This is a genomic window from Gordonia heveisoli (genome assembly GCF_030315745.1).
Classification (GTDB): domain Bacteria; phylum Actinomycetota; class Actinomycetes; order Mycobacteriales; family Mycobacteriaceae; genus Gordonia.
The window spans coordinates 1-115343 of sequence record NZ_JASXSH010000008.1 but is presented as its reverse complement, the minus strand read 5'-3'; the positions used below and the strand labels follow the sequence as shown (position 1 = coordinate 115343).

Below are 115343 nucleotides of genomic sequence, written 5' to 3'. Positions count from 1 at the left end.
GGCGTTGGGAAAAACTGGCCCGATTTTGCACTTTGCATTCGTTGGACCTGCGGGTTTGTCCTGTGGCACTCTTGCTTCAGGCACCACCGAGGAAACTTGAAGAGTTCGCAAGATCGCCCTCGAGAAACTCCTTGGCTGTCTGTCACAGCACCGAAGCCCGGCGGCGCGCCGGGTTACGTCCCGACTGAATCCGTCGGGGAGCAGGACAACGAAAGCGAATTAGGCATGAGCAACGTCGGAAAGCCCCGTACCGCCGAAGAGATCCAGAAGGATTGGGACACCAACCCCCGCTGGAACGGTGTTACCCGTAACTACAGCGCTGAGCAGGTCGTCAAGCTGCAGGGCAGCGTTGTCGAAGAGGCCACACTCGCTCGCCGCGGTTCGGAGATCCTGTGGGATCTGGTGAACAACGAGGATTACATCAACTCCCTCGGTGCCCTCACCGGTAACCAGGCTGTGCAGCAGGTGCGCGCCGGCCTCAAGGCCATCTACCTCTCCGGCTGGCAGGTCGCCGGTGACGCGAACCTCTCGGGCCACACCTACCCGGACCAGAGCCTCTACCCGGCCAACTCGGTTCCGCAGGTCGTGCGTCGCATCAACAACGCGCTGCTGCGCGCCGACGAGATCGCCAAGGTCGAGGGTGACACCTCGGTCGACAACTGGCTCGCCCCGATCGTCGCCGACGGTGAGGCCGGCTTCGGTGGCGCGCTGAACGTCTACGAGCTGCAGAAGGCCATGATCGCCGCCGGTGTCGCCGGTTCGCACTGGGAAGACCAGCTCGCTTCGGAGAAGAAGTGCGGCCACCTCGGTGGCAAGGTGCTGATCCCGACCCAGCAGCACATCCGCACCCTGACCTCGGCTCGCCTGGCTGCCGACGTCGCCGACGTGCCCACCGTCGTCATCGCCCGTACCGACGCCGAGGCCGCCACCCTGCTGACCTCCGACGTCGACGAGCGTGACCGCGAGTTCCTCGACGGCACCCGCACCGCCGAAGGCTTCTACGGCGTGAAGAACGGCATCGAGCCCTGCATCGCCCGCGCGAAGGCTTACGCTCCCTACGCCGACCTCATCTGGATGGAGACCGGCGTTCCGGATCTCGCCGTCGCTCGCAAGTTCGCCGAGTCGGTCCGCGCCGAGTTCCCGGACCAGCTGCTGGCCTACAACTGCTCGCCGTCCTTCAACTGGAAGGCTCACCTGGACGACGCGACCATCGCGAAGTTCCAGAAGGAGCTCGGCGCGATGGGCTTCAAGTTCCAGTTCATCACCCTGGCCGGCTTCCACTCGCTCAACTACGGCATGTTCGACCTGGCCCACGGCTATGCCCGCAACGGCATGACCGCCTTCGTCGACCTGCAGGAGCGCGAGTTCAAGGCTGCCGAGGAGCGTGGCTTCACCGCCATCAAGCACCAGCGTGAGGTTGGCGCAGGCTACTTCGACAGCATCGCCACCACCGTTGACCCCAACACCTCGACCGCAGCTCTGAAGGGCTCGACCGAGGAGGGCCAGTTCCACTAGGAACTGCCCGGTCATCGCGACCATGTGTCGCACCATGACTCATGCCTGAGTGAATACCGGGGTGAGCAGGTACGCCTGCTCACCCCGGATTCATTTCTGCACCTGAACTGGGTCGCCGTGTGGCGATGGGTGCGAATTCTCTTCCAGTGCAACACAATCTCGAACCGAAGGGCGGCGTCATGGCAGCCGAGAAGCCCACCCGTGTCGGCGTCGTCGGCGCCGGTCAGATGGGTGCGGGAATAGTCGAGGTCTGTGCCCGTGCCAATGTCGACGTCCTGGTCTACGAGCCGACGCGTGAACTCGCCGCCGCGGGCCGGAGTCGGGTCCTCGCCTCGCTCGATCGAGGTGTGTCCAGCGGCAAACTCACCGAACGTGAACGCGAACAGGCCTGTTGGCGGTTGACCTTCACCTCCGATCTGGCGGATTTCGCCGATCGTCAGCTGGTCGTCGAAGCGGTCGTCGAGGATGAGGCTGTCAAGGTCGAGATCTTCGGTCGGCTAGACGCGATCGTCGCCGATCCGGATGCCGTGCTGGCCTCGAGTACGTCGTCCATCCCGATCGCCAAACTCGCTGCGGCTACTACCGATCCGGGCCGCGTGATCGGCATGCACTTCTTCCATCCGGTTCCGGTCCTGCCGTTGATGGAGCTCGTCACCACCGTCCAGACCGCTCCGGCCGCCTCCGCCCGGGCGCAAACCTTCGCCAACGACGTCCTCGGCAAGCAGGTGATCCGGTCCGCCGATCGGTCCGGCTTCGTCGTCAACGCGCTGCTCGTCCCCTACCTGCTGTCCGCGATTCGCATGGTGGAGAGCGGCTTTGCCTCGGTGGAGGATATCGACAAAGGAATGGTTCTCGGCTGTGCGCACCCGTTGGGTCCGCTCAAGCTCAGTGATCTCGTCGGGCTCGACACCGTGAAGGTGATCGCGGAGAAGATGTACGAGGAATTCGACGAGCCGCTCTACGCGCCGCCGGCACTGCTGGTGCGGATGGTCACCGACGGCCGCGTCGGCAAGAAGGCCGGCCACGGTTTCTACGAGTATGAGGCCAAATAGGCCAGGTAGCGGGCTGTCCGGCGCAGGTCCAGTGGTGACGCCGACCACATGTGCTAGCTGCATGCTTGCATTTGCTAGCACTCGCGTGGATACTTGTCGGTGGAAACACCAAGACCGATGGCGCCGCGATCGAAGTTCGGATCGGCAATGACGCGCGACCCGAGTCCGCAAGTGCTGCAGCGCGATTGGTGACCACAATCAAAGGAGTCCGCTGTGACCACAGCAGAACGCACCCTGAATCTGACCGGCCCCTTCTACGCCGCCGTGGGCGCCGGTGACCTTGCCGTCAAGCAGGTGACCGAGAAGTTCACCGAACTGCGCGAGCGCACCGAGACCGCCGCCGAGAGCGCCCAGGCCGCACTCGAGGCCCGCTACGCCGAGACCAAGTCCCAGATCGTGGCCCTGCCGGAGACCGCGCAGGCCCGCTTCACCGAGACGCGCACCCGTGTCGAGTCGCTGCCCGGCGAGGTGCCCACCGTCGACGAACTGCGTGCCAAGCTCAGCTCCGAGGAACTGCGCAAGGTCGTCGACCCGTACGTGGAGAAGGCAACCGAGTTCTACAACTCGCTGACCGAGCGCGGCGAGGCAGCCGTCGAACGCCTGCGGACCCGCCCGGTCGTCGCCGAGAACCTGACCCGCGCGGAGAAGGTCTACAACGACGCCGTCGACCTCACCGAAGATGCGCTGGGCGTGGTTTCCAGCCAGACCCGCCTGGTGGGTGACCGCGCGGTGAAGCTCGCCGGCCGGGTGAGCGGTAAGGCCGAAGAGGTTGCCGAGGCTGTCGAGGATCTCGCGGTCGACGCGGGTATCGCGGTCGAGGAGCTCGGCGAGAACATCAAGGCCGAGGCCGACGAGGCCGCCGCCGCGATCGATGACGCCAAGCCGGTCGCCAAGAAGGCGCCCGCCAAGAAGGCGCCCGCGAAGAAGGCCGCCCCGGCAAAGAAGGCCGCACCGGCCAAAGAGATCTGATCTCGCTGCTGCACAACAGAATTGACGAACGGCCCCACCTCGCGGTGGGGCTGTTCGCGTTTCGATGGTCAGTCCAGCGCTGCGACCCGCCTGCGTTCGGTCTCGACGTCGAAATCGGCGGGCGGCCAGTCGAGGTCGAGCGTCTCCAGCGCGCCGATGAGTAGCTCGCAGACCGCGAGCCGGGCGAACCACTTACGGTTGGCCGGGATGAGATGCCATGGCGCATGGTCGTTGTCGGTGAGATCGAAGATCGCCTGATACGCGGTCAGGTAGTCATCCCAGTAGCCGCGTTCGTCGATGTCCCCCGGGTTGTACTTCCAGTACTTGTCGGGACGTTCCAGCCGTTGCGCCAACCGCGCCTTCTGTTCGTCCTTGGACACCACCAGCGCGCATTTGATGATCGTGGTGCCCTGCTCGACGATCTCGCTCTCGAACTGATTGATCAGGTCGTAGCGCTTCTCCCACTCCGATTGCGGCACCAGGTTGTGCACCCGGACGGGGAGAACATCCTCGTAGTGTGAACGGTCGAAGATCCCGATGTGACCCGCGGGCGGCAGTGCCTTGTGGATGCGCCACAGGAAATCGTGGGACAGCTCCTCGGGGGTGGGCTTACCGAATCCCTTGATGGTGAGCCCCTGCGGGTCGCACAGTCCGCCGACGTGTCGCACGATGCCGCCCTTACCCGCGGTGTCCATACCCTGCAGGACGAGGAGAACCGAACGGTTGTCACCGGCACGACCGTTGGCGTGCAACAACTCCTGGAGGGCGGCCAGTCGCTGACCGCGTTCGGCGAGCAGATTTTCGCCCAGTGTCTTGTCGCCGTCGAACCCGGGTGTCGACTCGGGGTCGAAGCCGGCGATCGGGCCGAGGGTGCCCACCCGCAGCGCGTTCCAGGCGGGCTGCTGCCAGCCGCCACTGTCATTCTTGGCCATCGTCGAGCCCTTCTGTCGTCTCTGCGGGATTGCGCGTCAGGAGTGGTCCCCGGCCGGCGGGAACAATGCTCCGCCGCCGAAGGCGGAACGATGTGAATCCGGCTGGGTGCCATCGTTGTTGACGATTCCATACCCGGCGCCGAGTTCGGCGGTGATCAAGGTGTGTCCATTCTTCTCCGGCAACGTCGGATCGGCGGCCAGCGCGGCGACGACCCGGCCGACGAATTCGGGATCCTCGGCCCGCCGCAGATCGAAACCGGCGAACTCGTCGACTCCCAGCGACAACAGCAACTCCGTGCGAATCAGGCCCAGCCACAACGACACTGCGTACACGCCGGTGCCGACGAGTTCGGTGCCCATGTCGAAGGCCATCTTGTCCAGCGCCGACTTACTCATCCCGTACAGCACCGAATGCAGGTGTCCGCGGGAGCCGAAGGAGGAGATGTTCGCGATCAGCCCGCTGCCTGCGTCGGTCATCAGCCGCGCGGCATGAACCGAGGCCACGTAATGGGCGCGCACCCCGATGCCGATCAGGGTGTCCCAGTCGTCCACGGGTCGCTGCCAGAACGGTTCGGCGAAACCTCCGAATCCGCGGGGTGCGGCCCAGGCGTTGTTGACCAGCAGATCGAGGTACCCGTGGTCGGCGCCGATCCGGTCGAAGACGGCCGCGACGGCGACGTCGTCGGCGTGATCGCAGGTGAGGGCGATGCTCCCGTCGGGGCCGGTACCGTGCCGGGAGGTCACATAGGTGACCCATCCGTCGTCGAGCAGGGCGCGGGCGATCCCCTGTCCGACGCCACGGCTACCGCCGGTGACCAGCGCGACCCGCGTCACCGCGACTCCTCCGAGGCGTGCGGGTTGGGGAGCGGAGGTGGGTCGGCCATGAACTTCGCCCGCGAACCGCCGACCGCCGCGATACCCACGATCGAACTCCACGCCATCATCGTCAGATAGTCGATGAGTTCCTCCGCGGAGATGGTCCGCTCGGCCATCCACCAGTCGACCACCCGCTGGATTCCGCCGACGAGGACGTTCGACCAGACTTCGGCACCGGCGGTCTCGGCGTCGCGATCGGTCAGCCGCAGCACGATCACCGAGGTGAGCAGGGTGGCGACCAGCTTCTGCGAATCCGCGGGAGCGGGCGACGAGGTGGGGGAGGAGGCCAGCGCGAACTTGTACAGATTCGGCTCGTCGGCCACCGCGTGCACATACACGCCGATCACCGTGCGGGTCAGGGTGTACTCGTCGACGTCGTCGGAGATGGCCTCCACCAGACGCGGCAGCAGCGTGGTGTCGAAGAATCGCACCGTGGTGGCGATCCCGAGATCGTTCTTGTCCACGAAGTAGCGGTAGAGGACCGTCTTCGAGACGCCGATGTGGGCGGCGATCTCGTCCATGCCGACGTCGGCGCCCAATGCGCGGATCGCCTCGATGACCCCGTCGGTCAGTTCCGTGCGCCGGGCCTGCTTGTGCTTCTCCCAGCGCTGCCGCCGACCATCGGGTTTGGCTTCGGGTTCGGACGGTGAGCGCAGCAGCGCCTGTTCCAGCCCACGGGTCACCGTGGCCGCGGCGGACAGCGCGGTGCGCGCCGCGGCGGCCGGGTTGGTGCGGTTGGACTTCACTGGGCCAGTGTCCCGTGTCGGGGGTCGCTTGGCGCGGCTTCGGTCGGAGCGGGCCACAACGGGCTGGCGGAAGGGACTTCGGGCACGGCACCCAAGACTAGTGTCCGGGGAGGGTAAGACTGGACCCATGTCGTCATCAGTCATTCCGGACACCGGAGAGCTCGCCGGTCCGCACGCTCCCCGCGCGCCCGGCTTCGGTGCCAGCGCGGGCGATGAGCAGCGTCGGCGTGATCTGCGCAAGATGAAGATCGTCGCCACCGGCTTCCTCGTCTTCGCCGCGATCGTCTATCTGTTCACCCGCTACCTCGAGCATCGCGATGGTGTGGACGTCGCCGCGTGGGTCGGCTATGTCCGGGCGGCGTCGGAGGCCGGGATGGTCGGTGCGCTCGCCGACTGGTTCGCGGTGACCGCCCTGTTCCGGCATCCGCTGGGACTGCCGATCCCGCACACCGCGCTGATCCGCAAGAAGAAGGACGACATCGGGGACCAGCTCGGGGAGTTCATCGAGGCCAACTTCATGACCACCGAAGTCGTCGTCTACCGGGCGCAGCAGCTCGACGCGCCGCGTCGGCTGGCGACCTGGGTGGCCGACCCGCGCAATGCGTCGCGGGTCGCCGACGAGGCCGCGCGGGTCATTAAACTGACCTCGGAGATGCTCCGGGACGAGGATGTGGAACAGCTCATCCAGGCCGCGCTGAAATGGGCCGCCGAACCCCAGTGGGCGCCGCCGGTCGGGCGGATCCTGGAACAGCTCATCGACGAGGACCGCCTCGAACCGGTGTTCCAGCTGCTCTGCGACCGGGCGCATGAATGGGCGCTGGACAGCCAGGACCTCATCGATCGGGTCGTCGACCGGGACGGACCGTCGTGGACCCCGCGGTTCGTCAACCATCTCGTCGGCGACAAGATCTATCGCGAACTGGTCGACTTCACCTACAAAGTCAAGCTCGACCCCGACCACGAGCTGCGGCGCGCCATGCACGAATTCGTCCAACGGTTCTCCGCCGACCTGCAGCACGATCCGGCGATGATCGCGAAGTTCGAGGGCATCAAGAACGAACTCGTCGGACGCGACGAGATCACCGGCGCCGCCTCCACCGCGTGGAAGACCGGAAAGGCCGTCGTCGAGCAGATGCTCGACGACCCCAACAGCACCCTGCGCAACACCCTGGCCGACGCCGTGATCAGCCTCGCGGCCCGCATCCGCGACGACCGGCCGCTGCAGGAGAAGATGAATCGCTGGGTCGCGCGAGGTGCTCATCACGTCGCCGCGAACTACTCACAGGAGATCATCTCGGTCATCACCGAGACCGTGCGCGGCTGGGATGCCGAGGACACCAGTCGCAAGATCGAACTCCAAGTGGGTCGTGACCTGCAGTTCATTCGGATCAACGGTACCGTCGTCGGCGCCCTGGCCGGGTTGGCGATCTACACCGTGTCGGTTCTGATCTTCAGTTGAGCCGTGCCGATCGAGGCGGGCCGTCGTCGGCGAACGTGATCACCGCCTCGATACCGTGTGCTTGCACCAGCTAGCACTCACGTCGATACTGAGGAACCACAACAATCGGCGATAGGAGCACGATGCAGTCGGATGAGAGCGCCGAATCCGTCGAGGCGGTGGATGGTGCGGCCGACTCTGCATCCGGCGGGTCCGACGAGGAGGGCGGTTCGGCGGTCACCGACGTGGTGGCCAACGCGGCCCAAGATATCGGCGCGTTCATCCGCTCCCAGCGCGTGGCGGCAGAGGTGTCGCTGCGTCAACTCGCCGAACGTGCGGGCGTGTCGAACCCGTACCTGAGTCAGATCGAACGCGGGCTGCGCAAACCGTCGGCCGATGTTCTCGCACAGATCGCCAAGGGTTTGCGCGTGTCGGCCGAGGTCCTCTACGTCCGGGCAGGGATCCTGGAGGAGCGCCCGGCCAGCCCGGTCCGGGACGCACTCATCGCGGACAAATCGATCAACGAGCGGCAGAAGCAGATGCTGCTGGAGATCTACGAGTCCTTCCGTCGCGAGAATGCGGACAGTCAGACCCCCGATACCGACTTGACCGGCAAGGAGTGAAGAACATGACCGAAAACCCGTTGGCGACGGCTGTCGCGCAGGTGTCAGCACTGCTCACCGAGGTTCGCGAACGCGGGGAGGCCGCCGGCGACCAGGCTCAGGCACACATCGTCAGTACCGTCGAGACCGCCCAGGCGCGGATCGCCGCCCGCGTCGATCAGACCCAGGCCCGGCTCGCCGATTCCCGCGAGGACGCGCAGGCGAAGATCGACGAGGCGCTGGCCACCGCCCTTGCCCTGTTCGAAGAGGCGAAGAACAAGCTGTCGGCGTTGCCGATCGAGGTGCCCGCCGAACTCGAAGAACTGCGGGCGAAATTCACCCCCGACGAGTTGCGCAAGGTGGCCGAGGCCTATCTCGCCGTCGCCGCAGGTTTGCTGGCCGGGCTGTCCGAGCGCGGCGAGGAGGTCGTCGAGAGAATCAAGTCGCAGCCTCTCGTCGGGGCGAACCTGCCCAAGCTGGAGAAGGTGTACGCCGATGCCGTCGGCATCACCGAGGACGCGCTCGGTGTGGTGTCGTCGCAGACCCGGCTCGTCGGGGAGCGGGCCGCGAAACTTGCCGGCGGGTCGTCCGCACCCGCGGTGAAGTCGGCGCCGGTGAAGTCGGCTGCCGTGACGGAAACCCCGGCGAAGAAGGCCCCGGCGAAACAAGCCCCGGCGAAGAAGACGGCTCCGGCGTCGAAGGCTCCGGCGAAGAAGACGGCTCCGGCGAAGACGGCTCCGGCGAAGAAGACGGCGCCGGCCAAGACCGCGGCGGCGAAGAAGGCTGCTCCCGCGAAGAAAACCACTCCCGCGAAGAAGACCGCAGCCTCCGCCATGACTGCGACGCCGGCCAAGACCACCGCCGCGAAGAAGGCTGTACCTGCGAAGACCGCGGCTGCGAAGAAGGCCGCGCCGGCCAAGAAGGCCCCCGCGAAGAAGGCGGCGGCGAAGAAGGCCGCCCCCAAGAACTAGAGTGTTGGCGTGGAATTCTTCTCGATCATGGCGGCCGGTCAGAACCTGATCCTGTGGGCTCTGACGGTGATCGCCGGGGTGGCCGCGGTGGTGGCTCTCGTTCATGCCGCGATCCAGCGGCCCGATGCTTTCCCGGCAATCGACCGCCAGTCCAAGGTGATCTGGGTTGCGCTGCTGACCGGCGCGGCCCTGTTCATCTGGTTCTTCCAGGCACCATCGCTGCTCTACATCATCGGCGTGGTGGCGATGCTGGTGTACCTGGTCGACGTCCGGCCCCGGATCGACGACATCCAGGGCAAGTCGTGGTTCAGTAAGAAGCGCTGATGAACGGTATCGGGCAACCGTTCACCTTCGCCACCGAGAGGCACTGACGTCGTGGAGTATCGGATCAACGACCTGGCCGACGCGTCGGGGGTTAGCGTGCGCAACATCCGGGTCTACCAGGACCGCGGACTGCTGCCCGCGCCGATCATCCGCGGCCGGGTGGGCTGGTACTCCGAGGAACATCTCGTCCGGCTGAACCTGATCTCGCGGATGCTCGAACGCGGCTACACCTTCGCCACCATCAGTGAACTGCTGCATGCCGCCCACTACGGCATGCGCGTCGACCAGGTGCTGCGCGGCTCGCCGAAGCCGGGCCGGTTCCGCAATTTCAAACGCGCAGCCACCATCACCATCACCGAGTTGCGTAAGACTCTCAACGCCACCGATCGGTCGATCGCGCTGAGTCAGAAACTGGGACTGCTGGCCAAGGACGGCGCCCATTATGCGATCCGGAACCCCGAGGTCCTCGAAGGCGCCGAGCTGTTGGTGCGCAACGGAGTCGACATCGACGTCCTGCTCGACCGGTGGGTGCGGGTCCAGGACGACCTCGAAGACGTCGCCAAGAGTTTCGTCTCGATCATCACCGACAAATACTTCGACGAGAATCTGCCCCACCTCGGTGAAGAGGCGGTCAGCAAGATGGCCGATCTCATCCAGACGGTGCGGCCGATGGCGCACGACATCGTCGAGACGACCTTCCGCAAGGCGCTCGACGAACAGATCTCCAAGGCGATCGGCGAGGCGGCGACCTATTTCGACGCCGCACAGCCGTCCGACGACGTTCCCGCCGAAACGTCGACAACGAATGTTGGTACATTGGATGATGTGGCGGACTCCGACCGGGGTCCCGCCTGAGATGTAGGCGTTCGACACGAGGCGGTAGCAGGGGTGGACAAGAATTCGCTGGTCAAGGCCGGTGGGGTAGCTGCCGGTGTCGGTGCGACCGCGGTCGGCGTGGGTATCGGCACCATCTTCGCCGGCATCCTGCGCGACGCCTACCGGGCGGAACGTGCCACCGACGACGGCCCCGACGATCTGCTCGCGCGGCCGACGGTCACGCCGACCCGACATACCGTCGTCGGCGACGGCGGTGCCCGACTGAACGTCGAGGTCTACCGGCCGCAGGCGGAGGCCTTCCGCGGTGACGAGGACGTCGTCGTCATGGTGCACGGCTGGACCTGCAACACCTCCTACTGGTATCCGCAGATCAACCATCTCGTCGGGGATCGCGAAGTCATCGCCTACGATCAGCGCGGCCACGGACGAAGCGAGCGCGGCCGAACCCGACCGAGTGTCGCGTTGCTCGGCCGCGACCTCGAGGCCGTACTCACCGCGGTGGTCCCCAAGGGCCGTCGCGCGGTCCTCGTCGGCCACAGCATGGGCGGGATGACGATCATGTCGTGGGCGGCGCAATTCCCCGAGAAGATCGCCGAGCGGGTGTCGAATGTCGTACTGACCTCGACCGCCGCCAAGGCGGTCGTGCAGAACCACATGCTGGTTCCGGTCGATCTGCCGCGCTACACCCGGCCGTTCGCCCCGGTGGTCAGCCGCCTGGTGACCTCGGCGCCGGTGCCGGTGCCGCACACCAGGTACGGCGCGCCGCTGTCGCATTACATCGCGCTCGGGCCGAACGCCCGTAAAGCGCATCTGGACTTCGTCGACGAGATGATCACCGCCTGCCCGCCACGTGCGCGCGCGGGCTGGGGATCGGCGATGGGCAAACTCGACGTCACCACGGGCCTCGAAGCGCTGTCCGTGCCGACGACCGTCGTGGTCGGGACCGCCGACCGGCTGACCCCGCGGACGCATGCCGAGCAGATGGCGGAGGTGTTGCGCCGCAACGGAAGCCTGCGCGAGTTCGTCATCTACGACGGAGTTGGGCACATGTCGAGCATCGAGGCCGACGAGCGGTTCAACGACCTGCTCGACGCGATCCTCGACGAGCCGGATGCCGCCCGCGCCGCGCTGGAGACCTCTGCTCCCTGACGTGCGGCGGTCAGAGCGTGCAGTTCACCAGGACCGGCTCGGGATGCAGAACCACACCGAAGGCCGACCGCACACCGTCGCGGACGTCGCGGGCCAGATCGAGTAGTTCGTCGGTGCTGGCGTCGCCCCGATTGGTCAGTGCGAGAGTGTGTTTCGTCGACAGTCGGACCGGTGATCCGGGTCCGGGGTAGCCGCGGGCGAATCCGGCGCGTTCGATGAGCCAGCCGGCCGACAGTTTGATCCCGGCCGTCGGATCGTGCCGATCGGCCGGATAGGTCGGTACGGTGATATCCGCGCCGACCTGGGCCGTGATGTGGTGCAGCACCCCGGGCGCATCCTCGGCGTCGATGATCGGGTTGGTGAAAAACGAACCAGCACTCCAGGTGTCGTGATCCTCGGCGTCGAGCACCATACCTTTGCCGCGTCGCAACGCGAGGACCTGTTCGCGTACGAGTGCGGCGTCGGTGCGCTCGCCGGGTTCGACATCCAGGGCATTCGCCAGCTCGCGATAGCGCAGCGGCTGACTCTGGAGATCGGGGTTGAGCCAGAACGACACCGCGACGACGATGAAGTCATGACGGTTCTTCAGCGAACTGGTGCGATACCCAAGATCGAGTTCCGGCGGTGTGACCCAACGCAATCCGCGCGAACGGCGGTCGAACAGCTGGACTTCGCGCAGCACGTCGGCGACTTCGACGCCGTAGGCGCCGACATTCTGCACCGGCGTCGCGCCGGCGGCGCCGGGTATCCCGGACAGGCATTCCAGACCGCCGTGACCGGCGTCGAGGGTGGCGGCCACCAGATCGTCCCAGACCACCCCGGCATCCGCGGTGACATACGGGCGCCCGGAGGCGCGGCCCACGCCGAACTCGATCCCACCACTCGCGATCACCACGGCGGTGCCGTCGTAACCCTCGTCGGCGATGATCAGGTTGGAACCACCCCCGATGAGGAGTACCGGCTCCGCGGCACGGTCGAGATCGGTGACCGTATCCACCAGCGACCGGGTGTCAGGGCAGCGGACGATGGCGCGCGCAGGCCCGCCGAGACGCAGGGTGGTCAGCTCGGCCAGCGGGGCGCTCGGGCGTGTGTCGGTCACGAGGTAACGGTAGTCGGCGGCCCGTCGGGAGGAGCGGGTAGCGTGCTGCCCATGGCGAGCAAGCTCCGGCATTCGGTGTCCTATCCCTTCTCCACGCAGCGGCTGTGGGAGATCGTGTCGACCGAGCAGTACTGGCGCGACCTGCTGGAGGGCATCAACTCCAGCCACGGCCGCGTCGACAAGTTCACCGTCGCCGGTGACACGGTGACCGTCGAACTACATCAGGGTGTGCCCGCCGACCGGCTGCCCTCGCAGGTGACCGCGATCAAACCCGGCGACCTGCAGATTCCCCGCACCAACGTGTTCCGGCTCGTCGACGGGCGCATCGACGGCGAGATCCACGCGACCGTCGAAGGCGCACCGGTCAAGATCAACGGGACCGTCGTGACCAGCGGAGATCCCGCCGTCACCGAGTACTCGGCCGAGGTCGCGGTATCCATCCCGCTATTCGGCGGCAAGATCGAGAAAGCGGTGATCAGCCAGCTCATCGAGCTGCTCGACACCGAGCGTGAACACACCGTCGATTGGGAAGCCGCCAATCGACTGACGTAGCCTGATCGTCATGGCACGACGGCTCAGCTATTCTGCGCGCTATTCGCATCCGGTGGAAAAGCTCTATCAAGCGCAGAACACCCGCCAGTACTGGGACGACATGATGGCGGGATTCCAGATGATCTCGCCACACTGCGAGGTCGAATCCTTCACCTCCGACGAGACCGGCATGAAGGTCGTCCTGAAGCAGACCATCGGTCGCGATCAGCTGCCCGCCCTCGCACAGACGGTGCTGATGAAGGACATGGTCATCACCCGCGAGGAGAGCTTCGGCGTCTTCGACCCGGACAACACCAAGGGCACCTACACCGCATCGATCCCGGCCGGGCCCGGCAGCCTCAACGGCTGGCAGGAACTGTTCCCGACCGAGACCGGCTGTACCGTCCGCAAGACCAGCGAGGTGAAGGTCTTCATCCCGTTCGTCAACGGCAAACTCGAGCAGTTGATGCTGGTCAACCTGGTCGACCTGTTCCGGGCCGAGGCGGAGTACGCCAAGGACTGGATCGACAAGAATCTCTAGATCCACTCCCTCCGGTCGCATCACCCGCGGCACCACCAACATCAACCGGCTGCGTCGGGTTGATCGCTGGATGGTCGCGCAGCCGCGGGTGCGGGCGGCGTTGCACACCGACCGTCCGCTCGTCGTCGACCTCGGGTACGGCGCGCGCCCGGACACCACCATCGAGATGGCCGGAAGGCTGCGTCAGGTGGCGCCCGGACTGCAGATGGTCGGGCTGGAGATCGATCCCGAACGGGTCGTCGAACCTCGCGACGGGGTGCGATTCGCGGTCGGCGGATTCGAACTCGCCGGCCTGCGCCCGCGACTCATCCGGGCCTTCAACGTGCTGCGCCAGTACGACGAGGCCGAGGTCGCCAACGCGTGGGGACAGCTGATCGCCGGGCTGGCCGACCCGGCGGGACCCGACGACCCGGGCGGGGTGATCGTCGAGGGCACCTGCGACGAGATCGGCCGCCGCTGTACGTGGATACTTCTCGACTCCCACGGCCCGGTCAGCCTGACGCTCAGCTGGGCCCCCGAACACACCTCGCGTCCGTCCGAATTGGCCGAGCGGCTCCCGAAGGCGCTCATCCATCGCAACGTGCCCGGTGAGCCGATCCACGAGCTGCTGGCGACCGCCGACCGATGCTGGGATATGGCCGCCGGACACGCCTCCTTCGGGCCGCGGGCGCGCTGGCGGGAGACCCTGCGGCTGTTGCGCGCAGCCGGTGTGGACTGCGACGTACCGCGAAAGCAAGGCCCGGACAACGTCTTGTCGGTTCCCTGGACGCTGGTGGCTCCCGCACCGTGACATTGGTGGCGCCCGCGCCGTGATACTGGTGGCGCCCGCGCGGTGACACTGGTGGCGCCCGCGCGGTGACACTGGTGGCGCCCGCGCCGTGACACTGGTGGCGCCCGCGCCGTGACCACTAGGGTGGCACCCATGTCCGAAACCTCCGCCCCGGCGGGCGACCGCCGGCAGCTGCGGGTGGCGATGGCGCAGATCTCCTCCGGAGCCGATCCGGCACGCAACCTCGAGACCGTACGGTCGACCATCGGCGAGGCGGCCGCGGCCGGCGCCGAACTGGTGGTCTTCCCCGAGGCGACGATGTGCCGTTTCGGCGTCCCGCTGGGGCCGGTCGCCGAAGAACTCGACGGGCCGTGGGCACAGGCTGTGTCCGCGGCGGCGGTGGCTGCCGGAGTGACCGTCATCGCCGGGATGTTCACCCCCGCCGCCGACGAGCGGGTGCGTAACACCCTGCTGATCGCGACGGCAGACGGCGCGCGTCTGCGCTACGACAAGATCCACCTCTACGACGCTTTCGGGTTCACCGAGTCGCGGACCGTCGCGCCCGGATCCGAGCCGGTCGTCGTCGACGTCGGCGGCATCGGGATCGGGGTGGCGACCTGTTACGACGTCCGATTCCCACAGCTGTTCACGACGCTCGCCCGACGCGGCGCGCAGGTCGTGGTGGTGCCCGCATCCTGGGGTGCGGGACCGGGTAAACAGCATCAGTGGCAGACGCTGGTCACGGCCCGCGCACTCGATTCGACGACCTTCACCGTCGCGGTCGGGCAGGCCGCGCCCACCGATCCCGACATCGCCGCGGCCAAGGCGCCCACCGGAATCGGACACAGCCAAATCACAGACCCGTTCGGTACGGTGGTCGCCGCATACGACGAGGCCACCCGGGTCGGCGTACACGAAATCGACCTGGCCCTGGTGACGCGGGCGCGCGAGCAGTTGGCCGTCCTCGACAACGAGATTCCCTTTCCGCAGACATGTGCCGACGAATCAGCGTCGGCCCCGACGACCGTCGGCACCCCCGCCGATACGCGAGGACGGAAGCCATGACCGACGAGCATCGCAGCGATCCGGGGCCCGACCCCGAAGCCGCCAATCCGGACGGCCCCTCGGACGCCCCGACGACACCTGCCGGACCGGCTTCGCAAGCCTCCGCACCGGAGCCGCCGCGTCCCGCATCGCCGGGAGCCGGGTCGCCGACCACCGACGTCACGCAGGCACATTCCCGACCGGTCGATTCGCCGGCCACCGAACGTTTCCAGAACCCGGCGGGCCCGCCTCCGCCGCAGGCCTATTCGCAGGTTCCGCCGGAAGCCGGTCAGACCGAGGCGTTCACCCGCCGCATCCCGCCGTCGACCAGCCGCCTGCCCGCCGACGACGCGGACACCGACGGTTTCGCGCCGCTGCCGCCCGCAAGCGGCCCGCACCGGTCTCAGCCGATCCGCTCGGCGCCGGCCAAACGCAGCAAGGCGAAGATCATCATCGCCGCGATCGTGGCGGCGGTGCTGGTGCTGGTGATCGCCGTCGTCGGCGGCGACCTGTATCTGCGTCACCGCGTCACCAGCTGTGTCTCCGACGGTGTCTCCGAAGCCGTCGGCTTTCCGGTGGACGTCGACGTCAGTGGCAAGCCGGTGCTGTTGCAGTGGATCGGCGGATCGACGCCCTGGGTCACCATCCGCGGCCATGACAGTGACACCGGCCAGGAGGTCAACGTCGACGCCAACGACATCGAGCATTCCGACGGCACCATCGGCAGCCTCAAGGGGAAGGTGAACGTCGACGGCGTCACCCTCGACGGGCACGCCGAGAAGGTGCACGGCGATGGCACGACGACCACCTTCGGTTCCCTCGACGCCACCGGCAATGTGGTCTTCGACAAGGCCATCGCCGCGATGAACGAACAGAACGGACAGGATCCCAACGGGCAGGAACCCGGCGGGCAGATGCCGAAGATCGAGAAGGTCACCGGTCATCCCGAAGACGGCACCATCCAGGTGGACACCTCGGTGCAGCTCATCCTGCCGATCCCGGTGCAGGTCTACATCAAGCCGGTTCTCGACAACGGCAAGGTCAGCTTCCAGGCCGTTCGGCTGCAGGCCAGCGTGCCGCTGATCGGCGGCGCCATCGAGCTGCCGCCGGACTTTGCCCAGCAGGTCATCGATCAGGTGGCCCCGCAACTGTTCGGTTCCTTCTTCGACTCGGTGACCGTCACCAAACTCGATGTCACGACCTCCGGGGTGGACTTCGCCCTCACCGGCCGCGACGTACGCCTCGACAGCGCCCAGATGAAGGGTGGCGGCGGTTCCTTCAACTGCTCATTGGTCTGAGTGGAGTGCTGCGGTCCGTGACCGCGGGGTGCCTGCGCGGCGCGTCGGTACGCTGGAGGTGTCCGAATTGCCGCACCCGGTCAGCCGGGTGCGGTCCGGTTCCGTCGCGGAGCCGCGCACAGTTGGGAGGACCGCAATGATGGCCCCGATGTTCATGCTCGTTCTCGTCGTGGTGGTGGTCATCGGCATCGTGCTGCTCTCCCAGCGCCGGACATCCACACGCGCGGGCGAGTCCCTCGACGACGCCAAGGCCGACGCCCGCCAGGCGATCGAGCGTCTGGGCGGGCAGGTGTATCTGCTGGTCGGTGATTCCCCGGCCGCGCGCCAGGCGCTGGCCGACGCATCCGAGCGACATACCGCCGCCGGTTCCCAGATCGATCAGGCCGCCTCACCCGCGCAGGCCCGGCTGGCCAAGCAGACCGCCATCGAGGGTCTGTACTACATCCGTGCCGCACGTACCGCGATGAACATGGATCCGGGCCCGCCCATCCCCGAACTTGACGGTCAGCGCAGCGCGGGTGCGGTCACCGAAGCACGCACCGTGGACTTCGAGGGCCGACAGGTCGAGGCATCGCCGAAGCCGACCGAGGCAACCCCCAACTACTACCCGGGCGGGCGCGTCGCCGGCCGTCCGGTCCCGGCCGGCTGGTACTCCGAGCCCTGGTGGAAGCCCGCCCTCGTGGCCGGCGCGTGGGGTATCGGTTCGATGTTCCTGTTCTCTGCGTTGTTCTCCGGGATGTCGGGCGTCAACTACGACGCGCAGTCCTTCGCGAGCGGTGCCGGTGACGGCTCCGACGCCGCGGCCCTCGACGCGGGCGGCGATGGAGGCGGCGGTGACTACGGCGACGGTGACTACGGCGACGGTGGCGGTGGCGATTTCGGCGGTGGTGATTTCGGTGGTGGCGACTTCGGGGGTTTCGACTTCTGACCTGACCGTCGAGTCCCGACCACCCGCCCTCAGCTGAAGATGACGGTCTTTCGGCCGTGCACCAGCACCCGGTCCTCGAGGTGCCAGCGCAACCCGCGGGACAGCACAAGCGTCTCGATGTCGCGACCCTGACGCACCATATCGGCGACAGCGTCGCCGTGATCGACGCGGATCACGTCCTGCTCGATGATCGGGCCGGCGTCGAGGTCCGCGGTCACATAGTGGCAGGTCGCGCCGATCAGCTTCACCCCGCGGGCGAAGGCCTGATGGTAGGGCCGTGCGCCGACGAAGCTCGGCAGGAAGCTGTGGTGGATGTTGATTGCCCGGCCCGCCCACGCGTCGCACAGCTGGGGCGGCAGGATCTGCATGAACCGGGCCAGCACGATCGCGTCCGGACGGTAGCCGTCGACGATGCGGCCCACCTCGGCGAAGGCATCGGCCTTGCGGTCGGAGGGGAACGGGACATGGTGGAACGGAATCCCGTACCGCTCGGTGAGATCGGCGAGGTCGGGATGGTTGCCGACGACGGCCTTAATGGTCGCGGGCAGTTCATGCCGATAGGCGCGGCCCAGCAGATCGATCAGGCAGTGGCTGTCCTTGCTGACCAGCAGCACCGCGGACTTCTCGGCTCGGGTATCGGTGAGGCGCCAGTCGGTTTCCGGACCAAGCTCGGCGGCGACCTCGGCGGCGAACCGGTCGCGCAGTTCGTCGGCGCCGACGTCGATCGAATCCGCGCGGACGGCCTGCCGGGTGAAGAACCAGCCGGTCTCGTCGTCGGAGTGGTAGGCCGCCTCGGTGATCCAGCCGCCTGCGTCGGCCAGGAACCGGGAGATACGGGACACGATGCCCGTCTGGTCGGGGCAGCCGAGCGTCAGCACATAGCGATGGTCGGTGCCGGACGGCTGCGTCGGGCTTGTCTGCGTGGGGGCCACACCTCCCAGTGTGCCAAGCTCGACTCTGTGCCGAACACCGACCCGACCAACACCAACACCGACCTGACTGCGACCGCACTGCGACGGGCCGACGTCGCCGCCATCGTCGACCACACGCTGCTCAAACCCGAGGCGACGCGCGCCGACGCCGAGGCCACCGTCGCCGAGGCGGCGGCGCTCGGGGTCTTCGCGGTCTGTCTGTCGCCGTCGATGCTGCCGATCGACACCGGCGCGCAGCGCACCTGCGCCGTCGCCGGTTTCCCGTCGGGCAAACATCATTCGCTGGTCAAGGCGGCCGAGGCGCGGCTGGCGGTGGACAGCGGAGCCCACGAGGTCGACATGGTCATCGACGTCGGCGCCGCCGTGGCGGGCAACTATGACGAGGTGTTCGCCGATGTCCTGACGGTGCGGCAGGCGATCGGCGACGAACCGCTGTTGAAGGTCATCATCGAATCGGCGGCGCTACTCGACTTCGCCGGACCGGACGCGGTGACCGAGGTGTGTCGCCGCTCGGTCGCGGCGGGTGCGAATTTCGTGAAGACGTCCACCGGCTTCCATCCCTCAGGCGGGGCGAGTGTCGAGGCCGTGGCGTTGATGCGTGCGGCGGTCGGCGAACGGGTCGGGGTGAAGGCGAGTGGCGGTATCCGCACCGCCGAGTTCGCGGCAGAACTCATCGCCGCCGGCGCCACCCGGCTCGGTCTGTCGTCGAGCCGGGCGGTGCTGGCCGGGTTCGCCGAGTAGCGCGGCCGTCGGTCAGGACAGGGCGGCCGTGGCCGCCAGCGCCCGTTGCGTGTCCTCGGTGATGAGGTCGAGATTGACTGCCGCACCGGTCATCACACCGGCGCCCATGGACACCGCGACGATCGCGGACAGATCCGCCGAATTGCCGGCCGCCCAGACGCCGGGCACCGCGGTCGCGCCCATCTGGTCGGTCTCGATGAACACGCCCATCGGATGCGGGGTGGGTACACCGCCCAGCTGTTCATAGAGGTCGGTGCGGGCGATGAAGCGTGGCCCGACGACGACCGCATCGGCGTCGAGGACCCGACCGTCGTCGAGAGCGATGCCGGCCAGGCGTGCGCGGCCATCGGGATCGGTGCGGACCCGCACCTCCCGGGCGGCAGGGCCGATCACCTCGATACCGAGGGCGGCCAATTCGGCCGCCTCGGTCTCGTCCAGGGACTGGTGGTCGCCGCCGACGACCATGACCGTATCCGACAGCTGCCGAAACAGTTTCGCCTGATGGCCCGCCATCGGTCCGGTCGCCAGCACCGCGATGCGTTGCCCGCGCACCTCCCATCCGTGGCAGTACGGGCAGTGCAAGACATCGGTTCCCCACAGGTCGGCTACCCCTGGGATGTCGGGCAGCTCGTCGATCAGCCCGGTGGCCAATATCAACCGCCGCGCGTGAAGTTCGCCGCCCGAGGCCAGGCCGAGGCGGAATCCGTCGTCGGCGCTGGTGACGGTGTGCGCGGTGTCGGCGCGCACGACTCCGCCGTAACCGGTGAACTCGGCGCGGCCGGCGGCCAACAGGTCGCGCGGTGCGATGCCCTCGTGGCCGAGTACGTTGTGCGCGCCGGTCGCCGGACCGTTGCGCGGCCGGTCGTCGTCGAGAACGGCGACCGAACGCAACGATCGGGCGAGGGCGGTGCCGGCGCTGAGGCCGGCTGGACCACCACCAACCACGACGACGTCGAAACTCTCGACCGCTTCGGTGTTCTCGTTGCTGTTCGGGTCAGACATGATGTGCTCCTTCGGCGTTGGGCTGCGCAAGCCAGAGGAGTCGACCGGCGCGCAGGCGCAGATCGGGGCGGGCGTGCAGCGATTGAGGGTGATCGTGGGACAGCAGTTGGTCGAGAATGGCGCGGTCGGTGCCGGGGAGTTCGCGGCCGATCCCGTCGCGCAGATGCGCGTACCACTCGACCGCGTATTCGGCGGTGCCCGGCGGGGCGGTGGCTGGTTCGACGCGAATCGATGTTCTTGTCACCCTGCCGAATCCGGCCTCGGTGAGGGGAACGGTCCAGTCCGGATGGGTGTTCCATCCGGATCGGGTGAGTAGGTCGACGATCCGGTCCTCGAAGCCGGGTGTACCGATGCCCTGGTCGGCCGGCAGGAACCGCGGCGGTCCCTCGATCTCGAGGACCGCGAGGGTTCCGTCGTCGGCCAGGCGTGCGTACATCTCCCGCAGCAGCCGGGCCGGATCGGCGGCATGGTGCATCGAGGACGATGCCCACACCACATCAGGGGTGCCGACCGCGACGGGCCAGCCGTCGTCGAGATCGGCGGCCACCGTCGTCAGTCGCGAGGACCACCCGTCGGTCGCGGCCCGCCGCACGACCTGATCGGCGAATGTCGGCGAGTTGTCGACCGCGACGATCGTCGCCGACGGGAAGCGGGCTGCCAGGCGGGTCGTCGCCGACCCGGTGCCCGCGCCGAGATCCACGACCACGGCTGGTTCGTGGCTGCGTGCGGCTCGGATGAGGTCGATCGCGTCGTCGAGGTATGCGCCGGTCACCGCGGCGTCGAGATCGAAGATCCGCGCCAGTGCGGTCATCGGCGTGGATTCCCCGGACACGTGCTGGGAATGGTGGTTGTGGTGCCCTTCGTTCATGCGTTCAGCCTAGCCACGTAATGCCTTAACGGCATACACTCTTGCCTATGACGCAAGAACTCGACGCGGTGGTACGCCAGCGCATCCGCGGACTGCGGCTTTCGAAGGGCTGGACGCTCGATGCGCTGGCGGCGCGCTGCTACCTCAGCCCCTCGACCCTGAGTCGAATCGAGACCGGCCACCGACGGGTGGCGCTCGACCAACTGGTGCCGATCGCGCGCGCACTGGGCACCACGCTGGATCAGCTGGTCGAGCCGGTGGCCGACGAAGATGTGGTGATCCGCCCACAGCCGCATACCGCCGATGGGCTGACGATCTGGCTACTTTCCCGGGAAAGTGCACCTCAGGGCGTCAGCGTGGCGAAGATGCGCTTCGACCCCAGCCATCCGAGCGGCCCCGACCGGTTGCGGGTGCACCCCGGCCGCGAATGGTTCACGGTGCTCTCCGGCACGGTGCGACTGCACCTCGGGGATCGCACCATTCTGGTGCCGTCCGGCGCCGCCGCCGAGTTCTCGACGATGGTGCCGCACTCCGTCGGTGCGGCGGACGGGCCCGCGGAGGTGCTGTCGATCTTCGACCACGACGGTGAGCGGGCACACCTGCCCGGAGCCGCCGAACCCCGCTGACCGGCCGTTGCGTCGGTAGAGTTGTCGATGATGAACAGCCAGTTGCAGCCCAATCGCCGAACCGTACTCGCCGCCGCGGGTGTCGGGATCGTCGGAGTCGCGGTGGCAGCCTGCGGCTCGTCGTCCACCGACTCGGGCAGTGGCGACGCGCCCGCGGCGCCGACCGTCGAACTGACCTATACGCCGGCCCTGGACGGCCCGGCGCCCAATCCGACTGCCGAGTACTCGGTGCGCGCGGCGAACGGTGTGCTCGATCCCAACGTCAAACTGGTCAATCCGCGCGGAAAGACGGTGGCAGGCAAACTCTCCGACGATCGGACCACCTTCACCGTCAGCGAGCCGCTGGGCTACGACACCGAGTACACCTGGGCGGGCAGCGCGACCGGTTTCGACCGCAAGACGGTTCAGCTCGACGGGTCGTTCACAACCCTGGCCCCGGCCAATCAGCTCAACGTGGTGGTCAACATCGGCGACGGTCAGGAAGTCGGGATCGCCGCGCCACTCATCCTGAAATTCAGCGGGACCGTCGAGGACAAGGCGGCGGTGGAAAAGGCGCTGACGGTCACCACCACGCCGCACACCGAAGGTGGCTGGGCCTGGCTCGGTGAGGACAACGGGTCCCGGGTGCACTGGCGTCCGAAGGAGTATTTCGAGCCGGGCACCAAGGTCTCCATGAAAGCCAAGTTCTACGGCCTCGACCACGGCGGCGGTGCCTACGGGGCCGCCGACGTCACCAGCGACTACACCATCGGCCGCGCGCAGGTCGTCAAGGCGGAGGCGTCGTCGCATCAGATCGTCGTGATACGCGACGGAGCGACGCTGATGACCCTGCCGTGCAGCTACGGCGGCGGCGACCTCGATCGCAATGTCACTCGCTCGGGTATCCACGTCGTCACCGAAAAGTACGAAGACTTCTATATGACCAACCCGGCTGCGGGCTACTTCAACATCCGGGAACGGTTCGCGGTGCGGATCTCCAACAACGGCGAGTTCATCCACGCCAATCCGGAGACCATCGGCGTCCAGGGGTCGGCGAACGTCACCAACGGCTGTATCAATCTGTCGCTGGAGAACGCCCAGCGCTACTTCCAGACCGCGATCTACGGTGATCCGGTCGAGGTGACGGGAACGCGAATCGCGTTGTCGGAGGCCGACGGTGATCTCTACGACTGGATCTTCGACTGGTCGGCGTGGCAGGGGATGTCGGCCATCAAGGGGCAGGCACCCGACACCTCGGTGCCCGCCACGCCGAAGACCGCGCCCCGCCCACGATGACCCCGACCGCGATGACCCCGACCGCGATGACCCCGACCGCGATGACCCCGACCGCGATGACCCCGACCGCGATGACCCCGGCGTCTACCCGGTCTTGATGTTGCGGCGGGCCGACGCCTGGTCGCGCGGCTTGAGGACGATCTGATCGAGGTTCACATGTGGTGGCCGGGAGGCGACGAATCCGATCACCTCGGCGACGTCCTCGGCGCTCAGCGGTGTCAGCCCCTGGTAGACGGCATCGGCGCGCTCCTGATCGCCGTCGAAGCGGACCAGCGAGAAGTCCGTCTCGACCATGCCCGGGGCGATCTCGGTGAGCCGGATCGGCTTGCCGAGTAGTTCGTATCGCAGGGTCCGGTGCGTGATCGCCTGGGCATGTTTGGCCGAGGTGTATCCGGCCCCGTTGTCGTAGGCCTCCAGAGCTGCAATCGACGTGATCGAAATGATCAGACCGTCGCCGGATGCCTCCAGTGCGGGCAGCAGCGCTTTGGTCACGCGCAGGCTGCCGAGCACGTTCGTCTCCCACATCCAGCGCCAGTCGTCGAAGTTCGCGGTGGTGACCGGATCGAGACCCTTGGCGCCGCCTGCGTTGTTCACCAGCACGTGCACCCGGTCGAGGCCGGCGACGAAATCGGTCACCGACTGCTCATCGGTGACGTCGAGTTGCCTACCGGTACCGCCGATTTCGTCGGCCAGGGCGGTGATCCGGTCTACTCGCCGGGCTCCGACGACGACGTGATAGCCCTGCGCGGCGAGCGCCCGTGCCGCGGCCTCGCCGATACCCGAACTGGCTCCGGTCACGACGGCGATGCGGGAGTCGGGATCGGTGAGGGCGGGGTTGGCGGCGGGTTCGGTGTCGGTGCTCATCCACCCAGCCTAACGACGTCCTGGGTGCGGATGTCCGGGTGCCGGTGATGGCTGCTGAGTTCCGGAATCGCGCCGCATCGGGTGCTAGCTTCGACCTCATGTCTGACACCGCAGAGCGCGTCGGCGGCGGAGCCCGGGTGGTACCCGCGACACTTCAGGTGACCTCGACACCGGCCGCGGCGGTGCTGCAGGCCATCCGGGTGGGTGGTCCGGTGACCCGCGACCACCTGGTCGCCTCGACGCAATTGTCGGCGGCGACGGTCAACCGGCAGGTCCATGCCCTCGCCGCCCATGGCCTGGTCGTCGAACGACCCGACCTGGTCGACCCGGGCGCCATCGGGCGCCCGAAGAATCCGCTGACCATCGATCGGGATTCGTTGTGCGTGGCCGGTATGCACATCGGTGCGCGCCGCACCGTGCTCGCCATCGCCGACCTGGGCGGCCGGACGTTGCACAGTCATGCGGTCCTGACGCCCTCGGGTCCGGCCTCGGCGGCGACCGACCAGTTGTGTGCGCTCCTCGCCGAACTCGTCAATCGATTCGCCGGTCGGCGGCTGCTGTGGGCCGGTGTCGCACTCGGTGGCGCCGTCGACATCGACACCGGCATCGTGACCCACCCGGTGCTGGGCTGGCGGCAGGTGCCGATCGGGGACAAGCTGGCGGCGGCCCTCGGGGTGCCGGTGTCGGTGTGCGAACACGTGGAGGCGATGGCCGCCGCCGAACTCCTACTCACCTCGCCGCGGGCCGACCTGGGTTCTGGCCTCTTCTTCTACGCCCGGGAAACCGCGGGTATGGCAATGACTCTCGACGGCCGGGTGCATGTACCGCAGCGTGGTGCCGGCACCATCGCACATCTGCCGGTGCGCGCTCCGGTGCTCGCGCACGGGATCGATCAGCCGCGGCTGCAGGACATCATCGGCGACGCCCCGGCCCACCGGGCCGCACAGCGGCTGGGCGAACGGATCGAATGTTCGGCGATCGCCGACGAGCGGGCCGCGACGCTCGGTCGATGCGTCGCGATGATCCGTGATGTGATCAACCCCGACTCGATCGTCGTCGCCGGTGATGCTTTCGCCGCCCATCCGGACGGACTCGCGCCGGTGCAGGCAGCCTTCGACGAGGCCAGCACCCTCGGCTGGCCGCTGGAGATATCGCCGTCGAGATTCGGTGTGCGAGTACAGGAAAGCGCTGCCGTGGTGGTCGCGCTGAGTGTGCTCTACGCCGATCCGATCGCGGTGGTCGCGACCATCTGAGGCTGCCGGGCGTCGTCGGCGCACGGCGATTGTGCCAGCGGCCGGTTCATCCCCTACAGTCTGCGTCATGTCCCTGCCATACGACGTCGGACCTCGCGATGTCTCCGCGAAGCTCGAGGTCTTCATCGGTGCGCCGACCGAACTGGAGATCCAGGTCGCGGTCGCGGTGCTGCCCGGAATCGAGATCGACGAACATCTGTCGATCACCCTCGACGGCACTGAGCTGACCCCCGAGGAGATCATCGACGAACACGGTGCCCGCATCCATCGGCTACAGCTGACCGGGGGTGTGCTGGACATCGACTATGCGGCCGCGGTCACCGCCCCCGCACACCCGCTTCCGGTGGAGGACACCGACCGCTCGGTTTACCTGCGTCCCAGTCGATATGCCGAGTCCGACAAGTTCTTCGGCTTTGTCAACGGCCAGTTCGACCAGTCCTCGCCCGACGAGAAGCTGCTGGCCGAGGTGGTCGACTTCGTGGAACGCAGGCTGCGCTACCTCCCCGGTTCGAGTGATCCGATCGACGGGGCCGCGGACACGCTGCTCGCCGGGGCCGGGGTCTGCCGTGACTATGCGCATCTCGTGGTTGCGTTGTTGCGCGCCTTGAACATTCCGGCCCGGGTGGTCGCGGTGTACGCACCCGGATGTGAGCCGATGGACTTCCATGCGGTGGCCGAGGCGATCATCGATGGCGAGTGGGTCGTCGTCGATGCGACCCGGCTCGCACCACGGCAGGCTTTCGTGCGGATCGCCACCGGACGCGACGCCGCCGACATCGCCTTCCTGGACAACCATCGCGGGTCGATCAACCTGAACTCCTATCGGGTCGGGGCGCAGGTGCGTGGGGGACTGCCGATCGACGACGGTCGGCAACTGGTCCGCATCGGCTGACGCGCCGAACCGTCGCGAACCGGATCACTCGCCTAGGCTGGGCGCGTGCACGCACTGACCTGCCCGATCTGCAACGGCCTGTCCGGATACGCCAATCGGGAGTGTCCGTTCTGCGGCACCCCGGTGGGGGTGCATCTACCGAGCCGTTCGCTGGTGGTGGCCTCCGAGGACGGCATCGAGATCGAGGGTCGCCGCTGGGTGCGGTGTTCGAATCGACACTCGACCGGCTGCAACTGGATGACACCGGCCGAACTCGACGACGACATCCTCGGGTTGGGCAGTCGCTGTTTCGCCGGATCACTGGTGCGCGGGCGACCCGACGCCGACGACACCATCGCACTGGAGAAACTGCGCCCGGCGTCGTTGGACCTCCGACTGCTCGTCTATCAGCTCGTCGACCTCGGGCTGCCCGTCGAACCGTACTGGCGTACCGATGGCGGCCTGGCCTTCGACCTGCTGTCGAGTCAGACGCTCGGGCATCCGGTGACGATCGGGCATGCCAACGGGGTCATCACCATCGACCTGGCCGAGACTCAGGACGCCTATCGGGAACGGTTGCGCGTCAACCTCGGTGAGCCGTACCGGACGATGCTCGGGCATTTCCGTCATGAGGTGGGGCACTACTACCAGCACATCCTGGTCGAGACCGGCGACGGCGCCGACCGCTATCTCGACACCTGCCGGGAACTGTTCGGTGACGAGCGGGCCGGCTATGCCGATGCGATCGAGCGGCACTACAAGTTCGGGGCGCAGGCGGACTGGCGGAAGTCGTATATCTCCGAATACGCGACGATGCATCCGTGGGAGGATTTCGCGGAGTGTTTTGCGCACTATCTGCACATCACCGGAACCATCGACACCGCACGGGAATCGGGACTCATGCTGCGCGCGGATCAGGTGCGGTTCAGCATGGACCGCGATCTGGTGCCGTTGGAGTCCTACGCCGATCAGCCGATCGAGCGGCTGCTCTATGACTGGAAGTGGCTGTCCACCATGTTCAATCGCGTCAACGCGGCGATGGGACGCCGACCGCTCTATCCCTTCGACATCCCGCGGCCGGTGGTGCGCAAACTGGGATTTGTGCACAAGGTGATCCGGGAGAGCGCCTCCCGCAACACCACCGGCGGGTTGCTGATCGGCCCGGCGCCGGGCCGCTGAGGTCCGCCGATGTTGCGTCTCAGCCGGCGGAGTCGCGTCGGCGGGTGGTGAACTCGCGGCGCTGGTCGACGAGGAAGCCGAGGACGTCGGCGACCGCGTCCGGGTCGGTGATGCGGAACCGTGCGCCCGTATCCCCGTCGCCGACCTTGATGCCGAGGTCACCGCGGTCGGGATCGAGGTGCGCGAAGGCCTTCTCGTCGGTGACGTCGTCCCCGATGTAGACGACGGCGTCGGCATGTGTGCGAGCGCGGAGGACGTCGAGTGCGTGCCCCTTGCTCGTCTCGATGACCGCGAGTTCGATGACGGCCTTACCCTCGGTGACGTGGACGCCATCACGGGCGGCCGGTCCGGTCCGGGCACGGTCGAGAGCGGCCGCCGCGTCCGCGGGAGCCGTGTTGCGGACGTGCAGCGCCGTGCTCGCCGGTTTGGTCTCCACCGTGGAACCGGGGAAATCTGCTGCGATCGACCGTAATTCGTCGATGATCTCGGCGAGTAGTGCGCGTTCGGCGGCGCCGACGGCGGTTGCGAATCCGGTGTCGAACTCGCTGCCGTGGCTGCCGACGAGGGTGACCGGTGCGCGTAGTCCGGACAGGGCGGCCAGCACCGCCAGCTCGCGACCGGAGACGACTGCCGCCATGGTGTCCGGCAGCGCCGCCGCGGATTCGATCGCGACGATCGAGTCCGGGTTCGGCACCGCATCTTCGGGCCGCGAAACGATCGGTGCCAGGCAGCCGTCGTAGTCGGAGGCGACGAGCAGCCTGCCGGCCCTGGCGACCGTATTCAGGGCGGCGCGCAGCGACTCGGGAATCCCGTTGCCGCTCATTCGGTCTGACCTGCTCATTCGTCCTGGTCGAGCTCGGGGACCAGGCGGACGCCGCGGTCGGCGGACGCGGTCGTCGTCGGGGTGGCCGACAATGCGCCGAGGAAGGATTCGGCCCACTTCGCCACGTCGTGGGTGAGCACCTGCCTACGCAGCGCCCGCATCCGTCGGCGTCCCTCCGTGGGGGCCTGGTTGACGGCCGCCTCGATGGCGTCCTTCACCCCGTCCAGATCGTACGGGTTGGCCTGGTAGGAGGACTTCAATTCGGCTGCGGCGCCTGTGAATTCGGACAGCACCAGTGCGCCGCCCAAGTCGCTGCGGCAAGCCACATACTCCTTGGCCACCAGATTCATGCCGTCCCGGAGCGGCGTGACGAGCATGACGTCGGCGGCCGCGAAGAAGGCGATCAGTTCGTCGCGTGGCACGGGCCGGTGCAGGTACTGCACCACCGGCTGGCCCACCGTGGAGAACATGCCGTTGATATTGCCGACCAGTTGCTCGATGCCCGCCCGCATCTGGACGTAGCTGTCCACACGCTCGCGGCTCGGCGTGGCCAACTGCACCATCACGGTGTCGTGCGGGTCGACGCGTCCCTCGGCCAGCAGCTCCGAAAGCGCACGCAGCCGGACGTCGATGCCCTTGGTGTAGTCGAGGCGGTCGACGCCGAGCAGGATCGTCTTCGGGTTGCCGAGTTCGGCACGGATCTCGGCGGCGCGTTTACGGATCTCCTTGGAACGGGCCTTGGTGTCCAGCTCGCCGGAATCGATCGAGATGGGGAATGCGCCCACCCGTACGGTGCGGAATCCGACCTGCACCACGCCGAACCGGGACCGGACGCCGACGGTGCCCTTACTGGTGGCCTGCCCGGCCAGTCGTCGGGCGAGGTAGAGAAAGTTCTGTGCACCGCCGGCCAGGTGGAACCCGATCAGATCCGCGCCGAGGAGCCCCTCGATGATCTCCGTGCGCCACGGGTTCTGCATGAACAGTTCGACCGGCGGGAACGGGATGTGCAGGAAGAAGCCGATGCGCAGGTCGGGCCGCAGCATGCGCAGCATCTTCGGGACCAGTTGCAGCTGATAATCCTGGACCCAGACGATCGCACCCTCACCGGCCGCGGCGGAGGTGGCCTCGGCGAAGCGGCGGTTGACCTCGACGTAGGTGTTCCACCACTCGCGGTGATATTCGGGTTTGACGATGACGTCGTGGTAGAGCGGCCACAGGGTGGCGTTGGAGAAACCCTCGTAGTATTCGGCGATCTCCTGCGACGACAGCGGCACGGCATGGATGTCGATGCCGTCGATATCGGGATTGTCGTCGGAGTCGGGGACCCCGGACCAGCCGACCCAGGCACCGGTCTTCTGCCGGAGAATCGGTTCCAGCGCGGTCACGAGACCGCCGGGGCTCCGCTTCCAGTGGACAGTCCCGTCGGGCAGGACCTCTTTGTCCACCGGGAGGCGGTTGGCCACGACCACGAATTCGGCGCCCGCATGGGGCGCGTGGCCCGGCCGATCGGAAGTGCTGTGTGCGTCGGGACTACCCGCGCCTGAACTGTCCGGGATCGGCGTCACCGGGTCAGGCGTTCTCGCCCGGTGCGATACCCAACATGGCCAGCAGCATCCGGCACTCGTCGGCGTCGGTTGCGTAGGCGGCGACGACGCGACGGGCCGAGGTGGCGGTCTCGTCGGCTACCGGCTCGTCGAGTTCGTCGTCGGTCGCGATGTCGGTGGTCTTCGCGGGCATGTACTCCCCTAAGTCTCAAACGCGTGTGCGAGGTCGGATCACCAGTCTAGCGGCCGAGCGGCGCGCCGACGAAGTCCGGCCGGGTCGGTGCTGCGGTTTCCGGGCAGGTCATCGTGGCCGTCGACGATGTTCGCGGGTGGCCGACAGCCGTCGGCGGGCCAGCCAGTCCGGCGTCGGGGGCAGGGTAGGTCGGCGCAACAGCCGGGCGACGAATTCGCCGAGGGTGACCCCGGCGGCCAGCGCGCATCCGATACCCAGGGCCGCGGTCATCCATGTGATGCCCTGCAACGTCTGTTCGTTGAGGAGGCCGTAGAGGCCGCGATAGACCGCCAGTCCGGGTAACAGTGGGGTGATGCCCGCCACCGCAACCACCAGCGGAGGCGTCAGCGCCCGGCGGGCCAGCAGACCACCGATCAGTCCGACGAGTGCGGCGGCGGTGCCGTTGGCGATGATGTCGCCGACCGAGAAGTAGTAGGTCACCACCGCCACCACACCCGCGCCGATGAGCCCGCCGAGGAAGGCCACCGGCAGCGCGCGGCGTTCGGCATAGCTGGCCAGCGCATAGGCGCAGGCCGCGACCGCGCCTGCGATCACACGCACCGGGATCTCGACGGCGTCGAAGCTGGTCGCGGTGGTGATCTCGGGAAGGTAGATGCCGCCGATCTCGACGATCCGGATCGCGATGCCGACGCCGGCGATGATGCCGCCGGTGAGCAGCAGCAGTTCGAAGAAGCGTGCCACCCCGGTGATCGGTGCGCCGGTGATCGCGTCCTGCACCGACCCGACCAGGGACAGCCCGGACAGCAGAACGACGATGTCGGCGGCGATCACCAGCGATGGCGTGAGGGTGAAGTCGAACCGGTCGGCGGCGCCGTAGACGAGCGCGGCCGGCACCACTGCGATGAATCCGCCGAGTATCTGCTGGAAGAACGGGGGCATGCCGATCCGATTGAGACGGCGGTTGACAGCCACGATCGCGACCGTGGTCGCGAAGGCCAGCAGGGCCACGATCACCCGGCCGCCGAGCAGTACCGAGATCCCCGACGCCATCACTCCCCACGCCGAGGTCGCCACCCAGTGCGGATAGGGGTGCGGGTTGGCGATGATCTTGTCGACCATGCGATGTGCGGTGTCGGCGGTGATGGCCGAGTCACGGATGCGGCGGACGAGGCGGTCCACCTGGGCGAGCCGGGTGAAGTCCATCGAGCGGTAGTAGACCTGCTCCATCGTGGTGATCGGCGGCAACGTCGGTCCGCGCCGGGCGCTCACCACGATGGTGTTGTAGGTCACGTCGACGTCGACGTCGGCGAGACCGTACACCCCGGCGACGAATTTGATCTGGGTCTGCGTGTCGATCGCGGCGGTACCCGAATCCAGCAGCACCGCACCGATCTTGGTGGCCAGATCGAGTACCTCGGTGATCGCCGCGACGTCGAACCGGTCGATCGGCTTCCGCGGCGAGACCATGATCGAGCCGGGCTCGATGGTGTCGATCGTCGCGGGTTGGGCGTCGGTGAGGCGGACAGGGTTCAAGAACCTCAGGGCGCGGCCGATATACTCACGCACACACGCCTCCTTAGCTCAGTGGTAGAGCACTCGCCTTGTAAGCGAAAGGTCGTCAGTTCAATCCTGACAGGGGGCTCCACCGAGCCCCGGTGCCGGTTGGCCGACCGCCGATCGTGCCGGGGTTTCCTCTTTTGGGTATCACATCGACGGCCCAGACTGCTCCCTGAGGCGCCGACGCCATGCCGGAGGTCTCGACGAGTTCGGGCCTAGCGCCCCTGCCGCGGCAGCCAGGCGGGCCACCAGTGTTGGCGCCGCATGTCCCGGCAGCTCATACGCGGCCCACAGCCGCCCGACAGTGAAACCGCCATCACACCTGCGCCACGCACCGGAAGCCGAGATGACTGGTCGCGGTGTCGTCGGACTGGGCCGATCGGGCCGCGGGCCGGTACCGCCGACAGTATTCGGGTGCGCACAGATGGGAGCCGCCCTTCGTCACCCGCATCACCGTCGGCGAGGTGGTCGGCGCCAGCAGGTCGGGCCGACCGTCGGCGCTGACGTGGATGTCGTCGGGTCGGACGTGGCGCGGGGTGAAGACGTCGGAGGTGCGTTCCCACACATTGCCGATCATGTCGACGAGGCCGAAACCGTTCGCCGGATAGCTGCCCACCGGACTTGTGCCACCCCAGCCCTGATTGTCGTAGGGGAAGTGACCCTGCCACGTATTCGCGCGGGGCCGACCGTCCGGAGCGAAGTCGTCCCCCCAGGCGAACTCGTGGTCGCCGGACTGCCCGCCGCGTGCCGCGTACTCCCACTCGGTCTCGGTCGGGAGCCGACGGCCCGCCCACTGCGCGTAAGCGGCCGCATCGCGGTAGGCGACATGCACGACCGGATGGTCGAGCCGATCGTCGATGCCCGAGCCTGGCCCCTGCGGCTGCCGCCACGACGCGTCGGGCTGCCATCGCCACCATTGCTGCCAGTTGCCGAGGAAGACCGGGCCGGAGGTCGGGGTGAAGACAAGTGCGCCGGGCACCAGCGTCGCCGGATCGGCGCCGGGAAAATCGGTGGGGTCGATCGGCTCCTGCGCCACCGTCACGTAGCCGGTCTCGGTCACGAACTCGGCGAACTGGGCGTTGGTGACCGGATGGGCCTCGATCGCGAAGGCGCCGACCGCACGCTCATGGGCCGGACGTTCTTCGGGGTAATGCCGGTCCGACCCCATGCGGAAGGTGCCCGCGGGCAGCTGGACGAGTTCTGTGAGAGCCACGTCGTCGAGGCTAACCGGCCCGCCGCGCGTCCGGTGTCGGCGATTGCGCCCCGATCGGTGATGGGCGGGCCACAATCGGGGGATGCCGGTTCCCAGCGATCCCGTCGCCAGCCACCCCGACGACCCCGGTCACCTGCTCCCGACGACCGTCGACGGACGTCCGGTGGCCGACACCGCCCTCGGGCCGATCGTCGGAAACCTGGTGCGCGGGGCCGCCGGAGTGGTCTCGGTGTTCGCCGGCATCCGCTACGCACAGGCGCCCGTCGGCGATCTCCGGTGGCGTCGAGCACAACCGGCCGGCGCCCACGACGGCGACCTCGACGCGTCGTCGCCGGGCGGGGTGTGTCCGCAGGAACCCAACCCGGCCATCCGGCTCGGTCCCGACCCCACGATGTCCGAGGACTGCCTGTGGCTCAACGTCTGGACACCGGCCGGTGCCACCCCGACGCACCGCGCACCGGTGATGGTCTGGATTCACGGTGGCGCCTACATTTTCGGCTCGGTAGCACAACCGCTGTACGACGCCACCACTTTGGCGGCCACCGGAGACGTCGTGGTGGTCACCGTCAACTACCGGCTCGGCATCTTCGGTTTCGCCGATCTGTCCAGTGTCGGAGCGGGATTCGAGACCAACGTCGCGCTCAGCGACGTCCTGGTCGCGTTGCGCTGGGTGCGGGAGAACATCGCAGCCTTCGGCGGTAACCCCGACGCGGTGACCATCTTCGGGGAATCGGCAGGCGGCGGCATCGTGACGACGCTGCTGACGATGCCCGCGGCGGCCGGACTCTTCCATCGCGCGATCGCGCAGAGTTCGCCGGCGACCTCGATGTATGACCAGGAGCGTGCCGAACGGGTGACCGCGTCGATGCTGGACGGTCTGGAGTCCAGGACAGCCGACGGTGTGCGCCGCGCCGAGAGTGCGGCATTGGTCGCCGCGTCGATGCGTGCGTTCGCGCAGGTGCCCGACACCGCACCGGGCACCATCGCCTTCGCGCCGGTGATCGACGGTGACCTGGTGCCCCGCCATCCGCTGGACGTGTACCGGGCGGGGCAGTCGCTGCCGGTGCCGCTGCTGATCGGGACCAACCGGGACGAGGCGACGGCCTTCAAATTCATGAAATCGCCGCTGATGCCGATCACCCCCGACGACATCAGACGCATGTTCGCCGACATGTCCGAGCAATACCCCGACGTCGTGCTGCCGGAACGGGCCGAGATCGCGGCGGCGTATTCGGGGTTGCGGCCCAAGGTCGCCGGACTCGGAGTGGCCCGCGACGTCGCCTTCCGGATGCCGACGCTGTGGCTGGCTGAAGCGCACACCACCCGTGCTCCGGTCTTCGTCTACCGCTTCGACTTCGCCACGCGGATGCTGAGAATGCTGCGGGTCGGAGCGGCACACGCGACCGAATTGCCGTACATGTGGGGCAATCTCGTGAACGGCTCCAAGGACATCACCTTCCTGCTCGGCGGTCGGGGACAGGGGGAGGCGGTCTCGCGGCGGATGCTGGCGCGATGGGCGGCGTTCGCGCACGGTGGCGCCCCCGACGCGCGTGGGATCGAGGACGCACCGGATTGGCCTGCCTACGATCCGAGGACGCGTCCGGTGCTGGTGATCGACGAACGGGATCGGGTCGCCGAGAACCTCGATGCCGACCTCTGGCGGGCCTGGGGTGAGGATGTGCTGTCCTTCCGGTGAGATCTCCGCACCCCGTCGTTGGTGCACTATTCACAATTTCGTTACTTGACGGAAAATGTTGTGGCGCAACGCCATTCCTCCCATGTCTGCGATGTGTGTCACAACGCGGGCGGCCATCTCGCCATCTGCGGCGCGCGATCGTAAATTGACCGTTGTCATCTCGTAATCCGTCGGGGGACATTCGAGGCTTTGTCTAGGAAAGGCAGTCCAATGGGTCGGGGAATCAGTGGTTGGAGTGTGCCCGCAGCGCGGTCTACGCGTTCGGGTGGTCGTTGGAAGAGTCGCACCGCGGGAGCCGGTCTGGCCGGTGTGGCGATGGTCGGCGTGCTGGGTGCGGTAGCCCCGGCCGCCAGTGCCGGCGCGCAGGCGGCGGCCCCGGCCGCGCACCACGTCGTCGCGCAGGCCGTGCCACAGGTCGCCGCACCGATCGCGGGCGTCTCCCTGGTGCCGCGTGAATCGGTGGCATCGGTGCGCAATCTGCCGGGCCGTCACGAGGTCGCGTCGCCGGAGGCGATCGGCACCTCGACCGCGGTCGGGGCCGGGATCGGCGCGGTCGTCGGATTCGGGGTGGGCTACCTCGCCGCGCCGCTGGTCGGCACCATCGGTTCGGCCGTTGCCGGTGCGGCCAGTGTGGCGCTGTGCACCGGGGCCACCGCGGTTCTGCCGCCGGCCGGTGTCGCATGCACCGTCGTCGTCCCGCTCGCGGTCGCCATCGCCTGGCCGGTGTCGGCCATCGCCTCGCCGCTGATCGGCGCCGGTATCGGTGCTGCCATCGGTGCCGGTGTCGGTGCGGCCGTCGGCAGCACCTACGCCGCCGACGCGGTGCCCGCGCCGAAGGCGGCCGCCGCCGACATCGCCGCGCCGAAGCCGGCGGGTGATCTGGCTGAGGACATCGTCGAGGATCCGACCGTGGGCAACATCATCACGGCCGCCGATCGTGCGCTCGCGCTGCACCCCGAACTCGGCCCGGCCGGCGACATCGCCCGGCAGTTCCTGCCCAAGAAGTAGTCGCATTCACAGTGAGCCCCACCGGGATTCCGGTGGGGCTCACTGCGTTGTGTCCTCGAGTGTCTCGGAGCGGACGAGGCGTCGGGTAACCGCTCTCAGTCGCAGACGTCGCCGATCTCACTGTGCGGCACGAACATGTCGCGCTGCGCCGTGCTCAACGACGGTGTCGCCGAACAGATCCACACCCTGGCCGCGTCGACGCTCAGGGTCTGCGAATAGAGGGCACCGGTGGTGTCGCCGCCGGTGAGGACCGTGGCATCCGACGACATCCGTAGCGGGAACTGCCATGTCGTGGTGGTATCGGTGGTCGGCAGCAGCGGGCGGACGCGCTGGAGATCGGTCAGGTCGCCGTCGTCGCCGATCGCGAAGCTCATCAATTCGTGGGTGCTGGTCCCGACGATCACCCGGGCCGGTGCCAGCGACAACGTCGACGCATGCAGGTCGGGTTTGCGGTCGACGAGTTGCGGTGCGTTGCCGCGTAAGTCGACCGGCACCGTCCATGTGGTCAGGTCGCGGGACGCCACCACCAGCACCCGGCCGCCGTCGGCGAAGACGGTCTGGGTGACCGGCGCGTCCGAGGGGACGGTGGCGATGGGTTCGGCGATGCCGAGCCGGAGGTCGTAGAGATAGACCCGCTTGTCGTCGGAGCTGACCGCGAGACGGTTGCCGTCCGGGCTGAAGGACACGCTGCGGATCAGGTCCGTCGGTCCGGTCAAGACCGGGATCGCGGTGCTCGGACGCGCCGGATCGTCGGTATTCCAGATCTGGACGGTGAAGTCGGATCTGCCGGTGGCCAGGCGATCGGCGGTCGGGGAGAACGCCACCGGGGACGTATAGCGGGTCCCGACCCGCAGCTTGGCGGCGGCTCGCGGCCGGTCCGGATCGGCGACATCCCACACCTCGACGAGCCCGCCGTTGTTGTTCGCCGTCGCCACCTGGGTGCCGGTCGCGTTCACCGCCACCCGCGGATGGTCGTTGACCCGACGATCGATCGGCGTGCGTGACCGCAGCGTCATCGTCCCGGGCCGCGGCGTCCACAGGTTCAGCGTGGTGTCGGTGCCGACGGTCGCGAGGACCCGATGATCGGCGCTCGTGCCGATCCCGGTGATGATGCCGCCACGATCCGGGACGGTCGTCGGCGGCAGACTCCAGACGTCGAGCGTGCCGTCCGACCGCCCCGACACCAGTTCGGTGCCGTCCGGGCTGAAGGCCGCGGAGAAGGTGCGCACCGAACCCTGTTCGGAGGCGGTCTGCAGCGCCCACTCGGTGATCGGGGACGTGATGTTCGCGGTGTTCCACACCAGGACGGTGCCGTCGGCCCGCGCCGACGCCAGCCGTGTACCGGCCGAGTTGAAGGCGACCGACCAGGAGCCTGCGGTGGTGTTGGGCAGCGCGGTGGTGATCGGGCGGGGTTGTGCCGGATCTGCGACATTCCACAGCTGCGCGTTGGCGCTGTCACCGGTGACGGCGAGGGCGCGACTGTCGGGACTGAACGTCACCGCATGCGCGATGCTCGGGAAACCGCCGATGCGGGCCACCGGCTGAGGGGTGCGTCCGGTCGTCCACAGCCGGACGGTCTGGTCGTCGCCGCCACTGGCCAACGTCCGGCCGTCCGGGCTGAAGGCCAGTGTGCGCGCGGCAGATGCGCCGTGCGCGTCGAGGACGGCGGTCTGGGTGAGGGCTCCGTCCGGGGAGACGGCGAAGATGGTGACCGTCCCGTCGTCGGCCGATGCGGCCAGCGTCGACCCGTCGACCGAGAAGCGGACCATGTACACGGTGCCGTGGCCGGGTTCGGTGGTGGCGGCCAACACCGGATGGCCAGGGTTGCGCAGATCCCAGACCCGGACGGTTCCGTCGCCGCTGCCGGTGGCGAGTAGCGGGAGCGTCGGGTGGAAGTCGACCGACGTCACATACTGGCCGTAGCCGGTGAGTGTGGCGACCTCCCGGTAGTCGGTGCCGTCGTCGGTGCGTTCCCAGACGCGGACCGCTCGGTCCCCGGTCGCCGACGCCAGGTACCGGCCGTCGGTGTCGAACGCGAGGTCATAGACCGGACCCGTGTTGCCGGGGATGGCCCGCGCCAGCGGGCTGGTCGCAGCCCCGAGCATCCGGCTGGTCACCGTCTCGTCGTCGGGATACAGCTCGTGGGCGACCAGTAGCAGGTGCGCGGCCAGCGACGGATTCGACTGTTGCAGGCTGTCGATATGCGACAGCAATGCCGCCCGTTCGGCACTGTTGCGCTGCAACGTCAGATCGTGTGCCTGACGTAGGGCGATCGCGGCGGTGATGGTCGATGCGATCGCCAGTCCGGCGACGATCACGGCCGCGATGATGACCAACATTCGTCGGCGGCGTTGCTGCGCGGACGCGGCGTCGAGGAACTCGTCGTTCTCCTTGGTCAGCAGGTGCTGGTAGTTCGTGGCCAGGGCCGATCGGTGCGTGCGCGCGTTCTCCAGCCGCGACCCGGTGTAGAGGAATGAGCGGCTGCGGTTGTTCGACACCCACGACTCGGTGTCGGCGTCGAGTTGCTGACGCCACAGGTGGGTGCCGGAGTCGGCGGCGATCCATTCCGCCAGTCGCGGCCACGCCGTGAGCACGACGTCGTGGACGAGCATCACCGAATCGGTGGACGCGGTCAGCAGCCGGGCCTGCGCGAAGATGTCGATGACCGCGGACACCTTCGGGGGGAAGCGGCCGGCGATGGTCGACGGTGCGAGCGGGACACGCAGGGCGAGTCCGGCCGGGCCGACATGCACCAGCGCCAGCAGCAACGCGCGGGCCAGGTCCTGATCTTCGGGATCGAGCGCGGCCCACGCGGCCTCGGCGGTGTCGGCAACGGCGCGCGCGATTCCGCCGGTGGCCCGATACCCCGACAGCGTCATCCGGTTGCCGGTGCGCCGTGCCCAGGTCGCATGCAGAACGTGGGCGAGCAGCGGTAGGCGTCCGGCCCGATCGCCGACGGTCGAGGCCTCGTAGAGGTCGGTGATCATCACGTCGGCGAGTCCGGATTCGATGCGGCCGCCGGCCAGCCGGACCGGTCCGGTGATGACGTCGCGCAGTTGGGTGCGGGTCATCTCGGAGACGATCACGCACCGCGACTGCCAGGCCGCGGCGAGGAACGGGAACTCGACGCATCGACCGAAGAAGTCCGCACGCAGACCGAGGATCACCACACTCTTGCGGGACAGGTCGTCCACTTCGCGCATGACGGCGACCATGGCCTCGGGTTCGAGAGCGAAGGCGTCCTCGAACTGGTCGATGATCACCGTCGGGGCGTCGGCGTCGGCGGTGGTGCGGAGGCCGGCGATCGCCTCGGCCTGGGCGGTGTCTTCCGGATTGGCCGGGACTTCTGGATCACCGGGGCATGGTTCGAGCTCGACCCCGGTGGCGGTCACCGAGCCGTACCGCAGCGCGGGTGCCCGCGAGTCACGCGCGAGTCCGGCGCGCAGCAGCGAGGACTTCCCGGACCCGGACACCCCGGTGACGATGATCAACTTCGATCGCGGTCCCGCCGATGGCTCGTCGCCGGCGTGACCGGCGCGGGTTTCCAGGATGGTGTCGACGAGGGTGCAGATCAGGTCGTCGCGGCCGAAGAACAGGGCACTGTCGGCGGCGGTGAGCGTGGCCAGTCCGGCGTAGGGCCGGGTCGTCGGTGTTGGGGGGGCCGGCGCGCGGGCGGGGGGTTCCTCGCTGAGGTGCCGGTCCCACAGTTCACGCCACTGCGGGAGGCTGAGCACATCGGGTTGCCCGGTCGCCACCGCCTTGGTGGTCAACCAGAGCAGGAGGGGTTCGACGGTGGCGAAGTCGCGGGGCAGGTGCCTGCCGTTGCGCCAATCGCTGATGCGTTGGGCCGAGACCGACGCCCGTGCCGATGCCGCGCGCAGGGTGGGACGTCCGGCCTGGACGAACAGCCGCCCGAGCGCCTCACCGAAATCCAACTCACCATCACCCTGGGACTCAACCGACCATTACCGGGAACATTGTCCGTCACGAATGGACATTGCGCCATCGGGGGGCTGCCGGGGTGCTGCGGGTCGCGTGCGCTCGTACCCGCGAACCAGGTCATTTGACCGATATTTGTCCGGATCCGGATTTGGACGTGTCCGGACCGGAATGTCTATTTTGGCCCTGACCTGTGGTTATGGGGGGTCCTGATGGGGATCGCTGGAGTTGGCGCGGGAATTGGGTTGAAGTAGTGGAGCGCGTTCGGGGGAACGTGACGGAAACGGAAGTCGCACGACACACGGAGGTGCTCAGCACCGCCTGTCGGGGGTTGTGTGTCGCGAGGCGACCGGGTCCACGGGGGTAGCCGGGGCCGGAACCGATGGGGGTCGGTCCGGCCCCGGATAACCCCTCACCAGATTCCTCGCCCCGCTCGATCACCATCTCAGATCTCGGCGGGCGGTGCCGGAGCCGTCATTAGAATCGCGGCTATGGCCGATCAGAGTTCTGGCCGGGTACGCCGACACGGTTCGTCCGCAATGCCCGACGCCGGTTTTCCCTACAGTGCAACTGTCAATGCGGGACCGATCCTGTTCACCGCGGGCATCTCACCGCTCGACGCCGACGGTGAGGTCACCGAACCCGGCGACGTCGTCGCCCAGACCCGTCAGTGTCTGCACAATCTCCGCGCCGTGCTCGCCGAGCGCGGCGCGTCCTCCGCCGATATCGCCAAGCTGACCGTGTACGTCGCCGAACATCTCCAGGTCGATCTCGAGGTCGCCTGGGATGCCGTCGTCGACGAATTCGACGGACAGGTACCTCCCGCGATGATGATCGGCGTCACCGTACTGCCCTACGACGGACAGCTCGTCGAGGTCGACGCCGTGGCCGCGGTTCCGGCGTGAGCCGAGCCCGGCCGCACATCTCCGACGATCAGCGCCGGGCGCGTCTGCTGCGGCGGCACTGTCTCACCGACGCCACGCGCGCGTCCACCGTCGAACAGGCCGCCGACGCGATGGTCGGCCTGCACGCGACGACGCCGTCGACGGTGTACCTATCCGCGCGGGCCCGGGTCACCGGATTCACCGCCGACGACATGGACGCCGCGCTCTATCGGGACCGCTCACTCGTCAAACACCTCGCGATGCGACGCACTCTGTTCGTGCTGACCCGGTCCGCCCTGGCGGACGCCGTCGCCGCCGTCGGACCGAGGGTCGCCGCCGCCGAGCGCACCAACATGTTGCGCGACCTGCGGCGGAGTGACGACTTCGACGATCCGGAGGGCTGGATCGACACCGCGCGCGTGGCGGTGCTCGCCGAACTCGCGGGCGGGGAGTGTCTGACGTCGACCCAGCTGCGGGAACGTCTGCCCACACTCGACGGCTACGTGACGGTGGGTGCGGGCCGGTCGTGGGGCACGCGGACACCGATGGGACCACGGGTCCTCAACATGCTGAGTGCCGCCGGTGAGATCGTGCGCGGACCCAACGGCGCCGGGTGGCATCTGTCCAGACCGTCCTGGGCGGCGATGTCGGACTGGCTGGGTGAACCGCTGCCGGTGCGCGGTGTCGCCGACGGTCATCGGGCGATGATCGATCGGTGGTTGCGCTCCTACGGGCCGGGTACCGAAACGGACCTGGTGTGGTGGCTGGGCTCGACGAAGACGGCGGTGCGGGCCGCGCTGGCCGAGTTGAACCTGGTCAGCGTCGACCTCGACGGTGACCGTGTCGGCTACCTGCATGCCGACGACCTCGACGGAGCCGACGACGAACCGGTCGAACCACGTGCGTTTCTGCTGCCCGAACTGGATCCGACGACCATGGGGTACAAGGAACGCGACTTCTACCTCGGTGAGCACGCGCCGCACGTCTTCGATACCAACGGCAACGGCGGACAGACCGCGTGGTGGGACGGACGTATCGTCGGTGGGTGGCGTCAGCGCCCGGACGGAGCGATCGAGGTGCATCTGCTGGAGTCGCTGCCGAGATCGGCGCGCCGGGAATTCGACGATCGGGCGGAGGAACTGGCCGCCTGGATCGGCGATGTCCGGCCGAAGCCCGGTTACCCGGCGCCCTTCATGCGGTGAGGTGAAACTGCAGGTCAGGCCACACAGGAAGTTGGCAGACATATTCCAGATCCGCCCCAGAGTGGTGTGGCAGGGTGTTATCCGTGAGTCAAGCAGGTCAGCCCGGACAGGGTGCGAAGGTTCTCGTCGTCGACGACGAGGAGAACATCCGGCAACTGTTGTCCGTGTCGCTGAAGTTCCAGGGTTATGAGGTGGAGACCGCCGACAACGGTCCGGCGGCCATCGATGGCTGCCGCACCTACAAACCCGACCTGCTGGTCCTGGACGTGATGATGCCCGGGATGGACGGGTTCGGTCTGCTCCGCCGCCTGCGCGCCGACGGTATCGAAGCGCCCGCGCTGTTCCTGTCGGCCCGGGACTCGGTCGAGGACAAGATCAACGGCCTCACCATCGGCGGCGACGACTACGTCACGAAACCGTTCAGCCTCGAAGAGGTGGTGGCCCGTCTGCAGGTGCTGCTGCGCCGCGCCGGGTTCGACGGTGACGAGAAGTCGGCGTCGCGGATCACCTTCGCCGACATCGAACTCGACGACGAGACGCATGAGGTCACCAAGGCGGGCAAGCCGGTCGCACTGTCGCCCACCGAATTCACGCTGCTGCGGTATTTCATGGTCAATGCGGGCACCGTGCTGTCCAAGCCGCGAATCCTCGACCATGTCTGGAACTACGACTTCGGCGGCGAGGTCAACGTCGTCGAATCCTATGTGTCCTACCTGCGTCGCAAACTCGACGACGGCGTCAATCCGCTGATCCACACGCTGCGTGGGGTGGGTTATGTGATGCGGGAACCGCGGGCCTGATGGCCTCGCCCACCACGCCGGTGCGTACGGAATCCGCGGTCCCGGTGAGCAACGATCGGCCGGTGGGCCGGTCCCGGCGGGGGATCCCGCTTCGGGTGTCGCTCGTCGGACTGATGCTGGTGCTGGTGGTCGTCGGTCTGTTGGTTTCCGGCATCGCCGTGACGTCGGCGATGAAACAGGACCTGATCAGCCGCACGGATGACGGACTGCAGTCGGCGGTGCGTACCTGGGCGGCTCCGCGTGATCGGGTCGGCGACCCTCGGCTCGGTGGGCCACCGCCGGGGCCGCGTCGGCCACCGTCGTCCTATTTCGTCGCGATCACCTTCCCCGACGGCGCCCGGCAGTCGAGCAACGACTTCGATGACGATCCCGACATCGCGGCCCTGCCGGACGGCAATGCGGGACCGACGACGGTCGGTTCGGTCGACGGCGATGGCCCGAAATGGCGGATCATCAAGGTGCAGAATCAGTGGGGTGAGTCGATTGTGGCGATCCCTCTCACCGACGTGAACGCCACCATCTCCCGGCTGGTCGGGTTGCAGTTGGCGATCGGCGCCGGGGTCGTCCTGGTCGTCGGGGTGCTGAGCTATCTGCTCGTCCGGTCGAGTCTGCGGCCGTTGCGCCGTGTCGAGGAGACCGCGCATGCGATCGCGGCCGGTAACCTCAACATGCGCGTGCCCGGTGCCGCACCCAACACCGAGGTGGGGAGTTTGTCGGCGTCGCTGAACACGATGCTCGGACAGATCCAGCATGCGTTCGCCGCCACCGCGGCCTCCGAACAGCAGGCTCGGGCCTCCGAGGAGAAGATGCGCAGGTTCATCGCCGACGCCAGTCACGAGTTGCGGACACCGCTCACCTCGATCAAGGGGTTCGCCGAGCTGTATCGCCAGGGTGCGGTACCCGACACCGCGGACGCGATGCGCCGTATCGATGACGAGGCCGGCCGGATGACGCTGCTCGTCGAGGATCTGCTGGTGCTCGCACGGCTGGATGCGCAGCGTCCGATGAGCTTCGAGCCGGTGGATTGTCTGGCCCTGGCCGCCGATGTGGTGCAGGCCGCGCATGTGAGTGCCCCCGGCCGTGACCTGCGGCTGGTGGTCGGCGACAGCGACGTCCCGCCGATGGTTCGGGGGGATTCGGCCCGCCTGGTACAGGTGTTGCGCAACCTCGTCGGCAACGCGATCGCCTACACCCCCGACGACGCGTCGATCACCGTCGGCGTCTCGGTGGACGACGACGAGGTGGTCCTCGGGGTCACCGACACCGGCCCCGGGCTGACCGCCGAGGATCGGGCGCACGTCTTCGAGCGCTTCTATCGCGGTGACACTTCGCGCTCGCGCGTGGACGGCGGTGGCAGCGGTCTCGGTCTGTCCATCGTTGCGGCGATCGTCGCCGCACACGGCGGCCAGGTCGGGGTGGACTCCGAACTTGGCGGCGGGGCGAATTTCTGGGTACGTCTGCCCCGGCTGGCGGAATGAGCGGCGGCGACGCCACTAGACTCGGCCACATGGCATCTGTCTTCAGCATGATCATCAACGGTGAACTGCCCGGGCGTTTTGTGTGGAAGGACGGACAGGCGGTCGCCTTCCTGACCATCGAGCCGGTGACCCCGGGGCACGTGCTGGTGGTGCCCCGCAAGGAGATCGATCACTGGGAGCAGATCGACACCGCCTCGTTCACTCATCTGTCGGATGTGGCGCAGAAGGTCGGGCGTGCGGTGAAGGATGCCTTCGACGCGCCACGGATGGGGCTGCTGATCGCGGGACTCGAAGTGCCGCATGTGCATTTGCACGTGTTCCCGGCGCTGACCATGCAGACCTTTGACCTGGCGAATGCGAACAAGAACGTCAGTCCGGAGGAACTCGACGCCGCCGCGGCGAAGATCCGGTCCAGCCTGCGCGGGCTCGGCTACGGCGAATACGTCGCAGACTGAGTTCCAGAACCGATCAGACCGTCCGGTGGATCAGTAGCGGGGAGACCGACGCGGCACCCGCGCTACGCAGGGCGGCCGCCGCGATGGTGACCGGCCAGCCGGATGTCGTGGCGTCGACCACGAGTAGAACATGTTGTCCGGCAACATCTTCGGTGGGTGTGCCGATCCGGTGATACCAGTGCGCGGCCTCGACGCCGCCGGGTGCATCGGAGGGTGCGTCCCCCGGCGCGACGGGCATCGCCGCCCCGGGGCGCCGACCCACCGCGCGCAGATGTGCGGCAAGGGTCTCGGCCAGCGTGGTTCCGGTCAGTCGCAAGGACACGATCTGGTCGGGTCGGACGCCGTCGGCGCGCACCCATGCCGCGAGGGTGGCGACCGCGACGTCCCCCAACTCGGCGAGTGCCGCGTCGTCCCCGCTGCGGGCGGAGCCGAGTAGGTCGGCCCACTCGGGTGCGTCCGCGTGGGCGAGCACTCGGCCACCCCGGGCGGCGAGGTCTGGTGAGATCCGGCCCCGCATCGGGAATCCCGGGCCGTCGCCGCCGGATTTGGTGGCAGGCGGCCACATCTTGCGAGGCTCGAGAACGGTCGCCGACGACCGCAACGATGCGGTGATGGTGCGGACGATCTCGGTGTCGACCTCAGCCGTCAGCGGCGGGGTCAGCTCGCCGCGGCACACCGAACATCGACCGCAGTCGGCGGCGGCCGGGTCGTCGAGAGATTCGGTGAGAAGACGCATGAGGCAGCGCTGACCGGTGATGTAGGAGCGCATGATGTCGGCTTCGCGTTGGCGTACCCGCACGATCCCGGCATAGTGTTCGGCCGCGAATTCCCACGCCCGTCCGGTCGACCGCCAGCCGTCGGAGCCGCGGTCGGTGGCGCCGTCGACGGCGAGTTGCTTGAGCATCAGCTCGACCCGCGTGCGCCGGTAACCGGTCATCGATTCCAGGGTGGGTACCGACAACGGCTCCTCCGAGGTGTCGAGCACCTCCAGCAGGCGGTGCATCTTCACCGGGTCGGGGATGGTCGCGGTGGCGAAGTAGTCCCAGATGCGGTCGTCGGTCCGTGACGACAACAGCATCACCACGGCGTCGTCGAGCGCGCGTCCGGCACGTCCGACCTGCTGATAGTAGGAGACCGGCGACGGTGGTGACCCGACGTGGACGACGAAGCCGAGATCGGGTTTGTCGTAGCCCATGCCGAGTGCCGAGGTCGCCACCAGGGCCTTGACCTCGTTGCGCAGCAGGGCATCTTCGAGTTCGTGCCGGGCCTGCGCGTCGAGCTGTCCGCTGTAGGCGGCCACCGGATAATCGGATCCCTGCACGGCCTTGATGGCGCCGACCAGTCGGTCCGCATCGGCGACGGTCAGCACATAGACGATCCCCGAGCCGGGCAGCGCGGGCAGGTGCTGGGCCACCCAGCCGTAGCGATGGGTAGGCGAAAGATTGTCGATAACGTTGAGATGCAACGACTTCCGGGCGAGTGGCCCGCGGAGCACCAGGGTGTCGTCGCCGAGTTGGGCGGCCACGTCCGAAGTGACCCGGGCATTGGCGGTGGCGGTGGTGGCCAACACCGGTGTCGCCGGATTGAGTTCGCGCAACACGTCGGACACGCGGCGATAGTCCGGCCGGAAGTCATGCCCCCAGTCGGAGACCGCATGTGCCTCGTCGATCACCAGGAGGCCGATGTGGCCCGCCAAGGCGTCGAGGACACGGCGGCCGAAACCGGGATTCGACAACCGCTCGGGTGACACCAGCAAGACGTCGATCTCGCCGCCGGCGAGTTGATCCTCGATGGTCGACCATTCGTCGAAATTCGACGAGTTCAGCGTCGCGGCGCGCAAGCCGCCCCGTTCGGCCGCGGCGACCTGATCGCGCATCAGCGACAACAGCGGCGAGACGATCAGGGTTGGGCCGCCGCCGTCACCTCTGATCACCGCGGTGGCCGCCCAATACACCGCCGACTTGCCCCAGCCGGTCGCCTGCACGACCAGCACGCGCGCACCCGTGCCGGTGCGGCCACCGCCGGCGAGGGTGCTGACCGCGGTCATCTGGTCGTCGCGAAGCCGGGCGTCGGGGCCGGCCAGACTGGTGATCACCGCGTCCGCGGCCCGCTGCTGATCGGGGGACAGGGTCGGGGTCGTCATGGTCCCCAACGTAGCCGGGAAGACCGACATCGGGCCGAACCGGTCCACACCCCCCGGCGTCCGGCCCGGTCGCTCACAGGAAGCTGGCAGGTCGGGTCCAGATTCGTCCGAGCCTGGTCGCCGAATGTGTATCTCATGACCACTGACGTGTCGCAGACGCTTGCCACCACACCCACCACCCTGGCCGACAGTTCGGTGCCGCGACCGGTCCTCGACATCGTGGTTCCCGTCTACAACGAGCAGGCCGACATCGCCGACTCGGTGCGTCGCCTGCACGCCCACCTGCGTACGCATGTGCCCTATGCGGCACGGATCACCGTCGCCGACAACGCCAGCACCGACGACACGCTGGCGATCGCCACGGAACTCGCCACCGAGATCGACGGCCTGCGCGTGATGCACCTCGATGAGAAGGGACGCGGCCGGGCACTCAACGCGGTGTGGCGCCGCAGCGACGCCGAGATCGTCGCCTACTGCGACGTCGACCTGTCCACCGACCTCAACGCGCTGATGCCGCTGATCGCACCGCTCATCTCGCGGCACTCCGACATCGCGATCGGCACCCGGCTGTCGCGCTCCTCGCGCGTCGTCCGCGGCGCCAAACGAGAGTTCATCTCACGTTCCTACAACCTCATCCTGCGCACCACGATGGGGGCCAAGTTCTCCGACGCACAGTGCGGCTTCAAGGCGATGCGTACCGACATCGCGCGGGAGTTGCTGCCCTATGTCGAGGACACCGGCTGGTTCTTCGACACCGAGTTGCTGGTCCTCGCCGAACGGATCGGCCTGCGGATCGCCGAGATCCCGGTCGACTGGGTCGATGATCCCGATAGCACGGTCGACATCGTCGCCACCGCCGTCGCCGACCTCAAGGGATGTGCGCGGGTGGGTTTCGCGCTGGCCACCGGCCGGCTGCCGATCGTCGAGCTGCGGGCGGCCATCGGGCGTGATCGCGCACCCGGACCGGCCATCGAAGGAGTCCCGCCGGGTCTGGTCGGTCAGCTCGCCCGCTTCTGCGTGGTCGGGGTCGCCTCGACGCTCGCCTACGCCGTGCTCTACCTGATGCTGCATTCGGTACTCGGCGCTCAGGTGTCGAACTTTGTCGCGCTGGCCATCACCGCGGTCCTCAACACCGCCGCCAATCGACGGTTCAGCTTCGGCGTGCGTGGCCGTGCGGATGCGGTCCGCCACCACCTGTTCGGTCTCGGCGTGTTCGTCTTCGGCTGGCTGGTCACCGCCGGATCGCTGGCGATGCTCCATATTCTGGTCGCCGATACCAGCAAGCAACTCGAACTCCTGGTGCTGATCGTCGCCAATCTCGTCGCCACGATCACCCGATTCGTGGGTCTGCGGTGGATCTTCCGCCCGCAGCTCGACGCCGCGGACGCCGCCGCATGACCGCCGTCGTCAACCCCGGATCGTCCGACACCGTCGACCCGGGGCCGCAGGACGCCGCCCCGGACCGCCCGGTGCCGACGACCACGGCCCCCGAGTCGGCGCGCACCGCCCGGCGCACGGTCGTCGAACGCGGATCCTTCGGTCTGCTGCTGATCGGTACCGCCGTCCTCTATCTGTGGAATCTGTCGGTCAACGGGTGGGGAAACTCCTTCTACTCGGCGGCGATCCAGGCCGGCTCGCAGAGCTGGAAGGCCTGGTTCTTCGGGTCCTCAGATATGGCGAACTCGATCACGGTCGACAAACCTCCTGCCTCGCTGTGGATTCCGGGTCTGTCGGTGCGGATCTTCGGGCTCAACTCCTGGTCGATCCTGGTACCTGAGGCGTTGATGGGTGTCGCCTCGGTCGCCCTGCTGTATCTGATCACCCGGAGGTACTTCGGTCATTGGCCGGCGATGCTGGGCGCCGCGACGCTCGCGCTGACGCCGGTGGCGGCGTTGATGTTCCGCTTCAACAATCCGGAGGCCTTGCTCATCCTGCTGATGATCGGTGCGGTCGGGGCCTGTCTGCGGGCCATCGAGACCGAGCGCATGCGGTGGCTGCTGCTTACCGGCGTACTCGTCGGATTCGGCTTTCTGACAAAGCAACTGCAGGTCATGCTGATCGTCCCGGCGTTGGCGTTCACCTACCTGGCCTGCGGTCCTCGGACCTGGCCGCGTCGGCTCGCGGAACTGTTCGGCGCACTCGGCGCGATGATCGTCAGTGCGGGCTGGTGGCTGCTGATCGTCGAGCTGTGGCCGGCGTCGTCGCGTCCGTGGATCGGTGGTTCGCAGAACAACTCGATCCTCGAACTCACGCTGGGCTACAACGGGTTCGGTCGCCTCAACGGCAACGAGACCGGCAGTGTCACCCCCGGTCGCGGCATGGAGATGCCCGGCGGTCCGGGTGGGGCCGGTCCAGGTGGCGGTATGTGGGGGGAAACCGGCTGGGCGCGGATGTTCGACTCCGCCCAGGGCGGTCAGATCTCCTGGCTGATCCCCACCGCGCTCATCCTGGGTGTCGCGGCACTCGTCCTGCTGGGACGTACGCGCCGTGGGGATCTGCGTCGCGCCTACCTGTCGGTGTGGGGACTGTGGCTGCTGGTCACCATGGTTGTCTTCAGCTACATGGCAGGCATCTTCCACAGCTACTACACCGCGGCACTGGCCCCGGCGGTGGCGGCGGTGGTGGCCGGCGGTGCGGCGGTCTGCTGGACCCGCCGTGAGCAGATCTGGGTCCGCCTCGCACTCGCGGCCGCCGTCTGGGCTGCGGCGATATGGGGATTCGTGCTGCTCGACCGGTCCCCGGACTTTCATCCGTGGCTGCGGTACGTCGTGCTCGTCGCCGGCTTGATGGCCGGGGCGCTGATGATCGGCGTCGCCCGACGGGGATTGGCGGTGGCGGCTGTCGCCGGTGCGATCGTGGCGGGACTGCTCGGACCGCTGGCCTATTCGGTGGACACCGTCCAGACCGCGAAACATGGTGCGATCATCTCTGCGGGCCCGCATGTCGAGGGCGAGTTCGGTCCCGGTAAGGGCGGTCCGCGCGGCGGTCCTGGACACCGTGGCCCCGGCGGTATGCCGGGTATGCCTCCCGGTGCGCCCGGGTCGATGCCTGGTGGACCTGGCGGAATGCCGGGTGGCCCGGGTGGCCCACGAGGAGGCGATATGGGCGGTGGGGGTCTGTTGTTCGGCTCCACGCCGAGTGCCGAGGCCGTCGACTACCTGAGCCGCGATGCGGGCTCGTTCACCTGGATGGCAGCGACGGTGGGGTCCAACTCTGCGTCGGGCTATCAGCTGGCGACCGGGCACTCGGTGATGCCGATCGGTGGGTTCAACGGCACCGATCCGTATCCGACCCTCGACGGTTTCCAGAAGCTGGTCGCGGAGAAGAAGATCCACTTCTTCATCGCCGGTGGTGGTTTCGGTTCGCGTGGTTCGTCGTCGGATGAGCCTGCGCAGCAGATCACCTCGTGGGTGGAGGGCAACTTCGACTACCGCACCGTCGACAACATCAAGATCTACGACCTCACCGCACCCAAGCGATAGTGCTCATCGTCGGGTGCCGGGCACCCGACGATGGTGTCTTCTCAGCCGGGGAGTTCGACGGCCCGTTGCGCGAAGTCGATCAGGAAGGCGCGCATCTCGTCCATCGGGGCGTCGGTGAGCGCGTCGGGACCGGTGAGCAGGCTGGTGAGTTGGGGCATGGCCAACGGCCATGCGCCGATCCCGATCAGGGTGAGCAGGGTTCGGCCCGCCTCCCGCTCGCTCATCCCGGTCCGGCGGGTGAAGTCCACGATGACGTTCCGGTACCAGTCACGGCGGTCCTCGTTCGTCTCGATCAGCCCGTCGCCGTAATACAGGGCCTCGAACATGAGTAGCCGGAGAACCGACGGGTCGGCGCGGTGGTAGTCGAACAGCCGGCCGATGTACTCGGCCGTGGTGCCCTCGCCGGGCCTGACCTGGTCGGCGAGCGCGAGGATCGCCTCGGCGAGTACCGCGGCGAACAGTGCTTCCTTGTTGCCGAAATGCCCGTAGATCCGCTCCTTGTTGCATCCTGCGCTGCTCGCGATCCGGTCCATGCGCGCGCCCGCGATGCCGTGTGCGGCGAATTCGGCATGTGCGGCCGCCAGGATCGATTGTTTGGTTCTTGCGGAATCACGTGCCATAGGGGTTCGCGCGGGTGCGATCGGCGCAGCCGCACCTGTCCTTTCGGTATGGGTTGTCGGGCCGTGCCAAGCCTAACAATCATCCCAACTGGTTGGTTGGACAGCGCGCCCCGGCTGTGCGACCATCGACAATGAACCAACCATCTGGTTGGTTGGTTACGGCGGGGTGTCGCGACTGGAGGCAGGGGGATCGATGTCCGAGTCTGGGATGGCTGCGCCGCAGGTATCGAAACATGTACGTGCGCTGATCATCTGGATCGCGGTCTACCCGACGATCACCGTGCTGATGCTGGCGCTGCGGCCGTGGGTCTCGGACTTGCCTCTGCCGCTGGCCACTCTCGTCCTCACCGGTGTCGTGGTGCCGGTCGCGGCGTACGGGATCATCCCGGTTCTGCTCCGGGTCGCCGCGTCGATCCTGGGGCGTAGCCAATGACCGAAGCAACTGCCAAACAGTCGAAATATCTTGAAGGGGAACGATATACGATGACCTGTCAACCGAAGATCGTCATTGGATTCACCTCGGGGGCGGGGCATACCGAGGTGCTCGCGCGGGCGGTCGCCGACGGTGCGATCGAGCGGGGAGCCCGGGTCGCCCTGGTGCGGGTCGACGAACTCGCCGACTCCGACTGGGCGACACTCGACGACGCGGACGCCATCATCTTCGGTTCGCCGACCTATATGGGCACCGCGTCGGCAGCCTTCCACGCATTCGCGGAGTCGACGAGTCGCCGGTGGCTGGAACAACGCTGGCGCGACAAGCTCGCGGCCGGATTCACCAACTCGGCATGTAAGGCCGGGGACAAACACTCGACCCTCGCGTACTTCGCGACGCTCGCCGCGCAGCATCAGATGAACTGGATCAACCTCGGGCTACACCCGGGGTGGCACACCACCGCTGAATCCGAGGACGACCTCAATCGCCTCGGCTACTTCACCGGGGCGACCGCCGCGACCTGCGCGGACTTGCCCGTGGACGCCGTTCACCACGCCGACATCGCCACCGCCGCCTTCCTCGGCGGCCGGGTCGCCGAGCAGGCGGCGATTTTCCTGACCGGGCGTGCGGCTCTCGCCGACACCCACCCAGAAGTGACCCAAGAATGGAAGGAACCAGAACATGTCTGAGCACACCACCCCGGCCACTGAGGTCGTGGATTCGTTCTTTGCCAACTTCGGTGCCGGGGACACCGACGCGCTACTCGATCTGTTCGCCGACGATGCCGATTTCCGGGTGAACGGCGCCGACACCGTGCCCTGGTCCGGGACTCGTTCCGGCCGTGCCGAGATCGGTGAGTTCTTCGACGTTTTGGGGAAGGTGCTGACGCCGCCCGAGTTGTTCGAGGTGACCGGGCGGGTGGCGGACGCGGGCGACGTGGTCGTCTTCGCTCGGGCGGTCTTCGGGGTGCGGGCCACCGGAAAGACCTTCGACAACGCCTACGCCCTCCACTTCGGCGTCGATGACGGGCGGATCGTCCGCTACCACATGTACGAGGACAGCCACGCGATCGCGGAGGCGTTCGTCGCCGACTGAGTGCCAGGTGTCGCCGATGGTCGGCGGTGATGTGTGCGCCGGAGCGGTTCTGGGTACGCCCCCAGGGACCTGACCGATCCACGCGGGCCCACCTGGGCTGGGAGGCGAGCATGACCGACGAGAATCTGTACACGACACGAGACTCGGGAGCGCCGGCGGGCAGCGACGAACACTCGCTGACCGTCGGCGCGGGCGGGCCGATCGTGCTGCACGACCACTATCTGATCGAGCAGATGGCCCAGTTCAACCGTGAACGTATCCCCGAACGCCAGCCGCACGCGAAAGGCAGCGGGGCTTTCGGAACCTTCGAGACCACCGAGGACGTCAGCGCATACACCTGCGCCCAGCTCTTCCAGCCGGGGGTGAAAACCGATATGGCGGCGCGCTTCTCGACGGTGGCCGGTGAGCGCGGCAGTCCCGACACCTGGCGCGATCCGCGGGGCTTCGCGCTGAAGTTCTATACCGACGAGGGTATCTACGACATGGTCGGCAACAACACGCCGGTCTTCTTCATCAAGGATCCGTTGAAGTTTCAGCACTTCATCCGGTCCCAGAAGAGGCGCGCCGACAACAATCTCCGCGACCACGACATGCAGTGGGACTTCTGGACGCTGTCACCCGAATCCGCCCATCAGGTCACCTGGCTGATGGGTGATCGGGGCATCCCGAAGACGTGGCGTCACATGAACGGGTACAGCTCGCACACCTATCTCTGGGTCAACGCTCAGGGGGTGAAGCATTGGGTCAAATACCACTTCATCTCCGACCAGGGTGTCGAATGCTTCACTCAACACGAAGCCGATCAGATGGCGTCGGTGGATACCGATTTCCACACCCGGGATCTGTTCGAGAACATCGCCGCCGGTGGCCGGCCGAGCTGGACCCTCAAGGTGCAGCTGATGCCCTTCGACGATGCGACCTCCTACCGATTCAATCCGTTCGATCTGACCAAGGTGTGGCCGCATGGTGACTATCCATTGCGCGAGGTCGGACGAATGACGTTGCACACCAACCCGACCGACAATCACGCACAGATCGAGCAACTTGCCTTCGAACCCAACAACGTGGTGCCAGGCATCGGATTCAGCCCGGATCGGATGCTGCTGGGCCGCGTATTCGCCTATGCCGACGCGCATCGTGCGCGACTCGGCGCGAACTACAAACAGATCCCGGTGAACACGCCGCGCAACGAGGTGCGCAGTTACTCTAAGGACGGGGCGATGCGTATCAAGCCGGTACGCGACCCGGTGTACGCGCCGAATTCGAAGGGCGGTCCGTCGGCGACCTTCGCAGGTCAGGCCGAGCCTCAGTGGGCCGCGGACGGGGACATCGTGCGCAGCGCCTACGTCGACCATCCTGCGGACGACGACTGGACACAGCCGGGCACGCTGGTCCGTGAGGTCTTCGACGAGGCGGCCCGGGAACGTTTCGTCGACAATGTGGTCGGCCATCTGCTCGACGGGGTGTCGGCGCCGGTGCTGGAACGGGCCTTCGAGTACTGGCACCGGGTGGACCCCGACATCGGGTCGCGCATCAAGATCGGCGTCGAGAAGGCCGCCGACAGCTGAGTGTGGCGCCGGGGGGCGACCGGCTCGGCGGCGGTGACAATCCGCGCGATTGCGACGTCACCGGGTTACCGTGACGCCCATGACGCATTCACTTGGGCATCGGCTCACGCCGATGACCGGTCGCGACCCGCACGAGTCGGGGCGGGTCGCGACCAATATGGAACTGTTCTACGACCTCGTCTTCGTCGTCGCATTCTCCATCGCGGGCACCCAGCTCACCAAGTATCTGGCCGACGGGCATTACTTCACCGCCATCGTCGGGTTCCTGGTGTGCACCTTCTCGGCGATCTGGGCGTGGATCAACTTCGCGTGGTTCGCGTCGGCCTTCGACACCGATGACTGGTTCTTCCGGATCGTCACCCTCGTGCAGATGATCGGTGTCGCGATCATCGCGGTCGGCATCCCGGATGTGTTCACCTCACTCGACGCCCACGAACACGTCGACAACCGGATCATGGTGATCGGTTACGTCGTGATGCGCGTGGGCATGGTGGCCCAGTGGTTGCGGGCCGCCCGGCAAAGCGAACGACATCGGCAGGCCTGCCTGATCTACGCCGGGATGACCTTGCTCGCCCAGGTGGTCTGGATCACGATCGTGGTCCTGGACATGTCGATCGCGCCGACCCTGATCGCAATGGCGGTCGGTGCCGGTATCGAGTTGCTCGGTCCGTTGCTGGGGGAGACCCGGTCGGGCGGACCCACCCCGTGGCATCCCCACCACATCGCCGAACGCTATGCGCTGCTGACCATCATCACCCTCGGTGAAGGGATCGTGGGCACGGTTACCGTGCTCGGCGTGCTCATCTCCGAACACGGCTGGTCCAGCGACACCATCGTGCTTGGCTTCTCCGCGATGGGGGTGACCTATGCGATGTGGTGGGCGTACTTCGTCGTACCGGTCGGCGACGCGCTGCACCACCACCGGGAGAAATGCTTCCCGTGGGGCTACGGGCACATCGTGATCTTCATGGCCGCCGCTTCGGTGGGGGCGGGGCTGCATGTGGCTGCCGTCTACCTCGAACACCATGCCCATATCGGGGAGGCCACCGTCGTCGCGACGGTCGCGATCCCGCTGGGCATCTACTGTCTGAGTCTCTTGGCGATGTACGACTATCTGCTGCCCTTCGACCCGCTGAGTGTGCTGCTCGGCGGCACCGTGGTGGCCATCCTCGGCCTCGCGGTATGGCTCACCGCGGCCGGTATCTCGGTGATGGTCGGGGTGGCGATCGCGGCGCTGGCGCCGGTGGCGATGGTGGTGATCGACGAAATATTCGGGGTGCAGCGCCGGGCGCAGGCCCTCGCGTCAGCGATGTAGGGCCATACGGGGTCGCCGCCCGCGTCGTACCGAAGTTCATCACGATAGAGTCGTGCTCGTGCGCGTACTCGTGATCGGCTCGGGCGGCCGCGAACATGCCCTGCTCATCGGACTTGCCAAGGACCCCTCGGTCACCGATCTGCACGTCGCCCCTGGCAACGCCGGTACGGCGTCGCTGGCCACCAACCATGCGGTCGACGTCGCCTCGGCCCCGGCAGTGGTCGCGCTGGCGCAGCAGGTCGCCGCCGACCTCGTCGTCATCGGCCCCGAGGTGCCGCTGGTCCTCGGCGTCGCGGACGCACTGCGCGAGGCCGGCATCGCGACCTTCGGTCCGGGTGCGCAGGCGGCGCAGATCGAGGGTTCCAAAGCATTCGCCAAGGACGTGATGGCGGCGGCAGGGGTGCGGACCGCGCACAGCGAGATCGTCGACAACCCGGCACAACTCGATGCCGCGCTGGATCGGTTCGGGCCGACCTGGGTGGTCAAGGACGACGGTCTGGCCGCCGGTAAGGGCGTGGTGGTGACAGCCGATCGGGCCGCCGCCCGCGACCATGCCGCCGAACTGCTGGAGACCGGACATCCAGTGCTGCTGGAGAGCTTCCTCGACGGCCCCGAGGTGTCCCTGTTCTCCTTCGTCGACGGCGAGACCGTGGTTCCGCTGATCCCGGCCCAGGACCATAAGCGTGTCGGCGACAATGACACCGGACCCAACACCGGTGGCATGGGTGCCTACACCCCGCTGCCGTGGCTACCCGACACCGTCACCGCGCAGATCATCGACGACGTCGTCAAGCCGGTGGCCGCCGAACTCGCGAAGCGGGGGACCCCGTTCTCCGGTCTGCTCTACGCCGGACTGGCGATCGGCAAGGACGGTCCGGCCGTCGTCGAGTTCAACTGCCGCTTCGGGGACCCGGAGACGCAGGCGGTGCTTGCATTGCTGAAATCGCCTCTGGGGCAGGCACTCAACGCCACTGCGACCGGCACTCTCGACCAGCTGCCACCGCTGGAATGGGCGGACGGCGCGGCGGTCACCGTCGTGGTCGCGGCGGAGAACTACCCGGGTACCCCGCGCACCGGGGATGCGATCGTCGGCGCCGACGCCGACGGCGTGCTACACGCGGGCACCAAACTCGACGCCGACGGAACGGTGCTGTCCTCGGGTGGCCGGGTGCTGGCCGTGGTCGGCACCGGTGTGGATCTGGCGGCCGCGCGTGCGCAGGCCTACGACCGCATCGCGGGCATCAAGCTGCCGGGATCGCATTTCCGTACCGACATCGGTAAGGCCGCCCTCGAAGGGCGCATCAGTCTCTGAGCCCGCGGCGTCACGAATCCTCGGCGCGGGTCACGCCAGGTTGCGGCCGAGGAATTCGATCTGCTCGGGCAGCACACTGCGCCAGTAGCGGTTGGTGTGTCCGCCGGGCGCGGTGCCGAAGGCCGCGGGCGGATGAAGTCCGGCCGCCCACTGCCGGGTGTAGGTGTAGAACTGATCGCTGGATCCGATGTTGATCAGCAGCGGGATGGGCCCGAAATCGCCCTGGGTACCGAACAGCGAATTGGCCTGGTAATCGCCGAGGCCGTCGAAGGCGCGGGGCGGGAAGTTGCGCGGATCCGCCCACAGCGCAGGCGAACTGACCGCGACGGCGGCCACGCGCGGCGCACCGAGCATGGTGGCCAGCCGGAGCGCGCCGTAGCCGCCCATCGACCAGCCGAACAGTCCGATCCGATCGGTGGACAGGTCCAGCTCGGGGTTGGAGGCGAGCATCGGCAGAAATTCGTCGAGCACCATCGCACCGGCGTCGGTGCCGTCGGTGCGACGGTGATAGTAGTTGCGGGCACCGTCGGCGCAGGCGATGGCGAAGGGTGCGTTTCCGGCGTCGACGTAGTCCTGGAGCACGGCCTGGATATCGAGCTTCGAGGTGAAGATCGACTTCTCGTTGGTGTTGAGGGCGTGGAGGACGACGACCACGGGCAGGCGGCCGGTGACCCCATTGGGGCGCACCACGGCCCACCGCGTCGGCCGGCCCATCATGCGCTGGCTGACGAAGCTGCCGGTGACCAGCGGCGGGCCCGCGCTGATCTGCGGCGGCGTGGTTTCCGGCGGGAGTTCGTCGTCGGCGGAGTTCTCCAGCTTGCGCGGCTCGACCTCGGTGGCCGACGAGGACTCGGCGCAGGCCGCGAGTCCGAGCATCGCGGCCGCCGCGCCGCCGGCCAGCACGGCACGCCGCGAGACCCGGGCAGGGGTGTGCTCGGGATCGGGTTCATTGCCGGTGGGTGCGGCGCTCGTCGGCTCAACGCTCATCGAGTCAATAGGGTACTGCGCGGCACGCGGTCGAAGCGAAACGAACCCCTCGGCCCTGCCCGGACGGCCGACACCGGCGCGGGCTGACGGTCTCAGGCGCCCAATGCGGCGATCGCGGCACGCAGTTTGGTCGCCGCGTCGGCGGCGACATCGCGCAGACCGGGCGCGTCGGTGACGGCGACCATGATGTCGGGATTCATCGCCTCGACGACGACGCTGCCCGATGTCGCGGTGTCGTCACGGACGATGACGTTGCACGGCAGCAACAGGCCGATCTGGCGGTCGACGCCGAGGGCTCGGTAGGCCAGCGCCGGATTGCAGGCGCCGAGGATGAGGTAGTTCTCGATATCGGCGTCGAGTTTGTTCTTCAGGGTGGTCGTCACGTCGATCTCGGTGAGAACCCCGAAACCCTGCTCGCCGAGGGCTGCTCGGGTGCGGGCGACCGCATCGTCGAAGGTGGTCTGCAGGCGGGTGGTGTAGCCGAGTTCCATGTCTTTACTCCTGGTCGGGTCGGATGTGTGTGCCCGGTGGTGCGGTCAGGCTAGTGCGAGGAACAACTTCTCCAGTTCGTCCTCGGTCATCGGTTCGCCGGTCGAGGCCTCGCCGCCGGGGCCGTCGGTCAGGCACTGGCGCAGACCGGTGGCGACGATCTTGAAACCGGCCCGGTCGAGTGCGCGGGACACCGCCGCCAACTGGGTGACCACGTCCTTGCAGTCGCGGCCCTGCTCGATCATCGAGATGACGCCGGCAAGCTGACCGTGGGCGCGCCGTAGCCGGTTGAGTACGACGGTGATCGCTTCTTCGTCGCCGACCATGGGTTGTCCTTCCTGCGGGCGCCACTACCTCCGCCAGTATACCCCAGGGGGTATCTGGTCGGCCTGGATGTGTCAAGCATCGGGGAAACAAGATCCGTCGCCTGCTCTCGACCGGCGGGACCGGGTCTCAGGAGGCGATGAGTTCGCAGCGATAGCCGCGCGGGCGACCCTTGCGGTCGAAGTCGATGTGGGCGCGTGAGGTGCCGTCGGTCAGCTCGCAGGTCGGGGACCGGCCGATGTCGTCGGCCGACCGCCAGGAGATGTGCCAGCCCAGCCGGGCGGCCATCCCATGCACCGCGACCCGGTGGTCGTTGACGGCGATGGCGTTCATGACGCCGGGCATCTTGGTGGCGAAGTCGGCGAAGGACGGTTCGGGCAGGCTGAAGTCGGTCAGCAGGTAGACCTGGCGGGTGCCGTCATCGAGCCGGACGGTGTAGTACGGGCTGACGCCGGTGCTCTGTACCGCGGCCGACCCGACGATATCGGCGGTCTCATCGAGATACTGGTCGACCTCGCCGGCGGAGAGGCGGACAGGCAGACTGACCGTCGGGTCGGTGAGCTCGTCGATACCGAGGTCCGAGCCGGTCTTGCGCAGCGCCGACGCGATACCGTCTCGCTGCCCGGCCGGATGCGCCCACCCCCAGGTGATCGCGTGGTCGTCGAGTATGGCGATCAGATCCGCGGCGGTGGTGATGCTTTGACCGCCTTCGGCGGAGAACGTCATCGTGGCGTGATCGGCGTCGGCTTCGACGCAATAGTCGCCCAGCTCATCGTCGAGGACGGTGGCCAGCGAATCCTGGCGGAGGAGGGCGTACAGCGCCGCGTAGTCGGCGACAGCATGCAACCCGTCGAACTTCATGTCGTCACGGTAGCGGCCCGACACAGCGATATCGCATAGTCGTCCAACGTCCGACTGACGCTGTGGCCAGTCGGCCATAACCGCTGGTCGATCCGGTCCTGCGGGGGTTATACGGCACGGCAATCGAGCATGCCGCGGCTTTCGTCAAAGCAACCCGGCACCTTGAGATGCTTTGGCAGCATGAACTGCATGACATCGGCGGCGACTCCGAAGGGAGCGCGTCGGCGGTCCCGTCTGATCGAGGCCGCCGGCGACTTGCTGCTCGAAGGCGGGTTCGATGCGGTCCGCCACCGTGCCGTCGCCGAACGCGCCGGACTGCCGCTCGCCTCGACCACCTACTACTTCGCCTCCCTCGACGATCTGATGGCCGAGGCTGCCGCCTACGTCTGCCGATTCGACGACGATGTGATCGCCGCGCGGACCGACGCCCTGCCGCGGCGTCGGCGCGGGAACTCCGCGACGGCGGGGGCGCTCGCAGAGGTGTTCGTCGGCGAGGACGTCTCGATACAGCAACTCGCCGCCCGGTACGAGACCATCGCGTTGGCGGCGCGCTACCCGCGGCTGCGCGTCGTGGTCGACAACCGATGGCAACTGTTGGCCAGGTGGCATTCCGATGTGCTGGACAAATCCGGGCGCCTGTCGGATCCGGCGCACGTGGGCCAGCTGATCGCGGTCGAGGATGGGGCTATCGTGCGGGCGCTCGGCCAGCCGTCGGTCAGTCCCTTCGCAGCGGTTCGCGACGCACTCAACGCGGTGGTCGGGGTCCTGGCGCCCAGTCACTGACCGGCCGGGTGCGGTGCCGAGGACGACGCCGCCCGGTGGAGTCCGCCCGAACCGCCGGTCCGGGCGGCGCGCAGATGACACGATGGGGTCCGGGTCACAGACGTCGAACGGTGGGGTGGGTGATGGTGGCGAACAAGCTGAACGCGAGGGGCCGGATCGGGGTGGTCGCGGCTGCCGCGTCGATCATGGTCGGGATCACGGCGATGGTGGGCGCCGGCGATGCGCAGGCCGCGCCCGCGGGTAAACCCAACGCCGGGGTGCCGCTGTCGTCGGTGGTGTACGGCACCGGCTGCACCTACCCGGTCACCATGGCGGTCAATTCCTCGGGGTGGGTCGCCTTCTATGAATACAAGCCCGGACTGCCACCGCGCTTCGTCGGCCGCGACCTGCCCGACGGTGCGCTGGCCACCATCACCTGGGTTCCCCGCTACATCGGTGAGAAGTATCTGTACGGGATGCAGAACGGTGTGAAGTCGCCGATGACGAAGGTCAGTGTGCGGCAGGGATACGGGTCGAACGGGTTGTGCTTCGGCATCTGAACCGGCCGCGGAGGCGCTCCGGATCACCGTGAATTCAACTCTGGGCGAAGGCTGTTCGGCACCCTAGTCTACGAGGCGTTCGGAGAATTCCCCCTCAGCGCTTCGGAGCAGATCCCGATGGTTTTGCAATTAGGGGCCGACGGCTCGTCCGCACCGGTAAAGCCTGCGCCCGCCACCTTGTCGGCACCGAAAGCAACGGTGCCCGTTGATCATTCGTCGACGGATGGACATGCTGTCGGTCGACGGCGGCCGGACTCCTCGGCTGTCGTCGCGACCTCGCTGCGATTGCTTCGCCGGTCACTCGGGCTGATCCTGGTGGTCGTCATCTGGCAGCTCGGTGCTCGTTCCTGGCTCGGCCCGACGACACCGGCACCGACGGAGGTCCTCGATGCCGGGTGGGAGCTGATCCGCACCGGGGAACTCGCCGAGCATCTGGCCGCTTCCACGCGGCGGGTCGGGATCGGGCTGGCCATCGGTCTCACCACCGGCCTTCTCCTCGGTCTGGCGGCCGGATTGATCAGGGTGGCAGAAGATCTGATCAACGCTCCGGTCCAGGTGCTGCGCATGATGCCCGCGGTCGCGCTGGTCCCGGTGTTCATCATCTGGTTCGGCATCGACGACACCTTCAAGATCGCGCTCATCGCGATCGCCCCGATCTTCCCGATGTACATCAACGTCTTCGCCGGCATCCGCAACGTCGACAAGAAGCTGATCGAGGCGGCCGAATCGCTGGATCTCACACGTTGGGAGATGCTGCGGTACATCCTGCTGCCCGGTGCGCTCCCGCAAACCTTCGTCGGGCTGCGGCAGGCGCTGGGAATCGGATGGCTGGTGCTCGTGGTGGCCGAGATGCAGACCACCACGGTGGGGCTCGGTTTCCTGATGAACGATGCCAAGGAGTACCTCCGTACCGACCAGATCTTCCTGGTCCTGGTGGTCTACGCGATCCTCGGGCTGGTGACCGATCTGGCGGTCCGGCTGCTGGAGAAGCGATTCCTCGGTTGGCGCAACGGATTCGAGGGCCGGTGACGATGACCGCATCACCCACGGTGACCACCCCGGCGTCGGGGACCGTCGCCGACAGCCGCGAGGTCCGCGTCCGTGGCGTCGGACGGCGCTTCGCCGGCCGCGACGTCCTGCGCGCGGTCGACCTCACCATCGAACCCGGTGGCTTCGTCGCACTGCTCGGTGCCAGCGGATCGGGTAAGAGCACCCTGCTGCGCGCCATCGGCGGCCTGGACGACGGCTACACCGGAACCATCGACGCGCCGCGACCACTGGCGGTGGCCTTTCAGGAACATCGGCTGGTGCCTTGGCTTCCGGTGTGGCGCAACGTCGCACTCGGTCTCCGGGGTCCGTCACCGCGAGCCCGCGCCATCGCGGCGCTCGCCGAAGTCGGGTTGAGCGACAAGGAAGATGTCTGGCCGTCGACGCTCTCCGGTGGCGAATCGCAGCGCGTGGCCCTGGCCAGGGCGCTGGTCCGCGAGCCCGAACTGCTACTGCTCGACGAACCGTTCGGGGCACTCGACGCCCTGACCCGGCTCAACGCGCAGGCACTCGTGGAGGAACTCTGGCGCCGGCACCGTCCGTCGACGTTGCTGGTCACCCATGACGTGGAAGAGGCTCTGCTGCTGGCCGATCGGGCGCTGGTGCTGCGCGACGGCCGGATCGCGGTGGAGATCTCGATCGACCTGCCCCGGCCGCGGCAGGTCACCGATCCCGAGTTCGTCGCACTGCGCGGACAACTCCTCGGTGCGCTCGGCGTCGGGCCGGGTGGCGCAGGCGCGACGACCGACCACCCGACCCCCGACGCTCCGACGACCCCAACACTTCCGGGAGGTGCGGCATGACCGACACTCTGACCCTGACCACCGACGTACTGATCATCGGCGGCGGACCCGCGGCGACCTGGGCGGCCATCGCCGCCCGCGATCGGGGCGCCGAGGTCGTCATGGTGGACAAGGGGTACTGCGGGACATCGGGGACGACCGCTCCGGCCGGTACCGGAGTCTGGTACGTGGCTCCCGATCCCGCCGCCCGGGCCGAGGCCAAGGCCGACCGGGAGAAGCTCGGTGGCCATCTCGCCGACCACGACTGGATGGATCGGGTCCTCGACCAGACCTACGTGAATATGAATCGGCTCGGTGACGAGGGACGGTATCCGTTCCCGCGCGACGACGCCGGTGCGCAGATCCGGACCGGTGTACAGGGGCCGGAGTACATGCGCCGGATGCGGGCGTGGGTGCAGCGGCGCGGGGTGGTCATCCTGGATCACTCCCCGGCGCTGGAGCTACTCGTCGACGCCGGCGGTCGGGTCGCCGGTGCGGCCGGTCACCGGCGGCAGACGGGTCAGGACTATCGGATCACCGCCGGTGCGACGGTCGTGGCAACCGGGGGCTGTGCGTTCCTGTCGCGTGCGCTGGGTACCAACGTCGACACCGGCGACGGTGCACTGATGGCCGCCGAGGTCGGCGCCCACTTCTCCGGGATGGAATTCGCCAACGCCTATGCGATCGTGCCCAAGGGGTCCACGGTCACCAAGACCGCCTATTACGGCTATGCCACCTTCTTCCACGCCGACGGTCGGGTTGTCCAGGGCGCCGGCTCGATGAAGGGGCGATCGGTGATCGCGCGAACCTTGTTGTCGGAAAAGGTGTATGCGCAGCTAGACCGAGCCGACGAGCAGACCGCCGCCCAGATGCGTCTCGGACAGCCGAACTTCTTCCTGCAGTTCGACCGGCGTGGAATCGACCCGTTCACCCAGCGTTTCGAGGTGGACCTACTGGCCGAGGGCACGGTGCGTGGCACCGGCGGGATCAACGTCGTCGACGACGATTGCTGGACCGGCGTACCCGGACTGTACGCGGCAGGCGACGCGGCCACCCGCGAGCGGATCTGTGGCGGGTTCACCGGTGGTGGCAGCCACAATTCGGCGTGGGCGATGTCCTCGGGTAGCTTCGCCGGTATCGGTGCGGCGGCGGATGCGCGGGCAGCCGGGCGGCCCGGCCACCCCGAGGTGCACGGCGCCGGACGCGTCGGGTTGGGCTCAGGTCTCCGTGCCGCACCGCCCGACGAGGTGGTGCGTGCTGCCCAGGACGAACTCCTGCCCTTCGACAAGAACTATCTTCGCCACGGCACGCGGCTGCGTGCGGCTCGCGAGAGTCTCGACACCCTGTGGGCCGATCTGTCGGCGTCGGACTTCGGTGCGGCCGATCCGCTCGGCCGGATCCGTGCCCGGCAGGCGGCGGCGATCACCGCCGTCGGACGATGGATCTATCATTCGTCGCTGGCGCGCACGGAATCCCGTGGGATGAGTAAGCGGGAGGACTACCCGGACCTCGATCCCGCGCAGCATGGACATCTGCTTGCCGCCGGCCTCGACGAGGTCACCGTGCGTACCGGAGATCTGCTGCCGCGCAGCGGTGCCGACGCGCGAGCGACGGCGGGCGAGCTGATCGGGGGTCGGGTCGCATGATCGAGCTGGTCATCGCCGACGCCTGCATCGGCTGCGACAAATGTGTGGCGGCCTGCCCGACCAACGTCTTCGACTCCACCGAGAGCGGGATCCCGCTGATCGCACGGCAATCGGACTGCCAGACATGTTTCATGTGCGAGGCCTACTGTCCGGTCGATGCCCTGTACGTCAGCCCGCAGTCGACCCCGGTATCCGACGCCGACTACCGGCCACCCGCCGAACTGGTCGGCAGCTATCGGGAGCGACTGGGCTGGGGTAAGGGTCGCGTGCCCGGCACGCTGACCGCGATCGGCCCGATGATCCCGCACGGCACCCCGCCACCCCGGCTGGTCGGCCGCATCCCGGCCGGCGAGTCGCTGCCCGCCGACTGAACTCCCTGTCCGCCCGGTCTTTTCACCCGTCACGAAAGTTCGTCATGCCCAACACCCGTCGCGGCTTCGCCGTGCCCACCTCCCGTTCCCGTCCGATCGTCGCCGTGGCGACCTTCCTCGCTGCCGCGCTGGCGTTGTTCCTTGCCGGCTGCTCCAGCTCAGACGACTCCGCCGACCGCGAGGTGATCGACAAGCTCCGCATCGGTGTCATCGGGCCCAGTGCGGTGCTGAGCGGGCCGGTCGGCTTCGCGCACAGCCGCGGCGAGCTGCTGGCATCGCTGAAGCCATTGGGTGTCAACGCGGTCGAGATCGTCAACTTTCCCAACGGGCCCGACCTGAACCAGGCGCTGGTCGGGGGCAGGCTCGATGTGGCCACCTACGGTGACACCCCGGCGCTGGTCGCGAAGGGGAGCGGCCTGGCCACGCGGCCCATCGCGTTCGCCCAGTTCAACCTCAATGCCGGTGTGGTGGTCAGGGACTCGTCACCGGTGAAGTCGCTGCGCGACCTCGCCGGAAAGAAGATCGGCGTCCCCAAGGGGTCCTACATCGATCGTTATCTGCGCGGGGCGCTCGCCGCGGAAGGTCTTTCGGCGACCTTCGTCCACCTGTATCCGGCCGACCAGGAGGCTCCGTTGAGTTCCGGGGAGATCGACGCGGCCGCCCTGCCCAACGTGGTTCCGTCGGTGAACCTCGGCACGTTCCTGGCCAAGGGATTCCGCCTGGTCGACTCGGTGTACGGGAACCACCCGAATCTGGCAGGCACGTCGGTCACCGTGTCCAGCGACACCTTCCTGGCCAAGCATCCCGATTTCGCGGCGACCTGGCAGCGACTGCAGGCCGACGCCGTCCGCTATGCGAAGGCGCATTGGAATGAGTTCGTGGCCTTCGAAATCGCCCATTCGAAGGCAAAGCCGGAGATCGTCCGAGCCGCGGCCAACCCGGCGTCCTACTCCGAGGAGGCCTTCCCGGCAGCCGCGGTCACCCTGCTCACCGGCACCAAGAAGTTCCTCGTCGAACAGGGCTCGATCAAGACCGACTTCGATGTCGACGGCTGGTTCTACCGCACCGCACCCGCAGCCGACGGTGCCCAGGCCGAAGGGACGGCACCCCGATGACCGCCGAGACCGGACGAAACACGAGCGGCCCGCGATTCGGTGTCTGGGCCAACGTCTACGGCACCTGGGCCTCCGCCCATCATCCCGAAGACCCGGTCGACGCGTCCTGGGAACGCAATAGGGAGCAGATCCTGCTCGCCGAACGCCTCGGCTACGACTCCACCCTGATCGCCCAGCATCTGGTCAATCCGCACTCCGCCGACTGGGATCAGCTCGAGACCTGGACGGCGACAGCGGCTCTGGCCGCCACGACGACGAGCATCGAGTTGATCGCCGCGATCAAACCGCTGCTGTTCCATCCGGTGGTGCTGGCCAAGCAGGCGGCCACCATCGAGGAGATCTCTCGCGGGCGATTGTCGCTCAACGTCGTCAACGCCTGGTTCCGGCCCGAGATCGAGCAAGCGGGAATCGTCTTCCCCGAACATGATTCGCGCTACGCATACGGAGCCGAATGGCTGCAGGTGGTGCGGCGTCTGCTCAGCGGTGAGGTCGTCGACCACCACGGCCGGTACTTCGACGTCGACGGCTATCAGTTGCATCCCACCGGAAGGTTCCGCACCCGTCCACAGTTGTATGTCGGTGGCGAATCCGATCCGGCCAAGGACCTGGTCGCCGACCAGGGCGACGTCTGGTTCATCAACGGGCAGCCGCTGGACAATGTGCGTCGCCTGATCGCCGACGTCGCCCGCCGTCCCCGGGTCGGGGCGCCGGTGCGCTACGGGCTGGCCGCCTTCGTCATCGCCCGCCCCGACGAGGCGGCGGCCGAGGCCGAACTGCGCAGGCACTGGGCGCTCAAAGAGCTCGACGAGCCCTACGCCGAACGCGTCATCGCCGGCGCCGACCAGCAGGCGGTCATGTTCGCCACCTTCGCCAAGTACCCGGCGATCGGAACCAACGGCGGAACCGCCGCTGGACTCGTCGGCAGCTATGACCAGGTAGCGGAGCGGATCGTCGAGTTCCATCGGGCAGGCATCGAGACATTCATGCTCCAATTCCAGCCGTTCGAGGCGGAGATGGAACGGTTCGCCGCCGAGGTGATCCCCCGGGTGCGGAGCCTGCTGACGACCGACGGCGCCGAGGCCGTCGGAGTGGCAGGTGCGCTCGGCGCATGAGCCGGTGTCGGGGAACCACGCGGCGCCTCTAGACTGGTGACGTGCCGTCGCAACCCATCGCCAATGTCCTGGCCACCCGTTATGCCTCTGCCGACCTCACCGCCATCTGGTCGGCGCCTGCCAAGATCGAGTTGGAGCGTCAACTGTGGATCGCGGTGCTCAAGGCACAGCGTGACCTGGGCATCGACGTCCCCGATGGTGCGATCGAGGACTATGAACGGGTTGTCGGCCAGATCGACCTGGATTCCATCGCTGCGCGTGAGCGGGTCACCCGCCATGACGTGAAGGCCCGCATCGAGGAGTTCAACGCGCTCGCCGGTCACGAGCAGATCCACAAGGGGATGACCAGTCGCGACCTGACCGAGAACGTCGAGCAGTTGCAGATCCTGCGCTCGTTGCAGCATGTGCACGCCCATGGCGTCGCGGTGTTGGCGCGCATCACCGAGCGCGCCGCGCAGTACGCGTCGGTGGTGATGGCCGGACGTAGCCACAACGTGGCCGCGCAGGCCACCACCCTGGGCAAGCGGTTCGCCTCGGCCGCCGACGAACTGATGATCGCGCTCACCCGCGTACAAGAGCTCATCGACCGGTACCCGTTGCGCGGGATCAAGGGGCCGATGGGCACCAGCCAGGACATGCTCGACCTCCTCGGTGGCGATGCCGCAAAGCTCGCCGACCTGGAGCACCGGGTCGCCGCTCACCTGGGCTTCTCCCGCTCACTGACGTCGGTGGGCCAGATCTATCCGCGTTCCCTCGACCACGATGTGGTGTCGGCGCTGGTACAGGTCGCGGCCGGACCGTCGTCGCTGGCGCACACCATCCGGCTGATGGCAGGCCACGAACTTGTCACCGAGGGCTTCCAGCCCGGCCAGGTGGGCAGTTCGGCGATGCCGCACAAGATGAACACCCGTTCCTGTGAACGCGTCAACGGCCTGCAGGTGATCCTGCGCGGCTACGGCTCGATGGCTGCCGAACTCGCCGGCGCGCAGTGGAACGAGGGCGACGTCTTCTGCTCGGTGGTGCGCCGCGTCGCGCTGCCCGACTCCTTCTTCGCCATCGACGGTCTGATGGAGACCTTCCTGACCGTCCTCGCCGAATTCGGCGCGTATCCGGCGGTGATCGCGAACGAACTCGACCGCTACCTGCCGTTCCTGGCCACCACGAAGGTGCTGATGGCCGCGGTCCGCGCCGGTGTCGGCCGGGAGACCGCCCATGAGGCCATCAAGGAGAACGCGGTGGCCGTCGCGCTCGCGATGCGCGAGGAGGGCCGCGAACCCGATCTGCTCGACCGTCTCGCCGCCGACGACCGCCTCCCCCTCGACCGCGCGCAACTCGATGAACTCCTCGCCGACAAGTCGGTCTTCGTGGGCGCGGCCGAACAACAGGTCGCCGACGTCATCGTGGCCGCCGAGAAGGTCATCGCCCGCAACCCCGACGCCGCGCGCTACGCACCCGCCCCGATTCTCTGACGGCGTCCCGGCTCCCGGAGGGGTCGGCAGACCGGGCTTCGTGACGCGTCGGGGGTCGTACGCTCGCGCGTCGCTACTCGGCAGGCTGGGCGTGGGTGCGGTCGGCGTGTCCGAGATTCCAGTCCGGCAGGGCCTCGTCGCGGACCAGCCGTTTGAGTGTGACGACATCGGGGAAACCGCCGTCGCGTTTGCGCTCCCACACCTGAGTCCCATCGATGTCGATGTGAAAGATCCCACCTGTACCCGGGACCAGTGTCACCGCACCGAGGTCGCTGCCGAAGGTGTTGAGCAGTTCACTCGCCATCCACGACGCGCGCAGCAGCCAGTTGCACTGGGTGCAGTAGGTGATGGTGATGTGGGGTCCGGTCATGCACGTCAGCCTGGCATACCTCTAGGGTCGAAGCATGTCATCGTCTGACCGGCAACCGGGCACTCCCCGACCTGAACTGCAGTCGTACCGGCACCTCGCCTCGGGCAAGGTGCGTGAGATCTACGAAATCGATGCCGACACATTGCTGCTGGTGGCGACCGATCGGATCTCGGCCTACGACCACATCCTGAGCCCGGCGATCCCGGACAAGGGCCGCATCCTCACCGCGATGAGCTTCTTCTGGTTCGATGCGCTCGGCGTGCCCAATCATCTGGCGGGCGGGCCGACCGACGAGCGGATCCCTGCCGAGGTGGTCGGCCGGTCGATGGTGGTACGCAGGCTGCCGATGGTCGCCGTGGAGTGTGTCGCCCGCGGCTACCTCACCGGTTCCGGCCTGGGTGACTACCAGGCGACCGGGACGGTGTGTGGTGTCGAACTGCCTGCCGGACTGGGGGAGGCGAGCCGACTGCCCGAGCCGATCTTCACCCCGGCGACCAAGGCCGAGCAGGGTGAGCACGACGAGAACATCAGCTATGAGCGGGTCGTCGAACTCGAAGGCGAGCAGCGGGCGGCACAACTGCGCACCGCGACCCTCGACATCTACGGTCGGGGTGCGGCGTTGGCCGCTGAGCGAGGGATCATCCTGGCCGACACGAAGTTCGAGTTCGGACTCGGTGTCGACGGTGAGTTGGTACTCGCCGACGAGGTGCTGACCCCCGACTCGTCGCGCTACTGGGAGGCCGCCACCTACGCCCCCGGTCGGGTACAGCCGAGTTTCGACAAGCAGATCGTGCGGAACTGGCTCACCGGCCCGGATTCTGGATGGGACAAGGCATCCGACACCACACCGCCGGTGCTGCCCGCCGACGTGGTCGATCGCACCCGCGCCCGCTATATCGAGGCCTATGAGTGGATCACCCAGCTGTCGTTCGACGAGTGGCCGGATGCGCAGGTGGTCCGATGACGTCGGCGCCCGTCGCGAAGAAGGTCCCCACCGAGCGGACCGTACACGGCCATACCGTCGTCGACGAGTACGAATGGCTGCGAGACAAGGACAATCCGGAGGTCATCGCCTACCTGGAGGCGCAGAACGCCTTCACCGAGGCGCAGACCGGACAACTCGCCGGCCTGCGCGAGAAGATTTTCGGTGAGATCAAGAGCCGCACCAAGGAGACCGACATGTCGGTCCCGTCCCGGCGCGGCCGCTTCTGGTACTACGCCCGCACCCAGGAGGGCAAGCAGTACGCCACCCACTGTCGGTGCCCGATCGCCGACGCCGACGACTGGACACCTCCGGACATCGCCGAGGATTCGGCACTGCCCGGCGAAGAGGTGCTGCTGGACTCCAACGCGCAGGCCGAGGGGCACGACTTCTACAGCCTGGGTGCACTCAGCGTCAGCGACGACGGCAACTGGCTCGCCTACAGCATCGATGTCGTCGGTGACGAGCGATACACGTTGCGGTTCAAGGATCTTCGAACCGGCGATCTCCTCGATGAGATGATCGAGGACACCGCTGGTGGTGCGGTGTGGTCCAACGATGCCCGGCACGTCTTCTATCAGACGGTCGACGCGGCGTGGCGCCCCGACACGGTGTGGCGCCACGACATGGGGGCCGGGACCCCCGATGTCAAGGTCTTCCACGAGCCCGACGAACGGTTCTGGGTCGGTATGGGCGCCACGCGTAGCGATCGCTACCTGGTGATCGGCGTGGGATCGAAGATCACCTCGGAGAACTACGTCCTCGACGCGGATGATCCCACCGGCGAATTCCGTAGTGTCGCACCGCGGGTCGACGGTGTCGAGTACAGCGTCGAACACGCGGTGATCGGTGGTGAGGACTACTTCGTCATCGTCCACAACGAGGTTCGCGACGGGGTGAAGGCGGAGAACTCCGCCGTCGACATCGCGCCGGTGTCCGATCCGGGTGCGCGACGCGAGCTCATCGCGCACGACCCTGCCGTGCGGATTGAGGATCTCGACGCCTTCGCCGACTATCTGGTCCTGTCGTACCGGCGGGAAGCATTGCCGCGCTTCGCGATCGCCGATCTGCGAACGATCGACGGTATCCCTGGTCGGGATGATTTCCGTGAGGTGGGCTTCGACGAGGAACTGTGCTCGGCGGGTCTGGCGGGAAACCGGGAATGGACCACCCCGCGACTGCGGATCGGTTACGGCAGCTTCATCGAACCCAGTGAACTCCTCGAACTCGACGTCACCACCGGTGAACGCACCCTGCTCAAACGGCAGCCGGTGCTTGGTGGCTATGACCCGGCGGACTATGTCCAATCCCGTGACTGGGCCGTCGCCGAGGACGGGACCCGAATCCCGTTGTCGGTGGTGCGCCACAAGGACACCGACGTGAAGCGTCCGGCACCGCTGCTGCTGTACGGCTACGGCTCCTACGAGACCAGTATCGATCCGTCGTTCTCGGTGTCGCGGTTGTCGATGCTCGACCGTGGCGTCGTCTTCGTGCTGGCCCATGTGCGTGGTGGAGGCGAGATGGGTCGCTACTGGTACGAGGACGGCAAGGAACTCAAGAAGAAGAACACCTTCACCGACTTCGTGGCCGCCGCGCGCCATCTCGTCGATTCCGGTGTAACCACCCCGAAACAGCTTGTCGCCGAAGGCGGTTCGGCCGGTGGTCTGTTGATGGGGGCGGTGGCCAACCTGGCGCCGGAACTGTTCAACGGTGTCCTGGCCGCGGTGCCCTTCGTCGACGCTCTCAACTCCATTCTCGACCCGTCGCTGCCGCTGACGGTGATCGAGTGGGACGAGTGGGGGGATCCGCTGCACGACGAGAAGGTCTACGAGTACATGCGGACCTACACGCCGTATGAGAACGTCGAGGCACTGCCCTATCCGCCGATCCTCGCGCTCACCTCACTCAACGACACCAGGGTGTTGTTCACCGAGGCTGCGAAATGGGTTGCCCGCCTGCAGGAGATGTCCACCTCGGACAATCCGATCCTGCTCAAGACCGAGATGTCGGCCGGTCACGGTGGCGTCAGTGGGCGCTACAAGCAGTGGGAAGAGGTTTCCTTCGAACTCGCCTGGATCCTGCAACAGACGGGCGCTCTCGCCACCGGAAACTGAGCGCCGGATACGACAAAGCCCCCGCCGTGGCGGGTTCACATATCGTCGCAACCTTCCGAAGCGAAGGTTGCGACGATATGTCGTTTCCGAGGAACTCGGGCTGAGGTGATCGGTGGGTGGCACGCAACAGACCGCGCCGGGGACAACGATCAATGCATGATCGTCGGCACCCGGTCCATGTCTTCTTCGACCAGCGGGGAGACGATCTTCTTGCGGGGCAGGAAGAAGGCCGGGATGACTGTGATAGCGATCAGCACCACCGACACGATGAACGTGGTCGAGAATGCCTCGGCGGCAGCGTCGAAGGCGCTCGACGGAACTTGCGCCGGTGCGGCGCCGGCCTCGACGGCCTTCGCGTAACCCTCCGGGTCGGCGTTGGACGCAATGGCCAGTCCGCCGTCGGGTCGATTGGTCAGCAGCGTCGCCAGGATGACCGAGATGATCGCGGTGCCGACGGACGAGGCCGACTGCTGCACCACGTTCAGCAGGGTCGAGCCGTCGGGAACCTTGTTGTTGCGCAAGGTGGCCAGTGCCGAGGACATAATCGGCATCATGGTCATACCCATGCCCAGGCCCTGGATGAACAGTGCGATGCAGATCAGCCAGTACGAGGTGTCGGCCCCGAGGAACATGAAGGCGCCGAGTCCGACGAAGATCAGCACGATGCCGCTGAGTACGAACTTGCCCGGACCCATCTTGTCGGTGAGCTGACCGGCGATCGGCATGGTCAGCATCGCGCCGAGGCCCTGCGGGGCCAGCAGCAGACCGGCCATCAGAGTGGATTCGCCGCGCACGCCGATGAAGTACTGCGGGTAGAGCAGCGATGCGCCGAAGAAGGCGATCATGAAGAACGTCATGGTGATCACGGCGATCGTCAGGGTCTTGTTCTGGAACAGGCGCAGGTCCAGCAGCGGCCGCTCGGCACGCAGCGCATGCCAGATGAAGGCTGCGATGAGAACCAGACCGATGGCGACGGGAATCAACACGCCGGCATGGACGAAGGTTCGGTGTTCGGCGCTGGAGGAGATGCCGTACAGGAACAGTGCCAGACCCGGCGACAGCAGCAGCAGTCCCACCACGTCGATCTTCGCCGGGGAGGTCTCGGCGTCGTCGCGCAGCACGAACCACGCGTAGATGAAGGCGACCACACCGATGGGCACGTTGATCAGGAACACCCAGTGCCACGAGGCGATCTCGATCAGCCAGCCACCGAGGATCGGGCCACCGATCGGGCCGAGCAGCATCGGGATACCGAGGATGGCCATCACCGAACCGACGCGTTCCGGGCCGGCCGCCTTGGTCAGGATCATCATGCCGATGGGCATGAGCAGACCGCCGCCGAGGCCCTGGACCACGCGGAAGGCCACCAGCATGCCGATACTCGTCGCCATCGCGCACAGGGCGGAGCCGGCGACGAACAGCACCAGCGATGTCAGATAGACCTTCTTGGTCCCGAATTTGGCTGCGGCCCAACTGGAGATCGGGATCACCGCGGCGAGCGCCAGCGTGTAGCCGGTGGCCGTCCAGGCCGCGCCGGCCGCGTCGGTACCGAAGGTGGTCATGAAGGTGTTCTGCGCCACCGCGACAACGGTCACGTCGAGGATCGACATGATCGCGCCGAGCACGACGACACCCGCGACCATGATCACGTGGCGGTCGAGTTTAGTGTCCGGTGGTCCCTCGTGGAGGTGTCCGCCGGTCGAGGATGAAGACATGAAGAACTTTCCTGTCGATCGGATGAAGCCCGCGGGCTTCGGTAGTTGCTACCTGTGCTGGTCAGAGATGCTGGGCTGGTCAGAGATGCTGTGCGGGTGGGGAAACGACCGTCGGACCCGTCAGGGTGCGGGCGGACCGAGGTCGAAGTAGTCGACGGCGCTGTCGACTATCGGCCGTAGCGCGTTGAGTAGGTCGGTGCACACCGGCGCGGGTAGGCCGGCGACGAATCCGCGGACGAGTTCCTCTTTGACCGAGAGCTGTGAGTCCACGAACGCGCGACCCTCATCGGTGAGGGACACCCGCTTGACCCGTCGGTCGGCGCTGTCCTCACGGCGGTCGACCAGGTTGCTGACGACGAGTTTGTCGACGGTGCGTCCGGCCGCAGCCAGCGACAGGTGTACGTGCTCGGCCACCTCGTTGACCGACATCGGTTCGTCATGAGCGCCGAGCGCGAAGACGACCTTCAACTGCGAGAGCGTCAGATCGGAGGCGGCCAGCGAATCCATGGCCTGGCTTTTGCCCAGGCAGGCGAGGCGGTCGAGGAAGTCGATCAGCACCGCGGATGCGTCATCCACCGAAGGCGTGGCGGCGGGTGCTGAGGATTCGTTCACCGGAAAATAGTAACTCGAATGCAACTATTGATGGAAACGCAATTATTGGTGAGCTTGCACATATCCCATCGCGGCCTGTGACCGCCCCCACCGAGGCGGGGCCACAGGCGGGCCAAAGAACAAGCATAGGCTAGCCTAACAATCCATGTCCGAAGTTCTGGCCGCCCGCAGGCGGTGGAGGGTCGCCGCGCTCGTCGTGGCGGTGTCGTCGTTGATTGCGCCCGGGGTGATCGCGGTGAGCCCGTCGGCGGCCGATGTCCCGACGGTCCGTCCCCTGGGCGGCAACGTCTGGGAGATGGTTGTGCACTCGGCCGCGATGTCCCGCGATATCCCGCTGCACGTCATCCGGCCGCGGCACGACCCGGCCGGCGCCCCGACGCTGTATCTCCTCAACGGCGCAGGCGGTGGTGAGGACGGTGCGAACTGGCTCGACCAGACGGACCTGGCGGAGTTCTTCGCGGACAAGCACGTCAACGTCGTCATACCCAAACGCGGCATCGGCAGCTACTACACCGACTGGATCGGTCGTGACCCGAAGATCGGCAGGCCGAGATGGCAGACCTTTCTCACCCAGGAGTTGCCCGCAGTTGTCGATACCGCGCTGAACACCAACGGTCGCAATGCGATTGCCGGCTTGTCCATGTCGGCGACGTCGGTCTTCAATCTCGCCATCGCCGCGCCAGGTCTGTATCGCGCCGTCGCCTCCTACAGTGGATGCGCCCGCACGAGCACGCCAGAGGGGCAGGCCGCGGTGCGTGCAATCGTCCACACCGCCGCGGGGGCGAATGCCGATCACATGTGGGGACCGCCCGGGGCAGTGGCCTGGACGGCCAACGACCCCTACCTCAACGCGGCTCGGCTACGCGGCGTCGCGCTCTACATCTCCAGTGGCAGTGGCCGTGCCGGTGTCTACGACACACCGCGACATCAGGCGCCGGGTGCGCCGTCGGTGGAGAACCAGATCGTGGTCGGCGGGGCACTCGAAGCGGCCGCGCGCCACTGCACCGAGGACATGGCCCGCCGTCTGTCGGGGCTGGGAATCCCGGCGGTGGTCCATCTGCCCGCCACCGGCACGCACTCGTGGCGGTACTGGGAGGACGAACTGCATCGCTCATGGTCGGTGCTGAGCACGGGGCTGAGTCGATGACATCGGCCGCACCCATCCCAAATGCCGATTGCGCCGGTCCTGACCGATTCGCACGTGACCTGCCGTGCACGGCGGCCGCGCATTGGCGAGCGGCTGCCGTGGCGCGGGCCGACGAGGTCGCGGTGCGGACCCCCGATGAGTCGATCACCTTCGCGCAGTTGCTGGCCCGTGCCGACGAGCGCGCTGCCGCGGTCGCCGCCGCCGTCGGCGACCTCGGGTTGCCGGTGGCCGTCGACGTGGAATCGAACGTCGACTCGGTGGTCGCGATCCTCGCCGTGCTGTGTTCGGGACGGCCGGTGATCTTTCTCGATCCCTTTCTGCCTGCCGACCGGCGCGCACACATCCTGGAGCGGTCCGGGGCGCGACACCTGGCGTCGGCGGATCTCGCCGGATTGCCGGCCGCCGGGCGGCCGGCACCGGATCCGCTGCCCGGGGACCCATCGGTGATCATCTTCACCTCTGGGTCGACCGGTCGCCCGAAAGGCGTGGTGCACGCGCAGCGAAACTGGGTCAACCAGGCCGCCGACGGCCGGGCATTCCTTGGGTTCGGTGCGGGCGACCGGGCGGCGGTGCTCCTGCCGCTGAGCTTCGGCGCGGGCTTCGATGCACTGATCATGGGGCTGCTCAACGGGGTCACCCTGTTGCTGTGGGATGTGCGACGACGTACCACCGCCGGCTTGCGAGACTGGCTCGATCGCGAGGGCGCGACCACCGTGCACGCCACCCCATCGCTGTTCCGGTCGTGGCTGCCCGAACTCGGGACGGGCGGTGCGGTCGACTCCGTGCGGCTGCTGACCACCTGTGGAGAACCGGTACACCACGACGACGTCGCACTGATCCGGGCCACCTTGTCCCCGCGGGGTGTCTTCTGCAGTTGGTCGGGGTCGTCGGAGCTGGGAAACCTGGCCTTCAATCGATTCGACGCCGACCGGGCCCTACCCGTGGGTGCGGTGCCGGTCGGTACGCCGGCGACGGACAAGCGGGTGCGCATCATCGACGACACCGGTAACGAGTTGTCCACGGGGTTCACCGGCGAGATCGTGGTCGATTCGGCGCATCTGGCGTCGGGATATCACCGCGACCCGGAGCTGACCGCCAGCCGCTTCGAGTCGATCGCCGACGGACGGCGCCGATTGCGCACCGGCGACCTCGGGCGGTTCGACGACAGCGGGCAGCTTCACCTGATCGGTCGCCGTGACGATGCGGTCAAGATCCGTGGCTACCTGGTGGAGCCGGTCGAGGTCGAGGCGGCGATCCGAGCGCTGCCCTGGACCCGCGATGTCGTCGTCACCGCGGACCGCACTGCCGGCCGCCTCGCGGCATATGTGGCGGTGGATCCGCGGCGATGGGCGCCATCGCCGGCGCAAGTCCGTACCGCGCTGGCGAAAACCCTTGCCCCATGGATGATCCCGCGTGATGTGGTGATCCTCGACGAGTTGCCCCGCAATGAACGCGGCAAGGTGGATCGAGTCGCGTTGCCCCCACCCCCGGCACGTGATCTGGAGCCGGTGCGCGGGCCGACCGAGGCGACCCTGCTGCACATCTGGACCGACGTGCTCGGTCTGGACTCGATCGGACGCGACGAGGATTTCGTTGCGTTGGGCGGAGACTCGTTGGCCGCCGCACGGATGCTGACCGAGATCCGCGACCGCTGGCTGGTCGATATCCCGAGCGCAGATTTTGCCCAGGCGCCGACGATCGCGGCCACCGCCGAACTTCTCGACCAAGGGCACCGCGAACGCGCCGCGACGACCGCGGGGGCCACCCTGAGCAGGCTTCGCGACGGGGAAGGCACCCCGCTGTTCGTGGCGGCCGGTGCCGGATCGCCGGCGGCGAGCCTACTGCCGTTGGTGCATGAACTACGTTGCGGTGGAGCCGTATACGGGCTGCAGCCGCATGGCCTGGAGAATCGGGGACGTGCCGATCGCACCATCGCGGCGGCGGCCCGGCGGGCGGTGCGCGATGTCCTCACCGTCGCGCCGCAGGGGCCCTACCGGCTGGCGGGCTACTCCTACGGAGGGTTCGTGGCGCTGGAGGCGGCCTCGATCCTCGCATCGCGTGGTGCCGACGTCGAGGTGGTGCTGATCGACGCGCTCTTCGAACCAGAGCTTCGGGCCCGGGTTCGCGGTGAACGAGTCGTCGCGCGGACCGCCGACACCGACCGGCCCGCGCTGCCGGATCGGGGTGACGGTGCGACGGGCGGACCAGCGGGTACCGCTCCCGCGGTGGCATCGGGAGGCCAAAGATTGCCGGAACTCTGGACTCGGGCGGTGATGAAGACCCTGGTGGCGACCGCCGGCCTGTGGCGGCTGCCGACCACCCTGGCCTGGACCGTCTTCTGGGACCTGGGCCGGCAGATGATCCGGCGCCACCGGCCCACCGCACACGACGGGCCGGTCACGCTGATCATGGCCGAGACGAACCCCGACGACGAGACCACCTGGTCGAAGCTGGCCACCGGGAAGCTGACGCTCGTCCGGGTGGGCGGAGATCATCACTCGATGATGCGGGTGCCGCAGGTGTCGGCGACCGCGGCCGCGGTCGATGCCGCGCTGGGCGTCCGCCTCGGCGACCGATCGGAGCAGCGGTGAACAATCTTTCGGTGGTCGCGGTGATCGCGTCCTTCGAGCCCGCAGGCGATCTCCTCGAGGTGCTCGACCACGTATCGGCGCAGGTTGATTCGGTCGTCATCGTCGATGACGGATCGCCGTCGCTGGCGACCGACCCGACCGGAGCGGTCGCCGGGGTGCTCGACCGCTGCGCGGCCGCGGGCGCCACGGTGTTGCACACCTCGGAGAACCGCGGCATCGCCCACGCGCTCAATCAGGGCGTCCGGGTGGCGTTGGAGCGGGGTGCGGCTGCGGTGCTGACCCTCGACCAGGACACTCACCTCGAACCGGACTACATCGAACGGGTGGGCGACCACCTGGACCTGGCGTCCTCGGTCGGCATCCGCCGCGTACTCGCTTCACCCAGCCGGATCAACGAGGATGTGGCGCCGTTCTGGTTCGCCGAACGCGGACTCACGCTCGCGTTCGAACCCATCCAGTCCGGACTGGTGATCACCCGCGAGGTCTTCGACGAGGTCGGCCTGTTCGACGAAGGTTTGTTCATCGATTGCGTCGAAACCGAGTTCTACCTGCGTGCCCGTGCTCGTGGTGCACACGCGCTCGTCGTGCCCGGCACCGGGATTCGCCATCGTCTCGGACGGCGGGCCCGCTGGGTTCCACCCCGTCCACTGCGATGGCTGATCCGTGGCGGGGGTGCGGGCATCGAATTCTCCGAGGACGCACCGTTCCGGCATTACTACATCGCCCGCAACCGGATCGTCCTCTACCGGAAGTACTTCCGCACCGAACCGTTGTGGTGCGCGGTGTCGATCGCCAAGGACACGATCAGCCGCGGGCGCGCCATCCTCATCGGCACCCAGCGCCGATCGCGTATCTATCTCACCACCGCGGGATTGGCTGCCGGCCTTCGCGGCGACGTGGGTCGCATACCTGAACGAACGCGCCGTCGCGCGGAAGGGATCTCCAGTGTTCAATCGTAAGAAGGCGACTCCGCCGAGTGTGCGCAGGACGCCCGAACGGGAACTGCCACAGCTGGTCTCGGTGGTCATGCCGGTGCGCAATGTCGTCGACACGATCGGCGACCAGCTCGACGCTCTCAGCAAGCTGACCTACGAGCATCCCTTCGAGGTGATCATCGCCGACAACGGTTCCACCGACGGGTTGCGCGACTATCTCGAGAGCTATCCGCATCGGGAGCGGCTGCGTCTGCGCTGGGTGGATGCCTCGGCGACGAAGGGTGGGTCGTTCGCGCGCAATGTCGGGGTGGCCGCGGCCGATGGCGAGTTCATCGCGTTCTGCGATGGCGACGACTGCGTCTACCCGGACTGGCTGAGTGCGATGGTGGCGGTCGGTCGCTACAGTTCGCTGGTCAGCGGCGCGGTGGAGACCCACTCACTGAACTCGGCGCTGGTGCAGAGCTGGCGGCAGATGCTCGCACCGGAGATCCCGTATCACTTCCCGGGGTTCATGACGGTGGCCACCGGATGCAGCATCGGTGTCTGGAAGGACATGTTCGACGAGGTCGACGGATTCGACGTCTCCTACGACCGGGGCGCCGAGGACGCCGACTTCTCGTTCCGCGTGCAGTTGGCCGGGGGAGTGCACAACCATGCCGCTGGCGCCCTGACCGCCTACCGGCTGCGCGACACCCGGCGTGGCATCTGGGACCAATCGGTGATGTGCGGTGAAGGCGATGCGCGCCTGTACTCCGACTACCGCCGGTACGGCATGCCGCGCCGACCCTGGTACGCGACGGTCGATCTGATCCTGTACCTGGCCATCCGGAATCCGTTGCTGCCAACGTGGTTGACCCGGGTGCCCACCGGACGGTGGCTGTTCCAGGCGGGCAACTTCGTTGGCCGGATCCGGGGCAGCGTGCTACACAGCTGCTTCTACATCTGAGCGCTCAGCCGCGGGTCGCGGCGCGGCGGTACCCGCGCAGCGTGGGCAGGAAGAATGCGATCAGCAGCGCGGCCGACCATCCGGCGGTCCACTGTATCGGTCCGGCGACCGCGCCGCCGGTGGCCAGACCGGCGATCGCGTCGACCGCGCAGCTGAGCGGCTGATACTCGACGATCGGGCGCAGCCACGACGGATATGCCTGCGCCGGTACGAATCCGGTGTTGAAGAACATCGCGAGGTTGGTGGCTACCGCGGTCCATTCCACGATGTGGGAGTCGCGGGAGAGCAACGCCATCGCGGTCACCATCACCGAGAACGAGAGACCGAACATCAGGGTGACGCCGATGATCGCGAGGGCGCCGGGTATGCCTGTCTCGATGCGAAACCCGATGATCGTCCCGACGCCGAGTACCGCGGCGACCGTGACGACGATCCGAATCGCTTCGGCCGCAAGTCGGCCGACCATCGCCGACGCCCGATGGACGGGGAGCACCCACATTCGGGTGAGGAGTCCGGAGGTACGTTCGCGTCGCAACCCGAGGCCGCTGATGGACGCCCCGGACATCGCGCCGACCAGTGCCACCATCGGCACCATGCCGAAAACGCTGGAAGTACCGGTGTGTTCGCTCACCGAGCGATCGAGCACCAGCCAGAACAGCAGCACCATGAGCGACGGGAACAGCAGCGATTGAAGGAGCGTCGCCGGGTCTTTGGACCATTTGACGACGATGCGCTGGGCCTGCAACGCGGACCCGCGCAGGAGCGCCCGCGTCGTGCTCTCCGGCGTCCAGGCCGGCCGGGACGCAAAGGTGAGCGCGGTGTCGACGCCGGGGTGTGGTTGCGATCGGGTCATGGGTAGAGCCGCCGATGGATTTGGGTGTGGTGAGCCAGTGCGAGGAAGGCGACCGCGAGGGCGCCCAGCCAGATCAGTGCGGGTGTCGCGGTGGCCAGGGTCGGCTCACCGGCGGCCAATTCCCGCATGGTGGAGGCGAAATGCGAGATCGGTTGGTTGCGGGCGAAGGGCTGTGCCCACTCGGGGAAGCCCGACTCGGGGACGAAACCCGTCGAGAGGAGCCCCAGCACCAGCTGAGGTAGGGCGAGCAGTTGGGAGGTCGCCTCGGGTCCGCGGGTGAGGAGGCCTAGGGAGTCGGCGCCGATCGCGAGGACCAAGCCGACGCCGAGGGCGAAGCTCAGGAAGCCGAGGGTGTCGAGGAAGCCCCCGTCGAAGGAAAAGCCGAGTAGCGCACCGAAGATCAGTGCTGCGGTGACCGAGATGAACGAACGGATGGCCGAGGTGCTCATGCGGGCGGTGAGCGGGACGAGCGGCCGGACCGGCATCGATGCCAACCGTCGGTTCATCCCGCGCAGCTTGTCGAGGGTGGCGCGCTGTGCGGCCGCGACCGCGGTGAAGGCCACCGACTGCAGCACGATGATCGGCATCAGGAACTGGGCGTAGTCGATACCGCGGTCGGCCATGATGAGCCGCAGCGGGAGGTAGAAGCCCAGGGCGAAGACGATGGGCATGATCACCGCGATCATGAATTCACCCTCGTGGTGCGCGGATCGGACGGCGCGACCGGTCATCGTCACCCATTGGCGAACGAACGGCGCGCCGGTGGCGCCGACCATCGGGTCACGCAGGTCCGGCCAGGCCAGCCGGCGTGTGGTTCCGGTCGTCGTCATCGGTCGGAGTCCGCGGCGGGGATGTCCCCGGTGAGGGTCAGGAACACGTCGTCGAGCGAGGGATTGCGCAGACCCAGGTCGGCCAGGCCGATGCCGGCCGCCCGGGCGATGCCGATGACCTCGGCCATGGTGTCCACCCCGTCCGGTGCGGTCATCGTCACCGTCGTCGGGCCTGCGACGCCGACCCGGTGCTCGGGTCCGAGTTCGCGAGCGAGCAGGGTGCAGAGTTCGCCGGTGCGTCCGTCGTCGACGAGCACGGCCGCACAGTAGGTTCCGCCGACTTTCTGTTTGAGGGCGTCGGCCGACCCCTCGGCGACCACCTGCCCACGGTCGAGCACGATGATGTTGTCGCTGAGCCGGTCCGCCTCTTCGAGGTACTGGGTGGTGAGCAGTGTGGTGATGCCCTCCGCCTTGAGTGCTTCCACCAGCGACCACACGGCCTGTCTGCTGCGGGGGTCGAGGCCGGTGGTCGGTTCGTCGAGGAACACCACGGACGGTTCGACGAGGAGGCCACAGGCGATGTCGAGCCTGCGGCGCATGCCACCGGAGTAGGCGTAGACGGGCCGTTTGGCGGCGTAGGTCAGTTCGAAGAGTTCCAGCAGCTCGTCGGCGCGTGCCTGGGCGGCTCGTCGGCGCAGGCCGAGCATCCGGCCGAAGAAGATGAGGTTGTCACGCCCGCCGAGGGTTTCGTCGAGCGCGGCGTACTGCCCGGTCATCGAGATCGACTCGCGCACGCCGGCCGGGTTGTCGACGATGTCATGTCCGGCGACGACCGCAGATCCGGAATCGGGCTGTGTCAGTGTGCACAGCACGTCGACGAGTGTGGTCTTCCCCGCACCGTTGGGACCGAGGATGCCCAGCACGGTGCCACGTCCGACCTCGAAGCCGATGCCGCGCAGGGCGTGTACGTCGTCGAAGGATTTGTGCAGGTCGACGACCTGCACGGCGGGCTGGAAGCCGACGGTGGCGGGAGCGTTCAACAGTATTCCTCAGCTCGGCATCGTCGTGTCTGCGCACTGGTGTCGCGAGGGTGCTGGGCCCGATCTCCTGGACTAGGTAGCACTCCTAACGGAGAGGTTAGCCTGTGCTAAGTTAGGCAAGCCAATCCGATCTCGGTGCGGCCTGCTCACTGTAGACGATCGACCGCGCGCGAGCGTGATCGCATCGGACTCGCCGCGCTCACCGTCGACCTTCGAGGGGAGTGGGCTGAGCTGCCCGTTTCGCACTCGGGGCGCGACATGCGGACAGCATGCCGACCACCGCGCCCCGATCCGTCCAGAAGAGCTGAACTACATTGACGATCAACGAGATCCGCGCTGCGAACACCAGCGGTGTGACGGATGGCGAGGTCGCCGACCTCGTGGTGCCGTTCTCGGCAGCGCAGCGCAGCATCTGGTTCGCCCAGCAGTTGATGCCGCAGACCCCGATCTCGATCGCCCAATACGTCGACATCGCCGGCGAACTCGATGAGGATCTGCTGCGTACGGTCGGACGGCAGGTCGCCCGGGAATTCGGCACCGCGATGGTTCGTCTGCTACCCGCCGACGACCGGCTCGCCGCAGCCGCCGGTACGAGCGCGGGTGAGCCCGTTCAGTACTTCGACGACGCGCTGCGCGATGAGATGCTCGTACTCGACTTCCGTGGCCATCCCGATCCGGAGGCGGCCGCCCGGCGATGGATGGACGACGAGTTCCGGGCGCCGCTGGACCTGTTCGCCGACCGGCTGATCGAATCCGCGATCGTGCGAATCGCCGAGCAACGATGGTTCTGGTACACGCGGGTGCACCACATTTTGCTCGACGGCTACGGTGCGTCACGCTTCATCGAGCGCATGGTCGAGGTGTACAACGCCAACGCCGAAGGTGTGCCGGTACCGGCGACGCGCGCGGGGACGCTGGCGGACCTCTACGCCGACGACCTCACCTACCGATCGTCCACCCGCTTCGAGACCGACCGTCGACACTGGGCCGAACGAATGGCGGCCCTGCCCGACCCGATCCGGCTCGCCGATCCAACCGCCGGTGCGGGAGCCGGGTCGCGGACGGTGGGTGGCCCACTCGACGCGGACCTGTGCGCCGACGTCGAATCCTTTTGTGCCGAGCACCAGGTGACTGTCGCCGCGGTGGTCAGTGCGGCCGCCGCGCTGTACACCGGCCGGGCCGCGGGGCGCGACGACGTGGTGCTGAGCCTGCCGGTGTCGGCGCGCACCAACGCCGTGCTCCGCCGCTCGGGCGGCATGGTCTCCAACGTCGTGCCCATCCGATGCACGCTGGCGGCCGACACCACTGTGATCGGTCTGGTGCGTGCGGTGACAACCGAGTTGAGCGGTGCGCTGCGCCATCAGCGCTATCGCTTCGAGGACATGCTCCGGGACGGCGGCGCCGCGCCGATGGGAGCAAGCCGCGGATTCTTCGGGCCGGCCATCAACGTCATGGTCTTCCGTGACCAGGTGCGCCTGGGTGCGTGTACCGGGCACAGCTATATCCTCAGCACCGGCCCGACCGAGGACGTCGCCTTCACGGTGTACACGGGTGCGGGGCAACTGCGCATCGATCTCGAGGGCAACGCCGCGGCCTACCCGGACGTCGATCTGGCCGCCCACCGTGACCGCTTCCTCACCGTACTCGCCAATCTGGTGCGTGCGCAGGCGACATCGGCGGTGACCGGACTGCGAGCGCTCACCGATGACGAGTGGAGCCAACGGGTTCCGGCCCGCGGACCACAAGCCGCGCAGGCGATGCCGTTGCCGGATCTGCTCTACCGCGTCGCCGCGCGAACCCCGGAAGTCACCGCCCTGGTGGCCGATGAGGTGACGCTCGGCTACCGCGAACTGACCGAACGCATCTCGCGGTTGGCGCGGGTGCTGATCGGTGCCGGGGTGGGTCCGGGTGTCGGTGTCGCGACCCTGCTGCGGCGCGGCTTGAACTCGGTGACCGCCGAACTGGCCGTGCTGGCGGCCGGCGGATCGTTCGTGCCGATCGATCCGGCATCGCCCGCTGAACGGATCGACTACCTACTCACCGACAGCGCCGTGCGGGTGGGCATCACCGAACTCGCACACCTGTCCGGCGGTCACCTCGGCGGTACGCACACGGCCGACATCGCCTGGCTGGCCGTCGACGACGACGCGGTGCGGGCCGAGATGCGACACGCTGCCGCCGAACCGATCACCGACGCCGAGCGCATCCGGCCGCTGCGCATCGACGACGCGGCCTACCTGATCTACACCTCCGGATCCACCGGAATGCCCAAGGGGGTGGTGATCTCCCATCGCGGTTTGCCATCGTTCGCCCTCGAGCAGATCCGGCGCTACGGAGTCGGTCCCGGCGCGCGGACCTTACATTTCGCGTCACCGAGTTTCGACGCCGCGGTGCTGGAGCTGCTGCTCGCGCTGGCTTCCGGTGCGACTCTCGTGGTGGTGCCCCCCGACATCTACGGCGGTGCCGAACTGGCGTCGATCCTACGTGCGGAACGGATTTCCCATGCCTTCCTGACGCCGTCCGCGCTGGCCTCGGTGCCTGCCGACGACCTACCTGACCTGCACACGGTGATCGTCGGAGGCGAGGCGTGCCCGCCGGAACTCGTGAGCCGCTGGGCGCCCGGCCGCCGCATGTTCAACGCATACGGTCCGACCGAGGCCACCGTGATGGCGACGCTGGCCGGGCCGCTGCGGATTGCCGGGGAGGTGCCCGTCGGCAATCCGATCGCCGGTGCCACCGCGGTTGTTCTCGACCGCAGGCTGCAACCGGCGCCCCTCGGGGCGACCGGCGAACTGTATCTGGGTGGCGTGGGGGTCGGACTGGGCTATCACCGGCGGTACCCGCTCACCGCGTCGCGGTTCGTCGCCGATCCCTACGGGCTGCCCGGCGGCCGGCTCTACCGGACCGGCGACCTGGTGCGGTGGAACCATTCCGGGGAACTGGAATTTCGGGGCCGCGCGGACCGGCAGGTCAAGATCCGCGGCTTCCGCATCGAACTCGGGGAGATCGACGCGGTACTGGCCACGGTCGCGGGCGTCGAATTCGCGGTCACCGAGTTGTGCTCGACCGCTGCCGCGCAACGGATGTTGGTCGGCTACTACACCGGCACCGCCGACGTTGGGGACATTCGCGATCACATGCGGGCCGAACTGCCCGACCATCTGGTGCCCGGCGATTTCGTCCGGCTGGAAACCATCCCGCTGACCACCTCCGGAAAACTCGACCGTGCCGCGCTACCCGCCCCACAGGTGCGCACCGTCGGCTATGTGGCACCGGCCGATGCTGGTGAAACGTCGGTGGCGCATGCCTTCTCGATATGCGTGGGCGTGCCGTTCGATTCGGTGGGACGCGACGACGACTTCTTCGCCCTGGGCGGCAACTCGCTGACCGCCACCCGGTTGGTCACCCTGCTCGCCGAGGAGACAGGCACGCAAATGCCCGTCCGGTGGGTCTTCGAATCGCCGACCGTGCGCGAGCTCGCGCAGCGGCTGACCGAACCGGCGGCGCGCCCGATCCCGCCGCTGAGGCGTCGTGTGGGCGACGAACCGAACGACGTGCCGGTGTCGTCGCAGCAGGCCCGGATGTGGGCCGTCAATCAGATGGACAGCGCCTCGGCGATTTTCAACATCCCGCTGGCCCTGCGGTTGCGCGGGCGACTGCGATCGACGGCGCTGCTCGCGGCCATCACCGACGTCGTCGAACGTCACGACACGCTACGCACGATGTACCCGAACGGTCCGGACGGGCCGGTGCAGCAGGTACGTCCGGTCGGTGACGTCGACCTGTCCGGCATCCTCACCCCGGAGCAGGTCACCACCGGCGGCCTGGATGCCCGGATCGCCGAGCTGGCCACCACCGCTTTCGATGTCGCCACCCAGATACCCCTGGTCGTGCGTCTGTTGCGGATCGCCGACGACGATCACATCCTGATCTGCGTCGCCCATCACATCGCCGCCGACGGCTCGTCGACGGCACCGCTGGCCGCAGACCTCGCGCTCGCCTACCACGCCCGCATCCGCGGTCACGCTCCTGGCTGGGAACCGCTGCCGGTCGATTACCGGGACTACACCCGCTGGCATCGAGACCTGATGGGTGATGGCGCAGACGGTAATTCGCGGATGGCTGCACAACTGAACTATTGGCGCACCCAGCTCGCCGGGCTACCGGAATTGCTGACCTTGCCCACTGACCGCGCCCGGCAGGCCCGGGCAGGCGGACGCGGCGGTGAACTGCGCGCGGACCTCACACCTGCGCTCACCGCGCGTGTACGCGAGCTGGCCGCGACGACCGGGACGACGCCGTTCATGGTGGCGCACAGCGCCTTGGCACTGACCCTGGCCCGGCTCAGCGGCAGCACGGATATCTCGGTCGGCACACCGGTCGCCGGCCGCGGCCACCGTCACCTCACCCACCTCGTCGGCATGTTCGTCGGCACCGTCGTCTTGCGTACCCGGGTGCACCCCGATCAGCCGTTCACCGACTTCCTCGCGCAGGTTCGTGACACCGACCTGGCCGCCTTCGAACACGCCGACATCCCCTTCGATCGGTTGGTCGAGGAGATGGCGCCACGTCGCTCGGCGGCCCAGCATCCGCTGTTCCAGGTCGGCTTTTCCTATCAGAACCTCGGGTCGATGGGTTTCACCCTCGACGGCCTCGACGTCGAGGTGCTCGAACCCTCGCTCGGCGTGGCCAAATCGGATCTGCATCTGACGTTGCTGGAGGCAGAGCCTACGTCGGGAACGATGGAGCCGTCGATCCGGGTGCACTGGGACTACGACCGGGATCTGTTCGACCGCAGCACCATCGAACGATGGCACACCCTGTTCGTCGAGCTGCTGTCGGCGCTGCCCGAAGCCGGACCGCGCGCGGTCGGCGAACTGGCGCCGTCTGTCGGCACCGGGGTGCTGACCGGTCGTTCTTCCGGCCGCGCCGAGACCACCCTGACCGCGCTGCTGGAGGGTGCCTTCACCTGCTATGCCGATGAGATCGCACTCACCGTCGATGGTGGGGTCGGGCAACGCGTCGTCACCTATCGGGAGCTGGGGGACCGGGTCCATGCACTGGCGCATCGACTGATCGCAGCCGGGGTCGGGCCGGAAGTGCGCGTGGCCGTGGCCATTCGGCGCTCGACGCCGATGGTCGAGGCGGTGCTGGCCGTGTTGTGTGCGGGCGGCGTCTATATTCCGATCGACCCCGACGCCCCGCTCGAACGGAACCGGATGGTGCTCGGATCCGGTACGCCGTCGTTGCTCCTGGTGGCGTCGGAGGACGACACCCGGCTTGCCGGTCCGTCGCTCCCGGTACTCGATGTAACCGTAGCCACGGCGGTGTCCGCCGATTGTCGGCCGGTGACCGACGCCGACCGTGGCCTGCCGCTCCGGCCGGCGAATGCCGCCTACGTGATCTACACGTCGGGGTCGACGGGCACTCCCAAGGGCGTCGCCGTCTCGCATCGTGCGATCGCTGACCAACTCCGGTGGAAATCGGTGGCTTTCCCGGTCGGACCGGAGGACACCCTGGTCCTCAAGACCCCGTTGACCTTCGACCTCTCGGTGTGGGAACTGTTCTGGCCGCTGATCAACGGCGCCCGGCTCGTACTGGCCGAGCCCGTCGGACATCGCGATCCGCGCTACCTGGCGGAGCTGATGGCCCGTCACCGGGTGACCGCCGCGCATTTCGTGCCGAGCTTGCTCGATGCGCACCTGGAGGCCTGCCGTGACCTGGACGCACGCGATGACCTGGTCGGCCGTGGGGCCCGTCACGACCTGGGGCGCGTCCTGTGCATCGGTGAGACGCTCGGTTCGGCGACCGCGATGCGTGCTACGGACGTACTGGGCGCCACGGTGTTCAACCTGTACGGTCCGACTGAGGCCGCGGTGGGTATCACCGCCCATCGATGCGAAACCGACAGTTCGACAGGCGGATCCGTGCCGATCGGGAGGCCGGTCGACGACTGCGCGACGCTGATCCTCGACGCGCGCCTGCACCAGGTGCCGCGCGGCGTCGTCGGCGAACTCTATCTGCGCGGCGTGCAACTCGCGCGCGGCTACGCCGGACGTCCGGATCTGACCGCTGATCGGTTCGTCGCCGACCCGGACGGGGGCGGCGGCCGGCTCTATCGCACCGGCGACCTGGCCCGCATCACCGGGTCGGGGCAGCTGGAATTTATGGGACGCAACGACTTCCAGGTCAAGATCCGAGGCCAGCGGATCGAGCTCGGTGAGATCGAATCGGCGCTCGGACTCGACGAGCGCGTCGCCGCCGCCGTGGTTGCGGCACATGGGGAGAAGCTCATCGCCTATCTCGTACCTGCGGAACCAACCGCGGCCGCCAAGCCCGCCGGCTTCGACCCGGACGCGGTGCTGGACGACCTGCGTGCGCGGGTGCCCGCTGCCATGGTGCCCACCCAGGTCGTGGTGCTCGCCGAGCTGCCGCTCGGTATCCACGGCAAGGTCGACCGCAGGGCGTTGCCGAACCCGCCGCGACTCGAACGCGCGCACGTGGCGCCCCAGACCCCGACCGAGCGCACGCTGGTCGCCCTCCTCGACGAACTCATCGCCGCCCGGGGATCCGGGGAAACGGACTCACCGATCGGCCTGACCGACGACTTCTTCGATCTCGGTGGGAATTCCCTTCTCGCCGCGCGGCTCTCGGCACGCATCGCCGACACGCTCGGCGTGGAGCTACCGGTCCGCGCGGTCTTCGACACCCCCACGGTCGGGGCACTCGCAGACCGGATCGACGCGACGACCGCGGTCGGCGGTCGGCCGCAGATACTCGCCGCCGCCCGCCCGGCGGACCTGCCGCTGTCGCGCCCGCAGCGCCGGATGTGGCTACTCGAACAACTCGAACCGGAGACCGGCCGCTACAACCTGCCGCTGGCATTGCACGTCGACGGCGAGTTGGCCGCCGATGCACTGATCCGTGCGCTGCGCTACGTACTGGACCGACACGAGATCCTGCGCACCACCTACCCGGTGATCGGCGGTGTGCCCTACCAGCGGATCGTCACGACCGATGACGCCCTGGCCGACGCCGACATCGACCTCACCGCGCTCACCGGGCCGACGGTCGCACCGGAGGTCGGCATCGGTGAACTCGTCACCTCGGCCGCCGCGCAGGGATTCTCGCTGGGTGACCGAATTCCGCTGCGACTGCGACTGTTCCGGCTTTCGTCCGACCAGTACGTGCTGGTCCTCGTCGTCCATCACATCGCGGCCGACGGCTGGTCGATTCGGCTGCTCACGGCCGACCTTCTCGCCGGATACGCCGGGATCATGCCGCCCACCTCGCCGGCCGTGCAGTACGCCGACTATGCGCTGTGGCAGGCGCGGATGCTCGGCGATACCGAGGGCATCGATCGCCACCCGAGCATCAGCCGCCAGATGGAGTTCTGGCGCCGGACGCTGGCTGATCTCCCCGGACCACTGGAGTTGCCCGCCGACCGGGCGCGCTCGGCACATCCGACCCACCGCGGCGCCACGGTCGAGTTCGGATTCGACGCCGCGCTGGTCGCCGCGGTAGAAGCTGCCGCTCGGGCTCACCGGGCATCGGTGTTTCATGTCGTCCATGCCGCGCTCGCGATTACGCTCTCGCGGCTGACGGGTAGGACCGACATCGTCATCGGCACCCCGATGGCCGGCCGTAGCAGCGGCGCGCTCGATGACGTGGTCGGCATGTTCGTGGAGACCGTCGTCCTGCGCACCGACGTCGACCCAATGCGTACCGCGGCGGACTTTCTGGGCACCGTCCGCCGGGTCGATCTGGCGGCGCAGGCCAACGCCGAGATTCCCTTCGATGAGATCGTCGACGAATTCGAGGCCGATCGGGCGGGCGCCCATCACCCGATCTTCGGGGTGATGCTGGCCTTCGGCGACCCGGAGCCGGGGCTCCTGGCCGCGGGTGGGGTACGTGCCACCCCGGTGTCGATCGACACGGGAACGGCCCGCTTCGATCTCCATCTCACCGTCGACATGCCGCCGGTTCACGAACCCGGCCGCATGGTCGCCGCACGGTGGACCTACGCCACCGATCTGTTCGACCACGGCACGGTGGCCGGGTTCGCGGACATGCTCACCCGCGTGCTGCACACGATCGTCGAACACCCACGGATCCGTGTGCATGACGTCGACGTCCTCACCGTCGAGGAGCGGGCAACCTTGCTCGGCCGGTGGGCCGAGGCGGTCGCACGACCCGTCGATCCCTGCCTGCGGACCTTGCCGGATCTCTTGGCGGCCGGACGTTCCCGCAGCGCGACCGCAGTCATCGTGGACGCCGATGCCCGCGTCACCGTGCCCGACTTCGACCAGCGGGTGGCCCGGACCGCGCGTATGCTGATCGCCGCGGGCGTCGGCCCGGAGCGCACGGTCGCCGTCGCCGTCGCACGGTCCATCGACATGCTGGTTGCCATCCATGCGATCGTTGTCGCCGGCGGTGCCTACGTCCCGCTCGACCCGGCGCAGCCGCCCGCCCGCTTGGCCGACATGCTCGCCATCACCGAACCGGTGCTGATCTTCGGGGAGACGGAACTCGCCCGCGTCGTGCCCGAGGTCTATGCCGATCGTCTGCTCGACCCGGCGCAGGACTACCCCGATCACGACGACCGGGTCGTCAGTGACGCCGACCGCAGTGCGCCGCTGCTGCCGTCACATCCGGCGTATGTGCTGTTCACCTCCGGTTCGACGGGTGTCCCGAAGGCGGTCGCCGTCACCCATGAGGCGATCGTCAACCGGCTCGGCTGGATGCAGGACCGGCACCCGATCGGCGCCGGTGACGTGGTGCTGCAGAAGACGCCGGTCACCTTCGACGTCTCGGTCTGGGAGCTGTTCTGGCCGTTGATGACCGGAGCTCGTCTCGTACTGGCGGCGCCCGACGCGCACCGCGACCCGCGCGCCCTCGCACAGACGATCGCCGAGCAGCGGGTGTCGGTGATCCATTTCGTCCCCACCATGTTGGACGCCTTCCTCGCCGCGCCGGTCGCCGACGCCGACGTGGCGTCGTTGCGCCTGATGTTCACCAGTGGTGAGAGTTTGGGTGCGGGCACGGCTGCGGCAGTCGCCGCGCGTACGCGGGCCACGCTGCACAACCTGTACGGACCGACCGAGGCTGCCGTCGATGTGACGGCGATCGAGGTCGGCTCGGATGTCGTTGCCGCACCGCCGATCCCCATCGGGAGTCCCACCGCAGGCAACCAGGTGTACGTCCTCGACAGGCGCCTGCGGCCGGTGGCCCCCGGCGTCACCGGCGAGTTGTACCTCGGTGGTGTGCAACTGGCCCGCGGCTATCTCGGGCGTCCCGACCTCACCGCGAGCCGGTTCGTCGCCGCGCCGTGGGGCGGTTCGCAACGTCTGTATCGCACCGGCGATCTGGTTCGCTGGCGTCGGCCGCACGATATGCGTGACCCCGGACTGGTGCTGGATTACCTGGGACGCAGCGACTTCCAGGTCAAGATCCGTGGGCAACGGGTGGAACTCGGTGAGATCGAAGCGACGCTGGCCAGTCATCCCGCCGTGTCCTCGGCGATCGTCGTGCTGCATGACGATCCGCGATCCGGGGCGCAACTGGTGGCCCACGTCGTCGGGGCCGGTGCGCGGGATGGCGGAGTCGATGGGGCAGCGCTGCGCGCATTCGTCGCCGCCCGGCTACCCGACCACATGGTGCCCACCCATGTCCTGATCGCCGCCGCGCTCCCGGTGACCAGCAGTGGCAAGGTCGATCGGTCCGCACTGCCCGCTCCGGAGGCCTCCGCAGCCACCGACGGCCGCGCCGCCGAGACCGAAACCGAAGTGTTGGTGCTGCGCATCATCCGTGAACTGCTGGGTGAGCACGTCGGCATCGACGACGACTTCTTCACCGTGGGCGGCAACTCGCTGGTCGCCACCCGGGTGGTCGCCGCCATCGCGGAACAACTCGGTGTGTGGGTGCCGGTCCGCACGGTCTTCGACGGTCGGACCCCCGCGGCGTTGGCCGCCGCGGCCGCGGTCGCGGAGACACTGGACGTCGTCGAGGTGGCTCGCCCGGCGCAACTGCCGCTCGGCGCCGCCCAAACCCAGATGTGGCTGCACAACCGGATGAATCCGGAGTCCAGTGCCTTTGTGATCGTCGCGCCGGTCCGCCTCGGTGCTCGGCTCGATCGTCCGCTACTACGCATCGCCGTCGCCGATGTCCTTGCGCGGCACGAGATCCTGCGCACGGTCTATCCCGATTCGTCGGCGGGGCCGCGGCAGGACATCCTGGCGATGACCGACGTCGACGCCGACGCGCTGGTCCATGCGCCCGCCGACTCCTGTGTTGCCGACTCCTGTGTTGCCGATCGCTGTGCTGCCGATCGCTGTGCTGCCGACCGATTGGACGACGAGTTGCTGCGGGCCGCACTGGCGGCGCGATTCGACCTGACCGAAGACCTCCCGTTGCGGGTGTTCGTCGCGGACGACGACGTCGAGACGGTCGTCGTGCTGGCGGTGCACCACATCGCGGCCGACGGCTGGTCGCTGCGAGTCCTGGCCACCGACCTGCACCGTGCCTACACCGCGCGTGCGGCGGGACTCCCGCCCGACTGGACTCCGCTGCCACTGCAGTACGCCGACCATGTGTTGCGACGTGAGCGGCGCCTCGGCAGTCCCGACGATCCCCAGTCTGTCGTCGCTGCCCATGTCGAGTACTGGCGCACCCAGCTGGCTGATGCGCCGCGCAGCAGCGGTCCGGAACCCGACCTCGGCATCCAGGTCCCGGCGCAGGTGCACCACCTGCGCCTACCGGCCGACACCGCATCGGCGCTGCGCGCGATGGCCGCGGACGCCCAGGCCACGGTCTTCGCGGTGTTGCACGCGGCTCTCGCGGTCACCCTGAGCGCTTCCGGTGCAGGCCGGGACGTCGTGATCGGCACCCCGACGGCCGGCCGACTCGAAGCCGAGGTCGCCGATCTGGTCGGCATGTTCGTCTCGGTACTGCCCGTGCGGTCGGTGCTCGACCCGTATCGCGGTTTCGACGCGCTGGTGCGTTCCGTGCGCGACACCGTGGTCGCCGCACTGGAACACGGCGACATCGACGTCGAGGAGATCATCGATCACCTCGGCATCGAGCGGTCCGGATCTCGGCACCCGCTGATCGCGGTGACTCTGACGCTCGACGGTGACGATCACCCGGCCGGTGGACTCGGTGCGATGGGCACCGCCATCCGCCCCGACGTCCCGGTTGCCCGATTCGATGTGGAGTTCACCGTGGTCCCGACCGAGGACGGTGGCTTCGACATCGCCGTCGTGCACCGGCCGGAGGTCTACCACGGCGACACTGCCGCCGCGCTGCTGGCGCGGTTCGGCACCGTGCTGCGGCAGGTCGTTCGCCACCCCGAAGTTCCCTTGCGCGATCTCGATCTGATCACCGACGACGAGCGGGTTGCCCTGGCCGCCCTGTCCTCGCGGCGGCCGGCACCGGCGCCGCGGACATTGCACGAGATCTTCGACACTCCGGGTCATCGCCTGGTGGAGATTGCCGACGACGGCAGCCGGCGAGAGCTCGGCGCCGATGAGGTCGCGGCGCGGTCCAATCGGCTGGCCCGCCTCCTGCTGCGCCGCGGGGTAGGGCCGGAAACGGTTGTCGCGCTGTGCTTGCGGCGTTCGGCGGCGGCGGTCGTGGCGATGCGCGCGGTGGCCGCCACCGGAGCGGCCTTCGTGCCCGTCGACCCCGACTATCCGGCTGACCGTATCGGTCACATGCTCACCGACTCGGGCGCCGTCATCGTGGTGACCGACCTCGACGGTGACCGGCTACTGACCGAATTCGCCTCGTCGACGGTCGGTCTGGGTGACACCTTGATCGATGGATCGCCGGTCGTGATCGACGACGCGGCGGTGCGCGCCGAACTCGACGGCCTTTCCGCGGCCCCGATCGCGCCGGACGAACTGCCCGTCGCCCGTCACCCCGACCAACTGGCATATCTGATCTTCACCTCGGGTTCCACCGGGCGTCCCAAGGCCGTTGCGGTGACCCACCGCGGCGTGGCCGCCTTCGTGGCCGAGCAGCGTCGTCATGGCGTGGTCGCCGATGATCGCGTATTGCATTTCGCCTCTCCGAGTTTCGACGCCACGATCCTCGAACTGGTGCTGGCCGCCGCGGCCGGCGCCTGCACCGTCATCGCGCCGCGAACCATCTACGGGTCCGACGAACTGGCCGGGTTCCTCCGCCGCGAGTCGGTCACCTGCGCGTTCCTGACCCCGGCGGCCCTCGACACGATCGAGCTGGGGCCGGGGGGAGCGGACCCGCTGCCCGAGCTGCGGATGCTGATCGTCGGTGGTGACTCGTGTGCTCCCGCGACCGCTCGACGATGGATTGCCCTGGGCAAGCGCTTCTTCAACGCATACGGGCCCACGGAAGCCACCGTGATGGCAACCCTCGCGGGTCCGCTCACGGCGGTCGCCGGCGATACGGTGACGATCGGGACCCCGATCATCGGCGCCGGCCTGGCGATCGTCGACGACACCTTGCGCGCGACCCCGCCGGGGGTGGCGGGTGAATTGCAGATCAGCGGAGCCGGATTGGCCCGTGGCTATCATCGACGGCCGGGCCTGACCGCGTCGATGTTCGTGGCCGATCCGGACGGCCCACCTGGATCGCGGCGCTATCGTACCGGCGACCGGGTCACGACTGTGGCTGCCGATTCCTGCTCGCTGACCCACCTGGGTCGCACCGACCAGCAGCTCAAGATCCGCGGCCATCGGATCGAGGTCGGCGAGGTCGAGGCGGCGATCCGAACCCATCCGAGTGTCCGTGCGGCAGTGGTGACCGGCCGTCCCGGTCCGGATGGCACCCTCGCACTGATCGCCCACGTTGTCATCGACCCGGTTGTGATCGAATCGGGGGTGGGGACCGGCAGCGAGGTCGGTGCGGACGACGCCGGGCTGCTCCTGTTGCGGAACCATCTGCGCACCATGCTGCCTCCACACGCGGTACCGGCGGTGATCATGCCGGTCGAGGCGATCGGGCTGACCGCCGCAGGCAAGGTCGACCATCGCTCGTTGCCCGACCCGGTCTTCGTCACGGCCGGGTACGTAGCGCCGGTCACCGACACCGAACAACTGGTCGCCGAGGTCTTCGCCGACGTGCTCGGCGGTTCCCGTATCGGGCTGGTCGACGACTTCTTCGAGGCCGGCGGCAATTCGCTCACCGCCGCCCGCGCGGCCGCTCGAATCCGCTCGGCCAGTGGTCGGGACGTCTCGGTGCGTGATCTCTTCGATGCGCCGACCCCGGCGGCGCTGGCCGTCCGGGTGGCCGCGGCGTCCCCGGTGTGCGGACCGCTGCTGGGGCAATTGCCACGGCCCGAACGGATTCCGCTGTCGCCGGCGCAGCAGCGGATGTGGTTCCTCAACCGTCTGGACCCGAGCGCGCTGACCGAGAACATCCCGGTCGTGCTGCGCATCCGCGGGCACCTCGATGTCGGTGCGTTCGAGGCGGCACTCGCCGGTCTGGTGGACCGTCACGAGTCGTTGCGCACGATCTACCCCGACGGGGCGGACGGACCGCAGCAGGTCGTCCTGCCGGTGGCGCAGGCGGCCGTCGGCCTCGACGTCGCGACGGTCTCCGCCGACGAGGTGGACGAGCTGGTGCGGTCGTTGGTGCGCAGCACCTTCGACGTCACCGTGGCCGCGCCAATGCGTGCCCAGCTGATGACGATCACCGAATCGGGTGCGCAAGAACATGTCGTCGTGCTCGTGATGCATCACATCGGCGCCGACGGACTATCGGTCCGTATCCTCGCCGGTGAGCTGGCGGCCGACTATGGTGCGCGACTCGAGGGCGTCGAGGTGAACTGTCCGACACCGAGGGTGCAGTATGCGGACTTCGCGATCTGGCAGCGGGCCATGATCGACGATCCGGTCGGTGATGCGGCCGCGCAGCTGGAACGCCGGCGTCAGCGTCTCGACGGCGTGCCGCCGGTCGTCGACCTGCCGGTGGACCGACCCCGTCCGGCCCGGCGCAGTGGGCGCGGCGCCCGAGTCGACTTCGCCATCGACACCGGACTCCGTTCCCGGATGGACGATTTCGCCTTCCGTAACAATGCGACGCCGTTCATGGTCGCCCATACCGCGTTGGCTGTCCTACTCGGCCGTATCGGTGACAACCACGACGTGGTGATCGGGACGCCGGTCGCCGGTCGGGGCGAAGCCGACCTCGACACGGTGGTGGGCATGTTCGTGAACATGCTCGCATTGCGCACCACGATCGACGCCGGTGCCGACGCACTCGATGCGCTGGCGACGGTTCGCGACGCGTCGCTCGACGGGTTCGCCGATGCGCTGATCCCCTTCGACCGGGTCGTCGAGGAACTCGGCCTGCCGCGGTCGTCCGCGCACCACCCGGTGTTCCAGGTGGCCTTCTCGTTCCAGAACTTCGGCCCGATGACGATCACGCTGCCGGGTGTCGAGGTGACCGTCGACGACGACATCGAGCTCGCCGAATTCGACCTGCACCTGACACTCGCGGAGGATTCGGCCCCTGGGGCGACGGGGCTCGTCGGCCAGCTGGTCTATGCCACTGACCTTTTCGATGCCGAGACAGCCGCCGGTCTGGTCACGCGGTATGTTCGGGTCCTCGAGGGCATCCTGGCGACACCGCACACCGCGGTCGGCGATCTCGACATCCTCACCGTCGATGAACGAGCGCAGCTGACGTCGTCGGCGTCGGCACCGGTGTCGACTTCGGCTGGATTGGCCGACGGCTTCGCCGCCCAGGTGAGCCGGACACCCGACGCGCAGGCGATCGTCTGCGGCGATCAGATACTCACCTACCGGCAGTTCGCCGACCGGGTCGAGGCGCTGGCCGGGGTACTGCGTCGACAGGGGGTGGGGCCGGAGGACAGGGTGGCGATCACCGCCGCTCGCGGGATCGTCCAAGTCACCGCGATGTATGCCACCGCCGCCGTCGGGGCGGCCTATGTGCCGATCGACCTCACTGCTCGCGAGCGGGCCGCACAGATCGTGGCCACCGCCGACCCCGCCATCGTGGTGGGTGCCGGCGAGTGCGACCGCGACATCGTCGAGGTCTTCGGTACCCGGCGCTATCTCGATGCTGCCGACCCCGGTCTCGTGGCACTCGGCTCCGGCATCTGCGGCCCGGCCGGTGCGGACGAGCGGCTGCGGCACCCCGATCACTGTGCCTATGTCCTGTTCACCTCGGGTTCGACCGGAACTCCCAAGGGTGTCAGCGTGTCCCATGGCGCCGTCGGCGAACAGCTGCGGTGGATGCAGGAGCGCTATCGGATCGGACCGGATGACTCGGTGCTCGTCAAGACCTCACCCGGCTTCGACCTGTCGGTCTGGGAGTACTGGTGGCCACTACAGACCGGGGCGCGGATCGTACTGGGCGAGGAAGGGATCGAACGTGACGGTGCGGAACTGCTGCGGGTCTTCGAGGACCGGCGAATCACCGTGCTCCCCACCGTCCCGTCCGCACTGTCGATGCTGCTGGATGCCGGTCGGCTGCCGTCGACGCTGCGCACCGTCCTCTGTATCGGCGAGGAGTTGCCCGCCGAGCTGGTGACGCGACTCCGCGACGATGCGGTCACCGCGCCGGCGGTGCACAACCTGTACGGACCAACCGAATGTGCGGTCAGTGCTACCGGATTCGAGGTCGCCGGCCATGCCGGTACGCGGGTGCCGATCGGATCCGCGCAACCGTCGGTCACCACCCGTGTCCTCGACGCCCGACTGCACCCGGTTCCGCCGGGGGTGGCAGGCGAACTCTATCTCGGCGGTGTGCAGTTGGCCCGCGGCTACCACGGTGACCCGGCGCGCACGGCCGCGGCCTTCGTCGCCGACCCGGTGGATGGTTCACGGATGTACCGGACGGGAGATCTGGTGCGCCATAACCATGATGGCGATCTCGTCTATCTCGGGCGTACCGATCACCAGGTGCAGGTGCGCGGGTTCCGGGTCGAACCAGGTGAGATCGAGGCCGCGCTGCGGTGCTGTCGGGGCGTGGCCGACGCGGTGGTGATCGTGCTCGCCGACGACCGGCTCGTCGGCTACGTCACCGGCACTCAGACGCGGGCCGAGACCGTCGAACGCGAGGTCGCCACCCGGCTCCCGGGATATCTCCGCCCGCAGATCCAGGTTCTGGACGCGCTCCCGTACACCGCCAACGGCAAGGTGGACCGGGCCCGGCTGCCCGCACCACAGCAAACGCCTCGGACCTTCCTGGCGCCGGAGACCGAACTCGAAACCCTGACCGCGCGGATCGTCGCCGAGGTCACCGGCGCCACGCGGGTCGGCATGTCCGACAGCTTCTTCGACCTCGGCGGCAACTCGTTGTCGGCGACCCGGGTGTCGGCGCTGATGGAGTCCGAACTCGGTCACCGCGTGCCGGTGCGGCTGCTCTTCGACAGTGTCGACCTCGCCGACTTCGTCGCCGCCGTCGACGCACTGGGTGCCACCGGCGGTGCCGTCGAGGTGGGTGTGCCGCGACTGGTTCGCGCTGCCGACCCGATCCATCCGCCTCGCGATCCCCTGACCCCGCTGCCCCTGACCCCGCTGCCCCTGACCCCGCTGCCCCTGACCCCGCTGCCGGTGATCGCACCGCTGGCACCGGCGCAACGCCGGATCTGGGAGGAGGTCCGCGCCGGGCGCGGACAGGACTGGAATGTGCCGGTCGCGGTGCGCTTCGTCGGTGATCTCGACACCGAGGCGCTGGCCTCGGCCGTGCTCGACGTGCTCGACCGGCATGAGGCGCTGCGGACCTGCCATCGAGACCGTGGGCACGGCCCGGAGCTGGTCGTGTTGCCCACCTCCTCGCTCTCCCCGACGGTGCGCGCGGGGCTGACGCCGCGTCCGGTCGATGCCGATGAGGTCGGTGCCATCCTCACCGATCTGGCTTGGCGCAGAATCGATGTCGAACACTGGGCCCCGGTACAGCTGCACCTGTTGCGGATCGCCGACGACGTCCACGTGTTGCTGCTCGTCACTCATCACCTGAGTGTGGACGGCCAGTCGATGTCGGTGCTGGCACGAGACCTGCTGGGCGCCTTCGCAGCCCGCAGCGCGGGGGTGGCACCGCAGCTCGTCGAACCTGCCGTCCGGTTCTCCGACTACGCGCGGTGGCGCACCGCGATCCTCGGGCACGAGTCGGGGCGCACCGACGAATTCCGGCGTCAGCTCGACTACTGGCGCGGACTTCTCGATCCGGCCGGTGCATCCGACGACGACGGTGTCGGGATCGGTACGTATTTCTGTGCCGACCGGTCGTGGCAGGCCCCCGTCTGGGATTCGGCGGGAGACACGGTCACCTTCGACATCGGGGAATCGACGCATGCGGCGATCGATGCGCTGGCCAAGCGGTCGGGGGTGAGCGTGTTTGCGGTGTTGCAAGCGGCCTTCGCCGTCGTCCTGGCCGACCGGACCGGCGACCCGGATGTCCGCGTGGCGACCGCCAACGCGAACCGGCCGCAGGCGCAGCTCGACGGTGTGATCGGCAACTTCGCCGAGGATCTGCCGATGCGTCTGGATGCCGCGGACGAGCGGACCTTCGCCGAACTCGCCGGACAGGTGCAGCGACAGTTGTTCGACGGTCTCGCCCATCCCGATATCTCGCTTCCGGACTTCCTCGCCGAAACGGGACGAACCCGTGATGCCGCAGGCCCGATCGGGCATCCGCTGTTCGGCGGCACCCTCATCGTGCAGGAGGCACAGGTCGGGGCGACCGGGCTCGACGAATTCGACCTCGGTGCGGTCCGGATCGCCCGCGAACCCCTGGCGAATACCGTCGCCAAACACGAACTGGAGTTCACCATGCTGGAGATGCGCGCCGATCGGCCGGATGGGATTCGGGCGCCCGGCGGTATTCGGGGAACCCTGCTGTATCCGACGGCGATGTACGAGCGGACCACCGCATGCGAGGTCGTCGCGCGGCTGCTCGGGGTTCTGGACGCCGCGGTCGCCGCGGACGGAACCCTCACCGTGTCCGCGGCACGCACCGCGGCCGGTCACGCAGCGGTGACCGGGCAGGTGCGGTGATGGGACCCGGCGCGGTGCTGGGCGTCTCGGTCGTCATCGCCTACTACGCGGGCCTGCCCGACCTCGACGTCCAGCTGGCAGCGCTGGCGCGCCAGGACTACCGCGGCGAGTTTGAGGTGATCGTCAGTGACAACGAGGGCAGTCTCGGACTCCGTCGTCATCTCGACGAGCATCCACTCGTCGGGGCGCTCGGTCTGCGGTGGGTCGATTCCAGTGACATTCCCGGAACCTCACATGCACGCAATGTCGGGACCCGGAGCGCAGTACACGATTTCATCGTCTACTGCGATCAGGATGATGCGGTGCATCCGGGCTGGCTCCGCGCGATGGTCACCGCGGCGGCGACCGCCGACCTGATCGGTGGGCCGCTGGAACGGGAGACCCTCAACGACCCGGTCGTGGCGTCCTGGCGGGCGTTGCCCGACCCCACCGGCCCGGTGCTGCTCGGTCGCCATCTGCCGATGACCTTCGGCTGCAACCTGGGCATTCGCCGGGAGGTCTTCGACGCGGTGGGCGGCTGGGACGAGTCCTATCCGAATGCCGGTGGGGACGTCGAATTCTGCTGGCGGGTACAGACATCGGGGTACTCATTCGGTTTCGCACCCGACGCCATGGTCGCCTACCGGTACCGAACCGGCATCCGGGAAACCTTCGCGCAGGTCGTCGACTACGGCCAGGAGGAAGCGCGGGTCGCCAAACAGTATGGTGCGCCCGGGCGGCAATGGTGGTGGTTCGTGCTGCACGCCGGAGTGGTGGCCGGACTGTGTCCGGTGTGGCCATGGGCCTGGTCCCGGCGCCGCCGCGGCGAATGGGCCTGGGTCACCGGCAATCTGGTCGGACGCATCCGCGGCAGCATCAAGTATCGGGTGCTCTACTGGTGATCACCCGATACTCGATGTCCGACGGAAATCCGCCGGCTCAGCGGACGGTGGGTACGGCGGGGAGTACCCCACCGCGGGGAGCCGAGGAGCGGGGCGCCACGGTGGTCGGCGCCTGGTGCTTGGGTGTGCCGCCGTGCCGTGCGGTGCTCGTCGGCACCGGAGTCGCGGTGGGCGAACGCCGATGGACCTCGGCGCCCAGTCCGGTTCCCGACGTGTCGTCCTCGCGCAGACATAGGCTCCGCACCACATTGTGGAAGGTGACCAGCCCGTAGGTCAGCGGCAGCCCGAGAACCGCCGAGGCGATGCCGACCGGACTGATCGACGTGGTGATCCCCAGCTGGGTCATGACCGGCCCCTGCACCAGGCCGCCGATGTTGCTGAACAGATGCAGCGACAGCGCGTAGGCGTAGTAGATCCCGGTCAGCGACTTGGTGACAGTGAGGTCGGCCAGCGGCACGGTGGCGGCCAGATTGCCCTCCCGGGCGTTGTGACTCAGGCCGAGGATGATGTTTGCCGGCGCGCCACCGATGTAGGGCAGCTGCCCGGCGATCAGCGACGCCATCGCCTCGGTCGACGTGAAGTCGGACGGGTCCGCGGGAATCAGGTTGTGCGGGACCGGTGTCGAACGCATCACGCCGAGGATGCGCGCCTCCTCGGCGCGCAGCCGTTGCCTGCCCGCGGCGTCGGTGACGACACCGCGGGCGAAGGTGAAGGTGCGTGACACGATGCGCTGCAGCGACAGCGAGCCGATCGGTGCGCAACTCTCATTGTCGGCGAGGGCGACCTGGTCGGCGATATTCTGCAGGATCGGACTGACCGGCAGATGGTAGGAGACGTCGTCGGCGGCGCGTCCCGCCTGATCGAGTTCCTCATCGGTGACCCGCGCGACGCACTGGTTGAGCAGCGACCGGGCGGTGGTCTGATAGAGCTGCTGCAGGCCGGCGCGTCCGAAGAACATGGCGACGTCGAAGATCGAGTCGTAGGTGAGCGACCCGGCCAATGCGCCCAGTTGGGTGCCGGTCAGCGGGCTGCCCGGGATCGGGGCAACGGCATTGCCGAACTGGAGCGGGGCCAGGACGCCGGCGAAGGTGAGGAGCCAGGCGGTCTCTACCGCCTGAATCAGGGTGATGTTGCCGACCGGGATGGCCTCGTTGTGCTTACCGTCCCGAATCTTCAACAGCTGCACGACGATCCAGTGCGAGATCGGGGTGCGGTATTTGACGCCGGGATCGTCGGCGTCGGCACCCAGCGCGAACGGGCTGTCCGAGATCGCGAGTGTCGACACGTGGATCCGCTGCATGTCGGCCAGCGTCGCGTCGCGCTGCTGACGGGCGGCGGCGCGTAGCGACGCGGGCAGTGACGGGAGCAGGGAGTCGAAGATCGAGGTGAAAACCACCGATAGTGTGACGTATTCGCCGCTGACGCAGGTCGTCGTGGTGTCGCGGTCCCGAGGTGCGGGCAATAGTGACCGGTTCGATTCGCGGACCCGCGAAAGTCGGTCGTCGGTCGCCTCCGCAGTAGGTTTTGCGGGCGTGGCGACCACGACCGGAGTCGGGGCACTGGGCTGCGGGCCGGGGGCGGCAGACCCGGAAATGCTCGTCATCGCGACGGCGGTGGCGGCGCACACGGCGACCAGCGTCGCCGACATCAGCGGGCGCCGAGTTGCCGTCCCGCCGCGTCTGCGGACTCTCCGCGGTGATCGGACCGCCATCTGGCGCGGTCCGGTCGTATCGGCGTCGCCGACGCCGTCGGTGCTGTCATGTGCCGCGCGGTCATCCGCATGGTCGTGCCCGGTATGCACAGGTGCTGTTCCCTTGGTGATGCTGAACATGGCTTGTCTCACGGCGTGGGACCTGGCGGCGAACGGCCGTAGTTCCGGCCGTCGCCGAGTCGGTCTGCCGAGCGGAGATGACCAAGCGATGTCGAGGGACCCCCTCCCTCGCCAGAGAAGCATAGCCTTACTTAAGTTCAACCGGCCTTGAAGGTGGCCGAGGGCACAAGGCCGGCCGATCGCGACTTCTTCTGTCGCGTCCGGTTTCGCCGGCCGGTCCGGTCGGCTACCGTCGTGTCACGTGAGCAATGTCAAGGAAATCCCCGTGAATGCGCTCGACGGCAGCGCACTGAACCTCGCCGACTTCGCCGGGCCGCTACTCGTCGTCAACGTTGCGAGCAAATGTGGGCTGACCCCGCAATATTCGGGGCTCGAACAGATCGCCAAGGACTATGCCGACCGTGGCCTGACGGTCGTCGGAGTGCCGTGCAACCAGTTCATGGGGCAGGAACCGGGAACATCCGAGGAGATCGCCACCTTCTGCTCGACCACCTACGGTGTCACCTTCCCGCTGCTGGAGAAGGTCGACGTCAACGGAGATGACCGGCACCCGCTCTATGCCGCGCTGACCACCATCGCCGACGCCGACGGAGAAGCCGGCGACGTGCAGTGGAACTTCGAGAAGTTCGTCGTCGATGCCGAGGGCAAGGTCGTCACCCGCATCCGCCCGCGTACCGAACCGACCGACCCGTCGGTGATCGCAGCCATCGAGGCGGTCCTCTAGTCCGGTGCGCGCTGAGGCACACCGCCGCACCCGGTAAGGTGATCGCTGGTCACATCGGTGGAACGCGGTGCGGCCCGGCAACGTAGATGAGGAGCGGTACGCATGGCACGAGTGGTGGTCGACGTGATGCCGAAGGCCGAGATTCTCGACCCGCAAGGGCAGGCCATCGTCGGCGCCCTGGGTCGTCTCGGATTCAGTGGGGTCGCCGATGTGCGGCAGGGTAAGCGATTCGAACTCGAGGTCGACGGCTCGGTGGACGACAGCACACTCGAGCGCATCGCCGAGGAACTGCTCACCAACACCGTCATCGAGAACTTCAACGTCTCTCGGATCGCGGAGTAGAGCGCGGCGATGACAGCACGAATCGGGGTCATCACCTTTCCCGGCACCCTCGACGACGTCGACGCCGCCCGCGCGGTCCGACTCGCGGGGGCCGAGGCCGTGGCACTGTGGCACGGCGATGCAGACCTCAAAGGGGTCGACGCGGTCGTCGTGCCCGGCGGCTTCTCCTACGGCGACTATCTGCGGGCCGGTGCCATCGCACGCTTCGCGCCGGTGATGGGATCGGTCGTCGAGGCAGCGGGCAAGGGCATGCCGGTGCTGGGTATCTGCAACGGTTTCCAGGTGCTGTGCGAGGCCGGGCTGCTGCCCGGCGCACTCACCCGCAACGAGGGTCTACATTTCATCTGCCGCGATCAGTGGCTGCGCGTGGAATCGAATACCACTGCCTGGACCTCGCGCTACGAGCGTGGCGCGGAAATCCTCATCCCGCTGAAATCCGGGGAAGGCCGCTATGTGGCCTCACAGCGCAAACTCGAAGAACTCGAGGGCGAGGGCCGGATCGTGTTCACCTACGCCGGGGACAACCCGAACGGATCCAACCTCGACATCGCAGGAATCAGCAGCGCCGACGGCCGGATCGTCGGACTGATGCCGCATCCCGAACATGCGACCGAGGCACTCACCGGACCCAGCGACGACGGTCTCGGCCTGTTCTACTCGGCGATCGACGCGGTGCTGGCCTCGGCCTGATGACGTCGATCCTCTCCGCGAGGGTGGTCGGGCCACGTCGGCGCGATTGAGCAAGGGAATTCCCGTATGACGATCACGACCACCGCCACGGCGACCGGACTCGGGGCGTTCATCGACGCCTCCCCCTCACCGTTCCACGTCTGCGCGACCGTTGCCGCCGAACTTGAGAAGGCTGGATATCGGCGGCTGCACGAGAGTCAGACGTGGCAGGCCGACACCGCCGACGGCCGGTTCTACGTCATCCGCGGGGGATCACTGGTCGCATGGGAAACCGGGTCGGGCAACGGATTCCGCATCGTCGGTGGACACACCGACAGTCCCAATCTGCGGCTCAAGCAGCATCCGGACCGCGTCTCTGCCGGTGTGTCGATGGTTGCACTGGAACCCTACGGCGGCGCATGGCTCAACTCGTGGCTCGATCGCGACCTCGGCGTGTCCGGTCGTCTGGCCTACCGGTCGGGCAATAGCGTCGAACACACGCTGGTCCACGTCGCCGAGGCGGTACTCCGTGTCCCGCAGCTCGCGATCCATCTGTCGGCCGATCGCAAAGGGGTCGAACTGGACCCGCAGCGGCATGTCGACGGCATCTGGGGACTGGGCGACACGGTTCCCGACGTGCTGGGGTGGGTGGCCGGCTACGCCGGGATCGATCCTGACGCATTGCTCGGCTGGGAACTGATGACCCATGACATCGCGCCGAGCCGGCTGATCGGTGTCGATGAAAACCTGCTCAGTGCACCGCGTTTGGACAACCAGGGCACCTGCTACGCGGGATTGCGTGCCCTGCTCGACTCGGCGTCGGGGAGTCGTACCCGGATGCTGGCACTCTTCGACCACGAGGAGGTAGGCAGCGGCTCAGAACGCGGTGCGGCCTCGGATCTGCTGGCGACGATTTGTGAGCGTGTCGTGGCGGCACGCGGCGGTGACCGGGCGGATTACCTTGCCGCGATGGCGGATTCGATCTGCGTGTCGGGGGATATGGCGCACGCCACCCATCCGAACTATCCCGACCGGCACGAGCCTGGGCATCGGATCGCCATCAACGGCGGCCCGGTACTCAAGGTCAATCAGAACCTGCGGTACGCGTCGGACGCGGTGGGCGAGGCGGTCTTCGCACTCGCCTGCGAGCGGGCCGAGGTACCGATGCAGCGTTATACCCATCGTGCCGACCTGCCGTGCGGGTCGACGATCGGACCCATCACCGCGGCGCGGACCGGCCTATCGACCGTCGATGTCGGAGCTCCGCAGCTGGCCATGCACAGTGCTCGTGAACTCATGGGCGCCGACGATGTCGAGATGTATTCGGCTGCGCTGCAGGCGTTTCTGTCGGGGCCGTAGGGAGTCTGCGGCGCTCGCGACCGGCCCCGCCGCGCATCGGGATCAGTACGAGCGGGCGTACCCGAGCACGTCGTCGACGTAGGTCATCGAATTGTTGTAGCGCAGGATCGCGGTCACCCGCGAGGCGTCGGCACGGAGATCGAGATTACCGTCGCACAGGTAGCGGGCGGTGGTCAGCGCGGCGTCGTAGATGTTCTGCGGGTCGATCTTGCCGTCCCCGTTGCCGTCGGCGGCATAGTGCGACCAGGTCTGCGGCAGGAACTGCATCGGTCCGATCGCACGGTCGTAGCTGGTGTCACCGTCGAGTCGCCCGCCGTCGGTGTCGGCGATGACCTGATTTCCGGCGAGGGTGCCGTTGAGTGTCGGGCCGAAGATCGGCGATTTGAGTTCGCCGTTGTGGTCGACGTTGCCCTGGTCGGCATGATGGGATTCGACCCGGCCGATACCCGCGATGAGCTTCCAGTCGATACCGCAGCGCGGGGTGGTGCGCGCCATGATCTTCGCCGCCTTCTCGTAGGCGTCGTAGTTGCTGGCCGGGACGGCACCGGTCGTGACGCTCGCGGGACGGATCACCGGTGCCGGTGCGGGCGCCGGAGCCGGCGTAGGTGCGGGGGTGCGGGCCGCGGGTGGGGCCGCGATGGTGAATGCGGCCGGGGCGGCGACGACGGTGGCCGCGGGGGCCGGGGCGTCGGCGGTGTGCTGGACCGGGGCGATATGGGTCGCACCGGCGGCGGCCAGGATGCCGATCGGGGCGATCGCGGCGGCGCACAGTGACGTGCGGAAAACGCCGATCTTCGACTGCTTACGCAAAGGGATAACCTCACTCCCTGCTAGAGAACGAGGCCGACCGTACATGAATCCGTTAGCAGGCCGTTATTTTTCCGTTACCAACCGTGGTGGCTGGGTATGGGTATGCCGACATCGCACCAGGTGAACCCGCCGATCGCCGTGAGAATGTGAGTCGCGCCACAGAACTGCAGGTGGGGCTTGGATACCCGGTGTCGGGCTACGGGCCAGTCGATGGTCAGTTGGGACGCAGAACCGACAGCGTCGTGCCGCGTGCGGCGACCAGGAAGCCGTCGACGACACTGATCGAGCCGCCCAGATTCTGCTGCCACACAACGCCGCCGTCCGCTGCGAAGGCGGCGATGCGGCTGCCGTTGGACCCGATCAGCGTCGAGCCGCTCGACCCGACGCAACCGTAGTTGTCGATGTTGGCCTCGTGGTGTGCGGGCACCGGGGCCTCGCCGATACGACTGCCGTCGACGAGGTCGAGGGTCACCCGGGATCGATCGATACGGGGCACCGACAGCAGCGTCCCACAGGGTCGCGCACCGGCCTTGGACGCCTCCGGATCGTCTACCTTCCAGCTGTCGCCGCTGCGCGGGTCGATCACGACGTAGGTGCCGTGATCGGCGAGCACCGCGTTGTCGGCGGTCAGGGCCGGGCGCACCGAGGAACCGCGCAACAGGTGGGCGTTCGCGATGGTCGTGGACGGGGTGCCGGCGATCCGTCCGGCCGTGCTGATCGGATAGATCTCGACCCGCCGGGCGTCGGCCTGGTGGTATTCGACGGCGAGACCCGTCGGATAGGTGCGCATCGTGCAGGAAGTGCACGCGAGGGTGTCGGTGCCGTCCGTACGGTTGATCAGGTAGTAACTGCCGTCGACGGTCGCCACGATCACCGCGTGATCGGTGACCTCGACGCCACCGGTGCCGTTGACGTCGGCGGCGACCGCCGCGGCGAAACTGCGCGACCAGAGCGTACGGCCGGCCGGTGTCGACAGGGTGACACGGAATCCGGTGTCGTTGATCCGCAGGAAATTCGAGCCGACCCCGGCCACGCGAGCGGTGTCGTTACGGGGTGCGGACTCGGTGACGTTGCCGGCATCGTCGATGAGATAGAAGCCTTCGTCGAGACCTCCGTCTGCCGGGTTGGCCAACCGAACCGCGCAGCCCAATCGCCCCGAGGTGGTGAACGCGCAATCGCCGAGTCCGACGTCGAGCGGCCGCTGCCACAGCGGACGGCCGGTACTGCGGCTGATGGTGGTGAAGGCGCGGCCGAGTCCGATCGGGTAGGAGATCAGCCAGATGTCGTCGTCGGCCTCTTCGACGCGGATCGGACCACCGGTGTCGAGGTAACCGGGCAGGTCCGCGTCGGTCAGTGTCCACGCGTCCTCCGGCGCAGCCCGGTAGCTGCGCAACTGCCCGAAACCGTGGTCGGCGTTGCCCGCCGGCCGGTCGATCGCCAGTACCGCGCCGACGATGACCACCAGAACGACGGACAACATCCCGACGACGGTGCCGATCCCGAATGGTAGACGTCGGCGGAACTCGGCGGCGGACGACCGGATGGGCATGGGCAACAGTCAATCACTGACCGGACGTGGTCGCGCTGGCGGGAGTCACTCGGTGAGTGGGCCCGATTCGGCGAGGACCGTCGTCAGCGGCGTCGACGGACGTCCGCGGAGATCGGCCAGGCTTGTCGAGTCGGTGTTGAGTGCGCCCTGGGCGATACCGGCGTCGGAGTCGGCCAGCATCGCCGCGACCGGCTCCGGCAGGCCGGCAGAGCGCAGGGCCGAAGCATAGTCGGCTTCCGAAAGATCTTGGTAGCGGACAGGTTTGCCCGCGACGTCGGCGATGGCGGCGGCGATGTCCGAGGAACTCAGATGCTCGGAACCGCCGAGTTCGTAGATGGTGCCGCCGGTTCCGTCGATGAGCGCGACGGCGGCCGCATCCGCGTAGTCCGCGCGTGCCGCACCGGCCACAAGACCGTCGGCCGAGCTCCCGTAGAGCACACCGGAAGCCACCGCGGCGGGTGCGGACGGCACGTAGTTCTCCCAGTACCAGCCGTTGCGCAGAAGGATATGGTCGACGCCGGTCTCGGCCAGCAGACGCTCGGTGGCGAGATGTTCGCCCGCCAGCGACAACACAGACGTGTCGGCCTTCAGGATGCTCGTGTAGGCGATCAGCGGGACACCGACTCGCGTGGCCGCCGCGATCACGTTGGTGTGCTGGGTCAGCCGGGAACCGAGTTCGTTACCTGAGACCAGGAGGAGTCGATCCACACCGGCGAGCGCGGAATCGAGGCTGCTGGAGTCGTTGTAGTCGCCGATCCGGACCTCGACGCCCGCCGCGGCCAGCCGCTCGGCCCGCCCGCGATCACGGACGATGGCGACGATGTCGGCCGCATCGACGCCGCGGGCGATCAGGGCGTCGACGGCCGCACCGCCCAGACCTCCGGTCGCGCCGGTCACCGCATATGTGGTCATGGTTGCTCCTGAACGTCGCGGTTCGGCCCGGCGACCGATGACGCTGGTCGGCCCTGACCGGTGGGTGACTGTCTGTCCCTACGATCAGACACAACGGCACGGCCGCCCCGGTTGATTCCCGGTCGATTCGCCGTGGCGGTGGCCGACGTGACGTCAGCGCATGCGTGTGGTCAGAACAGCTGCCCCAGATAGAACTCTGCTCCCTGGTCGTCGACGCAGCGTGCGGTTATGCCGTATGGAGCGGTCTGCGGGGCGTCGAGAACCCGGCCACCGGCCGCGCGCACCCGTTCGACCGCGGCCCCCGCGTCGTCGGTGTTCCACATCGGCACCGCGACCGACGCCGTCGAGCCACCCGCGACGCCGACCTGTGGTCGCGCGTGGTCGACCTCCCACCCGTCGTCGACACGTCCGGGTCGGAAGGACCAACCGAGCACCCGCCCGTAGAAGTCGCGCAAGCGCGCGCTGTCCGGGGTGTGCACGGTGAGATAGGACAGTTCGCCGAGACCCCGGGGATGTTGGGCCGGGCGCGGCTCGTCGGCGGCGGGCACATAGACCGAGAAGGCGACGCCCTGTGGGTCGACCGCGTCGAGCACGCGAACACCGTCGCCGGCCAGGCTCACCTCGCCTGCCCGTCCGCCTGCGGCGAGGATCCCCGCCCGGGTCTCGGCGAAGTCTGCGACCGCGAACACGCAATAGACAGTGTTCACGCCGTAGCCGGAGGCGGTCGAAATACCGAGGCGGTGACCAAGATTGGTGACCTGTCGCAGCTGCGGATCATACCGCCAGCCGAGCACTGCGCCGTAGAAGCGGGCGGCGCGGTCGGCGTCGGGGGTCTGCAGTGACATATACGCGATGTCGCCGGGGTGGATTCGCTCGCCGTCGGGACGGGTCGCGCGACCCGACTGGGCGGCGAGCTCGGCGAGGGTGGGTCCGGTCAGCATCCAGCGGTGGCCGAACGGGTCGATGACGGTCGCCGTTCGATTGCCGTGTGTCTCATCGGGTTCGCGGGTCACGATGGCGCCGGAACGCCGCGCGGCGGCCAGTGCCGCATCGGTGTCGGCCACGCTGAGCAACAGGCTCACCGAGACCTGGCCCGGCTGCGGTGCGCGCAGGCCCAGATCGGCGAACTCGTCGGCGAGATAGACTACGCCGCCGCCCAATTCGAGTTCGGCGTGCCCGATCCGGCCGTCGCCCATCTGGATGGGCGCGCCACGCAGTCTGGCGCCGAGATTGGCTACGTACCAGTCGATCGCGGCCCGGCCGTCGCCGACCGTCAGATAGGGGAGCGCGCCGGGATGTTCGATCCGGCTGTCGGCGTGGGTATTCGGGGTGGGTGCGAGGTCGGGGGTCTCGGTCGGTGTGCTCATGACTGCTCCTTTCGGCAGCGTCGCGCCACGCTCCAGCCGGTCGCGCAAGGCGCGCGCGAACGCAGGATCGGGTGCGATCGGTAGCTCGGTGCCGGTGATGTCGACGGCACGCAGGATGTGCAGCGGATCGCCGGTCGCGTCGGGGAAGTCGTCGTGGCTCATGCGTGCCCTCCTCCCCGACTCGGTTGTGGTTGCTGGTCGGGATAGGCGGCCCGGAAGGCGCGCTTGGCCCTGGTGAGCAGCGCCTCGGTCGCGCCGTGGGTGCGGTCGAGGATCGTCGCGCAGTCGGCGACCGGCAGATCATCGACGTAGCGCAGGGTCAGTGCCGCTCGGTACATCGGCGCCAACCGGCTCATCGTGTATTCGGCCACGATGCGGTCGAGTTCGGCATCCCACCGGTCGACGGTCTGATCGGGCAGGTCGTCGGTGGGCAGCGGGGTGCGTTGCATCCGTCGCCAATGGTCGGCGAGTTTGTGCCGCGCGATGCCGATGAGCCATCCGGTTCCGGGCACCGAGGTGCCGTTGCGGGCGGCGTCCATGGCGGCCAGGAACGTCTCCGAGGTCACATCCTCGGCGACGGCCCGGTCGGTGCAGCGGCGAAGGACATAGCCGTAGACGACCGGCAGCGCGTCGTCATAACACGCCAGTAGGCTCGCGACCGGGTCCCCGTCCGGCTGTTCGTCACCACTCACGTACTCATCGTCGTTCGCGGTGCGCGGAATCCGACGCGTTCAGCTCAAGAATCTTCTCCGGGGCCGCTGGTCGGGGTGAAAACCCGACGTCGGGCGATGTCGGCGACCGCGTCGGCCACCGCAGCAGGCTGGTCGAGGGAGACGAAGGTTCGAGCGGATGGGACCAGGGTGAAGGTGGCGTCGGCGAAGGTGGCCGCGAGCCGCCGACCGTGGGTAGTGGTGAAACAGCGGTCGTCGGCGCCCCAGACGAAGGCGACCGGTCGCCGGACACGGCCCATCCTGCCGGTGACTGTATTCAGGTCGGCCGGATCGATGGTGCCGAGGAATGCGGTGATGTCGTCCCGGATGCGGGCGTCGGCGCGGGCCGGTTCGAAGAAGGATCGGGTGAACTCCGGGTCAGGGGAGTTGAGCAACAATCCCACGCCGAGCGGTGAATGCCGGATCAGTCGGGAATGCGCGGTCGCCGCGATCAGTGGCCGCACCGCGGCCCGGTTGCCCAGCAGTGCGAAGAGGAATCGGAACGGTTGCGGCGGGAACAGGTCGAAGCCGTCGCAGTTGGTGAAGACGAGCCGGCCGGCGAACTCGGGATCGGCGTCCACGGCGTACTGGGTGATCGCGCCGCCGGTGTCGTTGCTGACGACGGTCGCGTCGGTGAGGTCCAGAGCCGCGACGAACTCGCGGACCAGCGTGGCCGCCCCGCGTGGCGACCGGTCGTGGTCGGCACCCCAGGGGAGCCGGTGGGCGCCGAGCGGCAGGTCGGGAAGGTAGCAGCGGTGGCCGGCAGCGGCGAGCAACTCGGCGACCCTGCTCCACAGCCGGTGGTCGACGAGGAATCCGTGCACAAAGACCACCGGTGGATGTGCGGAGTCCGCGGGTCCCAGCGTCGTGTACTCGATGCTGCCGGACGGGAGATCGATACGAGTCGTGTCGCCGGGCGAGAGTGTGTGATTCGACATTTCGGCCACCTATCCTGAGGAGGAGGAAAACTTACGAACACCTTGTATGAAAGTTACGTGCAGACTGTATGGAAGTCAACCGTCGAACTCAGGCCGAACGCACCGCCGCCACCCGCGGTGCGTTGATCTCGGCCGGTCGCCGACTCTTCGGCGAACACGGATACGCCGACGTCGGCACCCAGGCGGTGGTCGACGCCGCCGGAGTCACCCGCGGCGCCCTCTATCACCAGTTCGGGGACAAGCAAGGGTTGTTCTCGGCCGTCTACGACGACGTCGAGCAGACGATGATCGCCGAGATCGGCGAGCGTATCGGTGGGCTGCTCGACACGGACCCGATCGGCGCGCTACGTGCGGCGACCGGCGTCGCGCTGGAGATCTTCGCCCAGCCCGAGGTGCAGCGCATCGGTCTCGTCGACGCCCCGGTAGTACTCGGCTGGAAGGAGTGGCGGGCGCGCGGTGAAGACTTCGGCTTCGCGCTCATCGAGGGGCTGCTTCGGGCGGCTGTCGACGCCGGGCAGATCGAGGACCAGCCGCTGCGGCCGATCGCCCATGTCGCGATCGGGGCCCTCGACGAGGCCGCGCTCTACGTGGCCGCGGCCGACGATCGCGACGTCGCCACCGTCGAGATGACGGTGGTGCTCAATCGGGTGATCGACGCCTTCCTCATTCGCTGAGAAGGCTCGTGTCCGGCCCGGTCGGGTCGGTATTCGGGTCCAGGTGGGGCGAATCGACCCGATCGGGCTGGTTTCGCTCTGGGCGTATTGGCCTGGGAACATTGCCTCTGCCTGGGCCGTTGTACCGGCACAACCCCCGTCGTGGCGGTATTCGCATCACCTCTGGTGCGACGTTAACTGCAGGTGCACTGACGACGACCTCTAGAGTGGAAGCAGGCTGGTCGTCGTCTATCGGCACACCACTTGCAGGGTGCGCGAACGTGACGGCCGGGGCGCTAGCAATGTGAGGGAGAACAATGTTCGAACGGTTCACCGACCGCGCACGCCGGGTTGTGGTTCTGGCCCAAGAAGAGGCGCGGATGCTCAACCACAACTACATCGGCACCGAGCACATCCTCCTCGGCCTCATCCACGAGGGTGAGGGCGTCGCCGCCAAGGCGCTGGAGTCGCTCGGGATCTCCCTGGAGGGCGTGCGCAGCCAGGTCGAGGAGATCATCGGTCAGGGGCAGCAGGCACCGTCGGGACACATCCCGTTCACCCCGCGCGCCAAGAAGGTCCTCGAGCTGTCGCTGCGTGAGGCGCTACAGCTCGGCCACAATTACATCGGCACCGAGCACATCCTCCTCGGCCTCATCCGCGAAGGTGAGGGCGTGGCCGCCCAGGTTCTGGTCAAGCTCGGCGCCGACCTCAACCGGGTTCGTCAGCAGGTCATCCAGCTGCTCTCCGGATATCAGGGCAAGGAGCCGCAGGAGGCCGGTACCGGTGGTCGTAGCAGCGAGGCGGGCACCCCGTCGACCTCGCTGGTTCTCGACCAGTTCGGCCGAAATCTGACCGCGGCGGCGAGCGAGGGCAAACTCGATCCCGTCATCGGGCGTGAAAAAGAGATCGAGCGGGTCATGCAGGTGCTGTCCCGCCGCACCAAGAACAACCCCGTCCTCATCGGTGAGCCCGGCGTCGGCAAGACCGCCGTCGTCGAGGGACTGGCGCAGGCGATCGTCAACGGCCAGGTGCCCGAGACGCTCAAGGACAAGCAGCTCTACACCCTCGACCTCGGGTCGCTGGTCGCGGGCAGCCGCTACCGCGGTGACTTCGAGGAACGCCTGAAGAAGGTCCTCAAGGAGATCAACACCCGCGGGGACATCATCCTGTTCATCGACGAGCTGCACACGCTCGTGGGTGCGGGTGCCGCCGAGGGCGCGATCGACGCGGCATCGATCCTCAAGCCGAAGCTGGCCCGCGGTGAACTGCAGACCATCGGCGCGACGACCCTCGACGAGTACCGCAAGTACATCGAGAAGGACGCCGCCCTGGAGCGTCGCTTCCAGCCCGTGCAGGTCGGCGAGCCGTCGGTGGAGCACACCATCGAGATCCTGAAGGGTCTGCGCGACCGCTACGAGAGCCACCACCGGGTGTCCATCACCGACGGTGCGCTGGTCGCCGCTGCCACGCTGGCCGACCGCTACATCAACGACCGGTTCCTGCCGGACAAGGCGATCGACCTCATCGACGAGGCGGGCGCGCGGATGCGCATCCGCCGCATGACCGCACCGCCAGACCTTCGCGAATTCGACGATCGCATCGCCGACGCGCGCAAGGAGAAGGAGTCCGCGATCGACGCGCAGGACTTCGAGAAGGCGGCCAGCCTGCGCGACAAGGAGAAGACTCTCGTCGCCGAGCGTGCTGAGCGTGAAAAGCAGTGGCGCAGTGGCGACATGGATGTCGTCGCCGAGGTCGACGACGAGCAGATCGCCGAGGTCCTCGGCAACTGGACCGGTATCCCGGTGTTCAAGCTCACCGAGGAGGAGACCACCCGTCTGCTCCGTATGGAGGATGAGCTGCACAAGCGGATCATCGGCCAGGAGGACGCCGTCAAGGCGGTCTCGAAGGCGATTCGCCGTACTCGTGCCGGCCTGAAGGATCCCAAGCGTCCGTCGGGCTCGTTCATCTTCGCCGGCCCGTCCGGCGTCGGTAAGACCGAGCTGTCGAAGGCGCTGGCCAACTTCCTGTTCGGCGAGGACGACGCGCTCATCCAGATCGACATGGGCGAGTTCCACGACCGTTTCACCGCGTCACGTCTGTTCGGTGCTCCTCCCGGCTACGTCGGCTACGAAGAGGGCGGTCAGCTCACCGAGAAGGTGCGCCGCAAGCCGTTCTCCGTGGTCCTGTTCGACGAGATCGAGAAGGCTCACTCGGAGATCTACAACACCCTGTTGCAGGTCCTCGAAGACGGCCGTCTCACCGACGGTCAGGGTCGCACTGTCGACTTCAAGAACACCGTGCTGATCTTCACTTCGAACCTCGGCACGAGTGACATATCGAAGGCCGTCGGGCTGGGCTTCAGCAAGGGCGACGACTCGCAGTCGAACTACGAGCGGATGAAGCTCAAGGTCAACGACGAGCTCAAGAAGCACTTCCGTCCCGAGTTCCTCAACCGTATCGACGACGTCATCGTGTTCCACCAGCTCACGCAGGACGAGATCATCCAGATGGTCGATCTGATGATCGCCCGCGTCGAGACGCAGCTGAAGAACAAGGATATGGCGCTCGAACTCACCGACCGCGCCAAGAACCTGCTGGCCAAGCGCGGCTTCGATCCGGTGCTGGGTGCACGTCCGCTGCGTCGCACCATCCAGCGTGAGATCGAGGATCAGCTGTCGGAGAAGATCCTGTTCAACGAGCTGACCGCCGGTCAGATCGTACTGGTCGACGTCGAGGGCTGGGACGGAGAGGGCGACGGCGAGGATGCCAAGTTCGTCTTCACCGGGTCCGCGAAGCCCCGTGAGGTCCCGGATGCTCCCGGTGAGCTCACCGAGGCGGCCGAGGGTAGTGGCGACTCCAACTGATCGTCGGCGGCGGGTCGGCGGGCCCGTCGCGTAACTCCCAGCGAGACAACCGAATACGCCTCAGTCGGGGGGGGGGGGGGGGGGGGGGGGGGCCCGGCCCCGGGGGGGGGGGGGGGCGCGGGGGGGGGGGCGGCGGGGGG

General features: G+C 67.8%; 92 protein-coding genes and 1 tRNA gene. 60 read left to right on the top strand and 33 right to left on the bottom strand.

Annotation, left to right across the window (positions count from 1 at the left end; genetic code table 11):
• Positions 1–225: 225 nt before the first annotated feature.
• From aceA to QSJ18_RS09255, 3 genes are all read left to right on the top strand, one after another.
• Positions 226–1515, top strand: a complete 1290-nt coding sequence (gene aceA / locus QSJ18_RS09265; protein ID WP_286326097.1) for an isocitrate lyase — start codon at positions 226–228, stop codon at positions 1513–1515.
• Between the two features lie 179 nt (positions 1516–1694).
• Positions 1695–2567 carry a 3-hydroxybutyryl-CoA dehydrogenase gene (locus QSJ18_RS09260; protein WP_286326096.1) on the top strand — a complete coding sequence of 291 codons (873 nt, stop codon included), beginning with the start codon at positions 1695–1697 and terminating at the stop codon, positions 2565–2567.
• A gap of 213 nt (positions 2568–2780) precedes the next feature.
• A complete protein-coding gene (locus tag QSJ18_RS09255) occupies positions 2781–3536 on the top strand; it encodes a heparin-binding hemagglutinin (protein WP_286326095.1) in 756 nt (251 codons plus the stop codon).
• A 68-nt stretch (positions 3537–3604) separates the two neighbouring features.
• Here QSJ18_RS09255 and QSJ18_RS09250 read toward each other — a convergent pair whose 3' ends face one another.
• The 3 genes from QSJ18_RS09250 to QSJ18_RS09240 are packed head-to-tail and all read right to left on the bottom strand — an operon-like array spanning position 3605 to position 6090.
• Positions 3605–4468: a polyphosphate kinase 2 family protein gene (locus tag QSJ18_RS09250; protein WP_286326094.1), complete on the bottom strand. Its 864-nt coding sequence runs from the start codon at positions 4466–4468 to the stop codon at positions 3605–3607.
• A gap of 36 nt (positions 4469–4504) precedes the next feature.
• Complete coding sequence (locus QSJ18_RS09245) at positions 4505–5302, bottom strand: SDR family NAD(P)-dependent oxidoreductase (RefSeq protein ID WP_286326093.1); 798 nt, start codon at positions 5300–5302, stop codon at positions 4505–4507.
• Positions 5299–6090, bottom strand: a complete 792-nt coding sequence (locus QSJ18_RS09240; protein ID WP_286326092.1) for a TetR/AcrR family transcriptional regulator — start codon at positions 6088–6090, stop codon at positions 5299–5301. Before QSJ18_RS09240 ends, QSJ18_RS09245 begins: the two co-directional genes overlap by 4 nt.
• A gap of 127 nt (positions 6091–6217) precedes the next feature.
• Here QSJ18_RS09240 and QSJ18_RS09235 point away from each other — a divergent pair, with 127 nt between their 5' ends.
• From QSJ18_RS09235 to QSJ18_RS09210, 6 genes are all read left to right on the top strand, one after another.
• A complete protein-coding gene (locus QSJ18_RS09235) occupies positions 6218–7549 on the top strand; it encodes a DUF445 domain-containing protein (protein WP_286326091.1) in 1332 nt (443 codons plus the stop codon).
• Positions 7550–7671: 122 nt separating this feature from the next.
• Positions 7672–8151, top strand: a complete 480-nt coding sequence (locus tag QSJ18_RS09230; RefSeq protein ID WP_286326090.1) for a helix-turn-helix domain-containing protein — start codon at positions 7672–7674, stop codon at positions 8149–8151.
• A gap of 5 nt (positions 8152–8156) precedes the next feature.
• A complete protein-coding gene (locus QSJ18_RS09225; RefSeq protein ID WP_286326089.1) occupies positions 8157–9101 on the top strand; it encodes a heparin-binding hemagglutinin in 945 nt (314 codons plus the stop codon).
• 27 nt (positions 9102–9128) lie between these two features.
• Positions 9129–9425, top strand: a complete 297-nt coding sequence (locus QSJ18_RS09220; protein ID WP_462476036.1) for a DUF2516 family protein — start codon at positions 9129–9131, stop codon at positions 9423–9425.
• A gap of 51 nt (positions 9426–9476) precedes the next feature.
• Positions 9477–10280, top strand: coding sequence for a MerR family transcriptional regulator (locus QSJ18_RS09215; RefSeq protein WP_286326087.1), 804 nt, complete (start codon positions 9477–9479; stop codon positions 10278–10280).
• A gap of 33 nt (positions 10281–10313) precedes the next feature.
• Positions 10314–11411: an alpha/beta fold hydrolase gene (locus tag QSJ18_RS09210; protein WP_286326086.1), complete on the top strand. Its 1098-nt coding sequence runs from the start codon at positions 10314–10316 to the stop codon at positions 11409–11411.
• Positions 11412–11421: 10 nt separating this feature from the next.
• Here the strand turns inward: QSJ18_RS09210 and QSJ18_RS09205 are convergent, their stop codons facing one another.
• Complete coding sequence (locus tag QSJ18_RS09205) at positions 11422–12510, bottom strand: UDP-N-acetylmuramate dehydrogenase (RefSeq protein ID WP_286326085.1); 1089 nt, start codon at positions 12508–12510, stop codon at positions 11422–11424.
• A 51-nt stretch (positions 12511–12561) separates the two neighbouring features.
• On the opposite strand from QSJ18_RS09205, the gene QSJ18_RS09200 reads away from it, so the two are divergent.
• From QSJ18_RS09200 to QSJ18_RS09175, 6 genes are all read left to right on the top strand, one after another.
• On the top strand, positions 12562–13062 hold the full coding sequence (locus tag QSJ18_RS09200) for a DUF2505 domain-containing protein (protein WP_286326084.1): 501 nt from the start codon (positions 12562–12564) through the stop codon (positions 13060–13062).
• A 10-nt stretch (positions 13063–13072) separates the two neighbouring features.
• Positions 13073–13582, top strand: a complete 510-nt coding sequence (locus QSJ18_RS09195) for a DUF2505 domain-containing protein (protein WP_286326083.1) — start codon at positions 13073–13075, stop codon at positions 13580–13582.
• Between the two features lie 70 nt (positions 13583–13652).
• Positions 13653–14372 carry a class I SAM-dependent methyltransferase gene (locus QSJ18_RS09190; protein WP_286326082.1) on the top strand — a complete coding sequence of 240 codons (720 nt, stop codon included), beginning with the start codon at positions 13653–13655 and terminating at the stop codon, positions 14370–14372.
• Positions 14373–14543: 171 nt separating this feature from the next.
• The gene (locus QSJ18_RS09185; RefSeq protein ID WP_286326178.1) at positions 14544–15416 is read left to right on the top strand and encodes a carbon-nitrogen hydrolase family protein; all 873 of its coding nucleotides are present in this window, start codon (positions 14544–14546) and stop codon (positions 15414–15416) included.
• Positions 15413–16693, top strand: coding sequence for an LmeA family phospholipid-binding protein (locus QSJ18_RS09180; RefSeq protein WP_286326081.1), 1281 nt, complete (start codon positions 15413–15415; stop codon positions 16691–16693). Before QSJ18_RS09185 ends, QSJ18_RS09180 begins: the two co-directional genes overlap by 4 nt.
• A gap of 139 nt (positions 16694–16832) precedes the next feature.
• Positions 16833–17621: a DUF1542 domain-containing protein gene (locus tag QSJ18_RS09175; protein WP_286326177.1), complete on the top strand. Its 789-nt coding sequence runs from the start codon at positions 16833–16835 to the stop codon at positions 17619–17621.
• Between the two features lie 29 nt (positions 17622–17650).
• Here QSJ18_RS09175 and purU read toward each other — a convergent pair whose 3' ends face one another.
• On the bottom strand, positions 17651–18553 hold the full coding sequence (gene purU / locus QSJ18_RS09170) for a formyltetrahydrofolate deformylase (protein ID WP_286326080.1): 903 nt from the start codon (positions 18551–18553) through the stop codon (positions 17651–17653).
• A 63-nt stretch (positions 18554–18616) separates the two neighbouring features.
• Between purU and deoC the strand changes: the two genes are divergently transcribed.
• Positions 18617–19294, top strand: a complete 678-nt coding sequence (gene deoC / locus QSJ18_RS09165) for a deoxyribose-phosphate aldolase (RefSeq protein ID WP_286326176.1) — start codon at positions 18617–18619, stop codon at positions 19292–19294.
• Positions 19295–19306: 12 nt separating this feature from the next.
• Here deoC and QSJ18_RS09160 read toward each other — a convergent pair whose 3' ends face one another.
• Together QSJ18_RS09160 and QSJ18_RS09155 are read right to left on the bottom strand one after the other, a co-directional pair.
• Positions 19307–20296: an NAD(P)/FAD-dependent oxidoreductase gene (locus tag QSJ18_RS09160; RefSeq protein ID WP_286326079.1), complete on the bottom strand. Its 990-nt coding sequence runs from the start codon at positions 20294–20296 to the stop codon at positions 19307–19309.
• Complete coding sequence (locus QSJ18_RS09155; protein WP_286326078.1) at positions 20289–21164, bottom strand: class I SAM-dependent methyltransferase; 876 nt, start codon at positions 21162–21164, stop codon at positions 20289–20291. Before QSJ18_RS09155 ends, QSJ18_RS09160 begins: the two co-directional genes overlap by 8 nt.
• 47 nt (positions 21165–21211) lie before the next feature.
• Between QSJ18_RS09155 and QSJ18_RS09150 the strand changes: the two genes are divergently transcribed.
• Both QSJ18_RS09150 and QSJ18_RS09145 read left to right on the top strand, forming a co-directional pair.
• Positions 21212–21790, top strand: a complete 579-nt coding sequence (locus tag QSJ18_RS09150) for a helix-turn-helix domain-containing protein (protein WP_286326077.1) — start codon at positions 21212–21214, stop codon at positions 21788–21790.
• A gap of 30 nt (positions 21791–21820) precedes the next feature.
• Entirely contained in the window at positions 21821–23065 is a 1245-nt protein-coding gene (locus tag QSJ18_RS09145) for a L,D-transpeptidase (protein ID WP_286326076.1), read from the top strand.
• 84 nt (positions 23066–23149) lie between these two features.
• On the opposite strand, the gene QSJ18_RS09140 is transcribed toward QSJ18_RS09145, so the two are convergent.
• On the bottom strand, positions 23150–23929 hold the full coding sequence (locus QSJ18_RS09140) for an SDR family NAD(P)-dependent oxidoreductase (RefSeq protein ID WP_286326075.1): 780 nt from the start codon (positions 23927–23929) through the stop codon (positions 23150–23152).
• A gap of 98 nt (positions 23930–24027) precedes the next feature.
• Here QSJ18_RS09140 and QSJ18_RS09135 point away from each other — a divergent pair, with 98 nt between their 5' ends.
• From QSJ18_RS09135 to QSJ18_RS09125, 3 genes are all read left to right on the top strand, one after another.
• Positions 24028–25182: an ROK family transcriptional regulator gene (locus tag QSJ18_RS09135; RefSeq protein WP_286326073.1), complete on the top strand. Its 1155-nt coding sequence runs from the start codon at positions 24028–24030 to the stop codon at positions 25180–25182.
• A 67-nt stretch (positions 25183–25249) separates the two neighbouring features.
• A complete protein-coding gene (locus QSJ18_RS09130; protein WP_286326072.1) occupies positions 25250–26074 on the top strand; it encodes a transglutaminase-like domain-containing protein in 825 nt (274 codons plus the stop codon).
• Positions 26075–26119: 45 nt separating this feature from the next.
• Positions 26120–27232: a zinc-binding metallopeptidase family protein gene (locus QSJ18_RS09125; RefSeq protein ID WP_286326071.1), complete on the top strand. Its 1113-nt coding sequence runs from the start codon at positions 26120–26122 to the stop codon at positions 27230–27232.
• 19 nt (positions 27233–27251) lie between these two features.
• Here QSJ18_RS09125 and otsB read toward each other — a convergent pair whose 3' ends face one another.
• The 4 genes from otsB to QSJ18_RS09105 form a co-directional block, all read right to left on the bottom strand.
• Positions 27252–28055, bottom strand: coding sequence for a trehalose-phosphatase (otsB, locus tag QSJ18_RS09120; protein WP_286326070.1), 804 nt, complete (start codon positions 28053–28055; stop codon positions 27252–27254).
• Between the two features lie 14 nt (positions 28056–28069).
• Positions 28070–29611, bottom strand: coding sequence for an alpha,alpha-trehalose-phosphate synthase (UDP-forming) (locus QSJ18_RS09115; protein ID WP_462476035.1), 1542 nt, complete (start codon positions 29609–29611; stop codon positions 28070–28072).
• Between the two features lie 13 nt (positions 29612–29624).
• Positions 29625–29792 (bottom strand): hypothetical protein, encoded by a 168-nt coding sequence (locus tag QSJ18_RS09110; protein ID WP_286326068.1) that lies wholly within the window; start codon positions 29790–29792, stop codon positions 29625–29627.
• Between the two features lie 108 nt (positions 29793–29900).
• Positions 29901–31358 (bottom strand): threonine/serine exporter family protein, encoded by a 1458-nt coding sequence (locus tag QSJ18_RS09105; protein WP_286326067.1) that lies wholly within the window; start codon positions 31356–31358, stop codon positions 29901–29903.
• Positions 31359–31362: 4 nt separating this feature from the next.
• Between QSJ18_RS09105 and QSJ18_RS09100 the strand changes: the two genes are divergently transcribed.
• Positions 31363–31437, top strand: a tRNA-Thr gene (locus QSJ18_RS09100).
• A gap of 228 nt (positions 31438–31665) precedes the next feature.
• On the opposite strand, the gene QSJ18_RS09095 is transcribed toward QSJ18_RS09100, so the two are convergent.
• Positions 31666–32517 carry a formylglycine-generating enzyme family protein gene (locus QSJ18_RS09095; protein ID WP_462476034.1) on the bottom strand — a complete coding sequence of 284 codons (852 nt, stop codon included), beginning with the start codon at positions 32515–32517 and terminating at the stop codon, positions 31666–31668.
• A gap of 127 nt (positions 32518–32644) precedes the next feature.
• On the opposite strand from QSJ18_RS09095, the gene QSJ18_RS09090 reads away from it, so the two are divergent.
• Together QSJ18_RS09090 and QSJ18_RS09085 are read left to right on the top strand one after the other, a co-directional pair.
• Complete coding sequence (locus QSJ18_RS09090; protein WP_286326065.1) at positions 32645–34258, top strand: carboxylesterase/lipase family protein; 1614 nt, start codon at positions 32645–32647, stop codon at positions 34256–34258.
• Positions 34259–34495: 237 nt separating this feature from the next.
• The gene (locus QSJ18_RS09085) at positions 34496–35266 is read left to right on the top strand and encodes a hypothetical protein (protein WP_286326064.1); all 771 of its coding nucleotides are present in this window, start codon (positions 34496–34498) and stop codon (positions 35264–35266) included.
• Between the two features lie 95 nt (positions 35267–35361).
• Here the strand turns inward: QSJ18_RS09085 and QSJ18_RS09080 are convergent, their stop codons facing one another.
• Positions 35362–39201, bottom strand: coding sequence for an nSTAND1 domain-containing NTPase (locus QSJ18_RS09080; RefSeq protein WP_286326063.1), 3840 nt, complete (start codon positions 39199–39201; stop codon positions 35362–35364).
• A gap of 495 nt (positions 39202–39696) precedes the next feature.
• On the opposite strand from QSJ18_RS09080, the gene QSJ18_RS09075 reads away from it, so the two are divergent.
• From QSJ18_RS09075 to QSJ18_RS09055, 5 genes are all read left to right on the top strand, one after another.
• The gene (locus QSJ18_RS09075) at positions 39697–40110 is read left to right on the top strand and encodes a RidA family protein (RefSeq protein WP_286326062.1); all 414 of its coding nucleotides are present in this window, start codon (positions 39697–39699) and stop codon (positions 40108–40110) included.
• Positions 40107–41291, top strand: coding sequence for a winged helix DNA-binding domain-containing protein (locus QSJ18_RS09070; protein WP_286326061.1), 1185 nt, complete (start codon positions 40107–40109; stop codon positions 41289–41291). Before QSJ18_RS09075 ends, QSJ18_RS09070 begins: the two co-directional genes overlap by 4 nt.
• Before the next feature lie 83 nt (positions 41292–41374).
• Entirely contained in the window at positions 41375–42091 is a 717-nt protein-coding gene (locus QSJ18_RS09065) for a response regulator transcription factor (protein WP_286326060.1), read from the top strand.
• The gene (locus tag QSJ18_RS09060) at positions 42091–43569 is read left to right on the top strand and encodes a HAMP domain-containing sensor histidine kinase (RefSeq protein ID WP_462476028.1); all 1479 of its coding nucleotides are present in this window, start codon (positions 42091–42093) and stop codon (positions 43567–43569) included. The genes QSJ18_RS09065 and QSJ18_RS09060 overlap by 1 nt, the downstream gene beginning before the upstream one ends.
• A gap of 29 nt (positions 43570–43598) precedes the next feature.
• The gene (locus tag QSJ18_RS09055) at positions 43599–44024 is read left to right on the top strand and encodes an HIT family protein (RefSeq protein ID WP_286326059.1); all 426 of its coding nucleotides are present in this window, start codon (positions 43599–43601) and stop codon (positions 44022–44024) included.
• Between the two features lie 13 nt (positions 44025–44037).
• On the opposite strand, the gene QSJ18_RS09050 is transcribed toward QSJ18_RS09055, so the two are convergent.
• The gene (locus QSJ18_RS09050; protein ID WP_286326058.1) at positions 44038–46167 is read right to left on the bottom strand and encodes a RecQ family ATP-dependent DNA helicase; all 2130 of its coding nucleotides are present in this window, start codon (positions 46165–46167) and stop codon (positions 44038–44040) included.
• Positions 46168–46302: 135 nt separating this feature from the next.
• Here QSJ18_RS09050 and QSJ18_RS09045 point away from each other — a divergent pair, with 135 nt between their 5' ends.
• Positions 46303–47565, top strand: a complete 1263-nt coding sequence (locus QSJ18_RS09045; protein WP_286326056.1) for a bifunctional glycosyltransferase family 2/GtrA family protein — start codon at positions 46303–46305, stop codon at positions 47563–47565.
• Positions 47562–49649, top strand: coding sequence for an ArnT family glycosyltransferase (locus tag QSJ18_RS09040; protein WP_286326055.1), 2088 nt, complete (start codon positions 47562–47564; stop codon positions 49647–49649). The genes QSJ18_RS09045 and QSJ18_RS09040 overlap by 4 nt, the downstream gene beginning before the upstream one ends.
• A gap of 41 nt (positions 49650–49690) precedes the next feature.
• Here the strand turns inward: QSJ18_RS09040 and QSJ18_RS09035 are convergent, their stop codons facing one another.
• Positions 49691–50269, bottom strand: coding sequence for a TetR/AcrR family transcriptional regulator (locus QSJ18_RS09035; RefSeq protein ID WP_286326054.1), 579 nt, complete (start codon positions 50267–50269; stop codon positions 49691–49693).
• Between the two features lie 193 nt (positions 50270–50462).
• Here QSJ18_RS09035 and QSJ18_RS09030 point away from each other — a divergent pair, with 193 nt between their 5' ends.
• The 6 genes from QSJ18_RS09030 (at position 50463) to purD (ending at position 55992) form a co-directional block, all read left to right on the top strand.
• Positions 50463–50702 (top strand): hypothetical protein, encoded by a 240-nt coding sequence (locus tag QSJ18_RS09030; protein WP_286326053.1) that lies wholly within the window; start codon positions 50463–50465, stop codon positions 50700–50702.
• Between the two features lie 50 nt (positions 50703–50752).
• A complete protein-coding gene (locus QSJ18_RS09025) occupies positions 50753–51391 on the top strand; it encodes a flavodoxin family protein (RefSeq protein WP_286326052.1) in 639 nt (212 codons plus the stop codon).
• On the top strand, positions 51384–51797 hold the full coding sequence (locus QSJ18_RS09020; protein WP_286326051.1) for a nuclear transport factor 2 family protein: 414 nt from the start codon (positions 51384–51386) through the stop codon (positions 51795–51797). Before QSJ18_RS09025 ends, QSJ18_RS09020 begins: the two co-directional genes overlap by 8 nt.
• Positions 51798–51907: 110 nt before the next feature.
• Complete coding sequence (locus tag QSJ18_RS09015) at positions 51908–53365, top strand: catalase (protein WP_286326050.1); 1458 nt, start codon at positions 51908–51910, stop codon at positions 53363–53365.
• Positions 53366–53444: 79 nt separating this feature from the next.
• Positions 53445–54680 (top strand): low temperature requirement protein A, encoded by a 1236-nt coding sequence (locus QSJ18_RS09010; RefSeq protein ID WP_286326049.1) that lies wholly within the window; start codon positions 53445–53447, stop codon positions 54678–54680.
• A gap of 58 nt (positions 54681–54738) precedes the next feature.
• Complete coding sequence (gene purD, locus QSJ18_RS09005) at positions 54739–55992, top strand: phosphoribosylamine--glycine ligase (RefSeq protein ID WP_286326048.1); 1254 nt, start codon at positions 54739–54741, stop codon at positions 55990–55992.
• A gap of 30 nt (positions 55993–56022) precedes the next feature.
• On the opposite strand, the gene QSJ18_RS09000 is transcribed toward purD, so the two are convergent.
• From QSJ18_RS09000 to QSJ18_RS08985, 4 genes are all read right to left on the bottom strand, one after another.
• Positions 56023–56979, bottom strand: a complete 957-nt coding sequence (locus QSJ18_RS09000; RefSeq protein WP_286326047.1) for an alpha/beta hydrolase — start codon at positions 56977–56979, stop codon at positions 56023–56025.
• 92 nt (positions 56980–57071) lie between these two features.
• Positions 57072–57470, bottom strand: coding sequence for a DUF302 domain-containing protein (locus tag QSJ18_RS08995; protein ID WP_286326046.1), 399 nt, complete (start codon positions 57468–57470; stop codon positions 57072–57074).
• 45 nt (positions 57471–57515) lie between these two features.
• Positions 57516–57794 carry a metal-sensitive transcriptional regulator gene (locus QSJ18_RS08990; RefSeq protein ID WP_286326045.1) on the bottom strand — a complete coding sequence of 93 codons (279 nt, stop codon included), beginning with the start codon at positions 57792–57794 and terminating at the stop codon, positions 57516–57518.
• 127 nt (positions 57795–57921) lie between these two features.
• On the bottom strand, positions 57922–58653 hold the full coding sequence (locus QSJ18_RS08985) for a DUF6882 domain-containing protein (RefSeq protein WP_286326043.1): 732 nt from the start codon (positions 58651–58653) through the stop codon (positions 57922–57924).
• Between the two features lie 189 nt (positions 58654–58842).
• On the opposite strand from QSJ18_RS08985, the gene QSJ18_RS08980 reads away from it, so the two are divergent.
• From QSJ18_RS08980 to purB, 9 genes are all read left to right on the top strand, one after another.
• Positions 58843–59436: a TetR/AcrR family transcriptional regulator gene (locus tag QSJ18_RS08980; RefSeq protein ID WP_286326041.1), complete on the top strand. Its 594-nt coding sequence runs from the start codon at positions 58843–58845 to the stop codon at positions 59434–59436.
• Between the two features lie 185 nt (positions 59437–59621).
• Entirely contained in the window at positions 59622–59975 is a 354-nt protein-coding gene (locus QSJ18_RS08975; RefSeq protein WP_462476033.1) for a hypothetical protein, read from the top strand.
• 117 nt (positions 59976–60092) lie between these two features.
• Positions 60093–61004 (top strand): ABC transporter permease, encoded by a 912-nt coding sequence (locus QSJ18_RS08970; protein ID WP_462476027.1) that lies wholly within the window; start codon positions 60093–60095, stop codon positions 61002–61004.
• A gap of 2 nt (positions 61005–61006) precedes the next feature.
• Positions 61007–61825 (top strand): ABC transporter ATP-binding protein, encoded by an 819-nt coding sequence (locus tag QSJ18_RS08965; protein WP_286326039.1) that lies wholly within the window; start codon positions 61007–61009, stop codon positions 61823–61825.
• Positions 61822–63450, top strand: coding sequence for an FAD-dependent oxidoreductase (locus QSJ18_RS08960; protein WP_286326038.1), 1629 nt, complete (start codon positions 61822–61824; stop codon positions 63448–63450). The genes QSJ18_RS08965 and QSJ18_RS08960 overlap by 4 nt, the downstream gene beginning before the upstream one ends.
• Positions 63447–63821: a 4Fe-4S dicluster domain-containing protein gene (locus QSJ18_RS08955; protein ID WP_286326037.1), complete on the top strand. Its 375-nt coding sequence runs from the start codon at positions 63447–63449 to the stop codon at positions 63819–63821. Before QSJ18_RS08960 ends, QSJ18_RS08955 begins: the two co-directional genes overlap by 4 nt.
• A gap of 44 nt (positions 63822–63865) precedes the next feature.
• Positions 63866–64936, top strand: a complete 1071-nt coding sequence (locus QSJ18_RS08950; RefSeq protein WP_286326036.1) for an ABC transporter substrate-binding protein — start codon at positions 63866–63868, stop codon at positions 64934–64936.
• Positions 64933–66048 carry an LLM class flavin-dependent oxidoreductase gene (locus tag QSJ18_RS08945; protein ID WP_286326035.1) on the top strand — a complete coding sequence of 372 codons (1116 nt, stop codon included), beginning with the start codon at positions 64933–64935 and terminating at the stop codon, positions 66046–66048. The genes QSJ18_RS08950 and QSJ18_RS08945 overlap by 4 nt, the downstream gene beginning before the upstream one ends.
• 41 nt (positions 66049–66089) lie before the next feature.
• Positions 66090–67517 carry an adenylosuccinate lyase gene (purB, locus tag QSJ18_RS08940; RefSeq protein WP_286326034.1) on the top strand — a complete coding sequence of 476 codons (1428 nt, stop codon included), beginning with the start codon at positions 66090–66092 and terminating at the stop codon, positions 67515–67517.
• 73 nt (positions 67518–67590) lie between these two features.
• Here the strand turns inward: purB and QSJ18_RS08935 are convergent, their stop codons facing one another.
• A complete protein-coding gene (locus QSJ18_RS08935) occupies positions 67591–67887 on the bottom strand; it encodes an Rdx family protein (RefSeq protein WP_286326033.1) in 297 nt (98 codons plus the stop codon).
• A 34-nt stretch (positions 67888–67921) separates the two neighbouring features.
• Here QSJ18_RS08935 and QSJ18_RS08930 point away from each other — a divergent pair, with 34 nt between their 5' ends.
• Together QSJ18_RS08930 and QSJ18_RS08925 are read left to right on the top strand one after the other, a co-directional pair.
• Positions 67922–68851 carry a phosphoribosylaminoimidazolesuccinocarboxamide synthase gene (locus QSJ18_RS08930; RefSeq protein WP_286326032.1) on the top strand — a complete coding sequence of 310 codons (930 nt, stop codon included), beginning with the start codon at positions 67922–67924 and terminating at the stop codon, positions 68849–68851.
• Entirely contained in the window at positions 68848–70983 is a 2136-nt protein-coding gene (locus QSJ18_RS08925; RefSeq protein WP_286326031.1) for a S9 family peptidase, read from the top strand. The genes QSJ18_RS08930 and QSJ18_RS08925 overlap by 4 nt, the downstream gene beginning before the upstream one ends.
• Before the next feature lie 149 nt (positions 70984–71132).
• Here QSJ18_RS08925 and QSJ18_RS08920 read toward each other — a convergent pair whose 3' ends face one another.
• Both QSJ18_RS08920 and QSJ18_RS08915 read right to left on the bottom strand, forming a co-directional pair.
• Entirely contained in the window at positions 71133–72698 is a 1566-nt protein-coding gene (locus QSJ18_RS08920; RefSeq protein ID WP_286326030.1) for a DHA2 family efflux MFS transporter permease subunit, read from the bottom strand.
• A gap of 120 nt (positions 72699–72818) precedes the next feature.
• Positions 72819–73310, bottom strand: coding sequence for a MarR family winged helix-turn-helix transcriptional regulator (locus QSJ18_RS08915; RefSeq protein ID WP_286326029.1), 492 nt, complete (start codon positions 73308–73310; stop codon positions 72819–72821).
• 145 nt (positions 73311–73455) lie between these two features.
• Here QSJ18_RS08915 and QSJ18_RS08910 point away from each other — a divergent pair, with 145 nt between their 5' ends.
• From QSJ18_RS08910 to QSJ18_RS08895, 4 genes are read left to right on the top strand one after another with little or no spacing between them, the layout of a single operon-like run.
• Positions 73456–74457: an alpha/beta hydrolase gene (locus tag QSJ18_RS08910; RefSeq protein WP_286326028.1), complete on the top strand. Its 1002-nt coding sequence runs from the start codon at positions 73456–73458 to the stop codon at positions 74455–74457.
• Positions 74454–77048 carry an AMP-binding protein gene (locus QSJ18_RS08905; protein ID WP_286326027.1) on the top strand — a complete coding sequence of 865 codons (2595 nt, stop codon included), beginning with the start codon at positions 74454–74456 and terminating at the stop codon, positions 77046–77048. The genes QSJ18_RS08910 and QSJ18_RS08905 overlap by 4 nt, the downstream gene beginning before the upstream one ends.
• The gene (locus QSJ18_RS08900) at positions 77045–78007 is read left to right on the top strand and encodes a glycosyltransferase (RefSeq protein WP_286326026.1); all 963 of its coding nucleotides are present in this window, start codon (positions 77045–77047) and stop codon (positions 78005–78007) included. The genes QSJ18_RS08905 and QSJ18_RS08900 overlap by 4 nt, the downstream gene beginning before the upstream one ends.
• Positions 77994–78929, top strand: coding sequence for a glycosyltransferase family 2 protein (locus tag QSJ18_RS08895; protein WP_286326025.1), 936 nt, complete (start codon positions 77994–77996; stop codon positions 78927–78929). Before QSJ18_RS08900 ends, QSJ18_RS08895 begins: the two co-directional genes overlap by 14 nt.
• 4 nt (positions 78930–78933) lie before the next feature.
• Here the strand turns inward: QSJ18_RS08895 and QSJ18_RS08890 are convergent, their stop codons facing one another.
• The 3 genes from QSJ18_RS08890 to QSJ18_RS08880 are packed head-to-tail and all read right to left on the bottom strand — an operon-like array spanning position 78934 to position 81592.
• A complete protein-coding gene (locus QSJ18_RS08890; protein WP_286326024.1) occupies positions 78934–79782 on the bottom strand; it encodes an ABC transporter permease in 849 nt (282 codons plus the stop codon).
• Positions 79779–80612 (bottom strand): ABC transporter permease, encoded by an 834-nt coding sequence (locus tag QSJ18_RS08885; RefSeq protein WP_286326023.1) that lies wholly within the window; start codon positions 80610–80612, stop codon positions 79779–79781. The genes QSJ18_RS08890 and QSJ18_RS08885 overlap by 4 nt, the downstream gene beginning before the upstream one ends.
• Entirely contained in the window at positions 80609–81592 is a 984-nt protein-coding gene (locus QSJ18_RS08880) for an ATP-binding cassette domain-containing protein (protein ID WP_286326022.1), read from the bottom strand. The genes QSJ18_RS08885 and QSJ18_RS08880 overlap by 4 nt, the downstream gene beginning before the upstream one ends.
• A gap of 314 nt (positions 81593–81906) precedes the next feature.
• Between QSJ18_RS08880 and QSJ18_RS08875 the strand changes: the two genes are divergently transcribed.
• Both QSJ18_RS08875 and QSJ18_RS08870 read left to right on the top strand, forming a co-directional pair.
• Positions 81907–99594, top strand: coding sequence for a non-ribosomal peptide synthetase (locus tag QSJ18_RS08875; protein WP_286326021.1), 17688 nt, complete (start codon positions 81907–81909; stop codon positions 99592–99594).
• A complete protein-coding gene (locus QSJ18_RS08870) occupies positions 99594–100475 on the top strand; it encodes a glycosyltransferase family 2 protein (protein WP_286326019.1) in 882 nt (293 codons plus the stop codon). Before QSJ18_RS08875 ends, QSJ18_RS08870 begins: the two co-directional genes overlap by 1 nt.
• Positions 100476–100512: 37 nt before the next feature.
• Here QSJ18_RS08870 and QSJ18_RS08865 read toward each other — a convergent pair whose 3' ends face one another.
• On the bottom strand, positions 100513–102318 hold the full coding sequence (locus tag QSJ18_RS08865) for a hypothetical protein (RefSeq protein WP_286326018.1): 1806 nt from the start codon (positions 102316–102318) through the stop codon (positions 100513–100515).
• 229 nt (positions 102319–102547) lie between these two features.
• Here QSJ18_RS08865 and QSJ18_RS08860 point away from each other — a divergent pair, with 229 nt between their 5' ends.
• The 4 genes from QSJ18_RS08860 (at position 102548) to QSJ18_RS08845 (ending at position 105400) form a co-directional block, all read left to right on the top strand.
• Complete coding sequence (locus QSJ18_RS08860) at positions 102548–103030, top strand: glutathione peroxidase (protein ID WP_286326017.1); 483 nt, start codon at positions 102548–102550, stop codon at positions 103028–103030.
• A 102-nt stretch (positions 103031–103132) separates the two neighbouring features.
• Entirely contained in the window at positions 103133–103372 is a 240-nt protein-coding gene (purS, locus tag QSJ18_RS08855; protein WP_286326016.1) for a phosphoribosylformylglycinamidine synthase subunit PurS, read from the top strand.
• Between the two features lie 9 nt (positions 103373–103381).
• Positions 103382–104062 (top strand): phosphoribosylformylglycinamidine synthase subunit PurQ, encoded by a 681-nt coding sequence (gene purQ, locus QSJ18_RS08850; RefSeq protein ID WP_286326015.1) that lies wholly within the window; start codon positions 103382–103384, stop codon positions 104060–104062.
• A 66-nt stretch (positions 104063–104128) separates the two neighbouring features.
• Complete coding sequence (locus QSJ18_RS08845) at positions 104129–105400, top strand: M18 family aminopeptidase (RefSeq protein ID WP_286326013.1); 1272 nt, start codon at positions 104129–104131, stop codon at positions 105398–105400.
• Between the two features lie 42 nt (positions 105401–105442).
• On the opposite strand, the gene QSJ18_RS08840 is transcribed toward QSJ18_RS08845, so the two are convergent.
• The 6 genes from QSJ18_RS08840 to QSJ18_RS08815 all read right to left on the bottom strand — a co-directional run bounded on the left by QSJ18_RS08840 (position 105443) and on the right by QSJ18_RS08815 (position 111686).
• The gene (locus tag QSJ18_RS08840; protein WP_286326012.1) at positions 105443–106210 is read right to left on the bottom strand and encodes a lytic transglycosylase domain-containing protein; all 768 of its coding nucleotides are present in this window, start codon (positions 106208–106210) and stop codon (positions 105443–105445) included.
• Between the two features lie 214 nt (positions 106211–106424).
• Positions 106425–107759 (bottom strand): hypothetical protein, encoded by a 1335-nt coding sequence (locus QSJ18_RS08835; RefSeq protein WP_286326011.1) that lies wholly within the window; start codon positions 107757–107759, stop codon positions 106425–106427.
• Between the two features lie 45 nt (positions 107760–107804).
• Complete coding sequence (locus QSJ18_RS08830; protein ID WP_286326010.1) at positions 107805–108671, bottom strand: NmrA family NAD(P)-binding protein; 867 nt, start codon at positions 108669–108671, stop codon at positions 107805–107807.
• A gap of 170 nt (positions 108672–108841) precedes the next feature.
• Positions 108842–110200: a VOC family protein gene (locus QSJ18_RS08825; protein ID WP_286326009.1), complete on the bottom strand. Its 1359-nt coding sequence runs from the start codon at positions 110198–110200 to the stop codon at positions 108842–108844.
• Complete coding sequence (locus QSJ18_RS08820) at positions 110197–110730, bottom strand: RNA polymerase sigma factor (protein WP_286326008.1); 534 nt, start codon at positions 110728–110730, stop codon at positions 110197–110199. Before QSJ18_RS08820 ends, QSJ18_RS08825 begins: the two co-directional genes overlap by 4 nt.
• Before the next feature lie 44 nt (positions 110731–110774).
• Entirely contained in the window at positions 110775–111686 is a 912-nt protein-coding gene (locus tag QSJ18_RS08815; RefSeq protein WP_286326007.1) for an alpha/beta fold hydrolase, read from the bottom strand.
• Positions 111687–111754: 68 nt separating this feature from the next.
• Here QSJ18_RS08815 and QSJ18_RS08810 point away from each other — a divergent pair, with 68 nt between their 5' ends.
• Together QSJ18_RS08810 and QSJ18_RS08805 are read left to right on the top strand one after the other, a co-directional pair.
• Positions 111755–112360 carry a TetR/AcrR family transcriptional regulator gene (locus QSJ18_RS08810; RefSeq protein ID WP_286326006.1) on the top strand — a complete coding sequence of 202 codons (606 nt, stop codon included), beginning with the start codon at positions 111755–111757 and terminating at the stop codon, positions 112358–112360.
• A gap of 296 nt (positions 112361–112656) precedes the next feature.
• Positions 112657–115203 carry an ATP-dependent Clp protease ATP-binding subunit gene (locus tag QSJ18_RS08805; protein ID WP_286326005.1) on the top strand — a complete coding sequence of 849 codons (2547 nt, stop codon included), beginning with the start codon at positions 112657–112659 and terminating at the stop codon, positions 115201–115203.
• The last annotated feature ends 140 nt before the right edge of the window (positions 115204–115343 follow it).

Bases quoted from the DNA above. Each gene is read 5' to 3' on its own strand.
- QSJ18_RS08830 (WP_286326010.1), bottom strand. From the start codon at position 108,671: ATGACCACATATGCGGTGACCGGCGCGACCGGAGGTCTGGGCGGTGCG.
- purS (WP_286326016.1), top strand. From the start codon at position 103,133: ATGGCACGAGTGGTGGTCGACGTGATGCCGAAGGCCGAGATTCTCGAC.
- aceA (WP_286326097.1), top strand. From the start codon at position 226: ATGAGCAACGTCGGAAAGCCCCGTACCGCCGAAGAGATCCAGAAGGAT.
- QSJ18_RS09250 (WP_286326094.1), bottom strand. From the start codon at position 4,468: ATGGCCAAGAATGACAGTGGCGGCTGGCAGCAGCCCGCCTGGAACGCG.
- purQ (WP_286326015.1), top strand. From the start codon at position 103,382: ATGACAGCACGAATCGGGGTCATCACCTTTCCCGGCACCCTCGACGAC.
- QSJ18_RS09055 (WP_286326059.1), top strand. From the start codon at position 43,599: ATGGCATCTGTCTTCAGCATGATCATCAACGGTGAACTGCCCGGGCGT.
- QSJ18_RS09195 (WP_286326083.1), top strand. From the start codon at position 13,073: ATGGCACGACGGCTCAGCTATTCTGCGCGCTATTCGCATCCGGTGGAA.
- QSJ18_RS08980 (WP_286326041.1), top strand. From the start codon at position 58,843: ATGACATCGGCGGCGACTCCGAAGGGAGCGCGTCGGCGGTCCCGTCTG.
- QSJ18_RS09220 (WP_462476036.1), top strand. From the start codon at position 9,129: ATGGCGGCCGGTCAGAACCTGATCCTGTGGGCTCTGACGGTGATCGCC.
- QSJ18_RS09235 (WP_286326091.1), top strand. From the start codon at position 6,218: ATGTCGTCATCAGTCATTCCGGACACCGGAGAGCTCGCCGGTCCGCAC.
- QSJ18_RS09045 (WP_286326056.1), top strand. From the start codon at position 46,303: ATGACCACTGACGTGTCGCAGACGCTTGCCACCACACCCACCACCCTG.
- QSJ18_RS09180 (WP_286326081.1), top strand. From the start codon at position 15,413: ATGACCGACGAGCATCGCAGCGATCCGGGGCCCGACCCCGAAGCCGCC.
- QSJ18_RS09040 (WP_286326055.1), top strand. From the start codon at position 47,562: ATGACCGCCGTCGTCAACCCCGGATCGTCCGACACCGTCGACCCGGGG.
- QSJ18_RS08910 (WP_286326028.1), top strand. From the start codon at position 73,456: ATGTCCGAAGTTCTGGCCGCCCGCAGGCGGTGGAGGGTCGCCGCGCTC.
- QSJ18_RS08970 (WP_462476027.1), top strand. From the start codon at position 60,093: ATGGTTTTGCAATTAGGGGCCGACGGCTCGTCCGCACCGGTAAAGCCT.
- QSJ18_RS09260 (WP_286326096.1), top strand. From the start codon at position 1,695: ATGGCAGCCGAGAAGCCCACCCGTGTCGGCGTCGTCGGCGCCGGTCAG.
- QSJ18_RS08890 (WP_286326024.1), bottom strand. From the start codon at position 79,782: ATGACCCGATCGCAACCACACCCCGGCGTCGACACCGCGCTCACCTTT.
- QSJ18_RS09010 (WP_286326049.1), top strand. From the start codon at position 53,445: ATGACGCATTCACTTGGGCATCGGCTCACGCCGATGACCGGTCGCGAC.
- otsB (WP_286326070.1), bottom strand. From the start codon at position 28,055: ATGAGCGGCAACGGGATTCCCGAGTCGCTGCGCGCCGCCCTGAATACG.
- QSJ18_RS08930 (WP_286326032.1), top strand. From the start codon at position 67,922: ATGTCATCGTCTGACCGGCAACCGGGCACTCCCCGACCTGAACTGCAG.
- QSJ18_RS08955 (WP_286326037.1), top strand. From the start codon at position 63,447: ATGATCGAGCTGGTCATCGCCGACGCCTGCATCGGCTGCGACAAATGT.
- QSJ18_RS09000 (WP_286326047.1), bottom strand. From the start codon at position 56,979: ATGAGCGTTGAGCCGACGAGCGCCGCACCCACCGGCAATGAACCCGAT.
- QSJ18_RS08995 (WP_286326046.1), bottom strand. From the start codon at position 57,470: ATGGAACTCGGCTACACCACCCGCCTGCAGACCACCTTCGACGATGCG.
- QSJ18_RS08810 (WP_286326006.1), top strand. From the start codon at position 111,755: ATGGAAGTCAACCGTCGAACTCAGGCCGAACGCACCGCCGCCACCCGC.
- QSJ18_RS09160 (WP_286326079.1), bottom strand. From the start codon at position 20,296: ATGTCTGACCCGAACAGCAACGAGAACACCGAAGCGGTCGAGAGTTTC.
- QSJ18_RS09050 (WP_286326058.1), bottom strand. From the start codon at position 46,167: ATGACGACCCCGACCCTGTCCCCCGATCAGCAGCGGGCCGCGGACGCG.
- QSJ18_RS08985 (WP_286326043.1), bottom strand. From the start codon at position 58,653: ATGAAGTTCGACGGGTTGCATGCTGTCGCCGACTACGCGGCGCTGTAC.
- QSJ18_RS09020 (WP_286326051.1), top strand. From the start codon at position 51,384: ATGTCTGAGCACACCACCCCGGCCACTGAGGTCGTGGATTCGTTCTTT.
- QSJ18_RS09230 (WP_286326090.1), top strand. From the start codon at position 7,672: ATGCAGTCGGATGAGAGCGCCGAATCCGTCGAGGCGGTGGATGGTGCG.
- QSJ18_RS09200 (WP_286326084.1), top strand. From the start codon at position 12,562: ATGGCGAGCAAGCTCCGGCATTCGGTGTCCTATCCCTTCTCCACGCAG.
- QSJ18_RS08870 (WP_286326019.1), top strand. From the start codon at position 99,594: ATGGGACCCGGCGCGGTGCTGGGCGTCTCGGTCGTCATCGCCTACTAC.
- QSJ18_RS09035 (WP_286326054.1), bottom strand. From the start codon at position 50,269: ATGGCACGTGATTCCGCAAGAACCAAACAATCGATCCTGGCGGCCGCA.
- QSJ18_RS08835 (WP_286326011.1), bottom strand. From the start codon at position 107,759: ATGCCCATCCGGTCGTCCGCCGCCGAGTTCCGCCGACGTCTACCATTC.
- QSJ18_RS08905 (WP_286326027.1), top strand. From the start codon at position 74,454: ATGACATCGGCCGCACCCATCCCAAATGCCGATTGCGCCGGTCCTGAC.
- QSJ18_RS08845 (WP_286326013.1), top strand. From the start codon at position 104,129: ATGACGATCACGACCACCGCCACGGCGACCGGACTCGGGGCGTTCATC.
- QSJ18_RS08885 (WP_286326023.1), bottom strand. From the start codon at position 80,612: ATGACGACGACCGGAACCACACGCCGGCTGGCCTGGCCGGACCTGCGT.
- QSJ18_RS09060 (WP_462476028.1), top strand. From the start codon at position 42,091: ATGGCCTCGCCCACCACGCCGGTGCGTACGGAATCCGCGGTCCCGGTG.
- QSJ18_RS08965 (WP_286326039.1), top strand. From the start codon at position 61,007: ATGACCGCATCACCCACGGTGACCACCCCGGCGTCGGGGACCGTCGCC.
- QSJ18_RS08945 (WP_286326035.1), top strand. From the start codon at position 64,933: ATGACCGCCGAGACCGGACGAAACACGAGCGGCCCGCGATTCGGTGTC.
- QSJ18_RS08925 (WP_286326031.1), top strand. From the start codon at position 68,848: ATGACGTCGGCGCCCGTCGCGAAGAAGGTCCCCACCGAGCGGACCGTA.
- QSJ18_RS09095 (WP_462476034.1), bottom strand. From the start codon at position 32,517: ATGGGGTCGGACCGGCATTACCCCGAAGAACGTCCGGCCCATGAGCGT.
- QSJ18_RS09140 (WP_286326075.1), bottom strand. From the start codon at position 23,929: ATGAGCACCGACACCGAACCCGCCGCCAACCCCGCCCTCACCGATCCC.
- QSJ18_RS08805 (WP_286326005.1), top strand. From the start codon at position 112,657: ATGTTCGAACGGTTCACCGACCGCGCACGCCGGGTTGTGGTTCTGGCC.
- QSJ18_RS08950 (WP_286326036.1), top strand. From the start codon at position 63,866: ATGCCCAACACCCGTCGCGGCTTCGCCGTGCCCACCTCCCGTTCCCGT.
- QSJ18_RS08825 (WP_286326009.1), bottom strand. From the start codon at position 110,200: ATGAGCCACGACGACTTCCCCGACGCGACCGGCGATCCGCTGCACATC.
- QSJ18_RS09130 (WP_286326072.1), top strand. From the start codon at position 25,250: ATGTCCCTGCCATACGACGTCGGACCTCGCGATGTCTCCGCGAAGCTC.
- QSJ18_RS09150 (WP_286326077.1), top strand. From the start codon at position 21,212: ATGACGCAAGAACTCGACGCGGTGGTACGCCAGCGCATCCGCGGACTG.
- QSJ18_RS09135 (WP_286326073.1), top strand. From the start codon at position 24,028: ATGTCTGACACCGCAGAGCGCGTCGGCGGCGGAGCCCGGGTGGTACCC.
- QSJ18_RS08920 (WP_286326030.1), bottom strand. From the start codon at position 72,698: ATGTCTTCATCCTCGACCGGCGGACACCTCCACGAGGGACCACCGGAC.
- QSJ18_RS09090 (WP_286326065.1), top strand. From the start codon at position 32,645: ATGCCGGTTCCCAGCGATCCCGTCGCCAGCCACCCCGACGACCCCGGT.
- QSJ18_RS08935 (WP_286326033.1), bottom strand. From the start codon at position 67,887: ATGACCGGACCCCACATCACCATCACCTACTGCACCCAGTGCAACTGG.
- QSJ18_RS09225 (WP_286326089.1), top strand. From the start codon at position 8,157: ATGACCGAAAACCCGTTGGCGACGGCTGTCGCGCAGGTGTCAGCACTG.
- QSJ18_RS08990 (WP_286326045.1), bottom strand. From the start codon at position 57,794: ATGGTCGGCGACGAAGAAGCGATCACCGTCGTACTCAACCGGCTACGG.
- QSJ18_RS09190 (WP_286326082.1), top strand. From the start codon at position 13,653: ATGGTCGCGCAGCCGCGGGTGCGGGCGGCGTTGCACACCGACCGTCCG.
- QSJ18_RS09155 (WP_286326078.1), bottom strand. From the start codon at position 21,164: ATGAACGAAGGGCACCACAACCACCATTCCCAGCACGTGTCCGGGGAA.
- QSJ18_RS09075 (WP_286326062.1), top strand. From the start codon at position 39,697: ATGGCCGATCAGAGTTCTGGCCGGGTACGCCGACACGGTTCGTCCGCA.
- QSJ18_RS08815 (WP_286326007.1), bottom strand. From the start codon at position 111,686: ATGTCGAATCACACACTCTCGCCCGGCGACACGACTCGTATCGATCTC.
- QSJ18_RS09030 (WP_286326053.1), top strand. From the start codon at position 50,463: ATGTCCGAGTCTGGGATGGCTGCGCCGCAGGTATCGAAACATGTACGT.
- QSJ18_RS09175 (WP_286326177.1), top strand. From the start codon at position 16,833: ATGGCCCCGATGTTCATGCTCGTTCTCGTCGTGGTGGTGGTCATCGGC.
- QSJ18_RS09025 (WP_286326052.1), top strand. From the start codon at position 50,753: ATGACCTGTCAACCGAAGATCGTCATTGGATTCACCTCGGGGGCGGGG.
- QSJ18_RS08975 (WP_462476033.1), top strand. From the start codon at position 59,622: ATGGTCGGGATCACGGCGATGGTGGGCGCCGGCGATGCGCAGGCCGCG.
- QSJ18_RS09110 (WP_286326068.1), bottom strand. From the start codon at position 29,792: ATGCCCGCGAAGACCACCGACATCGCGACCGACGACGAACTCGACGAG.
- QSJ18_RS09145 (WP_286326076.1), top strand. From the start codon at position 21,821: ATGAACAGCCAGTTGCAGCCCAATCGCCGAACCGTACTCGCCGCCGCG.
- QSJ18_RS09015 (WP_286326050.1), top strand. From the start codon at position 51,908: ATGACCGACGAGAATCTGTACACGACACGAGACTCGGGAGCGCCGGCG.
- QSJ18_RS08960 (WP_286326038.1), top strand. From the start codon at position 61,822: ATGACCGACACTCTGACCCTGACCACCGACGTACTGATCATCGGCGGC.